This is a genomic window from Aquisphaera insulae (assembly GCF_011064615.1).
Lineage (GTDB): Bacteria > Planctomycetota > Planctomycetia > Isosphaerales > Isosphaeraceae > Aquisphaera > Aquisphaera insulae.
Genome location: NZ_JAALJH010000019.1, coordinates 1 through 115343 on the forward strand (window position 1 = coordinate 1; position 115343 = coordinate 115343).

Below are 115343 nucleotides of genomic sequence, written 5' to 3' on the forward strand. Positions count from 1 at the left end.
GAAGAACTGACTACCACGGATAAGGCAGGTACCACGGATAAATGACAAGAACCCGATCAAGGATCAAGACAGGAACGAAAATCAGACAGTGCAGTAAACAAGTCAAAAAAAGACTTCATGACTTGTTCATTGGCAGCACTCTGACAAGTCTTCATCAATCTTCTGAATTTCATCCGTGCCATCCGTGTCATCCGCGGTAGTAATCTCCCCGTCTTTATATCTGTTTTCTGTGATCCGTGTCCTCCGTGGTCACGGCAGCCGGATCATGCTGTTGCGGAAGAAGCCCGCCGAGTCGGGGTTGCCGGGGTCCTGGCGGAAGGTCTCGCCGTCGATCAGGAACTTGTATTCGTGGTCGCCGGGGCCGAGCACGACGGTGGTCGTGTAGTCCCCGCGCGGGTCAGGGCCGGTCATGGCGAGGGGATGCTCCTTCCAGTCGGTGAACGTGCCGACGAGGGCGACCGATCGCGGCGATCCTTCGGGGCGGTGGCGGAATGTCACCTCGTACCGCCCGTCCCCCAGCCGCTTCGAGGTCGGGGCACCCAGGGACAGGTCCTGGTCGGCGAGGACGAAGTTGAGGTAACCGACGTGCATCTCGTCGCGGGTCTGCTCGCCGAAGGAGACCGCGCGTCTCGGGTCGGGGTTGTTCGGGTTGTCGGCCGAGTTGTCGAAGTGGGCCTCGGTGCGGAGGATCGTCCCTTCGGGCATGGGAATCGGTTGCTCGAACGTGTAGAGGTTCTGCCAGTCGAATTCGTAGCGCGGGACGTCGAGGAGGACCTCGCGGCGACCGTCCGGGAATTCGGCGACGAACCGCATGGACCGGCCCCTCAGGTGCATGTGAGGCAGGAGCGAGAGGAGCAAGGAGGGTTGCGAGAAGCGGAATTCAGCCCGGGAAACGTAGTCTTGCGCCCCCGGCGGGATCTGAAGTCTCAGGTCCAGGGCCATCCCCGACATCAGCTCCTTGCGGACCGTCGACGGATCAGCGAAGACGAGGCCGATCCGGCTGCGATCCACCTGCGTCTTCCCCCGCGGGGTGTAGTGGAGCTGGAAGACGATCTTGGAGCCGGCCGGGATCCGCTTGGCGACGCCGTCACTCAGGATGCGGGGCGGCATCCCCGGGGCATAGGCGGCCAGGAAATCCCCGCCGGCCTCGTCGATCTTGTCGACGCCGGGAGGGAGGACGAAGACGACGACATGGTGGACGACCGCCGTGTTTCCGGGCCGGACCTGCGACGCCCGAATCCAGACGTCATGATCGAGCTTCGGGTGGATCTCGACGAGCTCATAGGGCATCGAGCCCTCCGCCGGGATCGTGACCTCCCGGGACATTTCCAGCACCAGGTCGGGGCGCGGGATCTGCCAGCCTTCCACGAACCTGGGCGGCGGCGGCAGGTCGGCCGGGTTACCCTCGGGCGAGCCGGCGGCGACCCAGTCGCGGATCGCCTTCTTCTCGTCGGCCGAGAGCCGGGCATCGTTGGCGAACTTGCCGTGGTCGGGCGAGGCGTGCCACGGCGGCATCCGCCCCTCGTCGACGACCTCGGCGATCATGCTCGACCAGCCGGCCGCGTGGCGATAGTCGGTCAGCGAAAAGGGTGCGATCTCCCCCGCGCGGTGGCAGGCGACGCAATGCGCCTGAAGGATCCGCGCGACCTGCCTGGAATAGGTCACGGGAGCTTCGCCGGTCGACCTCGCGAGCCGGCCGATCTTGCAGCCGGGCGACTCCGTCCTCGAGACCGCGACCGGCCGACCGGCGAGCACCGCGTCGAGGGCATCGGTCAGGTCGCGCCGGGTCGGCGCGGGCCGATGGACCCCGATCGCATACTGGTCGTCGATCCGGCCCCGATAGACGACGGCCCGAGACCGATCCAGGACGAAGACTTCGGGCGTCCGCTCCGCCCCAAGCCGATCGGCCACCACGTTGCCGACGTCCTTCAGGACGGGGAACGGCAGGCCGTGCTTCTCCGCGAATCGGCCGATGGCCACGGGGCCGTCCTGCGAGTTGGGATCGATCCCGAAGAAGCCGACCCCACGCGCGTCATACTCCTGCGCGATCGCGGCCAGCCGCGGTGCGTATAGCTCGGCCAGGGGGCACTCCGTTCCCAGGAAGGCCAGCACGACGATCTTTCGATCGCGGGCATCGTCGAGGACATGCCAGGCCCCGCGGTGGTCCTGGAGACGGAAGTCCACCGCCGGCCCGGCCGACTCGAGAAGTCCGGCCACGGATAGGAGCGGAAGGAGGATGGCGAATTGCAATGCGGAGCCCTCACCGTGCGAGCCACAGATCAATCGAGAGAGAGATTTGTAGCACAAATGTCAGAGAGATTCCACGGAGGAAGACTGAAGAGGAATTTAGCCACCGATGGACACTGATGAACACGGATGGGAAGGGAAGGCGGGAAAGGAAAAGAGAGCGAGGGAACGGGTTGAGGGAAGGGACGTTGCGAGGGGCGCCCGTTGCGGCGAGGGGGCGCATCGTCGACGATGAACGACGATATGGGTTCCTCAATGAGGAGACGAGTCATGGGTCGGACGCAGAGAGTGCTTGTTTGGGCACTGGCGATGTTCGGGACGGCCGCCGCGACCATGGCGGCGGACGGGCCGAGGTATGAGGCGAGGTGGGAGTCGCTCGACAAGCGACCCACGCCGCAGTGGTTCCTCGACGCCAAGTTCGGGATTTTCATCCACTGGGGCGTCTATTCCGTCCCGTCCTGGGGCGCGCCGAAGACGTACTCGGAGTGGTACTGGAACAACATGGCCGACAAGAAGCCCGGCAACGTCTGGTGGGAGTTCCACAAGAAGAACTTCGGGGAGTCGTTCGAGTACAAGGACTTCGCGCCCCGGTTCAAGGCCGAGCTCTACAACCCGGACCAGTGGGCGGACATCCTGTACCGGTCGGGCGCGAAGTACGTCGTGCCGACTTCCAAGCATCACGACGGCTACGCCGTCTGGCCGAGCGCGGAGGCGAGCAAGGCATGGGGACGGCCCTGGAACAGCGTCGAGGTCGGCCCGCATCGCGACCTGCTGGGCGAGCTGGTGGAGGCCGTCCGCAAGAAGGAGGGGATGCGGATCGGCTTCTACTTCTCGCTCTACGAGTGGTTCAATCCGCTCTGGCTGAGCGACCGCAGGCGATACGCCGTCGAGCACATGCATCCCCAGTTCAAGGACGTGGTCAGCCGCTACAGGCCGTCGATCATCTTCTCGGACGGCGAGTGGGAAATGCCGAGCTCCGACTGGAAGAGCGAGGAGCTGCTCGCCTGGCTCTTCAACGATTCGCCCTGCAAGGACGAGGTCGTCGTCAATGACCGCTGGGGCAAGGAGACGCGGCACCACCACGGCAGCTACTACACCACGGAGTATGGCGCGGGGATGGCGGACGACGCCCATGCCTGGGAAGAGAACCGGGGGATGGGCTATTCCTACGGCTTCAACCGGGCGGAGAACATCGACGACTACCAGACCCCGCGCGAGCTCGTCCTGATGCTCTGCGACCTGGTCAGCCGCGGCGGCAACCTGCTGCTGGACATCGGCCCAACCAGCGACGGCCGGATCCCGGTCGTCATGCAGGATCGCCTGATCGAGATGGGCAAGTGGCTGAAGGTCAACGGCGAGGCGATCTACGGGACCCGATTTGCCGGCCGGCCCTGCCAGTGGACCGAGGGCGAGCGGCCGAAACAGGGATACAAGGAATACCAGCAGGAGTACAACCTGATGGCCCAGGTGGGCCAGAAGCCGAGGAACGGCAAGGCGGTGAAGCAGGTCTTCTTCACGAAGAAGCCGGATGCCCTCTATGCCATCACCGCCGGCTGGCCGGGGAGCCGCCTGGTGCTTCGAGACGTCAAGCTCGCACCCGGAGGCCGCATCAGCCTGCTGGGCGTCCCCGGAGACCTGAAATACGAGGTCAAGGGCCGGGACGTGGCGATCGAGGTCCCCAGCCTCGACGGCGATGCGCTCCCGTGTCAGCATGCCTATACGTTCAAGATCACGGGGGGGACGCTGCCGCCGGAGTGAGCCGGCTCAACCGGGGCCCGAGCCCCGTTCGAGCTGTCCCGCCCAGCGTCCCAGCTCCGCCGCATCCTCGGCCTGGCCCCGCTTCGTGAGCGCCTCCATCAGTCCGTCGATCGCCTCGTAGAAGGGGCGATTGGCGGCCCGGTCGCGGGGTATCCGCCCCCGGAACGTCGGCGGCAGGCTCTTCTTCACGAGGTCCACGGCGTAGCCGAAGTGGCCGCGAGCCAGGTCGGCGTCCGCGAACGCCTCGAGTGCGATCCGGCCGAGCGCGACGTGAACCCAGAGGTTGTCGTGGCAGGCCTGGAGGGCGTAGCGGAGTGCATCCCTCGCCTCGTCGGGATCGCCGGCGCGCCAGAGCTCGAGGCCCTCGGCATAGTCGAGCTCCGCCTCCTCCACGCACTTGGGATGGATGAGTTCGAAGGAATCGCGGCCGCCGGCCGGCCTCAGCCCGATCGGCCCGATCCGGGCCTGTCTCGGCTTCGATGATCCCGGGCGATCTCGCGGCGGCCGCTGGTCCGGCCTTCGTCGAGGTTCCGGTCCCTGTCGTCCGTTTCCGTTCGTCTCTGACATGGCGTCGGCTCGAGGGGTCGTGGGAGCGAGGCCCCGCGCGTCGCCGGCGACGATTTCGGGCCTGGCTGCAACCGGGCTGGATCAACCGAGGCTAACGGCAACGCGATCGCGACGCAACGCGCCTCCTTCACGCATGCATCAGGTAAATTCTCGGGACGGAGAATTTCGGTTCCCTCCCGAGGGCGGCTCGCTATGCTGTGCACAAATCCCCTCTCTCCCCAGGAGTGCACGTCATGTTGCCGCGACAGGTTCGAGGGATGTCCTTCGCATTGTTGCCCATCGTGATCGCCGGGAGCTCGCTCGGATTCTACGGGCGAGAGCTTCGGCTTCGCTTCCTGGGGACCTACGAGGAACGGGCTGTCGCCGAGATCCTCGCACAGAACGGTAGCTACCGGGTCGACGAGTCCAGGCCCAACCGACCGGTCGTGAAGGTCGACCTGTCCTTCACGGAAGTCGACCGCTCCGGACTCGCACTCGTGAACCACCTGGGGCAGGTCCGCTCGCTGAATCTCCTGAATACGGAGCTGAGCGACGCGGATGTGGCCTGCCTGAGGGGCCTGAAGGAGCTCCGCTCGCTCAACCTGATGGCGACGCATGTCCGCGGCAACTGCCTGGGCCAGCTCGCGAGCCTGACCCATCTCCAGACCTTGAACTTGCAGGGGACGGAGGTCCACGACAGCGGCCTCGCCGGGCTGGCCAACTTCTCGGACCTGAGGATCCTCAACCTGAATTACACGGGGATCACGGACCAGGCACTCGAGGCGCTGGAGGCCCGCTCGGACACGGCAGGCGCCGGCGGGGCCGGCGAGCTGCGATCCGTCAGCCTGGAAGGGACCTCGATCCACGGTCAGGGATTGGCAAACCTGAAGGGGCACCCTCACCTGAGGGGGCTCTTCCTCGGCGGCAGCCTGATCGATGACGAGGGCCTCTCGGGCCTTGAGCCGCTGTCGAGCGTCCACATCCTGGACATGCACAACACGGCGATCAGCGACGCGGCGCTCCTCCACCTGCGGGGCCTGAAGGAGCTGCAGTCGCTGAACATCTCCTCCACGGCCATCCGCGGGGCCGGCCTGACGGCCCTGGAGAAACTCCCGGCCCTCCAGAGGCTCAACCTACGCTCCTGCAAGATCGAGCAAGGGAGCCTGCTCCCCCTGAGCCGACTACCGGACCTGAAGTCGGTGAACCTCAACCAGTGCTCGCTCACCGACTCCTCGATGAAGGACGTGGCCGCGATAAAGGGCCTGAATCACCTGAGCCTCGAGAGCAATTCGCTCACCGATGCCGGGCTGGACCAGTTGAGGGGACTGCCGCAGCTCAAGGTGATCTGGCTGGGCCGGAACCGATTCTCCAAGGAGGCCGTCGAACGCCTCCTGCGGTCGACGCCCGGCCTGGTGATCGGCCACTGAGCTCCGTCCCCGCGCCGGACGTCCTCTCGCCCTCGCTCCGGCTCCGCACCCGCCGCGGCGTCAGTGCTTTCGGATCCCCACGTCGTCCACCCAGACTCGGCCGCCGTGGGCCGCGATCTCGAGGTCGATCGCCGCGGCTTCCGCGTCACTCCAGGTTATGGTCTTGCTGATGCGTGTCCACTCCCGGGATCTGGATTCTCCGATCGGGCAATAACGCCCGAGCCACTGATTGGCGGGCCCGAACAGGGCACAATTCACCACGGCCTTTGCGCCCGGTTCCGCCCGGACCCAGGCCCAGATCTCCACCGTCTCGCCGGGCTTCACGGCGATCAGGTCCAGGTCCTTGATGCCCTGATCGCCGGGCCTGATGAGGGCGCTGCGGCGGCCGGAGCGGAAGACAGCCTCGTCCCGCTGCGCCTCGCCTCCGGAGAAATCGACCCACCCCCACTTGCGTTCGAAGCCCGGGTTGAAGAGGCGATTCCCGCCCTGGGCGACGACGTCGGATTCGGTGAAGATCGGCAGGTCGTCGTAGGTCGGCACGGTACGGGCCATCGCCTGTGGGGTGAAGTCGGCGTGATGGGGGTTCTCGGGGCAAAAAGCGTCGCGGAGGGCATCCAGGTATCCGAAGCCGTAGCGGTCGGTCGGCTCGAGGTAGGACCCTTCGCCGAACTCGTTCCAGCATTCGGCGATCACGGCGTTGAGCCGCGGGTGGACGTACTTCTTCGAGGCCTCGCACATCACGCGGAACTTCTCCGGTCGCGAGTTCGTCCGCACCATGGCACGGTCGCCGTACCAGGGCGTGGAGTCCCAGCCCGGGGAGACCGGGACGATGTAGGGGAGACTGGCCTTCTCGGTGGCCTGCTTCCACATCGTCTCGTAGCCGGTGACCATCGTGTCGTAGGGAGCCTGGAGCTGGCCTTTGGGGACATTCACGTCCGCGTAATTGTATCCGGACACGGCGCCGAAGCCCGCCTGCGCGAGCGTCACCTGGTCGTGGATCGCCAGGGCGATGGGGAGGATCTCCACGCCGGCCTCGGCGCTCATCTTCTTCCAGATCGCCGCCGTCCCGTCGACTCCGAATCGCTTGGTCAGTCGCCAGGGCTGGGAGACGAAGACCGCGGCCTTGCCCTCGAACGTCAGGTAGTTGGGCTGGCGCAGGTAGCGGTCGCGGAGCGTCCGGGCCAGGAGGAGCATCTGGGCCTCGGTGTAGTCGGGATCGCCCGATTCCTCGTTGCACCAGAAGATGGCGAACTTCATCAGCTCGCGATACCGTGCCCGCAGAAACCCAAGCTCCAGGGCGTTGTTGTGCTCGTGGACGTGACCGGTGCGGTAGTCGTAATACCAGTCGAACGCGAAGAAGCGGATGCCATGCTCGACCGCCCACTTGATATGCCAGTCGGAGACCACCGGCTCGCCGTCGCGATAGTAGCCGAGCAGCGGGTGAGGGAAGCCCGCCCGCGCCATCGGCACCCAGCGCGCGGCGTTGAAGTGGCCGGGGAAGTAATAGCTCCCCACCAGGACCGGTCCGCTCACGGGCCTGGGCTCGGGGACGGGATAAGCCGTCTGGGCCAGGACCGATGAACCGCTCGCCAGGAGGATGAATGACAAGATGAGAATTCGTGGCATGGAATCGACCCTGGTCCCGCATCAGTCCCCCCAGCCCGACCCTCCCGGCCCCTTCCCGCCTCACGGCACATTCGCACCGTCGCCGCTCACCGCGTCGGCCGATGCGCCCGGCCCGATTGAGGCCGGCAGGCTCGGCAGGCCCAGGTCATTCCCCTTCAGGACGACTCGCCTGGTCCCCGCTCCCTCCACGCGGACGAACGGCCCGGCCGGACCGGGGGCGGTCACGCGGCAGCCGGTGAGGAACGCCCCGCGCGTCTCCTGGAGGCGGATCAGCGATTCGGCCCTGGGATTCCCGTCGAGCTGGAGCCCGCGGAGGACGACGTCGCTGGCGTCGTCGCAGGTGACCGCCGGGCGCAGGTCTTCATGCTCGACGTGGAACCGGACGTCGTCCAGCGTGATCCCGTCGGCGTGATGGACGTAGAGACCATGGGCCGGCAGCACGCCGAAGATGAACATCTCCGGATAGTCCTGGTCCAGGTCCGGCACCGACCGGCGGGCGGCCTCCGCCGCGGTCCCGCCGCCGGCGAAGGTGATGTCCAGGTTGCTGAACCGGATGTCTCGCGGGCGGGTCCGGGTCGTCCCCGTGATCGAGATGCACGACTTCGTGGCGTCGGCCGGGACCGTGGCCCGGATGCCGCTGAAGAGGATGTTCCGCAGCGACCCCTTCGGCCAGTTGCCGTCGTCGAAGACCGCCCAGACGTTCCCGACTCCGAGCTTCCAGCCGGCCAGCCGGATCGAGATCGGGCCGGAGACGTTGTCCATCACCAGGTTCGAGAAGACGCAATCGCGGATCGCCGCGCCGAGCGATTCCTGGAGCTTCACGCCGTTCAGGGGCGTGTCCCGGATCACGCAGTTCGATACGGTCACGCGCTCGATGTCCTCCACCGCGTCCGGCCCCAGCCGGATCGCCGCGCATCGTGAGCTGAGGATGCAATTCGTGACCACGATGTCGCGACACGGCTGCCCCCGCTCGATGGCCTTGAGCGCGATCGAGTCGTCGGCGGACCGGATGTTGCAGTTCGACACGAAGACGTCCTGGCACCCGTCGATGTCGATGCCATCGGTGTTGGGGTTGGTCGTGCTGTCGATCCGGACGCCCTCGATCCGAACCTGCCGGCAATGGATGGGGTGGATCCCGAAGGCGCGCGACTCCCGGACGAGGAACCCTTCCAGCCGGACGTCGCGGCAATCGCGGAGGCGGATCAGCACGGGTCGCGGATCCGAGTCCTTGCCGGTCCAGGTCTTGCCGTGGCCGTCGATCGTCCCCGAGCCCGTGATGGCCACGTGCTCGCAGCCCTCGGCGAAGATCAGCGAGGGGGCCAGGATCCTGTAAGGCTCCTTCGGGTCGACGTGATACCGGGCCAGGTCCGCGATCCCGAGGAGCGTCGCCGTCGATTCGAGGTGCAGCTCCACGTGGCTGCGGAGGATCAGGCTGCCGCTCAGGAACTTCCCCCGATCGAGGACGACCACGCCACCCCCCTGCTCCACGCCACGATCGATCGCGCGCTGGATCGCCGCCGTGTCGTCCGTCGTGCCGTCCCCCTTGGCCCCGAAGGCCCGGACGTCCAGGCGAGCGGTGCGACCGTTCGTCGTCTCCTTCGGGGCCTCCGACGCGGCCGGCTTCGGCGGGATGAGGGCATCGCGGATCGGCGCGATCCAGCGGTTCCCGGGGATGTCGTAAAGGACGAAATCGCCATCGAACTGCCAGTAGGCCCAGCTCCAACCGCGGGCCTCCGCCTCGCGGGCGACGAAGTTCGTCCAGCAGGCTCGCGAGGGCATCTCCGCCCGATCATAGGCGCCGAACTCCCCGAGGTAGAGCGGCCGGTTCTCCTTCGCGGACCACGCCCTGGCCGCGTCGAAGTCGCGGCGGATCGCGGCCTGCTGGTCCGGCGTCGCGGTCCACGAGACGCCCGTCTTTCCCTTCAGGTTCGCCCAGGGCGCCCCCTGGTGGGTGAATTCGAACGGGCTGTAGTAGTGGAACGTGACGATCAGGTCCCGATCCTCCGAGGGCAGGCTGAGCTGGTGAAGGTATCCGGGCGCATTCCAGTGCACGGGCCCGACGATTACGGTGCGATGCGGATTGGTCCGTCGGATGACGCCCAGCGCCTCGCGCAGATACTCGTTCCAGAGCTCGGCCGTGAGCTTGCCGTTGGGCTCGTTGAGGATCTCGAAGACCACGTCCGCGGGCCGGTCCTTGCAATGTTCCGAGACGAGAGTCCAGAACGAGACAAAGGAGGCCTTGAGCGCCGCGGGGTCCTTGGCCATCGCCTGGAATTCGTGGAAATCGAGGACCACCATCAGGTGGTTCGCGAGCGCCCCATCGATGGCCCAGTCCAGCGTCCGCAGCCATTTCTCGTCGAGCTTCCCGTCCTTGAATCCCCGGTCCCGGAACGGATGGAGATTGATCCGGACGTGCTGGAAGCCGGCGTCGTGCAGCTTCCGGAAGTGGTCCGCCGTGAATCGGGCCTTGGCGGCGTCGTGCCAGATCGGATCGTAGCCGATCACGTTCACGCCTCGCCCCAGGCGCGTGTTCTGCGCGGACGCATCGGGCCAGGCCGAGCCGGCCTGTGCACGACCTTCGCCGGCACCGAGATCCGCCATGATGATTGTGGCGAGGAGCGCCGTCAGTCCACGGACGAGCGCTCGCGAATTCCATCGAGATCCTGGCATGTCATTGACCCCGGGAGGGACTGGGCGGCGACGCGCGGGAGATCGCGGCAGGAGGGACCGCCTCGTCCGTCATTTCACGGCAGCCGCGGGGTGAAATCAAGGGGAGCGCGGGGGAGTCGTGCCCTCGCTGCCACCATGCGTCTGGCATACGATAGAAGCCCGTGAACGGATCCTGTCGACAGCGAAGCGAAGACCAAAGCGGCCATCCTCGGCCGGGTCATCGTCGACGAACCCCAGGCGAACCATTCAAGGCAGTAGCGTCCCGGCCAGTCGCTCGGAAAAGTCTCCCGAAAACTTGAGTTTTCGCCTCAGGAAACGGCTCTCGCCGCGTCTAAGGAGTTGGGTGTGGTTTCGTCATGATTCGGGCCATGGTGAGGAGGACGGAAGATGACCGGTCGGCCTGGCTTGGGGCGGAGTGGATTGGGGTGTCTCGCCTTGCTCGTCATCCTGGCATGGGCTCCTTCGGCCCTGGCGCAGGGGTTCATCGTGGACCGGCGGCCGACGATCCCGATCGCCAGGTCGTTCGAGATCCGCGAGGTCCTCATTGATGCACGCGTGAAGGACCAGGTGGCGGAGGTCCAGGTCTCGCAGACCTTCCACAATCCCGGGTCGGTCCAGATCGAGTCGGAGTTCCTCTTCCCCCTACCGGAGGAAGGGGCGGTGCAGAACTTCGTCCTGCTGGTGGACGGCAAGGAGTTGCCCGGCCGGCTGATGAACAAGGATGAGGCCCGGAGGATCTACGAGGAAATCGTCCGGACCAAGCGCGACCCGGCGTTACTGGAATACATGGGCCGCGGCCTCTATCGCACGAGCGTCTTCCCGATCCCGCCGGGGGCCGACCGCAAGGTCACGATGCGGTACACCCAGCTCTGCAAGCGGGACCGGGATCTCGTCGAGTTCTCGTATCCGCTCAGCACCCAGAAGTTCACGACCACGCCGATCCAGCGGCTGGGGATCCAGATCTCCTTGACGAGCAAGGGGGCCATCAAGTCGATCTATTCGCCGAGCGATGACGCCCGGATCGATCGCTCGGGTGACCACGAGGCGCGGGTCAGCCTCGAGCGTCGGGACATCATCCCCTCGGCCGACTTCCGGCTGGTCTACTCGCTCGCGGAGGGGGCGGTCGGCGCCTCGGTGCTGAGCTACCGGCCGAGCTCGGGCGAGGACGGCTACTTCCTCTTGCTGGCCAGCCCGGAGGTCCGGGCGGCGGAGAGCCGGCCGCTGCCGAAGACGGCGATCTTCGTGCTCGATCGCAGCGGCTCGATGGCGGGAAGGAAGATCGAGCAGGCGCGGAAGGCGCTCCGGTCGGTCCTGAACAATCTCCGCGAGGATGATCTCTTCAACATCGTCGTCTACGACGACCGCGTGGAGAGCTTCCGGCCGGAGCTCGAGCGGTTCACGTCCAGGACCCGGGAAGAGGCCGAGCGATACGTGGACAACATCCGGGAAGGGGGCTCGACCAACATCGACTCCGCGCTCAAGGCCGCGCTCGGCATGATCCGCGACGATTCCCGGCCGAGCTACGTCCTCTTCCTCACGGACGGGCTGCCGACCACGGGCGAGACCCAGGAGCTGAAGATCGCCGAGAATTGCCGCCAGGCCAACGCCCGCCGGGCCAAGATCTTCTGCTTCGGCGTCGGCTACGACGTCAACGCCCGGCTCCTCGATCGCCTGAGCGGGAGCAACAGCGGCACCAGCGAGTACGTGAAGCCCGACGAGGACATCGAGGCCCATGTCGGCCGTTTCTACGCCAAGCTGACGAGCCCCGTGCTGACGGACACCCGGATCGAGCTCGCGGGGACGGACGTCAATCGGACCTATCCCCGGGACATCCCCGACCTCTTCGACGGCGGCCAGATCGTCTGGGTGGGCCGGTATCGGCAGTCCGGCCCCACCACGGTCAAGATCAGCGGCAAGGTCGGGGGCGACCGGCGCTCGTTCGAATCCTCCGCGGAGCTGGCGGACAGCGGCCGGGGGAGCGGCCACGACTTCGTGGAGCGGATCTGGGCGATGCGCCGGGTCGGCTACCTCATCGACCAGATCGACCTGTCGGGCCAGAATCGCGAGCTCATCGACGAGCTGGTCGCGCTGAGCACGAAGTACGGGATCATGACGCCTTACACGTCGTTCCTCGCCGACGAGCGAGTGCCGCTCACGGCCTCGGTCCAGAATTTCGAGCGAGCCAGGGACTCGTTCCGGGCCCTTGATTCGGTCTCCGGCAGCTCCGGCGTCGCGCAGCGCGGGTTGAAGCAGGAGTACATGAAGGCCGATCGCGGCCAGGTCCAGGAGCAGGTGGCGACGCGGTTCGGGAACGGGGAGGGGCTGGGCAGAAGCATGGGCATGGGGGGCTACGGCGGCGCCCCGGCGGCGAGTGCGCCCCACTCGGGGATGATGAGCATGGGCGGCGGAGGGCGGTTGAGCGGGCCCGCCATGGTGTCGGCGATGGGCCGTCGCGAAGGGCGGATGGCCGAGGCGGGAAACCAGCCGACGACGCGCGACGGACAGACCGTTCGCCAGGTCGGCGCCAAGACGTTCTACTTCAAGGAGAATCGCTGGATCGACTCGACTGTGAAGCCCGACGACGACGCCAAGGCCCGGCGGGTCCGCCAGTTCAGCGACGAGTTCTTCACCCTGGCACGCTCTCAGAAGCCGGAGTTCAACCAGTATCTGACCTTCCGCGAGCCCGTCACGGTGAGCCTGGATGGGACGGTCTACCGGATCGATCCGGAGGACGGTCGGCCCTGAATCGCGGGCCTGCCGCGGGCCATGGCGATCGCCCCTCTACCCGCCCCTGCCCCGCCGCCGGCTTGGCATGACCCACAAGTGCGAGAAGCCCGAGGCCAAGCAAGGGTGCATGTTGAGCGAGGCGGCCCCTCTGGTCCCCTCCCACATGTGTGGGGGAGGGGACCGGAATGGCTCGCCCTGCTCGACGTGCGACCTCGCTCGACTTCCACTTGTGGGTAAAGCAGAGCGCCGCCGGGGAGGGGACGGGAGGGCTCGCCTCGCACAATGATTTGCTCGCATGTCGAATTCAGGCATTTCAACGGAGGCTCATTTCCGGAGGGTGTGCACCGAGACCAGCTCCGGGCGGATGACCTTGTCGCCCGCCTGGAAGCCGGGGCGATGGCGGACCGCGATGGTGCGGTTCAGCTCCGGTTGCTCGGTCGGGATGGCGGACAGCGCCCGCTGGCGGCGCGGGTCGAATTCCTCGGCCTCGTTGTGGAAGGGCTCGACCCCCTGCCGGTAGAGGATGTCCTCGATGGCGGTCCGGATGGACTCGAAGGCCCCGCGGATCGACGCGCCGCGGGCCTCGTCGTCCGCGGGCTGGGCGTCGGCCATCTTGCCGATGTCGTCGTGGAGCTGGATCAGGTCGATGAAGATGGGGCGCTGGACCTTCAGGAGGAGGTCCTGCTTGTATTCCTGGAGCTCGGCATGCAGCCGGTCGACGACGCGCTCTCGGGACGTTTCGGCCCGGACCTCGCGATCGAGGAAGGCCTGGAGCGTTGAGAACCGCTCCTCGATCTGGTTGCCGAGCTGACTGATCGCCGCGGCGACGCGGGCCGAGGCGTCGACCGCGGGGGGATCCGGCTTCTTGCGGAGCGATTCCGGGATCGCCACCCTGGCGGTCTCTTCCTCTTCCTCCTCCTCGTCCAGCGGCACGGGGACGTCGCTCAGTCGCGGGCTCTCCGGGTCGGCGTCGCCGGTCGCGGCCCTGTACGCGGGCCACTCCCCCGTATCATCGGGTTCGGCTCGCTCGAGGGAGGCGTCTTCATCCCCGGTCCCGTGGTCTTCCGGTCGATCGTTCTCGGGCATCGTCTCCGCTCCTGCCACATTCCGAGGGCCGATTCTCGGCGTCGCCGCCGTTCCGGGCCGCGGTGACGGCGTGCTTGTGCGGTGCCACCGCGAGGTTACACTGACGGGACGCACAACGTGATGCGAGACGTCAACGACGATCACCCCGCCCCCCGCCCTCGGCGGCGGGGCACACAGGAGTCCTCATCGATGCGCGGCAGCCTGCTCTCCATCTCGCTCTTCCTGACGATCCCGGTGGCGGCACTCGCCCTGGATAAGGGGGATCCCCAGCCGCCGAGCACGCTGGGTGCCAAGCCACCGGCCGGCGCCGTCGTGCTGCTGGGGCATGAAGGGGCCGGGGCCTGGATCGGCTCGGACGGCAAGGGGCCGGTGAACTGGCATCTCGCCGATGGGATTCTCACCGTCGGCCACGGCGATATCAAGACCGAGAAGACCTTCGGTGACTTCGAGCTCCATCTGGAATTCAACGTCCCCTACATGCCGAACGCACGCGGACAGGCCCGTGGCAACAGCGGCGTCTACCTCGCCGGCAATCACGAGCTCCAGGTCCTGGACTCCTACGGCCTGCCCACCGAGAGCCACGAGTGCGGCGCGATCTACTCGCAGGTCGCCCCGTGCGTGAACGCCTGCAAGCCCCCGCTCCAGTGGCAGACCTACGACGTCACGTTCCACAAGGCCAGGGTCGAGGAAGGGAAGGTCGTGAAGAAGGCCCGCGTGACGGTGCTCCAGAACGGGGTGAAGATCATCGACGACGCCGAAATCGTCCCGACCCCCGGCGGGCTCGGGAACGCCGAGGGGACCGACGGCCCGCTGCTGCTGCAGGACCACGGCAACAAGGTCCAGTATCGCAACATCTGGATCAAGCCGCTGGGCTGAGCCCGGCCGTTCGCCGGCACTCCGGGTCCGCTCGGATCGCGGAGGCCGGCAGGGCCGGCTGCCCAACGATGGCGTCGGTCAGGCGCCGGCCGCCGCCCGAAGCGCGGCCAGGGCGGGCTCGTAGTCGGGCTCCTGGGCGATCTCGGGGACGATCTCCGCGTAGGTGATCTTGTTGGAGGGGTCCACGACGAAGACGGCGCGGGCGAGGAGCGGGATCGGCAACCCCTCGATGAGCACCCCGTAATGCTCCCCGAAGCTGTGATTGCGGACGTCGGAGAGGTTGGAGAGGTTCTCGATCTTCGCGTCGGTGCAGAAGCGAGCCTGGGCGAAGGGGAGGTCCAGGCTCACCGTGTAGGCGGCGACCTTCCCGGCCAGGGCCGTGAGCTCCTCCGCGAACCGCTTCGTCTGCTTGTTGCAGACCGGCGTGTCGAGCGAGGGGACGACGTTGAAGAGTCGGGCCTTGCCCGCGGTGTCCGCGAGCTTCACGATCGCCAGGCCGGCTCCCACGCACTCGAAGTCCGGGGCCGCGTCGCCGGGCCTGAGCTTCGGGCCGGCCAGCTCGATCGGCGATCCCTTGAAGGTCACTTCCCCCTTGCGCGTCTCTGCCATGGCATTCGTTCCTGAGTGGAGGGTCGGTCGCGGACCGGCCCGTGCCGGCCGGTCGGTGAGCCGTCCAGGGTAGCCTCGCCGTTGGGGCAGACGCAAGCGGATCAAATCCCCTAGAATGGGCGACGTCTCCCCTGGACCGTCATGCCACCAGGGCCGCCCGGTTCTCGAGCTCGCGACTTCAGGTCTCCATGGAATCCATCAGGCAACCGGACTCGTTCGACGTGGTCGTGGTGGGTGCGGGCCACGCCGGGCTGGAGGCCGCGCTCGCCGCCGCCAGGGCGGGCTCGCGGACGGCGCTCCTGACGATGAACTGCGATACCGTCGGGCAGATGAGCTGCAATCCCGCGATCGGCGGGGTGGCGAAGGGCCAGATCGTCCGCGAGATCGACGCCCTGGGCGGGGCGATGGGACGGCTCGCGGACGCGTCGGCGATCCAGTTCCGGCTCCTCAACCGGGGCAAGGGGCCGGCGATGCACAGCCCTCGCGCCCAGTGCGACAAGAAGACCTATCAACGTCTGGCCAAGCTGACGGCCGAGCGCCAGCCTGGGCTGTCGCTCCGCCAGGAGATGATCGAGGCCCTGGAAGTCGATCAGGCCCGCGGACGGGTGATCGGGGTCCGCTGTCGGGGGGACGTCGTCTACCGCGCCCGATCGGTCGTTTTGACGACGGGGACGTTCCTCCAGGCCCTGATGCACACGGGAGAGGTCAAGACCCCCGGAGGACGGGGCGGCGATTCGTCGGCCAACGGCCTGTCGCGGAGCCTGGCCGAGCTTGGCTTCACGCTCCGGAGATTCAAGACCGGGACCCCGCCGAGGCTGAACGGGAGGACGATCGACTTCTCCCGCCTGGAACCGCAGCCGGGCGATGCCGAGCCGGTCCCCTTCTCGTTCCTGACGCGCGGGCTCGCCGGTGATCAGCTCGACTGCCACATCACCTTCACGAACCAGGCGGTCCACGACCTGATCCGTCGCAACCTCCATCGCGCTCCCATGTACTCGGGCCAGATCGCCTCCACGGGCCCGCGTTATTGCCCGTCCATCGAGGACAAGGTCGTCCGCTTCGCCGATCGCGAGAGCCATCAAATCTTCCTGGAGCCCGAGGGCCGGGACACGCTCGAGTACTACTGCAACGGCATCTCCACGAGCCTCCCTCGCGACGTCCAGGACGAGGTCATCGGCCGGATCCCGGGCCTGGAGCACGCCGAGATCATGCGCTACGGCTACGCCGTGGAATACGACTACGCGCCGCCGGATCAGCTCACCCCGAGCCTCGAGACGAAGGCGATCCACGGGCTCTTCCTGGCCGGCCAGATCAACGGCACGACCGGCTATGAGGAAGCCGCCGCGCAGGGGCTGATGGCGGGACTCAACGCCTCTCGGTCCGCGCACGGCGAGCCACCCGTCCTGATCGACCGGTCGCAGGCTTACCTCGGCGTCCTCATCGATGACCTGGTGACGCGAGGAGTCGACGAACCTTATCGGATGTTCACCAGCCGCGCCGAGTATCGACTCCTGCTCCGCCACGACAACGCGGATCTCCGACTCACCGAGATCGGTCGCCGGGCGGGTCTGGTCGACGAGGAGCGCTGGTCCGCCTTCGAGTCGCGCCGCGACGCCATCGGACGACTCCGCGACCGCCTGGGGACGACTCGCCGGGGGGGGACTAGCCTCTACCAGGTCTTCCGCCGCCCGGAGTCCACCTGGGATGACCTCTGCGATCTCGACGGCTCGCTCCGGGACGAGGAGCCGGCCGGGGACGTGATCGCCCAGGTGGCAATCGAGGCGAAATACGAGGGCTACGTCGGCCGGCAGATGCACCAGATCGAGCGGTTCCGTCGGCTCGAGGGAAAGCCCATCCCCGCAGACCTCGACTACGCGTCGATCCCTCAGCTCCGCGCCGAGGCCCGAGAGAAGCTCGACCGAGTCCGGCCCCGCTCCCTCGGCCAGGCCGGCCGAATCAGCGGGCTCAGCCCGTCCGACCTCGCCACGCTCCTGATCCACCTCAAGCGTCGCGACCCGAGCATCTCCGCGTGAATTAGGACTGCGCGAATGACACTTCGACACTCCGCGTCCACCCGGAACGCCAATTCCCCCTGGCCCTCGGACCTTGCCGGAACCGGCATCTCGCACGGTGCGGCGGCCTCTCGCTGCCGATCTTGACATCGCCATGACATACCCTCTGTCCTGTCAGGCAAGCCGCACTTCTCCAGAATGCGAGGTCCTTTTCGTTCGCCTTGGACTTTTTTCTCTATGTTCTCAGGCTTCCGCTCTGTTAGAACAGCCCAGCGTCAAGGAGCGGCGGCCTGACAAGCTATGCAGCCTGGGAGGTCGTCAGCGAGTTGAGCCATCTGGATTGACAATTCCAGACCGACTCTTACAATTGGGCGAATTGGCAATCTCGGCAATATCGACAGTCTTCGCAAGATCTGTCGATTGAGTGGGATTGGGGGCCACGCGGCTCCGACTATGACGAGTATGTCGTCGCCGAGATCTGTAACAACGGATTGTTGCATGGACGCAGATTGGGACCTGGACGTGCTGAGCTTGCCGGCGTCGCCGAGACTGTGAGAGCACCGCCCCGGTCTTGATCGACCAAATCGGGAATGAAACGACCATGAAGACGGTTTACACGACCGGTGAAGCCGCGAAGATCTGCAAAGTCAGCCAGCAAACCATCATCCGTTGTTTCGACTCGGGCCAGCTCAAGGGCTTTCGGGTCCCCGGCTCGAGGTTCCGACGGATCCCCCGGGAGTCCCTCTACCGATTCATGAGGGAGAACAACATCCCGACCGACGCCCTCGAGAGCGGGCGGCGGCGGATCCTCATCGTGGACGACGACCAAGCCGTGGTGGACCTGATCTCCGAAGTCCTTTCGAGCGACGATCGGTTCGAATACAAGGTCGTGAACAACGGCTTTGGCGCGGGGATGCTGGCGAAGGAGTACCATCCCGAGCTCATCATCCTGGACGTGATGCTCCCTGACATCAACGGCCAGGCCGTCTGCGAGCTGATCCGAAGCGACCCCACCATGGCCGACATCAAGATCATCTGCATCTCGGGCATGGTCGAGGAGGACAAGATCGAGGATCTCCTCAAGTCCGGGGCGAATGACTTCTTGCACAAACCCCTCGATATTGATGAACTCGTCCGCAGGATCTGCCGACTTTTGGACATGGAGACGAGCGCCATCGCCTGACCGGGGTTCGGGCCGAGTCCGACAGGTCGAGGATGCCGTTGGCGAGTGGGTCGGGGAAGGAGCCCTAAGACCGTGCGGGGCCAATCGGGGCGAAAATCTGCGACCCAAGATCTGCGCCTGCGCGTTGAGGCCCTGGAGCATCTGCCCATCCGCGCCGTGACCGCGCGGCAAGTGCTCGCGTCTGCCGAGGGGGACGACTCGCCCTCGTCGGCGGCCGGCTCGTTGAAGCCGGGGAGGAGACCTGAAGACCTGGATCCGGGCTGGATTCTCGGTCGGATGCTGACGGCGGATGCCGATCCGCTCCAACTGGTGGCCGATCGGCCCTGGTGGCCCGCCGCCGACGCGGCCGCATCGCGAGCGGAGTCCTTCCAGTTGATCTGGCGGCACACCGTCGCCGTCGGCCTGGCGGCGAGGACGATCGCCAGGGATCGAGGCGAGTCCGATCCGGACGGTTATCAGCGGCTCGGCATGCTGCATGGACTCGGCCTCTGGGCCGTGGCCGCGGCGGATCCGGACTGGCTGGTGCGCTGGCTGGGAGAGCCCGACCTCCAGGCCCGGCTTCGGCTCGAGCGTGCCCACCTGGGGACCGACCTCCCCGACCTGGGCCGGCGCCTCGCCGAACGCTGGGGATGCGAGCCCGCGGTCGTGGACGCGGCATGGCTCCACGGGCCCTCCAGCGAGCCCATCAAGGGGGCGGCCGTGGACCCGGCCCGCAATGCGATCATTCGCGAGGCCTACCGCTGGGCGGAAACCACCCCATGGTCGCTCTCCTCGGCCGCCCATCGCGAGGCCATGCCGCAGGAGCCCCACCTCCGGATCCTCGTCGCCGAGGTCCAGTCGCGGTGCGGCACCCTGTTCGCCGCCGCGGACGCGACCGCCCATGAAGAGGCGCTCAGCCGACGGCATGCGCAGATGTCCCTCCGGCTCCGGGCCGCGGAGGACCAGTGCGCCAGCCAGGGCAGGTTGCTCCAAGCCATCTCCGCCTCGGGCCCGACGGAAACCCCCGAGAGCTGGGCTGCGCGGGCCGGGATGGTCTGGTGCTCGGAGCCCGAGGTGACCGCCGCTCGGGTGGCCTGGACGCCTTCGGCGCCGGGCGCATCGACGGGTCCCGTGCCGCAACGGAATGGGGCCCTGGACCGGCCCGCGTGCCCTCCCTCGCGGAGCGGGCGCCCCGCCGCGACCATCCTGCTTCGGGGCGGTTCTCCAGCATCGGCGGAGGTCCAGCTCTGGTGCGATCCCCATGCGGATGGGTTGCGAGCCCGCCTGGAGCAGAACGAGCTGGCCTCGGCCTGGGCGAGCTGGGCATCGTTCGTGGCCGCCCGGTCGGACCTGGAGGCGCGGCTGCAAGCGGTGGTGGCGAGCTCGCGGGATCACGTTTCCGCCGAGTCCCAGCGGCTGACGGCCGCCAAGCTCGACGCCCTGGCGGAGTTCGCCGCGGGGGCGGGCCATGAGCTGAACAACCCGCTCGCCGTCATCGTCGGCCGGGCCCAGTTGCTCCTCGGTCGTTCGACGGACCCGGAGCTGAGGCGCTCCCTCGGGATCATCCTCAACCAGGCCCAGAGGACGCACCGTATCCTCCGCGACCTGATGTTCGTCGCCCGTCCCCAGCCTCCGCGGCTCCGAGCCGTCCGACCATCCGAAGTGCTCCGGACGAGCGTGGCCTGGGCGCGCGAGTCGTGCAGCACGCAGGACATCGCCCTGACCGCGGACATCGAGGGGGCCGACGCGCCCGCCTGGGCCGACCCGGACGTCCTGGGGCAGCTCGCGGATACGCTCCTGCGCAATGCCATTCAGGCGACGGCGGCGGGGGGAGAGATCAACCTTCAGGCTCGCGTGCGGGACGGGGAGCTCAGGCTCTCGGTCGCCGATTCGGGCCGAGGCCTGAGCACCCAGGACGCGTCCCACATCCTCGACCCGTTCTATTGCGGGCGACAGGCAGGCCGGGGCCTCGGCCTGGGGCTCAGCCGGGCGGCTCGAGTCCTGGAACTCGCCGGCGGTGCCCTGACCTGGTCGTCGATGCCCGGCCAGGGAACCACCTTCTTCGCCCTGCTCCCGCTCGGCGAGGTCCCGGACGAAATCTCGGACCGCGTGCGATCGGACCGGGTGGCCTGAAACTCGCCAGGATTGCCGTGAAATCAGGCACTCTGGGCGTGAGCAACCATGCCGTCGGCGAGGACATGGCAGTCGGGACAGAGGAACGTCACGTTGAGAGGCTCCCCGTAATCCCAGTGATGGCGCTGGAGCCGGCCATGTCGTCTGCACCAGGAACAGCAGCGCGGGCGGGTGATCAGGCCGAGCGTCTCTCCCAGCGCGGCCGCATATCGGGCCGACCTCGTCCGGATCCGCCTCGGACGGAGGCTATCCAGGCAGATATCGACATGTCGGGAGAGGCGGACGAACAAGGCGCGATGACGATCCCGCTTCCGCTTCTTCATGGTGGTTCGCAACCCTGTGAAAGGAGCCCAGGAGCAAGGACGAACGCAAGACGGTCAAGCCGCGGTGCTCGCCTTCTGGTGGTCCTCCTAGGCGAGTCGCTGCACGCCCGTCACGAACCTGCGGATATGATGAGCAAAACCTGTACCGGCGACAATATGTCGACGTCCTGAAGAGATCGTCGATGTCCGGCTGTGCCGATCGTGCGGATCGTGCCGCGATCTGGTGGACACCGGGACGAGCAGGCGGGTTCGTGGACGGGCGGGCCCCGCCAGGTCGGCCGCCCGCCTCGGAGACGTGGGCAGGGCGACCTGGGGGTTCGAGTCCGGGTCCGGGTCCGGATCCGGATCCGGATCCGGATCGGGCAGGGTCAGGACGTGACGCGATCGGGGTCAGTCCCGGAAAGTCGGGATCACCACCCGCTCCCCCCCCTTCATCGCCGACTCGTGGGCACAGAGCCCAACCATGGTCCAGTTGGCGGATGTCTCGGCGTCGGGGAGCGCGGGGCGCTCCCCGGCGACGGCGCTGAGGAAGGCGTGGACGAGGTGCGGGTGAGAGCCGCCGTGGCCACCGCCCTGGAGGAACGAGAGGTGATCGGCGTCCTGGATCGCCGCCGGCTGGGTGAAGCGGCGGATGCCCTCGGGGAGGAGGCTCGCGTAGTCGGGCACCTTCACACGCTTTGGGATCTCGGGCTCGGAGAGGGGGTGCTCCGCGGTGCTCTTGGTGTGGATCACCGGGTCCTCGCCCTCGACCTGCTGCCATTCGAACGAGCGCGCGCTGCCGGTCGCGTCGAAGCTCTCGCGGTACTGGCGAGCGGTGTCGAAGAGGCTGCGGGTCACCTCGGCCACGACGTCGCTATCCTGGATCGTGAAGGTCGCGGTCTCGATGGCGAACGGGCTGCCGTAGCGGTCGATGAGTTCCTCGCGAATCCGGCCGGAGCCGTGGCAGACCACGCTCCGGGCGTGCTTGCCCAGGAGCGCCAGGCAGGGGCTGACGCAGTGGGTGGCGTACCACATCGGGGGCAGGCCCGGCCAGTAGTCGGGCCAGCCGTCCATGTCCTGCTGGTGGCTGCCGCGGAGGAACTGGAGCCGGCCGAGCTCCCCCCTGTCGTAGAGGTCCTTCACGAAGAGATATTCGCGGCTGTAGACGACGGTCTCCATCATCATGTAGACCTTGCCGCTGGACCTCTGGGCTTCGACGATCCTGCGGCACTCGTCGACGGAGGTCCCCATCGGCACCGTGCAGGCGACGTGCTTGCCGGCCTCCAGGGCCTCGATGGACATCCAGGCGTGATCCGGGATCGGCGAGTTGATGTGGACCGCGTCGATCTCCGGATCCTTGAGCAGCTCGCGGAAATCGGCGTACCGCCGCTTGATGCCGTAGCGGTCGCCGCACTCGTCCAGGCCCTTCGCGTCGCGGCGGCAGATCGCGGCCAGCTCGGCGCCCGGATAGTTCTGGTAGATCGGGATGAACTCCGCGCCGAAGCCCAGTCCGATGATCGCCACGCGCGTCGGCTTCAGGGTCGCCATGATCGGGGTCTTCCTCGGGGGTGAGGGCCGTCAAGGGGATCGAGGAGGGTTGAAGCGGCACGACGCTTCCGGGGGCTCGCCCCTTGCGAAGACCCGTGCAGGATAGTAGGACCGAATGTCCGAGGCAAGCACCCCGAAAGGACATGCAGATGGCGATTCCTTCCGAGAGCGGACCGGTCCGCGTGGCATTCATCGGCGTCGGTGCCGTGACCGCCTATCACCACCTCCCCGGCCTGAGGCTGGACCCACGGGCCCGGCTGGCGGCGATCTGCGACGCCGATCCCGCGCTCCTGGAGCGGCGACGCGTGGAGTGGGACGTCCCGCTGGCCTCGACCGATCCGGGGGAGATCTGCGCGTCGCCCGAGGTGGATGCGGTGGTGATCGCCACCCCCAACGACACCCACCGCCCGATCGCCCTGGCGGCGGCCCGCGCCGGCAAGCACATCATGGCGGAGAAGCCGCTGGGCCTGAACGCCGGCGAAGTCCGGGAGATGTATGAGGCCGCGCGAGACCATCATGTCGTGCACATGACCGCGTTCACCTATCGCTTCGCCCCGTCGATGCGATACCTCCGGCACCTCCTCCGCGCGGGCGCGATCGGCGAGCCCAGGCACTTCCGCTCCCAGCGGTTCCTGGACCTGCCGGAGACGAGCTGGGGATGGCGGCAGTACAAGGCCCGGGCCGGCGCGGGGGATCTCTTCGACATGACGATCCACCGCATCGATTTCGCGATCGACCTCCTGGGGCCGATTGCGCGGGTCTGCGGCGCCGTGGCCCGGTTCGCCCCGCGCAATCTCACCGCCGACGGCAGGCCGTGCCCGCCGTCGGACGTGGACGACTGGTCGAGCCTGATCGGCGAGTTCGAGTCGGGCGCCACCGGCGTCTGGGAGGGGACGACGCTGGCGAAGGGCTACCACCGCGACGGCTTCGGCCACGAGTGGGCGGAGATCAACGGCTCGGAGGGCTCGGCCGTCTACCGGCTCCACGAGCCGAACACGATCCTCCTGGGCAAGACCGGGCAGGACCTGGCCCCGGTGCCGGTCCCGGCGGAGTTCCTGAAGCCCGCGGACAGCCCGAGAGACCCCTCCCAGGGTGCCCCCGCGACGGTCTTCCGCTACGACCTGATCTGGGAGTTCATCTCGGCGATCGCCGGCCGCCGCGCGGCCGTGCCGAGCTTCCTGGACGGCCTCAACGCCCAGCTCGTGGCCGACGCCGTCCTCCGGTCGCATGCGGAACGGAAATGGGTCGACACGCCGCTCGCCGACGCCTGAGCCGGCGGGTACTGCTCGCGCTCAGGCCGACGTTTCGGGCCGATACGGGCGAAGCACCACGGGCTCCCTCCGCACCGGTCCCGGCAGATGATGCCGGGGCATGGCGGGATGGAACGCCCCGGAAGACTCGACCCGGACCGGGATCGCGTCCGCCTGGGCCATCTGGCTGGCACGGATCAGCAAGGACAGATTGATGGCGGCAACGATCGGCGGGGCGACGAAGAGCCAGACCCGGGCGACGCTCAGGTGCAGCGGCAGGTCGAGCCCGAGGTTCAAGCCGGCCATCAGGAAGAGACCTTCCAGCACCAGCCCGGCCATCAGGCCGGCCGCGACCAGGACGAACGACCGCCGGTCCCTGGCGAGGACCGGGAACGGCACGATGACGGACGACCAGAGGGCGGCGATGCCAGCCAGCGCCGGAATCCCAAGGGACAGATTGCTCATGGCACCCTCCAGGCTCCAGCTCTCGGCGAAGATGCAGAGGCTGGAAAACGTGAGGCTCAGCGCGTGGAGGCCCGGGAAGATCGTGACCGGATAGATCAAGAACGCCGCGAGGCAGCGCCAGGCCGCGACGACGTCATTCTTCACGTCCCGATCCATGCCGGCCTCTCTCGGTTTGAACGCGGCGCACGACGGGACGCGAGGGTCCTCATGGATTCCTTCTATCGGGCCACGGTCGGCCGGTCTGAAGTCCGATTCGATTCGGACCATCCCCGCGGCTCGGGTCGTGACGCCTGGGCACCCCCCTCGGGCCTGCCGGGAGAAGGCTTTCCGGGATCCGCCCGACCGGGAAGCGGCGTGACCCACCAGTCGAGGAGGCTCGGCCCAAACGGCAAGATCCCCACCCCGGGGACTCCCAGGGCCTCGGCCGTGTGTTGCCGCGATTCGAGGGTGCGCGCGGCCTCGAAGAAGCGCGCCTGCTTCAGCTCGCGCTCGGATCCGTCGAACCGGGCCGAGGCCAGGTGCATGTAGTACGTCCCCGTGCGGGCACAGACCGTGGCCCAGAGCGTCACGTCCACGCCCAGCCGATCCGCCCATCCCTTCATGTCGATCGCGGCCGGGCCGTCGCGAGTCGCGTCGGGTTTCAGGCCGAGGGCACCACGCGATGCGAGCGCGTCGAAGATGGCCCCGGCCAGGGCGAGCTGGGTCCGAAGGGCGTAATGATGGGCGTCGTGGAAGAGCGTGTCGTCGAGGATGCCATGGGCCGAGAGCGGGCGCAGGCTCTCCGGGCCGTCGATGAGCACCAGGCCGCGACGTGCCGCGAGCTCTCGATAGATGTCCGCCAGCTCGCTCTGACAGCGCACAGGGAACCCGTCCAGGTCGCGGGCCCGGACGTAATGCTGGCGCGCCTCCGCGAAATCACCGGCCCGCTCGAGCAGCCGGGCGAGTCGGAAGTGGGCTTCGGCGAACGCCGGGGCGGAGTCGAGCAGCGCCCGATAGGCCGCCGTCGCGTCCGTCGGATGGTACGTCTCCAAAGCTCTTGCATCCAGCAGATTTCGGGTGAGACGCTCGCGGTCCACCGGGGCCACGTCTCCCGGCAACACGCTCCGATTGGGCTCGAAGCCGGACTCATTGGCGGGGGGGATCATCAGGATCGGCAGGGCGCCGATGCGTTCGCAGTACGCGACGAGGCTCTCGAGCCGGCGCCGGAAATCCTCGACGATCTCCTGATGCTCCGACGGCGTGAACATGGGCGGGTCGATCGGCTGATGGCGGTTGACGAGCGGCGGCGGACCTCCGACGCGATGGCGACGGACGGTCTCGTAGACCCGCAGGCAGAGCGGCGAATGGAGGCTGGCGCGATAGAGCCATTTCAGGGCTCCGCCGGCGGGGGCCTCCGCGAATCCGGCGTCGCGGGAGGTCGCGAAGCGGGAGAGATACTCATTGTGGCCACAAGCGATCAGGATCGCGTCCGGCCGCCTCGTCAGCGTGACGAGGCCCTTGTGCATATCCTCGAGGTTCGCCCCCAGCTTCGCGCGCATGTCCAGGTCCACCCGGGTCCCGGGGAGGGCGTCCTCGATCTTCCGGGCCAGGACCTTGCCGATCGACACCTTGGGATCGTACGGATAGCCGAGTGCCGTCGATCCGCCGATGACCACCAGGGATAGCTCGCCAGGGGACGCGGAGGCGGCGAACTCCGTCGGGAGCCGGGGCATCCGATGTTCCCAGGCGGCCCATGCCGCCGCCGCGAGCTCGCAGGCCCCGAGCGCCGCCAGCCCCGACGCCGAGGCCAGGGCAAGGCGTGCCGCCCTGGGGCTCGTTCGCTGCCGGCGACGGCGATAGAGGACGCGCCAGGACGCGCCAACCAGGACGGTCGGCAGCACGACGATGGCGCCGAAGTAGCCGACCAGCACGGCTCGCAGGATGAACTCCGTGATCCACCGGGCCTGGTCCCTGGGGACCAGCGGCAGCCATGCGTCCAGCGCGATCCCGGCCGCGCAAACGCCCAGGATGCAGGCCGCCAGGGCACCTCCCTTGGCGACGGTCTTCCAGCGGACGTGAGACGCTCCCGGCGATCGCATCGATCGGATTACCTCGCAGTTCAAGGGCTCGCGGATCAGATCGGCACCAGGAGAGTCCCCGCGAGTCGATCCTGGATGCTCCGGCCGGGGAAGATCAGCGCCAGGGCGGCATATCCGAGCAGGACGACGACCGCGGCGATCCAGAGTGCCAGGGCGGCCCCGACCGCGGCCGGGGCGGCGTCCTGCACGTAGCAGCTCGCCGCCAGCAGGGTCGAGGGAGGGGCCCAGATCAGGAACGATCGCCAGGCGGTTGCCCGCCGGCCGGCCGGCCGGCCGTCATTCCGGACGAGGCAAAGCCCCGCAAGCGCCGCGCTCAGGCCGCCGGGGTTCGCCACCGACCAGAGGGTCCAGAAGCAGGGCACCAGGAACACGATCGCGGCGTTGCCGGGGAAGAGGCCCGGGCCGAGCAGGCCGCTCGAAACCAGGAGCATGATCGCCAGACCCGGGGACAGGAAGAAACCCTGGATCGCCAGATGCAAACCCCGCCGGGCCGGTCGCACCTCGGTCGGCCTGGTCGTCGCCGCCTCGAGCTCGGTGCGGACGGCCTTCAGGGACGCGAACGGCGCGCGCGATCCGGTGAGGCGATCGAGGAGGATCCGCGCCCGTTCCGGCACCGCCGCCCGGATTCGGAACCCCCCGGGCGCGGGCGTCGAGCCGCTCGTCGTGCTCCGCCGCGCGAAGCCGATGCGCCCGCTCGCCGAGCCGCTCGGGGAGTGCAGGAAGCGTGGCAGGCCCCTGGGCCGGACCCCTTCGAGCGCCACCCGGGCCACCTCCCCAAGGAAGGCCATCGCCCGCTGCTCCTCCCCGCCGGCCTCGGGCGTGGGCGCAGGATCGTCGAGGATCTCCGCGAGCTGGACGCCGCCATCGGGGCCGATCCAGACCTGACGGGGTGAGAGCCGCCTCGGCAAGGAGCCCTCGTCGCAGCCGACCTGGAGCTCCTCGGACAGTTCCAGCAGGATCGGTAGGACGTCGCGCCAGGGCAGGCCCTCGCCGCTGACCATGTCCTCCAGGGGCGTGCCGGACGGCGCCGTGAACGCGTCCCAGCGCCCGGACGCATCCTCGCCGCCGCCGATCCAGCGGAGCCGGCCGCGACGATTCAGCGCCCTCCGCGCGGCCGAGACCGCGGGGCCGCCCGGCTCGCGAACGACGATCCAGACGTCACGCCCGAGGCTCGCGTCGTGACCCACGAGGATCTTGTGACTGCCTTCCGCCTCGATGACCTGCCGGATCGCGTAGGGGCCGATCGACCGGGTCGAGGCCCCCGCGGACGCCGCGCCGGCCGACACCCCGGAGGCCGCCAGCGACTGGAATCGCCGCGTGGGCCGGGGGCGGACCTGCCGTACGCCGCCGACGACCCGCGTCCCGCTCAGCCACTCATGCGGGCCCCGGAGGCCCGAGCCCTGCCGCATGGTCGAGACCAGCGCCAGGAGTCCCGCCGCCCGGATCACGACGTTGGACGCGAAATACTCGAGGACCATCCGCGGCCCCTGCGGGTGCGACGTGAGCTCCGCGAAGAGGTCGGACGGGAGCTCCGTCAGGCCGTAGAAGATCGATGTCCGGACGAGCCCCCGCAAGAACCCCGGCGGTCCGCCCCGATCCATGCGGCTGACCCTCAGGTCGAAGGTCCACTTGCCCAGCGAGGCGCCCCAGTATCCCTCCACGAGGGAATAGTACAGGAACCAGAGGATCCGCTCCGCCCAGCCGAAGTATCTCCCTTGCTGACGGTAGACCTGGTCCGCCTGCAGATACTGCAAGTCGTGATAGAGCAAGAGCACGCCGAAGAGCGCCAGGCTCACCAGATACCAGAGGCCAAGGTCCACGGCGTAGGCGCCGACCCGCCGGCCGAGGCGCGCGATCGAGAGCCGCTCGGGGACGAACGGGAGCAGCGCCTCGTGCAGCTCCTGGAGGTTCCGCCATCTCCGTGCCGGGTCGCGCTCGAGCCCGCGATGGATCACGGTCTCGAGGGCCCGGGGTAGTTCCGGCCGCAGGCCTCGGAGCGCCGGGGCGGGTTCCGAGACGATCCGCGCCAGGGCCTCCGCGGCATCGTTGGCGCGCACCGGCGGACGACCGCTCAGGAGATAGTAGATCGTCGCGGCCACCGAATAGACGTCGGTCCGCTCGTCCACCTCGTCCCGCTTGATCTGCTCCGGGGACGCGTAGAGCGGCGTCCCGATGAACGTGCCGCTCCGGGTCAGGCCGGCCTCGGATTCCAGCGACTTGGAGAGGCCGAAGTCGCCGATCTTCACGCGGCCCCCGTCGTCCAGGAAACAGTTCGCCGGCTTGACGTCGCGATGGATCAGCCCGCGCTTGTGGAATTCCCGAAGGCCCTCGATCACGTCCAGGATCTTGAGGATTGCCGCCGAGCTCCCGAGCGGGCCGTCCCGCTCCACGAGCGTCTGGAGGGTCGTCCCCGACATCAGCTCCATGACGATGTACGGACGCCCCTCGAACTCATCCACCGCGCGAACGAACACGCATCGCGGATGCGTCACCGCGCTCGCCAGCCGCCCCTCCTGCCGGAATCGATTGACCGCTTCCGAGTGGTCCGGATAGTCCCCTCCGATCAGCTTGATCGCGACTCGCTGGGATTGGGCCTCATCCTCGGCCTCGAAGACCGTCCCCATGCCGCCGGAGCCGAGCTTCCGGATCAGCCGATACCCCGCGATCCGCTCCGGGAACGATTCCGAGGCCGCGTCGACCCCCGACGGCGAACCTTCCAGGACGACCGTCTCCCCCACGAACCGGGCCGATTGCACCCGCGTGCTGTCCGGATCGGTCTCTTGCTCGGCCGATGGGCGTGCCGCCGGCGGTACGGGCGACACGGCCTGTGCGGCCCGCACCGGATCCGCGATCTCGACGGACTCGGCCGGCAGAGGGACGCCGCAATAGGCGCAAAACGAGGGCCGATCGCCCGTGTAGGCGAGAACCTTGCCGCATCTTGGGCATTCGATCTGCATCGGCGTGCGTCCCGAGAGGAATGCGTCCCGCGAGGTCCTCCGTTCTCGCATGATCCATGGTCGCGGGCTTCTGCATTACCGTCAAGCGAAGGGCGTGACATCGAACCCGAACCGTCCGCTCTCTTCTTGCATGGAAGGTCCTTGTACGGCAATTGACCTTCGATTAATGTTCTTCTTATCAGCAGCCCGATCGAAATTCGGTCGGCCATCACGTGAAGACCGTTCCCGTCCCCCGCGGATTCATCCGCCCGATTCCGGTGCAGACATGCGATCCTCGACGTCAGGAACCATGGCCCCGGTGAGGCTCTGGGCGATCTTATCGCTCCCGGTGCTTTGCTGTGCCCTGGCTCCCGCGGCGCGGGCCGGATGTTCGGCACATTACCTCAACGTGCGGATGCTGGCCACCGCCGAGACCGGCAACCTCGATCGGCTCGTCCGGGGCAGCCTGGAACTCCCTCGAGAGGCCGGGCGGGCTCCCGCAAGGCCCGCGCCCTGCTCGGGTGCGCTCTGCTCGGGAAGACCGGCCGTTCCCCCTGCCACGGCAACGCCCGTCGTGAGCTCGGTCGAATTCGAGTGGGCCCTTTGCCTTCGCCCTCCGTTCGTCGCCGATCCGGGCTCCTTCGCCCGATCAATCGAGGCCCCTCCCGGCACGCCGCTCCACCACCCTCCGACCGTCTTCCACCCACCTCGCATCCCCTGCCCTCGCCAGGCGTACTGACTGCGCACTCAGGGAATCCGACCTCCTGACGTCTCCCGGCCCCTGTCGGCCCGGCCTCGTCGATGGCGTGCGATTCCCTGATGTTCGCCCGGCGCCGCCCGCGTGACGGGCGACGCTCCCCGCGTTCGCCGTCCGGCAACTCCTCGGCGCCTCGATCCGCATGGCGACGGCCGAGAGCCCTCGGATCGTAAGGTACGACGAGGCCACCTGGATCCGGCCGCACGATCAAGGCCTATTGCTGTCACGTCGCGACCCTGGCCGGGCGGGCGATTGCTCCCGATGAAGTCGGCCGAGAATGCACCGATAGCGGCACCGGACGGGCGACGGCCTCGGGCCCGCCTCGTCGTGCGAGAGTGGAGGATCAGAAATGGATCGAAGTCTCGGGTGGATCCGCCATCGAGCCACGTTCCTCGCGGCCGCGGCCATCGTCGTGAGCCTCTACTTCATGACCCGCGAGCGGGCCCTGTCCCGGGTCGAGTCGGATCGGGTCGCGACCACCTTCCGATTCAGTCGGACGCCGCTGCCGGAGGTGCCCGACCACCCGCCCTACAAATTTGTCCGCAAGGTCCATCCGAGCGTGAAGCACATCCGGGCCTACGTCTCCACCCTCGGGGCGAGCGTCTCGATGGGCGACGTGGATGGCGACGGCTTGCAGAACGACGTCGTCTGGGCCGATCCGCGAACCGACCTGATCCAGTGCGGCCCCGTCCCCGGGACGGGCTCTCGGTTCGAGACCTTCGCCTTCGATCCCGGCCCGTCGTTTCCCGGCTGGAATCCCTCGACGATGTGCCCACAGAGTTCCCTGATCGCCGACCTGAACGAGGACGGCCTCATGGACGTGGTCGTGGTGTACTGGGGCCGGAGCCCGATCGTCTACCTGCGCAAGGCTCCCGCCGATTCCAAGACCCCGCCCGCCGCCGCCGAGTTCGAGGCACGGGAGCTGCTCGAGGGGGGGGATCGCTGGTACTCCTCGACGATCGTCGCCTCCGACCTGGACGGCGATGGGCATCTCGACCTGATCCTCGGCAACTACCTCCCCGACGGCTCGCGGATGATCGATGAGAACGCCGAGGGATCCGAGACGCTCCACGACTCCCTGGCGAGGTCCGGCAACGGCGGCGGCCTGCGGTTCTTCCGATTCGCCGGGGCGACCTCCGGCCCCCACCCGACGGTCCGGTTCGAGCTCCAGGGGGGCGTGATCGCCGACGAGCTGACCCACGGCTGGAGCTATGCCATCGGGCCGGTCGACCTCGACGGCGACCTCCTGCCGGAGCTCTACGTCGCCAACGATTTCGGCCCCGACCGACTGCTCCACAACCGTTCGACGCCCGGGCACTTCCAGCTCGTCGCGCTGAACGGCGAGCGGACGATGGGGACGCCGGCCTCGTGCGTGATCAACCACGACTCGTTCAAGGGCATGGGGACGGACATCGGCGACATCAACGGCGACGGCCTCTTCGACATCTACGTCAGCAACCTCACCTCTCCCTGGGCGCTCACCGAGAGCCACTTCCTCTGGCTGAACACCGGCCACCCGGAGCGGATGAAGGACGGGATCGCCCCGTTCCGGCAGGCCAGCGAGGAGCTCGGGCTGTCGCGGAGCGGCTGGTCCTGGGACTGCCGGCTGGTCGACCTGAACAACGACGGCGTCCTCGAGGCGCTCCAGGCGAACGGCTTCATCAAGGGCAAGACCAACAAGTGGCCCGAGCTCCAGAGCCTGGGGACCAGCAACAACCAGTTGCTCCACAACCCGAAGTTCTGGCCGAGCCTCCAGCCCGGCGACGACGTCAGCGGCAAGGACACCTTCGCCTTCTTCGTCAAGGGCCGGGACGGCCGCTATTACGACGTGGCCCCGAAGCTGACCCTGCAAGACGGCCGGTCGATGTCCGAGGCGATGGTGACGCGGGGGATCTCCGTGGCGGACGTGGACGCCGACGGACGGCTCGATTTCGCCCTCGCCAACCAGTGGCAACCCTCCTACTTCTACCACAACGAGTCCCCAGATCCGGGGACCTTCCTGGGCCTGCACCTCCTGCTCCCCCTGGAGAAGGGGACGCCGACGCTCGTGACGCCGGGGATCGGACACCCCGCCGCCGAGATCCAGGGCCGTCCGGCCATCGGCGCCATGGTGACCGTGACGCTGCCCGACGGCCGCCGTCGAATCGCCCAGGTGGACGGCGGGACGGGATACGCCGGCAAGCGTGCCCCCGACGTCCACCTGGGCCTCGGCTCGGCCGACGAGGCCGCGGTCGAGATCCGCTGGCGCGACCCCGACGGCAATCCCCGTGCGGAGAGCTTCCAACTCAAGGCGGGCTGGCACACCATCCGATTCGGCTGGCCGAAGGATGATCAGAAGAGGGAGATCTGATGGCGGATACGACCGAGACGAACACGACGCTCAGGTTCTACCCCGGAGGCAGCGCGATCCGGCGCTACTTCGCGCTCTGGTATTTCACCATCCTCCTCGTGTCCTGGAACATCCTCGGCCACAGGTTCCTGGGATTCGAACAGTCCGATCTCCAGCCGATCGTCGGCGTCTCGACGGCCATCGCCCTCCAGTTCCTGCTGGAGTGGATCGATGCCCGGGCGAAAGGGCGGAAGACCCGGTACTCGGGATCATGGGCGAATTTCATCAACTTCCTGCCGCCCGCCATCATCCCGGGCCTGGCCGTCGCCATGCTCCTCTTCCCCAACGAGCGGCTGATCCCGATCATGTTCGCCTCGGGACTCTCGATCTGTTCCAAGCTCCTCTTCCGCGCCCCGGTGGGGGACGGCAAGACCCAGCACATCTTCAACCCGTCCAACATCGGGATCGTCGCGACCTTGCTCCTGTTCCCGTCGATCGGGGTCGCCCCCCCCTACCACTTCACCGAGAACCTGACCGGGATGTGGCACTGGGCGCTGCCGGGCTTCGTGCTGGCGACGGGCCTGATCGTCCACGGGTTCTTCACCGGCCGATTGGTCCTGGTCGTCTCCTGGCTGCTCGCCTTCATCATCCAGGGACAGTTGCGGGCCTGGTACTTCGGGAGCTCCTGGATCGTCCCCCTGACCCCCATGACCAGCGCGGCGTTCATGGTCTTCACCCTCTACATGATCCCCGACCCGGCCACGACGCCGGTCCAGCCGTGGCGACAGGCCTTCTTCGGCCTCGCCATCGCGGCGGTCTACGGCACGCTCCTGGTCAATCACGTGGTCTACGGGCTGTTCATTGCCCTGGCGATCGTCTGTGGCCTCCGGGGCGCGGGCCTCTATGCCTGGGCCGCCTGGGAGTCGATTCGTCGCGATCAGAAAGAGACCGCCGTGCTGCCGCCCGAGATGGCCGGCGTGGCGAAAGGGATATCAACGGGCTGACGCTCTCCTGCGATGTCCGATGTCCGAGTGAACCTCTCCACCCCATCCGAAACGCGAAGGTCAACCGAAGATGCGCACCACGATCAGGAGCGCGATGGTCCACGCGACCAGGCAGTTCGCCAGCCGTTACGTCTGGACCCATCCCAACATCGCCCAGACGTTTCGATGCCGGCCGACGTATCACGCCTCGTTCAAGAGGGCCTGGCTGTCCCTGATGTGGGGCGGCGAGGCCCAGAGGCGGCGACTGCGAGAGGCCGTCGCCGTGGCGATCTCCTCCGCGAACCGATGCTTCTACTGAACGTCGGAGCATCTGCTCTTCCTGCAGGCTGCAGGATCCGACTTCGGGAGTGCCCACGACCTGGTTGATGCGATCTCGGAGGCTATCCGGGCCCCGCACGACGAACGCGTAGACGGAGAGATCCACCTCTTCAGGCCCCAGCCGACGACGAATCCCGGCCTCCTTGGCCGGCCTCCGGTCCTGCATCCGGAGCGGATCGCGGTGCGCGTCGAGCGTGCCGGCTGCTCGGGCCGCGACGGATTGCTGGTCGCGCTCGCGGCCCACGCGACCATCGCCTCGCCGCTGGATCAGCTCGACGTCGACTGGATCGCCTCCGCGGCGGCCCGGATCGGGGACGGGGACCTGCTGCGAGAGACGGCCGGGGTGGTGTTCACGTTCAACACCGTCAACCGCATCGCCGATGCGCGTCGTGTGCAGCTCGAATATCGCTTCCTCCGCGAGCTGAAGCCGATCAAGGGGTGGCTCGAGCGTCGGCTCGCCTCGCTGACCAGCCTCGCCTACGACCTGTCCTACCAGCATCAGCCCCGGCGCTCCTCCGCGGAGATGCTGGACCGGCTGGGCGGGCTCTTCGGCCGGCTGGGCGCACCGGTCATGCCGGACCTCTTCCCCTGGTTGAGCGGATCCCCGGCCGTCCTCGAGGGGATCCTCGAGATGATCGAGGTCAACTTCACGAGCGCGGGGGTCCGCCTCGACCTCCTCAAGGAAGCCCTGGGCATCGCCGTCGGGAGCCGCGGGATGGCCGGATCGGGCCTGCGGACGATGGTCGATCAATGGCTGTCGCGGGCCTCCCTGCCCGACTCGACCACGCTCGGCACGCTGGCTTCCCTCCCCGGCCCTCCCTCGGGCACCGACCTCGTGACCGCCTGCCGCCGCTATGCCTGGCGCGTCGCCAACGCGGCCTACACCATCACGGATGAGCAGATCCACCACCTGTCCGCCCTCGGCCTCTCCGACGCCGAACTCTTCGACCTCACGCTCGCCACCTCCGTCTTCACCGCCCTCGCCATCGTCGAACCGATCGGCGCCGCCGTCGCGACCATCCCGAGCACCGCGGCCTAGCGCGGATCATGAATGGGCCGCAGGCCATCAATGCAGGCTCATCCGGCGGAAGCGAAAGCTGGCTTCAGGACGAGGCCAAATCCGGCTCTCCCCCTTACCAAGGGGGAGTTGGAGGGGGTGAACGGTCCGAGCCATGGCGATCGAATTCCCCCCCCTGAATCCCCCCTTGGTGAGCTCTGCGTTACCCACAAGTCAGTGAAAGCCGACCGAGGCCGAGCGAGGTCGCACGTCGGGCATGGGCGAGCCGTTCCGGTCCCCTCCCCCCTGTGTGGGGGAGGGTTAGGGAGAGGGGGCTACCACACCGGCCAACCGGCCCGGCGTCGATGCCGAGCGGCCTCCATCGAAGCGGCCCGTCTTTCATCCTCGGCCTGCCCGTTCCCCCTCTCCCTGACCCTCCCCCACCAGGGGGGAGGGGATCGGAATGGACCGCCTCACTTATCAAAAACGGGCCATTGCTCTATATCTCAGTGCCCTAGAGAATATCGAGACTCCTTCAGTCTTCCGATCGAAGGAATGGATGACCGATGCCACGATCGGCGCGAGCCTCGGCCGGGGGAGATGGCGACCACGTGATCCACCGCGGCGATGCGCGCTCCGAGGTCTTCCACAAGCCGGCGGACTACCTGGCGTTCCTGACGATCGCGGCCGCGGCCGTGATCCGCCTGCCGATGAGGGTGCTGGCGTATGGCCTGCTGCCGAATCACGTCCATCTGGTCCTCTGGCCGTGCGAGGACGGGGACCTCAGCCGCTTGATGCACGGGCTGATGACCTCGCACGTCCGGCGCCACCTGCGCCACGATCACCGCAGCGGCCACGTCTGGCAGGGGCGGTTTGAAGCCTTCCCCATCCAGGAGGACGAGCATCTGCTCCGCGTGATCCGCCACGTCGGTCGAGGGCAACGCCCTGCGGGCCAACCTCGTCGACCGGGCCGAGGCCTGGCCCTGGTCGGTCGAGCCTCCGCCCCCTCGCCGATGGCCCGCCCCTGGAGCCCGGCCCGGTCCCCAGGCGTGCCGGCTGGCTCGAATTCGTCAACACGCCGATGACCGGTGCCGAGCTCGCCACGATCCGCCTCTCCCTCAAGCGCGACCGCCCCTACGGCGCCGACGCCTGGACCCGCGACACCGCCCGGCTCCTCGGCCTCGAATACAGCCTCCGCGATCGCGGCAGGCCCCGGAAGACGGCCGAAGGCGGAGAGGACGGAGGAGGTGCAATGACCCAACCTTCATAGGTTGCGGCAAAATACTGGAATGTCCCATTATCGTCCAATGGAATGTCCCATTATCGTCCAAAAATACTGAAATGTCCCATTATCGCCCCCCCCCCATTATCTTCCTCCTGGAATGTCCCATTATCGGCCTCTTTATCGGCCCACCATCGAGTCGGTGGCCTCCACGGTTGACCGACTCCGTCTGGCCTCGATGAAGACCTGAGTTAGCCCTGCCTGATCAGCCGATGGCCTTTCAGTGCGAAACCCTTCTCTTCTAGCCGTCGCGTCCACCCGTCCCGCGTTCCGATCGAGTTGGTCTCTTCCAGCAGCCCATGTCTCTCCTCCTGCTGGGTCAGCCGCTCGAACTTCGCGTGGAGAGGATGTTCCGCGTGCAGGAAGGCCTCCTTGCGGTGGAGCACGGGCGGGTTGCCGCCCCGGCCGAATGCCTGAGACTCCAACTGCCGGGTACGCATGCAGAGCTTCACCGAGCGGACCAGCGCGGGATGCGGGTCCGTGTCGAAATCGGGGTAGGACAGGTAGGAGATTCTCCCCGAGAAGCGGTGGAGCTTGATGATGTTGGCGTCCTCGATCTCCCCGAGATAGGCGCGGGCGCACCCCTCGTAAACCCGGAGGATCGGTTCCAAGTAATTGAGCGCGCTGCGGTGTACGTAGAGCGAGTCGGGCAGCAGCTTCCCGATCGCTGACCGCTTGCAGGCAGCGTCCACGAGTTCGGCGTTCCCCGCCCCGAAGAGCAGCTCATCCGCCTGTTCGCAGGCCCGCGAATAGCCGCCGAAAAACGCCTTGATGTCGCGCTGGAGCGAGCGGGGCAGCAGGATGAGGGGCGGCCGCTTGCGGAATCGTGCCAAGGCCAGGTAGACCAGCATATCCTCAGCCCGGCGCTTGGCGATCTGCTCCCAGGCGCTATCGCCGGTGATCCGCTTGACTACGGCGAATGCCCTCTTGAGCGACCCGAATCGGTCGATGATCGCCGGGGCTTCAGTGAACTCGTCGGCCTCAGGCAGGCGGCCGAAGGTGGCCACCACCCCCATCAGCGCGTCGAGCAGCTCTCTGTTCTCCTGCGATTGATCCTCGGCGGGCCGTCTCCTCGGCACTATCTCCCGGCGCCGAAAGCGGTTAGCGAGGAATTGCTGACGGCGAGCTTCGTCCTTAAAGAGGTAAAAGACGCCGACTGCGGCCGGGATCGCCTCGGCCTCCAGCTTATCCTCTAGGTAGGCCTTCAGATCCCCTTGCTCATAGAATTTCTGGAAAGTCCCGCGGCCCGTGAGGACGCCGTCCCCGAACTCGACCGGGTTCTTACCCCGTCCATTCACAAGGACTTGCGCCGAGACTACGAGAGCCTGACGGCATAACTCCCAAGCTTGGAGGAGCGTGGCGTTGCGTTCCTCCGGATCCTCGACGACGTTGATCACGTAGCCGAGGTTGACGATGTCCGCCGCATTCCTCTCGCCGTCGGGCTTGTAGACCGGGTCCCATCCTGAAGCCGTAAAGCCATCGACGGCAAGAAGTTCGAGGTCTTCGCCGCGGCCGCAGCCGTAATCGAAGAAGGTGATGGACTGGTCGAGCAGCCCGTCGCGCAGGGCACATTTGACCGGGCGGGAAAAGTCGCCCCGTATTATCGCGGTCTTGTGCCTGGGAATGGCCGACCCGTCCATCGGACCTCCGTCGGGGTTTCAACACGAAAAATCGGCACAAAGGTCACTGCCAAGTTGAAGATACGGCAAAATCGTTCCAGCTGCAAAACCTCGGTGGCCGACCTAAGGGTGAATCAGCCGGTATGCCTTTCAACTCAACCGGTTATGGTGTACAATTGTCGCAAGTTCCGAAGAGCACTTAGGAGCGCCGTCATTCCATGAGCGAGCTGACCGCCTACACCTTCTCCGGGCATGAGACGTTCCCCTTCCGCTATCCGTGGCTGAAGAAGGGGTACGACGCGGTCCGGGAGAACGACGCGGTCTTCGGTCGCGACGATGCGATCGCCACGTTGGGCGTGGGCAAGAACATGGTGCGGTCGATCCGGCACTGGTGTCTTGCGTCCGGGCTGCTGGAAGAAGATCGGGCGACCGGCGAGGGTCGAGGCATCGCACTTAGGCCATCTAAGCTGGGCGATTGGCTGCTTAGCGACGAGACCGGACGAGACCCCTACCAGGAAGACCCCGCGACCCTCTGGCTTCTCCATTGGCAGATTGCTTCAAACCGGCGCAGGGCCACGACCTGGTATTGGACGTTCAGCTACTTCAACTCCCCCGAGTTCACAATTGACCATTTGGCGGGGGCGGTTCACAAATGGACACAGACCCTGCCCGGCAAAGAGGTGGCGTTCAGCTCGGTCAGGCGAGACGTCGAGGTGTTTGTGCACACCTATGTCCCCACGCGCGCTGCCCGCGGGGTCATGGTCGAGGATTCGATCGGCTGCCCGCTCGTGGAACTCGGCCTGCTTGAGGCAAGCTCCGACGCTAAGACCTTCGGCTTCCGGCGGGGCTCGCAAGACGACCTTCCCGATGGAATTCTCATCTATGCAACTCTTCTTTATTGGAACAGCCTCGAAGGCGCGCCTGCCTCGCTTTCCGTTTCGGACCTCGCCCGCCGGCCCGGATCACCTGGGCGGCTCTTCAAGATCGACGAGTCGTCGCTGATCAGCAGGTACGAACAAGCAGAATCGCTCACCAATGGATATCTGACGTACAACGAAACCGCGGGCTTGAAGCAACTTTTCCGCGATACCAAGCGTTTGAAGCTAAGCCCGTTGGACTTCCTCGAACAGGCCTATCCGGCGCAGGCTTCGGTGGGAAGGACCGCCAAATGAAGGACGGCACCCCACTGCATCAACTCGTGACGGTCAGCGCCCGTTTCTCGCGCTCGATCTCCCTCGTCCGGGACTTCGAAGGCCCTGACGCGCTGGACGGGTACATTCTCACCCCGATTGGCCGCGACGTCCTCGGAAGGCTTCAATCGGCCCTGAGCGGCGAATCGGCGTCTCGAGCGTGGTCTCTCACCGGCTCCTATGGCTCCGGGAAGTCAGCATTCGCCCTCTTGGCGGCCCAGCTACTTGCCGGAGAGTCGAGGACCCTTGAGCGGGCTAGGGCCTACCTCAAGAGACACGACGAGAAACTCTGGGCAGGGCTCTTCGATCGCGGGGCGCCGCTTGGAGGGGGGACCAGGCGCCTATTCCCGATCCTCGCGACCGGAAGTCGGCAGCCGCTCGATAAGGCTATCGCCAGCGCCTTGGTCCGGGTCTTGCGCTCCATCGCCGCCAATAAGGGCGGTAAGAAGCCACACCTGATCGGAAAGCTAGAGCATATTGCAAACTCGAGCGAGCCGACCGGAGAGTCGATCGCAACCCTGTTCGATGAAGCGAACGAGTATGTAGGACGGTCCGACGAGAACGTATCCGGCGTTCTCCTGATCATCGACGAGCTCGGCAAATTTCTCGAATACGGCTCCAGCCACCCCGACCGAGGGGATGTCTTCGCGCTTCAAGAGATCGCGGAAGCGGCTTCACGGTCGAAGCGGCCCTTCCTGATGCTGACCATCCTGCACCAAGCCCTCGATCGTTATGCCGATCACATGTCCCCGAGCCGGCGATCCGAGTGGGCGAAGGTCCAAGGCCGGTTCGAAGATGTCCCGTTTGAAGAGCGGACTGAGCAGCTTGTTCGGCTCATCTCCCACGCCATCCGCATCGACGGGCCCGACGCCGAAACTAAACCTTTGAAGCGGGAAGCCAAGAGCCTCGCGTCCCAGGTCGCGGCTATGGACGTACGCCTCGGGCCGCTCGGCAAGAAAGAGCTGGTGGCCTGCCTCGCCGATTGTTTCCCGCTCCACCCGTTGACCGCTCTCACAGTCGGCCCGTTATTCCGCCAACTCGCCCAGAACGAGCGATCGCTCTTTGCCTTCCTCGTTTCCTCCGACCCGCATGGCTTCAGAGATTTCCTGCGACTGAGCTTCGGCGACTCGAAGCGGCCGCCGACGTACCGACTTGATTCGCTCTACGACTACGTCATCTCCACGCTCGGCCCGACGCTCTACGTCCATCATCGCGGAAAGGCATGGGCGGAGGTATATTCGGCACTCGACCGACTCAAGGATGCCTCGGAGCTGGAGATAAAAGTCGCCAAGGTCATCGGGTTGCTGCAGGCCATCGGCCCGATGAGCCCGGTCCCCGTCACGCGTGACATCCTCCAACTGGCGTTGCACGGCGCCGGAACGGAGAAAGAGATCGATTCGGCGTTGGAGAGCTTGCAAGGCAAGTCTATCGCCATCTTTCGAAGGCACCTCGGCGGCTATTCCCTGTGGGAAGGCTCCGACATCGACATCGACGACCGGTTGAGCGAAGCGCGGCGTAGAGTCGAGCGCGACCGTCCCATGGCCGCATTCCTTATGCAGACCGTTCCGCCGCAGCCGATGATCGCTCGGCGCCATTATTTCCAGAAGGGCACCCTCAGGTACTTCGAGGTCATCTACGCCGACAACGGGACCCTGCGTGATGAATTGACCCGGGATCTCGGCCAGGCGGATGGGCGGATCGTTTTCTGCCTGCCGCTCAATGCCGAGGAGCGGAAGGCGATGCGATCGCTTCTGAAGTCGTCCCCGAACTTCGCCCCGCCATCCGTCATCGCGGCGTTGCCCGGCGATATGCTCGACCTGAGCGAATTCTGCTATGACCTGGTCTGCCACCGGTGGGTGCTCGAGTACACCCCCGAGTTGGAGACCGACCGTACGGCGAGCAAGGAGCTGCACAGCCGGCTTACCCACGTCGAACAGCGGCTACGCAAGCATATGGAGTGGGTCTTCACGCCCCTGGCCAGCAGGGAAGAGTCCTGCGAGTGGTTCGTAAAGGGCAAGGCAGAGGCGGTTTCGACCCTCCGGGACGTCAACAACCTGCTTTCCCGCGTTTGCGACGACGTCTACCCTCGCACACCGACCTGGCGAAACGAGCTGATCAATCGTCGGCTTCTTTCTTCTGCTGCGGCCGCCGCCCGTCGGGCCCTCATCGAAGCGATGATCCTAAACCCCACGGTCGAGGGCTTGGGGTTCAGTGGGGTGCCGCCCGAGCGGTGCATGTACGAAACCCTGCTCCACCAGAGCCACATCCATCGCAAACACGGCGATGCGTGGGGTTTCTACCCTCCGGATAAGTCTTCCGATCCAGCCGTCAGGGACTTGTGGGCCGCCATCGAGGTTTTCCTCACGGAGACCGAGTCGACGATGCTCCCGATCGGGCAGCTGTTCGATATCATGCGGCAGCCGCCCTTCGGCCTGAAGGACGGGGTGCTTCCCGTCATCCTCGCCGCCGTCCTGCTCCACTACGATACCGAGGTTGCCCTCTACGAGAGCGGCAGCTTAGTTCCTCGCCTCGATTCCACGATTTTCGAGAGGATGTTCCGCTCGCCGGAACCCTTCGCGGTCCAGCGATTCAAGATCGTCGGGCCTCGCTTTGACGTCTTCCTGAAATACGCGGACCTTCTGAGCCGGACTTCCGCGCTCTCGGAAGCTAAGGCCCCGAATCTCCTCTCGCTGGTCAAGCCGTTGACGCGCCTCGTCAGGGATTTGCCCGACTATGTGCGCAGGACGAAGCAGCTTTCCGGTGTCGCCCAGGAAGTGCTCAGGGTGATCCGCGAGGCACGCCAGCCGGACCAACTCCTCTTCATCGATATCCCGACTGCCTGCGGCTTCCAGCCGTTCGGGGTGGATGCGAAGCCTTCGAACGAGCAGATCGCCAAGTTCTTCGAGGTCCTGCGCGCGGCGCTGGCTGAATTGCAGCGTGCCTACCCCGTGTTGCTAAACGAGATCCAGCGCCTGATCATGGAGGCGTTCCAGAAGCGGGGGACCATCGGCGAGGCACGGCAGGAGCTGGAGCATGACGCGAAGCTGATCACGCACCTCGCCGTGGACGCCAAGCTGAAGTCGTTCCTGTTCCAGACCTATGATCTCGATTCGGACGACAAGACCTGGCTGGAATCCGTAGCCACTCTCCTCGCGGGACGACCGCCGACCGCATGGGACGACCAAGACCGGACGCGATTCGAGGTCCAGTTAACCGCCACAACTCGCGCGTTTAGCAACTTCCGCGTCCTCGGGTTCGAGATGAAGAGCAATGGCGTCTCACTGCTCAACGGCGACCCCGAGATGCTCCGCGTGTGCGTGACGCTCCCGAAAGAGGGCGAATTCCAGAGAGTGGTCCACGTTCCCGACGAGCTCCGGTCCAAGGCCAAGCACGTCCACGCAGAGTTCCGTCGGGTGCTGGAATCCGAGCACCTGCTCGACAACCGCGAAGCCAGCGTGGCGATGCTGGCCCAGCTCATCCAGCAACTCTTGTCAGAGGAGAAGAAGCCGAACGGGAAGAACCGGTAAGCAAGTCCTAAGCAATTGCTGGGCTAGCGCGATCCTATCGTAGGAACACACGTCGATGAAAGTGGAGAACGGGATCTGGACCGTGCAGGACTTCCTTGACCGCAAGGGCGAGATCAATCCGAAACCGCAGTACCAGCGTGGGGAGGTTTGGAAGCTGCCTGAAAAGCAGCTGCTAATCGACTCGATCTTGAACGGCTTTGACATCCCCAAAATCTACCTGAACAAGATCTCTTCGAGTCTTCAGTATGAGTACGATGTTGCGGATGGGCAGCAACGGCTGATCGCAATCTGGAATTTCTGCGAGAACGAATACCAATTAGGCGTCAATTCGCGCCTTGGCCCTAGCAGATCTGGCCATGCCTTCAAAGATCTCAAGAAAGCTGATCGAGACAAAATTCTCGCGTTCAAACTCGTGACTGCCGTGGTGACGGGTGCGACGAGCGATGAAATCCGAGAACTATTCTCTAGGCTTCAGAAGGGACAGCGGCTTACTCCGGCTGAATTCCGCAACAGCATGCCTAGCGTTCTAGGCGATATAATTCGCGCAATGGCGGCAACGCAACCATTCTTCCAGAGGGGGGACTTCGATCCCTCCCGTTATAAAACGGACGACCTCATTGCGCACCTATTCGCACTCGAGCTATACGACGCGAAGCGGGACTTGAAGGCCCCTACGCTCGAGCTGATGTATCGCGAGCACGCCGCAGGCGCTCCACAGGAGGTCCTGCAAAAGGTCAACCAGATCCTGGCTTTCATGGACCAAATGCAAGACGCCAGGCCAGGATGCATCAACACAAAATGGGGGCTAGTAGACCTCTACTGGCTCATGTCAAAGCATCTAGAACACCTCCCGCAGCCGGTCGATCTCGCCGACCGTTATCTGGCTTTTGAACAGCTTCGGAAGCGATATAACGCAGATCCATCCCCCCTCATCGAAGGGGAAAGCGACAAAGAACGCAGATCTATCTATGACTACATTATTGCATTCAAGACTTCCGGAGGTATTCCCAGCAACATTACCACACGACATCGCGTTTTCAGCGATCGCTTTGTGACAAAGACCAAACGGAAGTAGGATGAACTCGAGGACCCGATTCGAGAGGCGGAGACGTCCTGATGCCCTTACTCGACGCCATTCCAGAAGAGCTGATCGCCGCCTTCAACGATGGCAGGGGAGCGCTTTTCGCTGGGGCAGGCCTTTCCATCGCCTCGGGCTTCCCGAACTGGCCTGGTCTACTCCTCCACCTCATCGAAAGAGGGACGAAAAACAACTATTTCCCGAAGAAAAAGGCTACCGAGCTCAAGAAACTCGTCAACAAAGACAAGCGCCTCTTGATGGTAGCCCAAGAGATTTCAGACCTATACGGCGACGCCGCATTCAGGGATGAGATTGCCAAACTATTCGAAGACGACACAAAGTCGCCCAACAGCATCCACCTCGAGTTGCCGCTACTGCCACTCTGTCTCATTGTCACTACAAATTATGACAACTTGCTCGAACGAGCATACGCGACGGTCCATCCTGGGAAAATTCCCTCTTCGTACACGCACGAAGATGCTCCCGACTTTGCAGATGCGCTATGGAGGGGGAAGTTCTTCATCCTGAAAGCTCATGGAGACTCGAAGCGCAAGAGCCGAATGATCATCACGGAACGCGATTACCGAAACATCATCCACTCTTCGAGGGGCTATCGCTCAGTGCTGTCTGCAATTTTCACAACAAAAACCGTCCTATTCCTCGGTGTCTCGCTCTCCGACCCCGAGATCCAACTGCTGCTTGGCTACCTTCATGATGCGTTCCACGGCAGCGGCCAATATCACTATGCGTTGGTGTCTAAGGAGGAGTTTTCGGATACGGATGCAAACCGATGGCGGAATGATTTCAAGGTACGCTGTATCAGGTACTCGCCAACAGCGGGCCACCCCGAAGTGCTGGAGTTCGTGAAGCAGCTCCCACATCCGAAACCATGACCGCCGTCGCGGCCTACACCGGGAACGCCCCAGGAGCTCCGCCACATGTCAAAAGTTCGCCACATCCTGTCTCTCTCCGGCGGTAAGGACAGCACCGCCCTAGCCATCTACATGCGCGATAAGGTCCCGGACATGGAGTACGTCTTCTGTGACACGGACAAGGAGCTGCCCGAGACGTATGAATATCTGACGAAGTTGGAATACTTCCTGGGCAAGAGGATCACCCGGCTCACCGACGGCGGCGGCTTCGATCACTGGCTGAAGGTCTACGGGGGATACCTCCCGTCTTCGCGTATGCGGTGGTGCACCCGCATGCTGAAGATCAAGCCTTTCGAAAAGTATGTCGGTGACGACAACGTGATGATGTATGTTGGCATTCGCGCAGACGAGGACCGAAGTGCCTACGTCTCCTCCAAGCCCAACATCACGCCGGTCCTGCCCTTCAAGGACGACGGGATCGACATGGAAGGCGTGCGCCGGATCCTCGACGAGAGCGGCGTAGGCCTGCCCTCCTACTACGAGTGGCGGACCAGGTCCGGGTGTTACTTCTGCTTCTTTCAGCGGAAGGCCGAGTGGGTCGGGCTGCTCGAAAAACACCCGGACCTCTACGAGGCGGCCAAGGAATACGAGAAGTTCGATTCTGTGACCGGGGACCGCTACACCTGGACACAGAAGGAATCCCTTGAGGAACTTGCCAGCCCCGAGCGCGTCGCCGAAATTAAGGAGAAGCACAAGAAGGCGTTAGAGACGAAGCAGCAGCGGCGGGCAAACCTCCCACTCCTTGAGGTGCTGAACGAGGTTCTCGAAGACGAGAACGACGACGAGCCCTGCCACTTCTGCCACGTTTGAGCGAGTAGCAGCCGTCCCCGGCGAGTACCAGGCCCGACACCTGTCGCGTATCCTGGAACTCGGCATTTTTAAATGCGAAGGACTCACGCCCACGGTCGTACGGGAGTCGGGCGCATTCAGGCTTCTAACCTTCTCAGCGAGACGCAACATGGCCAGCCTCCTCGAGATTTCCAAGTCCTTCGAAACGCGAAGCGAGACGATCTCGGATTTCTTCGAGCAGGCGGGCCTAGCCTACTACATCCCGCTTTATCAGCGCGAATACAGCTGGGATGCCGTGAACGTCAATCAGCTCATGGAGGACATCTGCCGGGGCGTCACTAACCTCATCGACGACCCTGGGACGATCCACTTCATGGGGGCCGTGATCCTCCTGCGGGAGAACGACGTCGCGAGGAACATCCAGCCTCAGGACCACAGGGCACTTCCCGTCGCCATCGACAACGTCATCGACGGCCAGCAACGGATAACGACCTTGGCGCTACTCGCCTGCGTCCTGTATCAGAGGATTTACGAGCTCGTCCGCAAGCTGCCCAAGGACGAGGTCTACGACGGCCTCCGCGAAGAGGCCAAGATAAGGACCTCGCTCCTTCTGAACATGTTCTCCGAGGACCTGAAGCGGGGATATCCGTCGCGGAAGCCCATCGTCATCCGGGGGTCCGTAGACGGATGGGCGCTCAGCGATCCGACCGACGCGAGCTACAAGTCGGACTTCTCCAAGTACATTGCGAAGGTGATTCGCGCAATTTCGGAAGCCGAGAAATCCGGGGGGGTAGCCTCCTTCCCGGCCCGGCCCAAGAGCAGCCTGGTCGGCAGCAATCTCAGGCTCATGTTGCAATGGCTGAAGCGGGTGGAGGACTCACACGAGGAGGACGGGAATGAAGACGACGAAGAGTTCTTCCCGACCGCCTGGTCTATCCTCGAAAAGATCGAGCAGCGGCACGTGTGGAGCTACGATCGCCCGGAGCTGAAGTCGATCGTCACCAATCGAAGCGACCCCTTGACCAAGCACGAGAAAATCGTTTGCTCGCTCGTTCAATTGTTCTCCTTCTGCCATTTCCTTTTCCGTTGCTGCTGCCTGACGCTCATCAAGCCCGTGAGGGAGACCTGGGCATTCGACATGTTCCAGTCCCTCAACGCGACCGGGACGCCACTCACGGCCGTCGAGACCTTCAAGCCCCTCGTCGTCAACAAGTTCGGCGGAACCTTCAAGGGCTCCGCGGCGGAGGGCAACCTGCAGCGCGTCGACAAACTCCTCGACGCATTCAAGTCGGCTGTGCAAAAGGGGAAGCTGACGAACGAGGTGCTCACGACCTTCGCGCTCGCCTACGACGGGTCTAAGCTGGGGAAGCAGTTCAGCGTCCAGCGAGCCAAACTCATCCAGTGGTTCAACGCCTGCGAGACCCAGGAAGCGAGAGACGAGTTCCTGCGGATCTTCGGCGACCTGGCCGACTACTGGCTGCGGATCGTCCAGTTCGACCGCAGCAAGCCCCAGCCGCTCAACGAGCTGACCGACAGCACCGAGGCGCCCCTTGCCACGCTCTGCTGCCTCTACCTTCAGGACGCCGGCCACCGGATGGCGAACACCATCTTGAGCCGGTTCTATTCGCCCGTCTTGCGCGAGGAAGAGGGGGCGGTGGACGACTTCGTCGCCGCCTCCGAGGCGGTCGCGGCCTTCTTCACGCTCTGGCGATCGTCCCACTCCAACCGAGGCCTGGATGACGTCTATCGCGTGCTCATGAGGGGAGCAGCGACCGAGCCGGCCTTCAGCTGGAAGTCGGACGTGAGACCGACCGTCGGCTCACTCAAGTCCTTCTTTCGCGCGAAGCTTGCGGAGAAGGGCATCGCCGCGAAGGCCGACTGGATGCCTCGCGCCCAGGAGTATTGCAGCTACGACCACGCGACCTCTGTCTGCAAGTTCATGCTGCTGATATGCGCCCACGACACGATGGCCGATCCCGCCGAACCGGGCCTGATGAAGGCCGCGAAGGCGGGCACTTCGCCGAACTACCTGAGGCCGGAGAGCTGGGTGTCGCTCGACTTCAACAGCATCGAGCATGTCGCCCCTCGGAGCCAATCCGGAACGGCCTGGGACGCGGCGTTCTACGAGCTCGACCGGGTCCATCGCATCGGCAACCTCAGCCTCCTGCCGACCGAGATCAACTGCTCGGCGAGCAACCGCGGCTGGGCCGAGAAGCTGATCTACTATAAGCACCTCGCGGAACCCGACCTGGACGCCACGAAAGAACTATCCCAGGAGGCGGAGTCCCTTGGGATCGCCCTCTCCGACAGCACTATCACCATGCTCAGGGAAGCCACTCACAAGCACCACATCGTCCCCCTGGTCAACATTCCGACCACCGGGGTCTGGGATTGGGCCTTCGTCGAGCGGCGCACCGAACGGATCTGCAGCCTCACCTGGGACCGATTGTGGCCGTGGCTGGCTTGACGCTGAGGGACTTGGCGGACATCGGGGACAGACTTGCGCGTTGGCAAAGTCTTGCCTATCATTCCGATGGGAGAACGTCGCAAACCATCTCTTGTCGTCTATGTACGTCGCGGCGATCAATCGGAACTGAAACGATGGGTCCAGATACCACCCGGCGCTATTACGAAGGCTCGTCAGACGCCTACTTCTTGCAGACTTGCGAGCGGGATTTATCGTCCTATTGGGCGATGTTCGAGGCCCATCTCAAGCCGGGATCAGCCATCATCGACCTAGGTTGTGGTTCCGGCCGCGATCTGAAACGCTTCGCCAAGGGCGGACACCGGCCGGTCGGGATTGACTATTCGTTGCCCCTCCTCGGATTGGCGGCTCGATTCTCCGGACAGGCGACCGTGCTAGGGAACATTCGGCTCGTCCCGTTCAGGGCGGAAGCTTTCGACGCTGCCTGGGCGATGGCGTCTCTCTTGCACCTTCCGCGTAGTGCCATCGGCCGAGCACTTCGGCAAATCGCGGCCTGCCTGAAACCTGGGGCTCCACTGTTCGCGGGGCTCAAACTAGGTATTGGGGAGGAAACGGATTCGCTCGGAAGGTTCACCACGTTCTATGCGGCCGATGAATGGAGCGACATCCTGGCTGAATCCAATTTCTCCGTTTATGATCTACAAATAGATATAGAGCGGCGCCGTCTGGCTGACGGCGGCTTTCAGGAAATCCCATGGATCGCTAGCCTGGCGATCGTCAGGTCGGGGTCGATGAGGCGTTCGCATCTACCCGCGTGAGGGAAGCAATCTCGCACTGAATCTGCCCTACTTTCGCTGTGATCTTCGGGTCGAGTTCGCGCGGGTAGACGTGTTCTTGGTACTTCTCGGGTTCCCCCTTAAGCAGGCCTTTGTGTGCAAGCCTGAGAATCCTATAGTGCGTTGTCGCCTTGCCGAGTAGCGGTTGGATGTCCTCATCGACGAGGCCCGAGGATTTGAGAATTAAGTTCTCTGTCTCCTCGCCAATCTTGATGATTTCGTCGAGCAGGACCTTGTCGTTGCCTTCGAACTGAACCCCCGACAGCAACGCCGTAAGTGTGCGGAAACTCGCAGGATCCCGCTGGCGAGAACGGAACACATTGTACAACAGATTGCTAGTGTTCCGGAGCTGAACGAGCGGGCCGTAGAATGTGTCTAGCTTCGTCTGCAGCGCCTTCGCCCTTTCGTTTCTCACGTTCTGGCGAAGCTGAGTGAGCGTCATCGATCGACTGATGCTTACGGCACGGTTGGACATGAAGAGAGCCGCCAACGCCGCGAGAGCGCTCAAGAGGCTCGCAACATCCTTGGTTGTCCACGCGGATGAGTCGTCGGTCTTCTTCGCCAGTCTGTCGATCGTCTCCTGGAGCCGGTCGAGCCTGGTCTGCATTGCCTGAGTCGGATCTGCCCCCGGGGCGGCAGGCGAGCCTGTCGGTTGAGGAGTGACGGCTTGTGGTTTCGCGTCTCCATCCTTCGACGTCGGTCGCACAACCGGCTCGGAGGGAGCGACCACGGCGGGCTTGACGGGGGCGGCAGCATCCTGAGCCCAAATTCGCGAACCCCCGAAAAACGCCAGGAACCAGATGGCGCAAACCAATGAGCAACAAGGCCCTACGTTAGAGTTCCGCATAGTTGGCAGTCCAAAGAGAAGTACGCAGGCGGAACCAGACCCCGAAAGCCGGCCCATGGAGTGACGAATCTAACCGCCCCTATCGAGGTAATCAATCCGCGGAATTTCTAGCTAGGAAGTCGCTTGCGCTTCGAGACCTCGACTCCTTTGCTGCTCGAATACCCGCAATCAGCAATCAGCAGCAATCAGTGGCCAGCAATCAGTGGCCACGCACCCAAGATATGGAGCAATCAGTGGCCACGCAATCAGTGGCCACGCACCCAAGATAGGAAAGCTGGAGAGGTGGGAGGAAATGCCGGCCTTGAAGAGTGCGGGCCTCGCGGTCTGAACGCGGCTCGATCCCGCCCGAGACCACCGGGGGCCCGACGGCTCGGCGGTGTTCGTCTGCTCGGACACGTCGGACGGTCGCGTTGAGCGTCTCCATCTCGACCGGAGCGGCATCCGCGTCCCCCAGTCCTTGACCGAGCTGCCGCCGCGCGAGCTGCTCGAGAAGACCCTCCACGAGTCCGTCCGCCGGGCTCGCGAACGGCTGTCGATCGAAGGCCGGCAGACTCCGGCCGATGATCCGCGGGACCGCCCCACGCCGGCGCGGTCGACGAGGAAGCCGCCGAAGAGGCGGCGGCCATGACCCCCGGCGCCTTCCACCTCGGGATCGTCGACGCTCCGATCTTAAGACGGAGCCGAGGGCACCGCCCGACTTGCCGCCCTCGAACTCGATTTTCCGGATTCGTGAAACTGGCCGGCGTCTTTTCGGGATTGTATTGAGTAGACGTTGCGCGGCGCCGCGAGCGACTGCGCGCGCGCTCCGTGTTTCGATCGATCGACCCCAGGGCATGACATCCCGACGCGGAGGCTTCCGACGATGACGACTGAAGCCCAGATTGAGGGGAACGGGCGAGACGGACGACCGGGGACCCAACCACCGACGAGGTGGGGACGCACCGGGGACGTCCTCGACGCCGAGGCCGCGCACGCGGAACGGCGTCGGGAGATCGCGGCGATGAAGCGGGAGCTGAGGGCGATCCTCGAGGAGCTCTGCCGGCTTCGGGCCGAGGCCGAGGACGGGCGAGGCCGGGACGCGACCCGGGACGGACGCGGAGAGACGATTGCGACGACTCTGGAAACGCCAGAAATGCGCCATCAAAGCCAATCAAAAAAACGCATCGAAGTCCATGATCATTCAGGACTTACGGTCGACGTGCCGGGGACCACAACGCGACGAACAAAGCCAATTCGCCTCGGGTGGCTGGGCGGCGGCGAAGCGACCCCGCGGCCCGGGGGCCTTCGCCGCGGGCAGGCCATGGCAGGGCGAAGGCGCTGGCGGAGGGTCGCTTCGCTCCATGGCAGCCACCCGGAAGGGGGGCTGGCCCTCGCCCGCCTCGGGTGGGCGCCGGGATGTCGGAACGAGGCTCGTCGACCCGGAACGATGCCATCAAGGCGGCATCGTCGCACGATGATGAGAATTCGGCTCCCGAGGATTGACAGTCGGCATGACCACGCAAGCATGGGTGGCCACGATCGTCAGATCGTGGATTGGACGGGCGAAGCCTCAAGCCTCGCACGTCAGTGCGATCCACGGGGCAGGCTGTCGCTCGCTCGAAGGCGGTCCGGCTTACGCCGGAAGCTGGAGGGCTGCGCCCCGTCCGAACCACCCGCTCACGCGGATGGTCACCCGTCCGAAAAGCTCGCGCAGGACTGTCAATCCGTGGCTTTCGCATTCGGGATGGTGCCATCAAAGCCAATCGAGAAAATCGCATCAAAAGCCATTTTCAGAAAGGACTTGCGATCGACGCGCCGGGGACCACGTCGCGACGAACGAAGCCAATTCGCGGCGGCGGGGGGAGGGCGAGACGGAGGGTCGGGGGGGATGGCCGTTCGGCCGGCCATCGGTGGGCGTCGAGGTCTCGTCTTGTCGGGAGATATTCGTTGGCCTAAACTCGGGCATTCGGCTCCAGATCGCCAGCAGGAGGGCCGGGCCGATCGAGGCGGGACCAACGATGGTATTCCAGTTTGCCGTGCTCGGAAGCGGGTCGAGGGGCAACTCGTCGCTGATCGCCGAGGCGGGCGGTCAGGGGCTGCTCATCGATGCCGGGCTCGGGCCGAGGACGATGGATCAGCGGCTCAGGAGCATCGGCGGCGACCTGGCGCGGGTTGCCGCCGTCCTGCTCAGCCACACCCACGGCGATCACGTCGAATCCGGCATGCTCCAGGCGATGCTCCGGCGGGGGATCGCGCTCTACTGCCACGAGGGGCACCGGGACGAGCTCGAGCACGACCAGGGATTCCAGGACATGGATCGCCAGGGGCTGGTCCGGCATTACGACGAGGGCCCGTTCCTGGCCCCGGGCGGGTTCCGGATCGAGCCGATCCCGCTCCGGCATGGCGGCCCGACGTACGGGTTCCGGATCGAGTCCGTCCCGCGGCGGCGGGCCCGGGCCGTCAGCCTGGGTTACGTCACCGACACGGGCTGCTGGTCCGAGGCGATGGCCGACGCCCTGGCGGACGTCGACGTGCTGGGCGTGGAGTTCAATCACGACGTCGCGATGCAGAGGATGTCCGGGCGCTCCGCCGCCCTGATCGCCCGGAACCTCGGCGACCACGGGCACCTTTCCAACCGCCAGGGGGCGGAGCTGGTCCGCGCGGTGCTCCACCGGTCGTCGCGCGATCGGGTCCGGCACCTCGTCCTGCTGCACCTCAGCCAGCAGTGCAACCGGCCGGAGCTCGCCATCCACGAGGCCCGCGAGGCGGTCGAGGAGACGGGCCGGCGGATCCTGATCCACGCCGCACGGCAGTCCCCGGCCCACCCGAACCTGATCCTCGACACCGCACGCAAGCCACCGTCGTCCGCGCCGGCCCCCCGGCGCCCCGGCCGCTCCCGGACCGCCGCGGCCGCGGCCGCGACCGTGGCGATGCTCCCCGGCCTCTTCCAGGACAACGCCTGAACGACCCACCTGCCTGGACTCGACCATCGTGGCCTACTATTTCGCCAGCGACATCCACCTGCGACCCGATCACCCGGACCGCGCGGGGCGGTTCGCCTCATGGTTGCGGTCCCTCGATCGCAACGACGTGCTCTGGATCGTCGGCGACCTCTGCGACTTCTGGATGAGCACGCGCTATGCCGAGAGCGAGATCGTCCGCGACGAGGGGTTCGTCGCCCTCGCCGACTTCCGAGCCCGGGGCGGGTCGCTCTTCATCATGCCCGGCAATCACGACCTCTGGATGGGGCCGTTCTACGAGTCCACCCTGGGCGCCACGATGGTCGCCGAGCCGCACGAGATGACGATCCATGGACACCGCATCCACATGGTCCACGGCCACCTCCTGGGTGCCCGCAAGAAGTGGAAGGCCCTCATGGAGACCCGCCAGTTCTTCCGGGCCTTCGGCAAGGTCCCCGGCCCCCTGGCCGGCCTCCTGGACCGCGTCCTCGATCGAAAGAACCGGAACGACCTCCTGAAGGATGAGGGCCGGCATCTCGCCGTCTTTCGGCGATACGCGGACGCCCAGCGGGACAGGGCGGACCTCGTGATCCTGGGGCATGTCCACCGGGCGGTGGATGATTCCGACGGCGTCCCCCGGATGGTGATCCTGGGCGGCTGGCAGCGCAGGTCGAGCTATCTCCGGATCGATGCCGAGGGCGCGACCTTCCACGTCCTGCCGCCCGTCGCGGAGCCCGTGGGCGTCGGCCCGCCGGCCTGAATTCGACGCCGGCCGCGAGCTCACCGAAGCCGGGCCCGGGCCCGCGCCTCCTCGTCCTGCTGCCGCCAGTAGCGCCTGACTCGCTCCGCCAGCTCCTTGCCGACGAAGTCCTTCTCCATGGCGATCGTCCGACGGAATTCCTCCCGTTCCTCCTCCGCGAGGGGCCGCGACTCCGCCGCCAGCGCGAGCGCTCGCAGCCGATCGACGGCCGCCGGATCCGGCCCGAGGCGGAAGACCGGTTCAAAAATGTTCAGGACGTGGGCCGTGATCATCCCCAGGCAGCGGTCGTATTCCGCGCGTTCCGCGTCGCCCAGGGGCCGTTTCGATGCGGCCAGCGCCAGGGCAAGCCCCCGCCGGAAGGGCGGACGGCCCCCGCCGCTTTCGAGGATGCCTCCGGCCGTTTCGAAGGCCCGGACGGCATTCTTCCGACCGCCGACGTCCTCCCCGAGCAGGGCCACGACGCCGAGCGTCATGTTCGTCTCCTCGAAGGCCCGCCGCAGCAGGTCCTCGCGGACATCTCCGTGGGACGAGCCCCGGCGATGCTCGTCGGCCCACTGCGCCAGCCCGCTCGCCACGATCAGGGCCATGGCAACCTGCCCCACGAGCCAGGCGATCGGCCGGCCGTAGAGCCGCAGGAGCCCGCGATGCATCAGGCCGATCGAGACGCCCGCGAGGAGCCCGCCGAGGTGGCCGAGGTTGTCGATGTATCGCGAGAAGGCCACGCCGAGCAGGCCCGTCATCACGACGGCCTTGGCCATCTGCCAGCCGAGGTCGCTCCCCATCGAGGTCCTGGATCTCCAGCCGACCGTGGCGCAGAGGCCGATCAGCGCCATGATGACGACCGAGCCCCCGCCCGACTGGTTGAGCGGATTGCTCCCCGCCCAGGCCCTCGCGAGCATGGCCAGGGCATTCCCCGCGGCGCCGGCGACGAGGTAGATGGCCGCGAAGAGCGAGGAGCCGTACCACGACTCCACCAGCGAGCCCAGGAGGTAGAAGGCGAAGAGGTTCACCCCCAGGTGGAGGACGCTGAAATGGACGAAGTTGCAGGTCACGAGGCGCCAGACCTGCCCCTGACGGAGCGCGGCGAGGGAGAGGTCCCCGAAGCGTTGACCGGTGCCGATCCCCCGGATGAGCAGCCCCCACCAGTCCTGGGTCGGATTCTCCCGGTGCGAGAGGATCGCCATCGCCGCGAAGACCAGGAGCCAGGCCAGCGAGAAGGCCGCCGTGGCGGGGAACTGACGGATTTCTCGCAGGAGGGTGCGGAAGGGCATTGAGGCTCTCTGTGGCTATCGCGAGTCGTCGCGGCGGAGACCCGGCCGGTCGCCGCTGACCGCGAGATCGGGCTCGCACTTCCGGAATCAGGATAACAACGTGCGGAGCGTATCGAGCCGCCCCTTCCAGTCGGAGTCATCGAGCACGGGCATCACCCCGGAGGTCTCGATCGGGTCCGGCAGCGACACCCAGGACTTGCAGCCGAGCTGCTCCGGCGTCGGGATCAGGGTGGTCGCCGTCGGGCGTCGGTAGACTCGAACCACCAGCACCCAGAGGCCTGGCTGACGATAATGGTAACGCTTGAGAATCGTCTCCTCGGTCCAGACGTGATGCGGCATGAGCGTGGCCAGCCTCTCCAGGTCGGTCACGCGGGCCACCAGCTCGACGTGGGCGAGTCCCGTGATCGGGACCGGATCCTCCGGGCGGGGGACGGGCCCGGCCCGCCGCGTCCCCCAGGACTCGCTGAGCCCCTGCTCGGCCTGGTGGACGTGGGTGGGGTAGAGCCAGAAGTCCGGATGTTCCGGCCGGAAGACGCCCCCATCCTCCTCGATCCCGCCCTTTCGGACCAGGAGAGACTGCCTGCCCTCGAGCAGGGCCCGGCAGACGCCGTCCCACTCCTTGAAGGCGATCCCGCACGCGGACGGGAGCTCGTTCATGAATCCCACTCCCCTCGGGGCAGGCGGACCATCAGGTCGTTGACGGCGATGCGCGGGTCTTTCCCCTCGAAGAGGACGCGATGAAGCTCGGCCGTGATGGGCATCTCGACGCCGATCTTGCGGGCGAGCGCGTGGACGCTACGCGTCGTGGGCACGCCCTCGGCGACGTCGACCATCCCGGCCAGGATCTGCTCGAGGGACTCGCCCCGCCCGATCCGCTCGCCGACCGACCGATTCCGGCCGAACGGGCTGTAGCAGGTCGTCACCACGTCGCCGAAGCCGGCCAGCCCGTGGAACGTGGCGGCGAGGCCCCCGAGCGCGACGCCCAGGCGTCCGACCTCCACCAGCCCCCGGGTGATCATGGCCGCCTTGGCGTTGTCGCCGAATCCGAGCCCGTCGCAGACACCCGCCGCGATCCCGAGGATGTTCTTGAGGGCCCCCGCGAGCTCCACGCCGACGGCGTCGGGATTGGTGTAGACCCGGAATGCCTCGTGGCTGAGCGACTCCTGGACCAGCCGGTTGAGCTCGGGCGAGCGCCCGGCCACGACCACGGAGGCGGGCAGGCCGCGAGCGATCTCCTCGGCGTGGCTCGGGCCGCTGAGGACGGCCACCGGGCGCGGGCCGGCCGTCTCGAGGATGATCTCCGAGGGTCGGTCGAAGGTGCCGTTCTCGATCCCCTTCACGACGCTCAGGAAGGGGACGTTGCGATCCAGATGCCCGGAGGCCAGCTCCATGACCCCCCGCAGGTACGCGGTCGGCACCGCCGCGACGACGAGGTCCGCCCCGGCGAGGACCTCGGCGAGGCTCGACCGGATCTGGATCTCCGGCGGGATGGGGATCCCGGGCAGGTGGCGGCCGTTGACGCGATCCCGCGACATCGCCGACGCATGCTCGGCCGATCTCGACCAGAGGACGACTTCCGGTACGGCCGCGCGGAAGAGGAGCGCCAGCGCCGTCCCCATTCCGCCCGCACCCAGGATCACCACGCGTTTCATGATGGAGGCATCACCGTTTCATTCGGGTCGGAGACGGCGAGTCTCGTCACCGGCGAAAGTCATAGTATAAGGGCCGCGATGCCTCCGTGACAGGCGCACGGAGTCGGCGACCCCGCCCGCGGATCGAGCCTCGGTTGGCGAGGCATCCTTTAACCGTCCTGACCGGGCACGTTCCGGAGCCGGATTTCAATTCCGGGGTGGGCGGCGGCATACGCCTTGATCGTCCCGGACAGGAGGTACAGAATCGTGGACTCGCCGGCGGCGATGGTGAGCCTGCCCGTTTCCAGCCCGTGGCGACTGGCGTCAAAGGTCGCCGGCGGCGCGTCGATGGACTCGACCAGGGGCCGAGCCAGGCGGTCGAGATCCTGGCCCTCCGCCGTGAGCGGGATCCTGGGCCCTCGGCGCTGGAAGGGCCTGGCCTGGAATTCGACCTCCCGCGACGGGATCTGGAGGGAGAGGGAGGGTTGGCACAGGCCGGTTCGTTCGGACGCCAGGGAGATGCTCCCGGTGATGATCCGAGCTTCTTCATGCCGAGCGCATCTGGCCCGAGGCCCCGGGCATGGACGCGACGAGCACTGGACGACCCGATGATACGGACTACCACCATTGATTCAATAATCTTTATGGAATGGATCGGACTGTTGCGACTTACCGGACGTTCCTAGACTGACCTCAAGCCCACCATCCTGAAGCGGAGGGCACGACGATGCCTGCATCCGAGACCGAATCGCCGGCCGTCGCCGGCGTGGAGATCCGCGGCCCCATTCGGCCCGGCTACGAGCAGATCCTGACCCCGGAGGCCCTGACGCTGGTCGCCTCGCTCCACCGCGAGTTCGAGGGCCGGCGTCGCGAGCTCCTGGCGCGACGAGTCGACGTGCAGGCACGACTCGACGGGGGCTGGAACCCCGACTTCCTCGAGGAGACCCGGGCGATCCGCGAGGCCGACTGGAAGGTGGCGCCGATCCCCTCCGACCTGCTCGATCGCCGCGTCGAGATCACCGGCCCGGTCGATCGCAAGATGGTGATCAACGCCCTCAACTCGGGTGCGCGCGTCTTCATGGCGGACTTCGAGGACGCCCATTCGCCGACCTGGGAAGGGACCATCGAGGGCCAGGTCAACGTCAGGGACGCCAACCGCGGCGACATCGCGTATGAAAGCCCCGAGGGGAAGAAATATCGGCTGAACCCGAAGCCGGCCACGCTCATGATCCGCCCCCGGGGCTGGCATCTCGACGAGGCCCACGTCCTGGTGGACGGCCGGCCGGTCTCCGGCTCGATCTTCGACTTCACGCTCTACCTGATCCACAACGCCGCGACCCTCAAGGCGAAGGGGAGCGGGCCTTACTACTACCTGCCCAAGCTCGAGAGCCACCTCGAGGCCCGGCTCTGGAACGACGTCTTCACGCGGGCGGAGGAGGCGCTCGGCCTGCCCGTGGGGACCGCCCGGGCCACGGTCCTGATCGAGACGATCCTGGCGGCGTTCGAGATGGACGAGATCCTCTACGAGCTCCGCGACCACATCGTCGGCCTGAATTGCGGCCGGTGGGACTACATCTTCAGCTTCATCAAGAAGTTCCGCGAGCGGCCCGAGTTCGTGCTGCCGGACCGCGCCCTGGTCACCATGACGACCCACTTCCTCCGGTCATATTCCCAACTGACGATCCGGACGTGCCATCGCCGCGGGGCCTTTGCCATGGGCGGGATGGCCGCCCAGATCCCCATCAAGAACGACCCCGAGGCCAACGAGAAGGCCCTCCAGAGGGTCCGCGAGGACAAGCTCCGAGAGGCCACCGACGGCCACGATGGGACCTGGGTCGCCCACCCCGGCCTGGTGCCGATCGCGCTGGAAGTCTTCGACGCGCGGATGCCCGGGCCCAATCAGCTCGACCGGCTCCGCGAGGACGTGAACGTCGCGGCGGCCGACCTCCTGGCCGTCCCCGCCGGGCCCATCACCGAGGCCGGCCTCCGCATCAACATCAACGTCGGCCTTCGCTACCTGGAGAGCTGGCTGCGCGGCAGCGGCTGCGTCCCCATCTTCAACCTGATGGAGGACGCCGCCACCTGCGAGATCTCCCGCACCCAGATCTGGCAGTGGATCCGGCACCCCGCGGGGAAGCTCGACGACGGCCGCAAGATCACCGTCGAGCTGTTCCGACAGCTCATGGACGAGGAGCTCGGCAAGATCCGCGCGGACATCGGGCCGGAGGCCTACGACTCGGGCAAGTTCCCGATCGCGCGCCAGATCTTCGACGAGGTCACGACGAGCCCCGCGCTCGTCGAGTTCCTGACCCTGCCCGCGTACAAGTACCTGGATTGACGCCCCGTCCGGAAGTGCTCGCCGCGGAACCCCATCGTCGGCCGTCCGCCCAGCTCGTGACGAGCGACGCGGCCCCGCGCGACCAGCCGTTCCTCACTGGCTCCGCGGAGGAGGAGCGGCTCGACGTCGTCAGGTCGCATTGACGCCGGTTGATGCGAGATCCGGACCGCCATAGGCCCGGTCCAGGAGATCGACGGTATGGATGACCCGCACGCGGCTGCCTCGCTCCCTCGCCATCCGGGCGATCTGGAGCAGGCAGCCGATGTTGCCGGCCGCCACGGCATCCGCGCCCGTCGATTCGATCCGATCCATCTTCCTCAGGCCGAGCCGGGCCGACATCTCGGGCTGCGTCAGGTTGTACGTCCCGGCCGCGCCGCAGCAGAGCTCGCTCTCGTCCAGGGGGACGAGCTCCAGGCCCGGGATCGACTCGAGCAGCCGCCGGGGCTGGGAACGGACGTGCTGGGCATGGCACAGGTGGCACGCGTCGTGATAGGCGACCTTCATCGGGACGGGGTGAGTCGGGGTCGCCGCGCCCAGGCCAACCAGGAACTCCGAGACGTCGGCCACCTTCCCCGCGAAGACCGTCGCGCGCTCCCTGTCGGCGGGCGGCAGCACGCGCGGGTATTCCTTCATGAACGCCCCGCAGCCGGCGGCGTTGACCACGATGGCGTCGAGGTCGCCGGACCGGAAGGCATCGATGTTCTCCCGGGCGAGGCCGAGCGCCGGCCCCTCCGCGCCGGAATGATAGTGCATCGCCCCGCAACAGACCTGCCCCCTCGGGACGATGACCTCGCAGCCGTTCCGCCGGAGGACCCGGGCCGTGGCCCGATTCGTCTCCGGCTGGAGCGCGTCGGCGACGCAGCCGGTGAAGAGCGCCACGCGAGCCCGCCTCGGGCCGATCGGCGGCAGGACCTCCGGCAGCCTCGAACCGGGCCGCGAAAGCCGGGGGAGCATGGCGACCATCGATCGCATCGTCCGCGGCAGCATCCTCGTCGCCCCGGTTCGTTCCGCCAGGGCGATCAGGCCGAGCTTCTGGGAGATCCACGCCGGCAAGAGTGCGGCCCGAACTCGGCCCGAATACGGGAACAGGTGATGCAGCACGAGTCGTTCCAGCAGGCTCCGGCGCGAGCCACCGGCAGCCGACTGGTTCATGGCGATCTGGAACGGCTCGATCAGGGAGCCGTAGTGCACCCCCGAGGGACAGGCCGATTCGCAGGCCCGGCAGTCGAGGCAGAGGTCGAGGTGCCGGCGGACGGCCGCGCCCATCGCCAGGCGGCCGTCGGTCACGGCGCGCATCAGGTAGATCCGCCCCCGCGGGCTATCGTTCTCGTTCGAGGTTTCCAGGTACGTCGGGCAGCTCGCCGTGCACAGGCCGCAGTGGACGCATTCCTGGAAGTTGCGGTAGTCGATCCGCCGCGACAGCCAGTCGAGGTCGATGCCCGCAGACGCCACGTTGTCCTCGGTCGCGACGGTCATATGCCACCCACGAAACGGCCGGGGTTGAGGGCCCCGTGAGGATCGAGTGCCCGCTTGATCTTCGCCGCCAGCGACCAGTCGGGACGCGGATCGCCCCAGACGTTGAGCCTCGGCTTCCAGTCGGTCGGACAGCGCGGGACGGTCAGGGTCCCGCCGTGCGCGGAAACGGTTGCGCGGAAGCGTCGGACCTGGTCCGCCACCGCCTCGAGGCCAGGATCGTCCCGGGAGTGGAGCCGGACTACGCCGTCGCCCGCATGGCACTGGAACGTCCAGCGATTGCCGTCGACCTGATCGAGGAAGCTCGCGACCAGCGACGGCCGGATCGCGGCGAGGAGCGAGACCGGGCCCGGGCCGCGCACCTGGAATTCCCCGAGGGCCGACCAGAGCCCCTCGACCCGCTCATCCTCGACGACGACGATCTCGGTCGGCCTCAGCTCATCGCGGAGCCGCCCGATCTGCCAGCGGACGGAGACCTCACTCCCCTCGAGGCCGATCGCAAGGGTGCGACGGCCGGCGGGCAGCCCCGCCGGGCCTCCCACGACCTCCGCGGCCCGGGGATCGAGCACGTCGATCGCCACCGGCCTCGCGTCGGACGTGTTCAACCACGCCAGCACGGACTCGAGATCGTGGTCGGCATCCAGGATCGTCCAGGCCACGACGGACGCCTCGGGCTTCGGGCGCACCTTGAGTGTCATGCTGGTGAGGATGCCGAGCGTCCCGAGCGAGCCCGTCATCAGCTTGGGGAAGTCGTAGCCGGCGACGTTCTTGACGACCCGACCTCCCCCCTTCACCGCGACTCCCTCCGAGGTCACGAACTGGACGCCGATGATCTGGTCGCGGGGCCTCCCCCAGGCATATCGGCGCGGGCCGCACGCGCCGGTCGCGAAGACGCCCCCCAGGGTGGCACGCTCGGGCTGGGCGGCCTCGACGAGCAGCCGCTGTCCCTGCGATGCCAGGACCCGTGCCAACGCCTCCGCGGTGATGCCCGCCTCCACCGTGATCGTCATGTCGGCGTGCGGATAGTCGATCACGCGATCCATGGCACGCATGTCGAGGATCACGCCCGGCCGCGATGGGGGCTCGCCCAGCTCGATGGCCGTGCCGCCCCCCTGGGGGTACAGGGCCTGTCCGGCGCGGACGGTGTCGCGGACGGCCTCGCCGAGCTGATCCAGGGATTCGGGGCGGATCCGGGCGGTCGCGTGACGACCGTCGCCCAGCGGCCCGCCGCCGGGAGGTTCGGGCCAGCCATCGGTCCATGGGCCGCTCATGTCCCCCCCTCGGCGCCGGGGCCATCGTCGGGTGCATAGGAAATCTCCAGCCCCGAGAGGATCCTTTCGACTCGTTCCTGCACCGCGCGGATGAGCTCGATGGTCGAATCGTCGAAGACGCCCGGCCAGAGCTCCGTGAGCAGGACCTGCGACTCCAGGGCCAGCCGATGGAGGGAGTATGAGAGGCGTCTCTCGAGGAGGTTCACCCCGCGAAGCTCCGCCTCGACCTGATCGAGCGCCCGCAACAGCTCCTCGCCCTTCTCGGGCCGAACCTGCCGGCCGGCGCGAAGCGCGGGCAAGAAATCCTCGGACGACGGTTCGTCGGTCCCGAGGCCGCGGATCACGACGTCCCTGGCCGATTCGCTGAGCACGTCGGGCCTGATCCTTTCGGAAATGCGCGGTTCTCCCTGCGGCCGAGAGCGCTCGATGCGGACCACGGGCGGAGCGTCGGGGCTTCCCTGGCCGTCCGCCTCCCCGTCGATCGCGTCGTCGGGGTCGAGAAAGCGGACGTCGTGGATGGGGACGGTCAGGGCGGCCCCGGAGTCGAGGCTGTCGTCATCGGTCGGATGAGTCGCCGGCGAGAACTCCGCGGATTCGGACTTCTCCCGCCATTCCGCCAGATAGTCCGGGTCGTCGGCGATGGCGTTCAGGCCCTCGAGCTTTCCCCGGCGGGCCTCGGACTCGGCGACCTGGCTCCGGTAGCTCTCGTCGTCGATGGCTCGAGAGAGGAGGCCGGCGCAGTAGTCCGAAAGCGAGGCTGCGCCGGCCTTCTCGGCCAGGATCTGCGCCCGGTCGAGCGTCGCGGTCTTGACGTGGAGGATGATCCGCTGGGGCTCCTCCCCGGCGGCGGGGATCCGGTACTCGCCCGATCGGAAGACGGGAGGGAGCCGGCTCCATCGCGAGTAGGGGTCGCGCCGGGTGGCACGCCGCTGGTTCCTGTCGCCCTGGTTGGGGTCGTTCTGCATGATCTTGCCCGTTCGATATTCAGGCCGGGGACCGCCGGCCCGGCGCGGCCCGCTCGATGCAATGCCCCCCGGTCGGGAGCAACTTCGACGGGCTGCATCGGCCGTCCGGGTTGAGGCTATCGCGGATCGCCACCATCGCCGCCAGGTCCTCGGGGGAGAAGAGCCGGGGCATCAGGGCCATCTTCTCGACCCCGATGCCGTGCTCGCCCGTGACCGACCCGCCGAGCCGGATGCACTCCTCGAGGATCTCGTGGCTGGCGAGGAGGACCCGGCCGACCTGCCCCGGGTCGGTCTCGTCGAAGAGGAGGATCGGATGGATGTTCCCGTCGCCGGCGTGGAACACGTTCGCGATCCGGATATCGTGCCGCCGCGAAACGTCCTGGATGAACCGGAGGATATCCGGCAGCCGGGTCCTGGGCACGACGCCGTCCTGGGTGCAGAAGGTGGGGCTGAGCCGGCCGATCGCCCCGAATGCGGACTTGCGGCTCTTCCAGATCGCGACGTACTCCGGCTCCTTGCGGGTCCGCCACGCGAGGGAACGCTCGACGCGGCCCCCGCGCCCCTCGACGATCGCCGCGATGGCCCGGGCCTCGGCATCCAGGCCCGCATCGATGCCATCCACCTCGATGATCAGGACCGCGCCGGCTTCCGTGGGGAAGCCGAAGCCGAAGGCCTGTTCGACCGCCTGGATCATCAGGTTGTCCAGCATCTCGAGCGCCGCGGGGACGATGCCGGCCGCGATGATGCCGCTGACCGCCTCGGTCGCGGCCTCCACCGTGTCGAAGACGCCCAGCAAGGTGCGGCCCGCCTCCGGGTCGCGGGTCAGGCCGACCGTCACCTGGGTGACGACGCCGAACGTCCCCTCGCTGCCGACCACGAGCCCGGCGAGATCGTAGCCGGGCGGATCCGGCGTGATTCCCCCCACGTCGACGACCGATCCATCGGGGAGGACCAGCCGGACGCCGCGGACGTGATTCACCGTGACCCCGTACTTCAGGGTATGCGGCCCCCCCGAGTTCGTCGCGACGTTGCCGCCGATCGTGCAGGCCGTCTGACTCGATGGGTCGGGGGCGTAGTGGAAGCCTCGCCCCGCGAGCGCACGCGTGAGCCAGACGTTCACCACGCCGGGCTCGACGATCGCGTACCGATCGCGGACGTTGATCTCGAGGATCTGCTTCATCCGGGTCAGGCAGATCATCACCCCGCCGCCGACGGCCAGGGTCCCCCCCGCCAGGCTCGTCCCCGCTCCCCTCGGCACGAACGGCACATCCAGGCGGTTGCAGAGCTTCACGATCTCGACCACGTGGTCCGTGCCGGTGGGAAAGACGACGGCGTCGGGAATGTTCCGGTTGATCGTGAACCCGTCGCATTCGTAGACGAGCCGCTCCTGTCGGTCGTGCAGGACGTTCTCCGCGCCGACGATCGCCGTCAAGTCGGCGATCAGGCGCCCCGACTGCACGGATGTGGACGAGGTCACGGCGTGCGGGGCCATGGAACGGGCCTCCGGGGCTCGGTCTGGGGAGTCCTGACGTCAATCGTAACCGCCCGTCGGGGCCTTGTCAGGAAGGTACGGCGAGGAGTCGCGGAGAAGGCCGGTCCGGGTCGCCGGCCCGTTGGAAGCGTGTGAACGCCCTGGACCACGCAACCACCTTGTCGATTGTCCGGGATTCGAGTAGCCTCCCCGCGGAAATCGGGAACGACGGGAGAGTGCGGCAAGTGCCGACCGGAATGGTCGGAATCGAGGAGGCCGGCATGGATGCCAGCGTCCGGGAAGCGGATACGGCGAAGCGAGATCGGGCCGGGATGCTGGTGGCGCCCGAGCGCGGGGCGATGGCGGCTCAGCCGGCGGAGGGCCCGATCGCCGGGCTTCGGGTGGCACTCGTGCACGACTGGCTGACCGGCATGCGGGGCGGCGAGAAGTGCCTGGAGGTCCTCTGCCGCGCCTTCCCGGACGCGACGCTCTACACGCTCCTTCACCGGAAGGGCTCGACCAGCTCCGTGATCGAACGCATGGCGATCCGGACCTCCGGGCTCCAGTCGATCCCCGGCGTCTTCCGCCACTACCGCCACCTGCTCCCCGTGATGCCGATGGCGTCGCGGGCCTGGAAGCCTCGCGACGTGGACGTGGTGATCAGCCTCAGCCACTGCGTCGCCAAGGCGGTTCGGGTGCCGGCCGGCGTCCCGCACATCTGCTACTGCTTCACCCCCATGCGGTACGCCTGGGATGGCCGCGAGGCCTACCTCGAAAGCTGGCGTCGGCGACCCGTCCGGCTCGCGGCGGCGCGGTTCTTCCTGGAGCGGCTTCGCCGGTGGGACGAACGGACGTCGAGGCGGGTCACTCATTTCGTGGCGATCTCCGAGACGATTCGGGACCGAATCGCGGCCTGCTACCGGCGAGATAGCCGGGTGATCCCTCCTCCCGTCGACACCGATTTCTACACGCCCGCGGGACCCCAGGAATCCTCCAGCCGGGAGGACTTCTACCTGGTCGTCTCCGCACTCGTCCCTTACAAGCGCGTCGACCAGGCCGTCGCCGCCTGCAGTCGCCTGGACAGGCCGCTCGTCGTGATCGGCGCGGGGCCGGAACGGCCCAGGCTGGAGGCGATGGCGGGACCGACGGTGCGGTTCCTGGGGTGGCAGTCCGACGAGGCCATCCGCGACCATTACCGGCGTTGCCGCGCCCTCCTCTTCCCGGGCGAGGAGGACTTCGGGATCGTGCCCGTCGAGGCCCTTGCCTGCGGCACGCCCGTCATCGCCCTGGGCCGCGGAGGGGCCGCGGAGACGGTCGACAACTCGGTGGGCCGGCTCTACGGCGAGCCCACGATCGAATGCTTGATGGCGAGCCTCCAATCGTGGGAAATGGCGGGATGTCCCCACGATCCCCGGCACGCTCGGGGTCGCGCCGAGGAGTTCGCCCTGGGGGTCTTCACGCGCCGAATCCTCGGGCTCATCGGCGAGGTCGCCGGCCCGTCGAAACCCGGCGTCCCGCCGCGGCCCCACCTCGCGCTGGATCGCCCGTGAGAGGCCATCCCGGGCCGCCTCCTCCCGGGCCTCCGCGAGGGAACGTGACGGGTCCGGCACAATTCTGACGGCCGTGATCAATCTCTTGCCCCTACCCGGTCGGTTTGTCGCTAGAATCCATAGATGCTGCCCTGGGGAGTTAGCATCCGGTTCGGGCGGCCACACGCCTGGGAGGTCCAAGATGTCGCCTCTTCGTGCCTTGATCCTAGCCGCGGCGACCGCCCTGGTCGCGGGCTCGACCGTTGTTTATGCCCAGGATTCGCCCGATCCGCCCGCCCGGGGCCAGCGGGGTGGTCGGGGGCCGGGCGGTCCCGGAGGACCCGGCGGATTCGGCGGCCCCGGCGGCTTCGGCATGGGTGGCTTCGGCATGGGCGGCTTCGGCATGGGCGGCCCCGGCGGGGGGGGCGGCGGCGGGGAGACGATGCTCCTTAGCTACACCAGCGTCCAGAAGGATCTGAAGCTGACGGAGAAGCAGAAGACCAAGGTGCAGAGCCTTCAGACCGCGTGGCAGACCAAGATGCGGCAGGCGTTCAGCAGGAACCGACCCGGCGGCGGGAACCGGAATCAGAATCGCGAGCAGGCCCGCGAGGCCATGGAGAAGCAGCGCGAGGCGTTCGCGAAGCAGGCCAAGGAGCATGAGGCGGAGGTCCTCAAGGTCCTCGACAAGACCCAGCAATCGCGACTCTCTCAAATCAACCTTCAGAACCAGGGCGTCTTCGCGGTGGCGAACCCGACCACGGCCAAGGCCCTGAAGTTGACCGAGGAACAGAATGCCAAGGTCAAGGAAGCCCTGGACGAGATGCGGACCGCCACGCGAGAGGCGTTCCCGGGCCGCGGCGGGCGCGGCCGGGGCGGGCCCGGCGGCGAGGGGGGCGGTCAAGGCGGCGGCCCTCCGGGTGACGAGGGAGGCCCTCCGGGCGGCGGTGGCTTCGGCGGCGGCCCTCCGGGCGAAGGTGATGGCCCCGGCGGCGACGGCGCGGGTCCCGGTGGCGGTGCGAATCGGCCCAACTTCGACCCGGAGGAGATGCGAGCCCGATTCGAGAAGGTTCGCGAGATCATGACCAAGGCCCGCGAGACGGCCGAGGAGAAGATCGGCGCCGTCCTGACCAGCGAGCAGAAGGACGAGTTCGCGAAGATGAAGGGGAAGGCGTTCGACACGGCGACCCTGCGGATGCCACCGGGTGGACCCGGCGGACGCGGTGACAACGCCAACGGCAACAACCGCGGGAACGCCCGGAACCGGAACACGCGCAACAATCGCACGCGCGGCAATGCGAATGCTCAGGGCGACCAGGAAGGTGGTGGCGGCGGCGGCGACCCGACCGCTCAGCCGGAGTGATCCTGTCGGCTTCGGCCTTCGGTGAATGAGAAGGGCGAGATGATTTCCGTCATCTCGCCCTTCGTCTTATTCGAGCCATCCCGGTCCGTCGGAGGGCTTCAATTTCATCCGGCGGGCTTGCGATTGCGGTAGAGCGAGGGGTCCACGGCCTCCGCCATGGCGGCCACGTCGAGGGCCCCGCCGAGGAACTCGTTGATCCGACTCGCCTGGGCTTCCGGATCCTTCACCAGGTCCGAGTATCGGATGTAAAGGACCTGCATGTTCGGCTGCTGGGCGAGCCAGGCCCGGAGCCGGGACAGGTGCTTCACGAACGCCGCCTTGATGTCGTCGCGAGGGCCCGCCTCGCGGTTCAGGCGATCCAGCATCTTCTCCTGCGAGGCGAGCATCTCGTCGAGGTCGCGCTCCATGAAGACGATGCGGTACTCCTCCCCGGCCGGCAGGTCGAAGAGGAGCTGAGAGACCATCTTCACGGACTTGCCTCGGACCTCGGGGATCCACGAGGCGTCCTGCTTGATCTTCTTGACCTGCTCGAATTCGTAATAGCCGCGCGGGTTGTCGGTGTCCGGCGTGCGGATGTTGTCCGTGACGGCCCGCACGCCGCCACGGTCGAGCATCTGCATCATCAGCGAGGTGCCGGACCGTGGCAGGCCGGAAACGATGACGATCTCCGTGTCCATGACGCGCGTGCCTCCGTTCGGTGAGGAGAGCGATCGATCGGGATCCGATCACTTCGCCTTGGCGGCGGACGCCTCGGCCTTGGCCTTCCTGGTGGCGGCCTTCGCGGCCTTCCGCTCGGCCTTGGCCGCGGCCTTCGCCTCGGTCTCGGCGGCGGTGGTCACCGCGAACCGCTCCTTGAGCCGGACGGCCTTGCCCGACCGCTCGCGGAGGTAGTAGAGCTTGGCCCGGCGGACCTTGCCCGACCGCTTCACCACGATGTCCGCGATCCGCGGCGAATGGACCGGGAACTTCCGCTCCACGCCCTCGCCCTGGACGATCCGGCGGACGACGAACATCTCGCGCGTGCCGCTGCCGGAGCGGGCGATCACCACGCCGTTGTAGACCTGGATGCGCTCCTTGTCGCCTTCCAGGATCCGGACGTGGACGTCCACGGTGTCGCCGATCTCGAACTTGGGCACGGTCGGCTTCAGGGAGGTCTCTTCGACCAGGGTCATCAGGCGGTTCTGCATCGCACTTTCCTTTCCCGGCACCGTCGGCGGTTCTCGACGCTCGCGGACGGGGGCTCGATTCCGAGGATCATTCAAGGCGTAGGATTCGGGGGCGGTGAGGGCCGGCGGTGCTCCCGTCGCCAGCGGGCAATGGCGGCGTGGTCGCCGCCGAGCAGGACGTCGGGCACGGCCCTTCCCCGGAACTCCCGGGGCCGCGTGTACTGGGGATACTCGAGGCCCCCGTCGGGGCCGAAAGACTCATCCACGGCACTCTGGTCGTCGCCGAGCACCCCGGGGACCAGTCGGACGACGGCGTCGATGACGACCATGGCCGCGACCTCTCCTCCGGATAGCACGTAGTCGCCGACCGAGAGCAGGCGCGGCGAGAGGGTCTCCAGGATCCGCTCGTCGAAGCCCTCGTACCGGCCGCAGAGGAGGATGAGCCGGCGCCGGGTGGCGAGTTCCGCCACGGCGTCCTGGGTCAACCTGGGCCCCTGCGGAGAGAGGGCGATCAGCTCTCCGTCCGGCTCCGCGACGGCCCGCACGGCCTCCGCGGCGGCGACGACCGGGGGGGCCATCAGGACCATCCCCGGCCCCCCCCCGAACGGCCGGTCGTCCACCTGCTTGTGCTTGCCCTCCGCCCAGTCGCGGAGGTCCCAGCGCTCGATCGCGACGAGCCCCTTGTCGATCGCCCGGCGCACGATCGTCTGACCGAGGAATCCGTCCAGGATGGCCGGGAACAGGGTCAGGACATCGATGCGGAGCGTGGGCGAGGCCATGGCGGTCGCGAGCTCCCGCCTCAGTTCGCCTCGGTGGCGGCCGGGGCCGGGGTAGCCGGCTTGGGCAGCGCCCACGGCTCGCCCGGGGCCGGCTTCTTCACGCCGTGCTTGCGGAGCAACGCCGAGACCTTCTCCGACGGCTGCGCGCCCACGCCCAGCCAGTAGCGAAGGCGATCGACGTTCAGGACCGTCTGGGTCTCTGCATTGCTGCTCATGGGGTCATAGTGCCCCAGCTCCTCGATCGAGCGTCCATCCCGCGGGGTGCGGGAATCCATCGCGCAGATCCGGAAGAAAGGGCGATGCCGCCGCCCCATCGACTTCATTCGAATACGAACCACTCGCGTTCTCCTCTCGCTCGCTGACGTTGATGCCTACCGTTCGTGTCCTGGGAATCGAATTCAATCGCTATGGGCCGCCTGGTGGCGGGGGCCTCGATCCGCCCTCTCCGGGTCTTGACGGCCATGTCCGCGAGCCCGGCCCTTGCCGCGAGGGCTCGCGCCGCGGGGCCGTCCGGTCCGTTCGCCGGCAGGGGATCGGCGGCCCGTCGGTCGATCAGGTGGGGCGGTCTCTCTCCTCGCGGCGACGCTTCCGCTCCTCTTTCTCGCGTTGCTTGCGCAGCTTCTCTCGCTCCTTGGGGGAGAGCCGCTTGCCCGTGCCGACCTTGGGGGCGAAGATCCGGGCCGCGGGGTTGTTGGCGGCGGCCCGCCCCAGGCCGGTCAGGGCCTTGAACTTGTCGAACATGCTCATCTGGGACATCGACCGGACGATCGCCGCCATGCTGTCGAACTGCTTGACCAGCCCGGAGACGTCCGCCGGATCCACGCCCGCGCCGGCGGCGATCCGCCTCCGCCGCGCCATGTCGATGAGATCGGGCCGGGTCCGCTCCGTCGGCGTCATGCTGTCGATGATGCCCTGGATCCGCTTGATCTCCCCCTCGGCATCGAGATTCCCCATCTCGCCGGAGAGCTGATTGAGGCCGGGGATCATGCTCATGAGCTCCTTCACGGAGCCCATCTTCTTCATCTGGACGATCTGCTGGCGGAAGTCGTTGAGGTCGAACTTCCCCTTCGCGAGCCGCTCCTGCTGGCGACGGGCCTCCTCGACGTCCACGGCCTGCTGGGCCCGCTCGACGACCGAGACGATGTCCCCCATCCCCAGGATCTGGCCGGCCAGCCGCTCCGGGGCGAACGGGTCGAGCTGGTCGAGCTTCTCGCCCTTGCCGACGAACTTGATCGGGACGCCGGTCACCTTGCGGACCGAGAGTGCCGCGCCGCCGCGGGCGTCGCCGTCCAGCTTGGTCAGGATCACGCCGTCCAGCTCGAGGGCCTTGTTGAAGGCCTCCGCCGAGGCGACGGCATCCTGGCCGGTCATCGCGTCGCAGACGAAGAAGACCTGGTGCGGCTTCACCTTCTTCTCGATCTGCACCAGCTCCGCCATCAGGTCGTCGTCGACGTGGAGACGGCCCGCCGTGTCCAGGATGATCGTGTCGCAGCCCTGGCGATTCGCCTCGACCAGCGCGTCCTGGCAGACCTTCACGGGGTTCGAGCCGGTCTCGCTGAACACCGGGACGTTGAGCTGGCCACCGATCACCTTGAGCTGCTCGACGGCCGCCGGGCGCTGGAGGTCGGCCGCCACGAGCATGGGCCGACGCCCCTGCCCCGCGAGCATCCGCGCCAGCTTCCCGCAGGTCGTCGTCTTGCCGGAGCCTTGCAGCCCGCAGAGCATCAGCACCGTCGCGCCGGCCTTCTCGAACCGGACGGTCGGGTCCGCCGCTCCCATCAGCTCGATGAGCTCGTCGTGGACGATCTTGACGATCTGCTGCTCCGGCCGGACGGCCTTGATCAGCTCCGTCCCCACGGCCTTGGCCGTGACCCGGTCCATGAACTCCTGGACGACCTTGAAGTTGACGTCGGCCTCGAGCAGCGCGGTGCGGACCTCGCGCAGCCCCTCCTTCATGTTCGCCTCGGTCAGCAGGCCGCTGACCCGAAAGCGACGGAAGGCCGTCCCAAGCCGTTTCTGGAGGTCGTCAAACATGAAGGATCACACCAGGCGTTCAGCGATCGCGAAGGAAAAAAGTATACCGACAGTTCATCCCAACGGCAACGCCTCGTACAGGCTGCGCCGCGAGAACGACGCCCCGCCGGGGTCCGAGCCACGACTTCCACGCCGCCCCGCCGCGGTCCCTCGACCCCATGACGGCTCGGACTTGCATCCTTCGGCGACGATTATAACAGGAAGTCCGGCCGGAATCACCGGTGACGCGGCCGATCGGGGACGCATCCGAATTCTGAACAGAAGTATCGATGAGCGCAATGGCCGTGCTCTGCTACCATGCGATCTTCCCACAGCCCCGCAGGAAGCGACGCCGCCGGGCGGACGAGATCCGTCCGAGATCAGGAGAAGCACGGATGAATCCAGGCGACCTTGATTTCTTCTCGACCCGCGACCTGATCGACGAGTTGCTCCGGCGCACCACCTTCCAGGGCGTGATCATCCACGCCAAGCAGGAAGTCCGCACCCCTTCCTGGCAGGGTGAACGCGTCTTCTCCGTCCGCCACAGCGCCAATCTCGACGCCGGAGAGGCCGGCCGCCTGATGGACGTGGTCCGCCCCCATCTGCCGACCTTGCCCTGACCACGCAAGAACGCGGGCGCGCGCGCGTGCCCGCGTTCTCAGATCGATGAGTTTGCTGGTTGTTCTTGCTTGCGGGCCCGATCAGGACGACCTGCTCGTCCGGGCCGGATTCCGCTCGACGACCACATCATCCCCTTCAACGGGAACGTCGATCGGCCCGGTCGTGCGGGCGGTGGTGGTTGTCTCGCGACCCTCGGCATAGGTGGATGCAGGCCTAGATGCCCCGGCTGGCCCGGCGGACGAGGAGGACGCGGCCGAGCCGCGGGTGCTCATGTCGTAGGCGCCATACTGGCGGAGGATGGAGGACGCCTCGGCGGCCCTTCCGTCCGCGGAGACGGTGACGATGGTCCGGCCGGCCTGGAACTCCTCGTCGTAATACCTGGCCTCGTGCTCCGGGATCCCCGCCCCGATCAGCGTGCCGATGAGGCCGGCGATCCCCGCGCCCGCCGCGGCGTTCGTGAGGATGACGCCGAGCGTCCCGGCCGTGATTGCCGGCCCGACCACGGGGATGACTCCCGCGAGGACGCCCAGCCCGGCGAGGGCGCCCAGGCCAAGCCCGGTGACCGCGCCCGCCAGCGCACCGGTCGTCGCCTGCGACTCCTCGCCCGGGGAGCCGGTCGAGGCGATTTCCCGCTCGTCGGACCGCATCGCCACGCCGATCTGGTCCTGTCGAAAGCCCGCCTTGATCAGGGCGTCGAGGGCCTTGTCGGCCTGGACTCTATCGTCGAAAACGCCCACGATCGTCGCCTGCTGCTTCGCGGCAGCCATGCTCATTCTCCTGGTTGGATCGTCATGGGGGGACATCCAACCTCTCGGGGAGGCGGGACGTCCCGGACACAGAAGTCGACGATCAATAACGCAAAGCGAATGCCGCGAGTGGCGTCGAGGCCGACGGATTGGATTAATTCGGATCAACACTCAGGGCGTGTTTGATCCCTCGCTACTGGCCGGGGGGCGATCCGCCAGACCTCAGGCGATCACGTCCTTGCGCAGGGATTGCAACCAGGCGAAGAGCGGCCTGGGCGTGCCGTCGCTGCGGAAGATGCCGGAGTGCGGATAGACGTGCGGTTGCGCGTCGGACGCGCTCATCCAGGTCACGGATCGGACGAAGGGCTTGGCCAGCCCGAGCGCCAGCCAGCGGGCCCCCCAGTTGGACTGGAGGGCCTCATCGGGGGCCGACGGCCACTGGGGGACATCAACGGCGATCGACGGGTCGGCCTGCGGGTCCGGCCCCACACCGGCCGGCACGGCCATCATCAGGTGCAGGGGCACATTCAGGAGGGAGTACAGGTCAAGGAGCCTGGAGAGGTCGAAGAGATCGCGGAGGTGGCTCCCGGGCGTCGTGTAGCCCGGCGCGATCTCGAGGGCGATGCTCGAGATCCCCAGGTCGGAGCGGAGCAGGTAGTCGCAGAGGTGGAGCGGGCCGAGCTGGAAGTGGCTCTGGCTCATCCATTCCGCCCAGGGCCGGTCGATGCCGATGCTGAACTGGGCCGAGGGATCGGCCTGGCGGGCCGTCTGGATGGCCCGGGCGGTGATCCGGATCTGCTCCTCCTCGGACAGGCCGAGGATCTCCTGCGAGGCGGGCCGATGGACGACATGCCAGTGCGGCACCTTCCCCCGGTAGCGGAGGACCGCCTGGCGCACGAACTCGATGACGAATCCGCCGATCGCCTCGTGATCCCCTTCCCAGAGCCAGATCCAGTCCGGCAGGGCCGCGGCGCGGAACTCGATCAGGGGGCCGCCCTCGACTTCGAGACGGTTCTTGCGGCACCAGGCGAGCCGGGCATCGAGCTGGTCCCAGCGGTATTTCCCCTCCGAGGGCGCGAGCTGCCTCCAGGAGACGCCGAGCTGGCAGGCGTTGAATGCCGACGGCCACTGGGCGGTCCCCGCCGTCTTGTCGGGATCGCTGGAGAGCACGCAGCCGAGGTGCGTGGACAGCTTCCCCGTCGCCGACAGGCGGTTCTGGAGGATCTGCGAGAGATACGCCTCCGTCAGCAGCTCACCGGCGCGACTCGAGGCTTCCAGGCTCGCCTGCGAGGCCGTGAGGCAAGCCTCGGCGTCGTCGCTGGAGAGCGCGGCGGCCACGAAGCCCTTGTGGGCGCTGGAGATGGCCGCGGAAAGCTCCGGGGCGATCCGGAGGCCGAGCTGCACCCAGTCGGCCATCTGATTGCGGACGTCGTTGAGCTTCCCGCGGGCGAGCTCCAGGGCCAGGACATAGGGGGACTGCCGCTCGGCGAGGGTGGCCGTGCCGACGATGGGCATGCCATACCCGGCTATCGGCCAGGGGACGAAGAGGCGTCCGCTCTCGGTCGTCTCCCGGAAGCAGGACATCAGTCCGTTGCGAAATTCGACGCTCAACCGGGCGGGGGTCCGGTCCAGGCCCGTGACGTAGGCCTTGCGGAAACCCGGAAGCCGGCGTGCCACGTCATTCGCCGGGAGATTAAACTTGAGGACCCCCATGCCGCCCTTTATCCAACCAAGGACCCTCGGTCCGCCACGTGCGCCCGACGAAGCCGGGCGGCCGGCTCGCCGCGACCGTTCCTAGAATATACTGCTTATCGACCGCTGACCAGACTCCCGGACGGCCATAACGCCCCTCGAGACGGTTCCTCCACCTCACCGGCCGAATAATCCTCCATCGGCGCGGGGCGGGTGGCCAATTCCCTCGGGCCCGCGGCGTGGTTAACCTGTTGCGAGCAAGGAACGACCCCCACTCCCGCCCGCTCGAGTCCTCCGCCATGCCCAAGGTGCTCATCGGCCCTCACCTGATCCGCCATCAGCCCGGCCCCTTCCGCGACGTGCTGAACCAGGCCGGCTTCACGGTCGTCGATCCCGAGGCCGGCTTCGTCATGACCGACGAGGATTACCGGGCCCACCTCCCCGACGTCGATGCCGTGATCGCCGGCGGCGAACCGCTCCGCGGCGAGGTCATCGACCTGGCGCCGCGGCTCCGCGTCATCGCCCGGACGGGAGTGGGCTACGAGAGCGTGGACCTGGCGGCGTCCAATCGCCGGAAGATCGCGGTCGTCATCACCCCGGGCACCAACCAGGACAGCGTCGCCGAGCAGGCCTTCGCCCTCCTCCTCGCCCTCACGCGCAACGTCGCCCACAGCACCGAGGCCATCCGGACCGGCGGCTGGGATCGACGGCTCGTGACGCCGATCCGCGGCAAGACCCTCGGCCTCGTCGGCCTCGGCCGGATCGGCCAGTCGGTCTGCTCGCGGGCCCGCGCCTTCGGCATGGACCTGGTCGCCTGCGACCCGGTGGCCGGCGACTCGATCTTCGAGCAATCCGGGGCCCGCCGCGTGGACCTGCCGGAACTCCTGGCGGTCTCCGATGTCGTCAGCCTCCACGCCCCTCTAAACGACCAGACGAAGGGCCTGGTCGATCGCGAGTTCCTGGCGGCGATGAAGCCCGGATCCTATCTCATCAACACGGCGAGAGGCGGCCTGGTCGTCGATGAGGACCTGCGCGACAGCCTGACCTCCGGCCATCTGGCCGGCGCGGGGCTCGACGTCTTCAGCGTGGAGCCGCCGGGCCCGGAGAACGTCCTGATCAAGCTGCCGAACGTCGTCCTGAGCCCTCACGTGGGGGGCACCGACAGCAAATCGATGAGCGATATGGCGGAACTCGCCGCCCGGGCCATCGTCGAGCTTTTCCGGGGCGGCTGGCCCGAGGGATGCGTGGTCAACGAGGAGATCCGCCCGGGCTGGCGATGGTGATGATGATGGACCGAAGGACAGGGAGGAATGCCTGTCCCCCGAGTTCCCATCGCGCGATTCAGGGGCACGCGGACGAAGGGCAGACCCTTCGGTCTGCCCTTCAACTCGCTCTTCCGGATCAGACCTGGAACGAGGAGCCGCAGCCGCAGCTCTTGACCACGTTCGGGTTATTGAACACGAACCCGCGCTTCTCCAGCCCGTCGTAGAAATCCACGACCGTGCCGTCGAGGTAGGGATCGAACTTCTTCTCGACCGCGAGCTTGACGCCGTGTGCCTCGATCACGCGATCACCATCGCTGGTGCCGGTGTCGAAGTTCAGGCTGTAGGCGAACCCGCTGCAGCCGCCCCCCTGAACGCCGACGCGGAGGACCGTCCCCTCGGGGAGGTTCTGCTCGGTGATGATCTTCTTGACCTCGCCAGCGGCCTTCTCAGTCAGGGTCACACCCATCGAATCGGCTCCTTTTCTGCTCGTCGTAGAATCCAGGGACTGCGTCCGGTGAGCGTTCGGTCGCGATACCTTATCATATCGCGGGGTCAAACCTCACCGTCGGTTTTTGAAAACGTCCACGCGGCGCTCAGCCTCCTCAGCCGGCCGACGGCCGCCGCGACCGACTCGACGGCGAACTCGATCTCCTCCGCCGTCGTGAATCGACCCAGGCCGAACCGCAGGCTGGCCCGGGCCATGTCCTCGTCCAGTCCCATCGCCAAAAGGACGTGGCTCGGCTCGGGATCGACCGACGTGCAGGCGGCGCCCGAGCTCACGGCCACGTCCCGCATCGCCATCATCAGCGCCTCGCCGTCCACGTAGGCGAAGCTCAGGTTCAGGTTCCCGGGAAGCCGCTCGGTCGGATGGCCATTGAGCTGAATCTCCTCGACCCGCTCGGCGATGCCCCGATGCAGCCGGTCCCTCAGGTCGCGGAGCCGCGTCGATTCCTCCGCACGTTCCTGGCCCGCAAGCTCGAGGGCCTTCCCCAGCCCGACCACCAGGGGCACGGGGACGGTCCCGCTCCGCATCCCCCTCTCGTGCCCGCCGCCGTGCATCTGGGGGGCGAGCCGCACCGCCGGGTCCCGCCGGCGGACGTACAGGGCACCGACCCCCTTGGGGCCGTAGACCTTGTGTCCCGAGAGGCTCAGCAGATCCACGTTGTCCTCGTTCACGTCCAGCGGGACCTTCCCCACGGCCTGCGTGGCATCCGTGTGGAACGGGACCCCGCGCTCGCGACAGAGCCGGCCGATCTCCCGGATCGGGTTGATCGTCCCGACCTCATTGTTGGCCGCGATGACCGAGACGATGGCCGTATCGGCCCGGATCGCGGCGGCAACCCGCCCCGCCTCGACCCGGCCGGCCTGGTCGCATGGGACGACCGTCACCTCCCAGCCCTCACGGCCGAGATACCGCATGGTGTCGAGGACCGCCTTGTGCTCGACCGCGGTCGTGACCAGGTGCCGACGCTTGGTCCGGGACGACTCGGCCACCCCCTTGATCGCCAGGTTGTTCGCCTCGGTCGCCCCGGACGTGAAGACGATCTCCTTCGGATCCGCACCCAGGGAGTTCGCGACAGCCTGGCGGGCCCCGTCCACGGCCTCCGCCGCCTCCCAGCCGAAACGGTGCGAGATGCTCGCCGCGTTGCCGTAAACCGCGTCGAAGTACGGAAGCATGGCTTCAACCACGCGAGGGTCCGTCCTGGTCGTCGCGTGATTGTCGAGATAGATCGGTAGCTTCAGCACGTCCCGCCTCGAGGCCATCGATCCGGCCCTGGGATTTCCCCATCATATTCGTCGCCATTTATTTTATGGCGCGGGCGCGCGGTATTCAATTCGTCCGCCCGGAATCCGGGTTGTTGAAATCTGGTCCCCGGGTTAAAAAGTCGGCATCCGGAAGCACTCTCCCACCGATTCGAAGCGGCATCAGGCATGGAGGCCACGATGACCTACGACCGAGATCAGGCGGCGGAGGAATTCGCTCGCTGGAGCGAGAGCTATGACCGCTGCGTCCTCCAGTGGCTCCTCTTCGGGCCCTCGCATCGGGCGCTCATCCGCCGGATTCGCTCCGTGGCGGGCGATCGGCCGTTCCGGGTCCTGGACGTCGGCTGCGGGACCGGGCTATTCGCCTCGAGGATCCGTACCGCCCTCCCCGCCGCCGAGGTGGTCGGCATCGACCTGGTGCCGGAGATGCTGGCCCGGGGTCGCCGCCGCTGGGATTACCTGGCCGACAACGTGATCCCGGTCCGGGGCGACTCGGAGCGGCTTCCATTCGCCGCCGGCACGTTCGACTTCGTCACCTGTGCCAACAGCTTCCACCACTATCCCAACCAGGGGCGGGCCGTCCAGGAGATGCAGCGAGTCCTGCGTCCCGGCGGGCGACTGCTGATCATCGACGGCTATCGCGACGCCCCCTGGGGATGGTTCATCTACGATGTCTGCGTCACCTACCGCGAGGGGAACGTCCACCACGCCTCCTCTCAGCGCTTCCGCGACCTGATGGGAGCGGCGGGATTCCAGGCCGTGGCCCAGAAGGTGCACCGCGGCCTCGCCCCCTTCCTGCTCAGCGAGGGCGTGGTTCCGGAATCCATCCCGAGCATCCCCGCCCCCCACTTCCGCGTCCGGCAGACCGTGGACGCCTAAGCCGACGACGTTCCGAACCCCCGCGGTCCATGACGTCAGCTTGCGGGCGGCACCATGATCGTCCCCTTGAGCTGGGCGGAAACCGTCGAGCTGGTGCTGAGCGCGTTGAAGGTTCCCTGAATTGTGTACGTCCCCGAGGCGCCGGCCAGCAGGCCCGTGCCGTTGGAGATCTGCACCTTCACCGTGAAGGGAACCTTGGCCAGATTCTTGGACTTGCCCAGGGTCAGTGTCCCCGCGGAGGTGTCCGTCCCCGAGGCGCTCGTGAGCGTGACGGTCAGCCCGGACAGAACAAGCTTCGAGCGTCCCACCGTCTGCAAGAGCGAGAGCGGCGCCGTGCCGGTCGCGGAGATCGTCACGTTCCCGAGCTTCTTGTTGCCCGACTTCCCCTGGAGGCTCGCTGCCAGGTTCACCGTGTCGGCATCGATCTGCTGGGCCAAAGTCCCCTTCACGTTCCCGGCCAGGACAAGCTTCTGGGCCTTCGGAGCCTTCGCGAAGTGGGCGGCCTGTTCACGGAGGGGATTCGCGATCCCCGTCGACAGCAAGACCCTCTCCTCCACGCCCTCAACGGCAAGGCTGACCTTCTGGACTTTTCGGCGAGCTCTCTGTGAACCAGGCCACATCGTCATTCTCCTTGGTGCAGATCCAGTCGTCCCGGGCAGAAACGTCCTGCAAGTCTGGGAGACCAGAATTGCGGGTTAGGGAGATTGTATCAGCCGGACAAGCCCAGTGTCGATAAAATGGGCAAAATGAGGCATCCGAGAGTCCGCGAATCCCAACGACGAACGACGAACTTGATACATCCGTGCACACCAGGCGGCGTGAACGTCTGGTATCCAGCGACCCGTCCGGTGGGCAATGCGGGAGCCCGCCAGGCTTCATGTCGAAGCGGCGGTGCCGGGCAGGGTCACCACCGGGGGTCTTCATCGTTCGGGACCAGGAACGTCCGCTGACTCGGGACACCATCGACGGTCGCCCCGGCATGGCTGTACGACGGCGAGTGCGTGAGGAACTCGGCGGGAAAGTTGAGGATCGGCTTCGACACGTCGTTGAGCGAGACCATCTGGTCGCGCGTGAGCGTCAGGTCGAACGCCCTGAGATTGGCCTCCAGTTGCTGTAGCGTTCGGGCGCCAATGATGACGGAGCTCACCCCCGGCTGGTCCTTCAGCCACGCGAGTGCCACGGCCGAGGGATCGGCGTCGCATTCGGCGGCGATGCGGCCGACCACATCGATGATGTCGTATTGCGTCTCGGTGAGGTTTCCGAGCCGCTGCCCTCGCAGCCCCTCCATCTTCTTCCCGTTGGCTCGCGTGTACTTCCCCGCCAGGGCGCCGCTCTTGAGCGGCGACCAGGGGAGGACGCCGAGGCCGAGCTCGGAAGCCATGGGTGTTAGCTCGCCTTCGACCGTCCGTTCCATCAGCGAATACTCGATCTGGAGCGCGATCAGGGGAGCCCAGCCGCGGAAATGAGCCATCACCTGCGCCTGGGCGACCTTCCACGCCGGGGCGTCGGAGATGCCGATGTAACGCACCTTGCCGGACCTGACCAGGTCGTCCAGCGCGCTCATCGTCTCCTCGATGGGCGTGAAGCGGTCCCAGTTGTGAAGGTAGTACAGGTCGATGTAGTCCGTCTGCAGGCGTCGCAGCGATTCCTCGCACTGCGCCACGATGGCCTTCCTCCCCGCCCCGCCCCCGTTGGGATCGTTGGCGAAGAGATTCATGAAGAACTTGGTCGCGATCACCGCGCGATCGCGCCGGCCCTTGCCCTGCCGGAAGAAGTCCCCGATGATCGTCTCGGAGTGTCCGCGGGTGTATCCGTTCGCCGTGTCGATGAAGTTTCCGCCCCGATCGAGGTAGTGTGCGAGTATCGCTTGGGAGTCCTCCACGCTCGCGCCGACGGGGCCGAGGTCCTCGCCGAAGGTCATGGCCCCGAGGCAGACTGGACTGACGCGAAGCCCGGAACGGCCGAGCGTGATATATGAGTTCAGCGACATTGGCTGGCTCCATTCCTGTTTCGAGCTTGAGGGCCCGGTTCGGTCGTTTGAAGGTTCATCACCAGGGGAGCGGTCCGGCTGAATTCGAGAACGTGCCCGTCGGGCCGTCCGCCCCCAACAGCGCCAGCCGCACGGGCTCGCGGGCGCCTTCCTCGAGGGTCTGAGTGCCCGAGTAGTTGTTGAGGTTCGTCCTGGTGTAGCCCGGGCAGGCGGCGTTGACCTTGATTCCGGTCGATTCGAGCTCGATGGCCATGGCGACCGTCATCGCGTTGAGGGCCGTCTTGGAGGCCGCGTAGCCGGGGCCGAAGATCGCGCGATACGGGTAGTCCGGTTCCGAGGTCCTTGTGAGAGAGCCGACGCCGCTCGAGACGTTGACGATACGGGCCGCCGGCGCCTCGCGAAGGAGCGGGAGCATCGCCTGAAAGACGGCCAGCGGGCCGAACACGTTGGTCTCCCAGATCGCGCGAACCTCGTCGAGGGACACCTTGCTTGCTGTGCTCGTCCTGGCGTACTCCTCGACGGTCATCCCGGCCGCCCTGCCCGTATTCGAGATGGCCGCGTTGTTGACCAGCACGTCGAGGCGGCCGAATTCCCTCCGGATGGATTCCGCCGCCGCCGCGATCGAGTCCCGATCTGTCACGTCGAGCTGGAGCGCGCGGGCATCCGCCCCGATTTCCCTGGTCGCCTCCTCCCCGCGTTTGTGGTCGCGTGAACCGACGAGCACGATCAAACCGTGCGCCACGAGATCCTTCGCGATCTGGAAGCCGATCCCCTGGTTGGCCCCCGTGACCAGGGCGACGCGTTTGTCCGACATGCTGGAGCTCTCCCCATGCGAATTGTGGTCAACCCCGCCGGGCTCTGATACAACTGGACCCAGGCGGAACTGCGCTCCGTTAATATTCGGAACAACGTTCCGCTTGTCAAGGGGGCGATCGTGAGCGGGAAGGCCGAAGGTCCGGAGTCGACCGGCCGGTCGGAACGGCGGCTGCGAGCCGACGCCCGGCGCAACATCGACGCGTTGCTCGAGGCGGCCAAGGCCGTGTTCCTGACCTCGGGCGTGGACGCCCCGGTGCGCGAGATCGCCGAGAAGGCTGGTGTTGGCATCGGCACGATCTATCGGCATTTCCCGCATCGATCGGACCTGGTCGTGGGGGTCTTCCAACGTGAGGTCGACGCCTGCGTGGACGCGGCCTCGGCCCTGGCCGCCGAACACGAACCCGACGAGGCGCTGGCCCGATGGATCCGGCGGTTCGTCGAGTTCATCTCGGCGAAACGCGGACTCGCGGCGGCCCTCCACTCGGGAGACCCGGCTTATTGCGCCTTGCCCGCCTACTTCCAGGAGCGGCTGCTGCCCGCATTCCGGGGGTTGATGGAGGCGGCGGTCGCGGCGGGCCAGATTCGAAGCGGCGTCGAGCCTTACGGTTATCTGCTGGCGGTCGCCAGCCTATGCACGCCGAGCCATGACCTGGGGCCCGACCACGCCCGGCGGATGGTCGATTTGCTCATCGACGGGCTGCGTTACAGGGCATCGGAGGCGTAGCCGGGATCGCGGCCCGACGAGTCCCGAACAACGACGTGATCACACGTGTGAGCGATTGATCCGGACGGGCGAGGCCTCCCGCTTCCGTCGGAATCCGGAGCGGCTTCGTGAGCGCCGGCCTCCCCCGCGGATCGCACTGGCGTACAACGTTGGGGACTGCGTCCGTCAATTGTGGCCCAGAGCTTGGGAGCCTGCTCGGAGGCGTCCAGCAAGCCGCGGATCACGGCGACGACGCCGGCAACGGCCTGGCCGTAAAGGTCCAGCCGCGAACCGGCGTCGTGGAAGCCCCGCGAGTCCCGGCTCAGGAAACACACGCGGGCGTTCGCGGTGATCAGCCGGAACGCCCGCTCGTGGGAGTCGAGGGCTTCGATGATCGCCCCGGCATCGCGACGAGCCGGGCGATTGGGCTCGGCCGGAATCCCCATGGCTGCCCGCTCCCGCACGCAAGGAGCCGGCGAGTCGCGGCCCCCCGGGCCGGCACGCGTGGCGCCGGCCGGGGCGGGATCTGGCTCACATCGACTTGATCACGGCGTCGCCGAACTCGCTGCACTTCACCTGCGTGGCGCCGTCCATGAGGCGGGCAAAATCGTAGGTGACGGTCTTGGCGCCGATGGCGCCGTCCATGCCCTTGATGACGAGGTCGGCGGCCTCGGTCCAGCCCATGTACCGGAGCATCATCTCGCCGGAGAGGATCACCGAGCCGGGGTTGACCTGGTCGAGGTCGGCATACTTGGGGGCCGTGCCGTGGGTCGCCTCGAAGACGGCGTGGCCGGTGACGTAGTTGATGTTGCCGCCGGGGGCGATCCCGATGCCGCCGACCTGGGCGGCCAGGGCGTCCGACAGATAATCGCCGTTGAGGTTCATCGTGGCGATCACGTCGAACTCCGCGGGCCGGGTCAACACCTGCTGGAGCGTGATGTCGGCGATCGCGTCCTTGACGAGGATCTTGCCGGCGGCCAGGGCGGCCTTCTGCTCGGCATTGGCGGCCTCCTCGCCCTGGGCGGCCTTGGTCTTCTCCCACTGCGACCAGGTGTAGGTCGCGTCCGGGAACTCCCTCTCGGCGAGGGCATATCCGTAATTCCGGAAGGCGCCCTCGGTGAACTTCATGATGTTCCCCTTGTGGACGATCGTCAGGCTCTTCCGGTTACTGGCGATCGCGTACTCGATCGCGGCCCGGATCAGCCGGTCGCTCCCCTCGCGGGAGATCGGCTTGATGCCGATCGCCGAATCGTCCGGGAAGCGGATCTTGTCGTACAACTTGGGGAAGTTGTCCTTGAGGAAGGCGATCACCTTCTTGACGTCGGCGGACCCTTCCTCGAATTCGATCCCGGAGTACACGTCCTCGGTGTTCTCGCGGAAGATGACCATGTCCACGGCCTCGGGCCGCTTCACGGGCGAGGGAACTCCCTGGAACCATCGGACCGGGCGCAGGCAGACGTAGAGGTCGAGCAACTGTCGGAGCGCGACGTTGAGCGACCGGATCCCGCCGCCGACGGGGGTCGTCAGCGGGCCCTTGATGCCGACGAGGTACTCGCGGAAGGCCGCGACGGTCTCATCCGGGAGCCACGTCGAGAAGAGCTTGTGGGACTTCTCGCCCGCGTAGACCTCCATCCAGCGGATCGCCTTCTTGCCGCCGTAAGCCTTCTGGACGGCCGCATCCAGGACGCGGACGGAGGCCCGCCAGATGTCCGGCCCGGTGCCGTCCCCCTCGATGAAGGGGATGATCGGCTGGTCCGGGACGCTCAGCTTGCCGCTCTCGATCGTGATCCGCTGGCCCCCGGCGGGGACCTCCGGCTTCGGGCTCGCCATCAATCTCGCTCCTGGAAGGACGTCACGCCTATCTCGCTGTCGATGCTCATCTTGGAGCAGTCACCGGCCATCTTCCAGACCGGCGGCGAGGGTGTCAACGATCGCTTCCGCGACCGGCCTCGGCGGAGAGCCAGATGTCCCGGGTCGCGTCGTGGTGCGCGTGCCCCCACTCCGTCGCGCGATCGAGGATCCCGAGGCGAGCCGCCCGGTCGGCCCGGACCGCCTCCAGGAAGATCGCGGCGAGCCCCCGTTCGGGGAGCTCGGAGGCCGCGACGCGCTCGAGCTCGACGACGGTCTGGGGATCGGGGCGGGGCTGAACGGCCAACGTGTAGAGCGCCCAGAGCCGGACGACCGGATCCTCGCCGCGGCAAAGCTCTCCCAGCCGTTCGCGCGAGAGCGTGTGCCCCCCGGTCGAGGCCAGGGCCAGGGGCCGCAGGAGCGCCAGGCGGAGCCAGTCGGGCCAGTCCGGGCTCCTCGCCACGGCGGTGGCGAATCCCCGAGGGTCGGTGGCGACGAGCTCGCCGCCGATGCCCTCGGCGAGCATGCAGCGGGCCCGGGCGGGGAGCCGGCGGTTCAGCGCCAGGTCCCAGAGCTGCCGAGGCTCCACCCGAGGATCCCCGGCCAGCCGGGCCGCCGCCTCGACCCGCCGGGCGTCCGGTTCTCGAGGATCGTTGAGGACATAAACGTCCTTCCAGACGTCGCGGAGCGTCCAGGCTCGGTAGCCGAACCACCCGAGCAATCCGGCCAGGATAAGCAGCCCGCCCGCTCCAAGGTAGAAGAGCCCCCCATATCGCTCGGCCTGGCTCCGACGAGGCGTCTCCGTCGGGGGACCGCCTTGAAGAATAGGAAGACTGGGAAAACGAGGCGAGCCCGGATCGGTCGGAGTCATGGTCGGTTCATCCCCATTCCGGGTCGGCCGCGCGAGGAGGAATGATCCGAGGCGGCCGGTCATCGAGTCCTGTCGATTCCCGCGGCCGATCTTTGACCGGCCGCGGGAAGCAATCTATGGTTATCTTAGCAAAGCCCCATCAGACGCGAGGTCCCGGACCGAAACCCGTTCTCAACCTCAATCGAGGCCCCGCCATGCGAAGGCTGCTCTCGAGACTCCGCCGGGATGATGAGGCGGCCACCGCTGTGGAATATGCCATAATGCTGGCCCTCATCCTGATTGCGGTCATGACCGCAATCAACGCCATCGGCTCGACGTCTTCCGGCATCTGGGCCACGGATACCAGCAACATCACCTCGGCCATCGGCGGCTCCTAGTCGGAAGCCCTTGACTGGACCGGCCTTCCTCACCCGGACTCGCCCCTCTAGAATGGGTGCGAGGACGGGCGAGACGTATGAAGCTCAAGCGCAAGCCGGAAGATTTCGTGGTCGAGGAGCGGATCGCTGTGCGGCCGGCGGAACGGGGTCGTTTCGCCCTCTACCGGCTCCGCAAGCGGGGGATCGGGACGATCGAGGCGGTGGAGTTGATCTGCCGCCGCTGGAACCTCGCCGGCCGGCGCGTCAGCTACGGCGGCCTGAAGGATCGACATGCGGTGACCGTCCAGTATCTCACGATCCTGGAAGGCCCCGACCGTGCCATTCGGGATGCGTCCTTCGATCTCGAGCCGATGGGACGCCTGGAATTTCCCTACGGCCCCCAGCACTTCGACGGGAACCGGTTCGGGCTGGTCCTCCGCGACATGGCGCCCGCCGAGGCCGCGAGGGCACTGGAGACGCTCGAACGACTTCCGACGGACGGCCTGCCGAACTACTTCGACGACCAGCGGTTCGGGTCGGTGGGCTTCTCCGGCGAGTTCATCGGCCACGCCTGGCTGCGCGGGGATCACGAGCGAGCCCTCCGGCTGGCGCTGGCCGAGCCCACTCCCTTCGACCGCTCAGGCGTCAAGGCCCAGAAGGCGATCCTCCGCGACCACTGGGGTGACTGGGCCGCGGCCAAGGGGCGGCTCGATCGATCGTCGACGCGGAGCATCGTGACCTACCTGGTCGACCACCCCCAGGACTTCCGCGGGGCCTTCGCCCGGCTCAAGCGCGAGCTCAGGACCCTCTATTTCTCGGCCTTCCAGAGCCACCTGTGGAACCTCCTTCTCTCGGCCTGGATCACGGCGATGACGGCGCCGGGGCGGCGCGTGACGCTCGATTTGAAGGTCGCCGAGCTGGCCTTTCCGCGGGACCTTGACGGCGACCAGCAGCAGATCTTCCGGGCCGCGTCCATCGTCCTGCCCTCGGCCCGATCGCCGGAGCCCGCCGATCGCTTGGGGGAGCTCGTCCGCCAGGTCCTGCTTCCTTTCGGAGTCGAGTGGAGGGACCTGAGGGTCCGCCACCTCAAGGACGTCTTCCTCTCCAAGGGCTCACGAGCCGCGATGAGCTACCCGGCGGACCTCGAGGCCGCGATCGAGGACGACGACCTGCATCCCGGGCGCAAGGCGCTCCGCACCGGCTTCTCGCTGGGCAAGGGCTCCTATGCGACGATCCTGGTGAAGCGGATCACGGATGCCGCCGGGCCTTCGATCGGGCCGGGGGGGACGTCATGAAAGTCAACGCGAGCGTGAACGTCCTTTACGAGGACAATCACTGCCTGGTCGTCGACAAGCCGGCGGGGTTGCTCTCCCAGGGGGACGCGACGGGTGATCCCAGCCTGGTGACGTGGGCCACCGGTTACCTGAAGGCTCGTTACAAGAAGCCTGGGAACGTCTACGTCGGCCTGGTCCATCGCCTGGACCGTCCGACGTCGGGAGTGGTCCTGGTGGCCAGGACGAGCAAGGCGGCGGGACGGCTCTCGGAGCAGTTCCGGGTCGGGCAGGTGGAGAAGGTCTACCTGGCGGTCGTGGAAGGTTCGCCGATTCCGCCGGAAGGGGTCTGGCTGGACGTGCTCGAGAAGGACGCGGAGCAGAACCGGGTGCACGTCGTCGGACGCCCGGGGGGAAGCCGCCGGGAGCGGACTGCGGAGGTCGCCTACCGGGTGATCGAGCGATCCGGCGACCGGTCCACGATCGAATTGAGGCCCGCGACCGGGCGCAGCCATCAGTTGAGGGTCCAGCTTGCGGGGCGAGGGCTGCCGATCTTCGGGGACCGCAAGTATGGGGCGTCCGGGGTGCTCACGGCCTCGGACGGGGGCCGTCGGATCGCGCTCCACGCCAGGGAGTTGACCTTCAACCACCCGACGCGCGGCGTCGCGATGACGATCCGTGCACCGCTGCCGGCGGACTGGCCCGCGCTGGCCGTTCGTTGATCCCGGTGATGCGTCAGGAGGCCGGGGAAGGCTTCGGCGATCCGGCCGAGGGGGCCGTGCCGGCGGCCGGGGGAGTTGCGAGACCATCCACGTAATTGGTGGCGGCGAGCCAGCCCTCCGCGCCCTTCAGGCCGATGTCCTCCGCCTCGCGGCGGGCAACCTCGCGATCGAGCCGATCGAGCGTGATCCGCCGGACGTACCAGAGCGCGCCGGCGCGGCTGCCGTCGGAGTCGAAGAAGTAGAGGGGCCGAGCGTCGCCGTCGGCGATCTCGAAGTTGAACCGGGAGACCTGGTCGCGATCGATCGCGCGGGTGCCGCTGGGCAGGGCGATGTAGCGGAGGCCGCGACGGGCGGCCTGGGTGATCAGCACGGCATTCGCGTCGGACGGCTCGCGGAGGTCGACGAGGGTCCGATACCCGCGATCGGCCAGCCAGTCGAGGCCGGCCTGGGTCGGGACGCTGCCGCCGGCGAGGCGGCCGTCGACGACGGCGAAATGGGCGATGCCCGGCGCCGCGCCCGGGCCGGGTGCCGCGTCGGGGGCCTCGCGAAGATTGACGGCCGCGGCCGGAGCCGCGGCGGGATTGACGGTGGACGCGGGGGCCGGTGCCTGGGCCTTCTTCTCGCGGACGGCGGCGGGGGCCACCGGCGGAGTCGCGCCGCGCTCCGTGACCTCGCTGGGGAGATCGAGGGGCGGCATGTGATCCAGGACGCTGTCGCCGTCCGCACTGTCCTGGCCGCGGTTCGCGGTCTGGGTCACCTCCTGTGCCGGCCGCGAAGCCGGCACAGGCGTGGAGAGCAGCGTATGGGCGAGGTTCTCGCCCCGACCCCGCCCCGACGACTCGGGGCGGAGCGTTTCATACGTGGAACTCGTCTTGCCGCCGTTCGGGGGCGGGATGCGACCGGAGGCGCGACTCTGGGGAGCATTCCCCGGGGTGGCCGAAGGGAGCGCCTCGAGCTGCGAGTCCGGCGACATGACGTTGGACGGCGTGGAGGCCGGCGGGACGACGACGGACGGCGTGACCACCGCCCCGGGCGTGACGACGGTCTCGGTGGGGACCGCGCTGGGGAAGCAGCCGCCGTCGGAGACGACTTCCGTCCCGCAGGGAGCCGCCCCGCAGGGGCTTGAGCCGCGGTGGAAGACCTTGCTGGTCGTCCGGCCGACGAAGCCGCAGGGGCTGAACGGCCCGGACTTGCAGCCGGACTGGATCAGGCAGGCGGCCGCCACGAACCCCAGTACAACGAGGCGACGGCCCTGCCCGCCGGGCAGGCCGGGCCTCCCGCGGCCATGCCCGCGAGGACCGAACCATTGCAAGCAGAACATCGAAGAAGTCTCCCGTTCTCCGGCATCCCCGGGCGATCCATGAAGCGCCTCGCGACCTCGATCGGGAACGAACGCGAGCTGCGGTCCCGCCGCGATCGCGTCGCGACGGCGACCGTCACTCGCCGGACGGCCGGCGTGCCGGCGCGTCGCGCGGAGGGGGACTCGTCGCCGTGATTCGGAGGGGAAGGTGCGCATCGGGATGCTCGGGGTGCCTACTCGACGGATCGTTGAAGTTTCCCGGACGCGGCGACGGGTTGCGGACGAGGCAGAGGGTGCAACCCTGGCCGACACCCCGGATCGCTCCGGGCTGTCGCTGAAACTTAGCCGACGTTCGCGGGGTTGCCAAAGATTCGTGAGCCCTTCTAAGATGAGGCCGCAAGCGTACATCGTGCAGCCGTCAAAGTTTCCCCGGCTTCAACCCGAATCGCAGCCCTCGATGTCGGAATCCCCCCCTCCGAGCCCCGCAGGACCGACAACACCCGCAAGGTTCACGTCACGCATCGCCGCCGTCGTGACGGCCGTCGCCGCGATCGTCTTCGCCGCGGAATTGAACGACAAGCCCTTCGTCGACGAGTACGCCTACATCACCCAGTCGTACCAGCCCGACCTGCTGCTGGACGGTAAGCGCGACGACCCGCACTGGCTCGAGTTCCTCTCCTTCGATCTCGTGCCCGTCCCCAAGTACATGATCAACGCCGCCTTCCGCGCGACCGGCACCCCCCGCCCGACCGCCCGCGACGCGTTGGGCTGGTATCAGAACACCGAGTCGCGGTGGAAGTCACGCCGCGAACTGATCATCGCGAGGTTGCCGTTCGTCTGCTCGGCCGCCGCGGGTTGCGCGGCGATGTACCTGCTCGCCAGCCTGGCGATCGACCCGACGATCGCGCTCCTGGCGGCGGGGATGCTGGCGATCAACCCCCTCTACCGCCTTCACGCCCACCGGGCCATGTCGGAATCGCCGTGCGAGACATTCCTGATGCTGGCCCTCCTGATCGGGCTGACGGCATGGACGCGCTGGTGGTCCGCGCGAGGCCGGGCGACGACGGCCTGGATCCTCTGGATCCTCACCGGGGTTGCCGCCGGACTCTCCGTGCTCGCCAAGTTCAACGGCCTGCTCGCGCTGTTCACGCTGGCCTCGTGGGGCGGCCTCGGCCTCCTGGCCCCGCATGGCGCATCGCCCGTGCGAAGGGCCGGCCTGATCGCCGGGATCGGCCTGGCGGTGGCCGTGGCCGCGGCGACGTTCCTCGCGTTGAACCCGTTCATGACGGCGAGGCCCGGCGGCCCCCTGCCCCCGGCCATTCGGTCGCTTGCCGAGCAAGGTCCGTGGTCGCGGTTCCGGTTCCTCATCGATCAGCGAAGGTCGTCGTCGAGCTCGCAGCAGACGATGTTCCCGCACAACGCGCTCGTCGACCCGATCGAGCGTGTGAAGGTCGTCGTCGTGCAGGGATTCGGCCGGTTCGGCCTCTTCGGGGCGCCGAAATCCGACTCGACGATCCGGTATGACGTGCAGGACCTGGGGGCGCTGCTCTGGCTGCCCTTGGTCCTCGCGGGCGTGATCCGGGCCATCCGCCTCGGCATGGCCCAGCTCGCCGCCAACGAGCCCCCCACGGCCCTGGCGCTGGTCCTCTGGGCCGCGGTCACCCTCGCCGTCGTGACGGTGTATATCCCCATGGCCTGGGATCGATACCTGCTGCCCATCCAGGCGCCGCTCACGCTCCTGGCCGCAATCCCCGTCCGCGAGGCACTCGCCCGCGTCAAACCATGATCGGCGACATCAAGATGCAGCGGCGCTGGAACCGCGTCCGGATCTCGGCCTTCCTGATCCTCCTGGGCAGCTTCGCGTTCTTCCTGCATGCCCGCGACTGGAACACGGCCAGCCGGCTTGTCCTCACCTACGCGATCGTGGACCACGGGACGGTCTGCCTGGACGGCTACGAGCGGCAGACCGGCGATATCGCGCGGTTCCAGGGCCATTACTACGGCGACAAGCTCCCCGGCTTCTCCCTGGCGGCCACGATCCCTTACGGTGTCGGCAAGGCCGCCGCGGGCTTCGAACCGCACCCTCGGGGAGTGGAAGGGCTCAAATTCTGGCCGGCCGACGCGTGGATCACGCTGGCCACCTCGGGCGTGGCGACCGCCGCGACGGCGATCCTCCTGATGGGACTCGCACGGGACCTGGGATGCCCGCCGGGCCGCGCCTCGCTGATCGGCCTGGTGTACGGGCTGGCGACGCCGGCGTACGTCTATGCCACGCTTGCCTACGGGCATCAACTCTCCGCCCTCTGCCTCCTGGCGTCCTTCTACCTGCTCCACCGGCCGCCGGTCGCCCGGCGATCCGACGGCTGGCGGATGGCCGCGGCCGGATTCCTGGCCGCCTACGCGGCGGTCGTGGAGCTTCAGGTCGGCCCGGTCTCGGCGATCCTGGGACTTGACCTCCTGGCCCAGTGCCTGGGCCGTCGCCGCCCCGGGATGGACCTCGCGTCGTTCGCGGTCGGAGCCGCGATTCCGACCCTGATCCTGCTCGGGTACAACCTGCTGGCGTTCGGCTCCCCCTGGGAGATGGGGTACTTCCACCACGCGACCGAGGAATTCGCCCGCGTCCATAGCCGGGAAAATCCCCTGGGCCTGCGGCCGCCTGACCTTCGCCTGATCCTCCCGCTCCTCTGGGGCGAACATCGCGGGCTGCTCTTCTACGCGCCGATCCTGGCCCTCGCGCCGATCGGCTGGATCGCCCTGATCGCCCGAGGCCGGATCTCCATGGGGCTTGTCTCGTTCGCCGCCTCCGCGGCCATCTTCGTCGTCAACCTCAGCTACCCCGAATGGACCGGAGGATGGTCGACAGGGCCGAGGCTCCTGACCCCCCTGCTCCCGTTCGCGATGATCCCCGTCGCCGGTCTCCTGGGCGCCACGTCGGCCGGTCGAATGGGGCGAGGGGTATTCCTCATCGCCGGGGTGCTGGCGGTGTGGGGAGCCGCGGTGATCCTCCTCTGCCAGGGCGTCGGGGCGCGGATCCCGCAGGACATCGCCCGGCCGATCCGGGATTTCGTCTGGCCGATCTGGACCGGGCGGAACACGGCGCCCGGCTGGTGGTCGAGCGAGCCCTTCGCGAGGAATCTCGTCTCGGCGCGGTTCCCTCGCTGGGTTGCCTCGTTGCCGGCCGACCTGAAGGGAATCCAGTTCCTCCCCCTGGTCCTGGCGCAGGGGGTGGCCATCGGCGTGCTGTCGCTGCTGATGGGACGATCCGAGCCCGAAGGCGGAAGCCGTCCAGGCACGTCCTCAGACCTGGGTATTGATCAGGAGCAGGAGCGCCGTCGAGCCGATCAGGATGCCGAGGATCCAGAGGCAGAGTCGGAGCGAGCTGATCCAGATCCGGGGCCATGACTCGTAGCGTGAGGCTTCGTACACGAGGCTGATGGCCACGACCAGCGGCAGGACGAGCCAGTAGACGTTTGCCGGAGAGATGCTCATGCCGGACCTCCCGCCTTGACGCCCTCGCGGCCGGCGGCGATCGCCTCGACGGCGGCGGCCGGCTGCTCCGCCTCGGGCTGCTCCGCCTCGAGATAGGCGGGGCCCTCGAAGGCGTCATAGATCGCCAGGATGTTCAGGAGCCCGGCCACCGTGGTGTAAATCGTGCCGATCTCCACGAGCTTGCTCAGCCGCGGATGCATCCCGTTGAGGACGTTCTGGGGCGGCTCCGCCATGAAGCCCCAGAAAGGCGCGTCCATGTTCGGGGCAAGATAGTGGAGCGTCCCCTGAATCAGCGCCGGGAGTGCGGGGAGGCCGACGAAGAACTGGCCCGGATAGTAGATGCAGAACTTCTCCGGATTGCTCAGCGGGCTGACCCACCGCCAGTAGACGACCTTCCCCTCGCCCAGGAAGAAGCCGACGAAGTAGAGGCCCAGGATGCAGAGGGCGTATAGCAGCGCCTTGCCGGTCCGCCCCTGGTAATAATGCCCCAGGCCGGGGACCAGCCAGGCGAGGAACGCCGCCTTGTAGGGATCGCGTAAGTCAATGCTGGGTTGAGACATGAGCGGGATTTTCGAAACGGACTCGCGGTGCTCGCCATGGGCCGACGCCCGATGCTAGCACGAATCCGCGTCCGGAATCCAGAGCCGCGGATGCGTCGGGCGAGTCACCGGCCGGTCGCAGTTCAGGACGGCAGGGCGAACGCCAGGGGCAGCCGGCATTCCCGCGAGACGTCGTCGATCAGCTCCGAGGGTACGGCCTCGAGTCGCCTGGCGGCCGCCGCGATCAGTCCGAGCGAGCCCAGCCGATTCAGCCCGCGCGGGGTCCCGCCGGAGAGGAGATGCAACCTGGACAGGGCCCGCGGCGTGAAGACCGAGTCCCGGCAGCCGGCCGCGGCCAGCCGCTGCTCGAGGTATCGCGCGGCCTCCGAGGCGGTCAGGCGCGGCAGGTTGATCGTCAGGGACCACGCTCGCCGATCGCCGAGATCTTCCCCGGCCTCGCACTCCTCGTCGCCGACGGCCACGACGGTCACCTGGCCAAGATCCGCCGCCAGATTCGCGAGCCTCTGCCAGAGAGCGCCCTGTGATCCTTCGGGCAGGTCGCAACCCTCGACGATCAGGATCACCGCCGCCCCCTGGATCCGGCAGACCCGGATTGCCTGCCGAAGTGTCTGCCAGGCATGGCCTTCTGACAGGTCATCGGTGGGACGCCCCCCCAGCTTCCTCGCCAGGCCGAGGACGGCCGACTGCTCCGACATGAATCCGGCCGCCCAGGCGAACCGTCGCGAGGGCCGCCGCGCCTCCTCGAGGGCCTGGAGGATGACTCGGGTCTTGCCGGCCCCGGCCGCCCCGGTGAGGAACGCGAGCGGCTCGGACGCATCGATCACGTGGACGAGCCGGGCCACCGCCTCCTCGTGGCCGGGAAGCGGAACGTAAGGCGCGGCGAGGTCCTGAAAAGGGTCCCGTTCCATTCCCCAGTGGCGATACCACATGCACAGTCATCCTCGCGCCTTCGATCGGCGCCGGGCCGCCCCGGCAGATCGCGTCCATCCCTTACAATCGGATAGAATGGCACCCGACCTTGTGACGCAATCGCGGAGCTCACGTTGTCCGAACGATTCCACGCCCCCGATCCTCCCGACGGCGACCGCTACGTCTTGCGGGCCGAGGAGGCCCGGCATCTCGCCCGGGTCTGTCGATACGGCGTCGGGGATCGCGTCGAGATCTTCGACGGTCGGGGCTTCGCGAGCCTCGCCACGGTGGTCGAGATCACGAAGGACCGCGTCGAGCTGGTGCCGGTCGGGTCCCCCCTGCTCGAGGAATCCGCCCCCTGCCCGATCACGCTGGCCACGGCCTTCCCCAAGGGGGAGCGGCTGGACTGGCTCGTCGAGAAGGCGACCGAGCTGGGCGTCACCCGGATGGTCCCGCTGATCACCGAGCGCTCGGTCGTGGATCCCCGGGCCTCCAAGCTGGAGCGGCTCCGGCGGACCATCATCGAGGCGTCGAAGCAATCGAGGCGAAGCCGGCTCATGGGCCTGGAAGAACCGACGCGCTGGGGAGACTTCGCGATCACCGCGCCGGATGGTGTCCGCCTGATTGCGGATCCCACCGGCCTCCCGCCGGATCGATGGCCCGAGTTCCGCCATGCGGCCGAGGTATCCGTGGCGATCGGCCCGGAAGGGGGCTTCACCCCCGCGGAGATGGAGATCGCCCGCGACTCCGGCTGGCAGCCGATCCGCCTGGGACCTTGTATCTTGCGAATCGAGACCGCGGCGCTGGCTGTCGCGGCGATCGTGCTCGCTCACCACGGCCGGGAGTCCTGATCGGATGAACGCGATCGAGTTCGCGATGATGCTCGTCCTCGGAGGAGTTGCCGGGATTTGCAGCGGGATGTTCGGCATCGGCGGGGGGCTGGTCATCGTGCCGCTGCTGATCCTGATCTTCGGATTCGAGCCGAAGACGGCCATCGGCACGTCGCTCTTCGCGATGCTCCTTCCCACGGGCTTGCTCGGCGTCCTCGAGTACTACCGCCGCGGGGAATTGAAACCGATCGCATCCATCACCATCGCATGCGGCCTCTTCCTCGGCGCCTACGTCGGCTCGCGAATCACCGGGGCGATCTCCGCCAGCACCATGAAGCGGGTGTATGGCGCCTTCCTCATGCTCGTGGCCGTCTACTTCTTCTGGACGAGCTCGCCGGGACGCAGTCCCGCGACTCCGACACCGTCGGAGCCGCCCGGGGACGCGGCGGTCGGCCTCGGCGGCCCTCGTCCAGGCTAGCCCCCATCCCGCCGGCCTCGTTCCCTCATCCCGTCCACTGACCGCCGGACTTGTCCTGATAGACCGACCAGACGAAGCCGTCCGGGTCGCGGAGGGCGAACTCCCGCCAGCCCCAGGGCTGGTCGGTCGGCTCGCCGGAGAGGGCGAGATAGGCCCCCTCGTCGATGCAGTGCTGGTAGAAGCCGTCCACGTCGTCCACCTGGATTTGCAGGTGGATCCCCACGCCCAGGCGCGTGTCGGTGAACTCGTCGGCGTGCGGCTCCTGGGGATGGATCATCAAGGTGAAATAGCCCAGGCGGAGGATCGCCAGCGAGTAGGGCGCACCCTCTTGCTCCGCATGCACCTGGAGCACCTCCGCGCCCACGACCTCGTTGTAGAACTCGAGCGACCGGCGAACGTCCTTGACGTAAAGAAAGACGCTCGTGACTCTGGCCGCCATGATCTCCCCCTCTCAACCAGTGGCCCGGAAACTCATCCCTGAGTGTCCCGGAGAATACTCGTAAGACTCGATGATGACAACGTTAACCGCGACGGAGCCCATGCCCGATCATGGCGGCCCCGGTGCGGCCAGGAAATCCACGGCCTTGCGGATTCCCGGCAGGAGATAGCCGACGGCCGAGTAGTGGCCGCAATCATACCAGATGATCGGAGGCCGCCCGGCCGCGACCCAGAGCGCCTCGGCCGAGGCCGGGGGGACAACTTCGTCGATGTTCCCGGCGATCATCAGGACTTGCTTCCCTTTCAGCCGGGATGCGTAGGTCAGCGGATCATAGGGATCGGTCAGGGCCTTCAGGTCCAGGATCGACTTCCCCGCCGCTTCCCAGGACTGCCGGAACCTCGCGGTCTCCGGCATGTCCCAGAGGATCTTCGAGAGATCCCCGCCGGCCAGGAGGAAGGCACCCCGGCTCGCCGAGGGATCGACGGCCACGACCACCGAGCCGACGATCCCCCCCAGGCTGATCCCGACCACGCCCAGCCGCGAAGGGTCGTTCCCGGGCCGCGAGGCCAGCCAGCGGAGGCCCCGCCGGACGTCGCAGATCCCCTGCCGCATCGAGGTCATCGTCCGCTCCAGGTCCGCCGACAGGAACTTCGTCGGCACCGGCCCCGGCCCGGCGCGAGGCCGCCTCTCGCCGTAGTACGGCAGCTTGAGGAAGAGAGCCGAGATCCCTCGATCCGCGAGCCGGGCCGCCAGATAGCGCGAGAGCGGGAAATCGGACCCGAGGATGTGGAGAACGACCACCGCCGGCCGGCCTTTCGCCCCATCTCGCGGCTCGAAATACTCCGCGTGCACGGTGTCGTTGTCCGCATTGCCCGTGTTGATGGGCGACGGGAATCTCAGCCGCGACACCGTATAGCGGCCCGTGGAGAAGACCGGCTCGAGCTCGTAGCGAAACGCCTCGGGCTTGAGCCGGAAGAGCTCCGGAACCGATGATTCCTGCGGCGAAGGCCGGAAGGCGACCTCGCCATCGGACCAGGCCCCGCCCAGGAGGAGCGCCACGCCGAGGATCGTGCCCTGTACGGTCATCGGACAACCAGTGCCTCCGCGATTACGTTCCACGCCCCGCGCGCCATTGCCCGGCCGGGGGATCGCCGCTAGATTACGCCGACATTCGAACGAAGGGAAAGGGAGTTCCCCGCCGTGATCGAGAACCTCGCGGACCGACTCCGGCAGCATCCGCCCCGCAGAATTTGCGTCATCAAGCCAAGTTCCCTCGGCGATGTCGTCCACGCCCTGCCCATCCTTCCTTCCTTGCGCAAGCTGTTCCCAGGAAGTCACCTCGCGTGGGTGGTGAATCAGGGATTTCGGAGCTTGCTGGACGGTCATCCGGACCTGGATGAGGTCATCGCCTACGACCGCGGCGGCTCCGGTGTCTCGCGCCGGAGCATCGCGGCAACCGCGCGGCTTTGCGGCAGGCTCCGGGACGGCCGGTTCGACCTGGCGATCGATCTCCAGGGCCTCCTGCGCTCGGGACTGATGACCGCGGCGACCCGGGCGGGGATTCGCGTCGGCCTGGCGGATGGCCGCGAGGGATCGACGTGGTTCGACACCGATCTCGTCACGTCTCCCCGGGCCGAGACCCACGCCGTGGACCGGGTGCTCCGGGTCGCGACCGCGCTCGGGGATGCGGATCCGCGTCCTGATTTCTTCGTCCCGATCCGAGAGGACGAACGACGATGGGCTCGCGAGGTGCTGGCCCGTGTCGAGCGGCCACGGCTGGCACTCAACCTCGGCGCCCGCTGGCTGACCAAGCGGTGGCCGCCGGCGCACTTCGCCGAGATCGGCCGCCGGGCGGCGCGGGAGCTCGGCGCCGGGCTCATCGCGGTGGGCTCTCCCGAGGACCGAGACCTCGCTCGGTCGCTCCGCGAGGGCCTGGGGAACGTCCCCCTCCTCGACCTGACCGGACGGACCACGCTCCGGCAGCTCGCGGCCGTCGCCCAGGAGAGTGATCTCTTCCTGTCGAACGACACCGGGCCGCTCCATCTCGCTTCCGCGGCCGGTGCAAACGTCGTCGGGATCTATACCTGCACCGACCCGCGCCGGACCGGCCCCTACGGTCCCAATGCCTCGGTCGTGAGATCCTGCGTCTGGTGCGCGCCGAGCTTCCGGAAGTCGTGCGATCGACTCGAGTGCTTCCAGGAGCTCGGCCCCGGGCGCGTCTGGCCGACGGTCCTCGAGCGGCTCGAACGGGCCGCGGGGTCCCCTCGGCGATCCCACGCCGGCGATGCCTCGGCCGGCCCTCATTTCTCGCCACGCCCCGCTCGCGCGGCGGCCGATCCGCCGGGTCGCCTCTGAGATCTCGGGAGCTTCCTCCGGGGATCGCCACGCCTTGCACCATGATGACGAGGCCCCCGGCGGGTCGGTCGCCCGGACGGCGATCGCAGCCGGCCCGCGCCGTCACGTTCCGTTCTTGAAATTCCGCCGGCGTGGGTGGAAATCGGCGTGGTTTCGGAACAAAGACATAGGCAAGGCGGCTGAGACCGCAGCGAGAGTCAAGGGCGGGAGACCACGCCTGGTGGCCCGCGGCCAGGTTCCAGGGACCCCGCTGGGGCGAGGGACCGCTGCGCACCGGGATGACGAGAGGCACACCCATCGAGTCGAAAGGTGAATGCATCATGACATACCGAACCGTCAGGAACATGGTCGTCGTCGGCGTCGCGGCGCTGGCCATCGGCGGCACTCCCGGACGAGCCGACATCGTCGTCGACCTCAACATCGGCGGGAATTACACCGGCCAGGGCGATCTGAACTACAACTACAATTCACAGGGATATCTCGGGGGAGGGGGAAGCCTCGACACGTCCTACCTCAACAGCGCAAAGTTGCCCTACCTGTATTGCATCGACATCCCCGACCACGTCAATGTCCCGGCCGAGTATGCCAAGACGCTCGCCACCGACACCGGCCAGGTCTGGCTCGGCTCGAACACGAGCTCCATCAGCACCGTCAACAATGCCGGGGCCGTCGCCTACCTGATCGATAAGTACGCCGCCGGCGCGACCACGCGGGCCGAGATGGGCGGCCTCCAGGGTGCGATCTGGAAGGTCATCTACGGCGGCCTGTTCGTGATGAACAGCGGGAGCAACGGATACTCGGACTACCTGACGTACTACAACGACGTCTCCAATAACGGCGTGGGCCCGTTGAAGACGGCGAGCGTGAGCAGCCTCCTCTGGTTCAGCCCGAGCAAGGACTCGAGCATCAGCGCCTCGCACGCTCCCGGCACGATCTACCAGGCCCTGGTGACGCTGAATCCGAGCTATCACTCCGGCGCGGTCCCCGAGCCGGCCACCATCGTGACCTCTTCGATGGGGATCGTCGTCCTCGCCGGCCTGCGGATGTGGCGGCGGCGCAGGCCCGCCGCGGCCTGATCTCGATCCCGCACCAGACTCTCCTCATCGAGCCCGCGATCCACACCGGCGGCCGGCCGCGATCCACCTCGCGGCGGGCCGCCTCCTGTGTTTGCCACTCCCGAGGGAGAGGTCCGGGATCGCGGTCGCGGGGCGGACCTTGCCGCGCGATCCGACCGCCGAACGGCGTTCTCGGCGATAGGATCGCGGCTCGGAGGGTGCTACACTTGGGGGGCGGTCTTCCCGAGTGTCGAGGCCCTGCGGCGAGTGGGATCGATCATGGAATCTTATGATCTGGTGGTGATCGGTGGCGGCCCCGCGGGTATCCAGGGCGCGGCGACGGCGCGGGTCCTGGGCAGGACCGTCGCCCTGGTCGATCGGCATCATGAGCTCGGCGGCGCGGGGGCCAACACGGGGACCGTCCCCAGCAAGACCCTGAGAGAGACCGCCGTGGTGCTGGCCGGACTCCGCTCCCGGGATCTCTACGGCGTCGACCTCTCGGTCCGCCGCAAGATCACGGTCGCCGACTTCTTGCGGCACGAGCGCAAGGTGAAGGAGGGGCTCAACGCGCGGTTCAACCAGCAGCTCGATGCCTGCGACACCCGCGTCATCTTCGGCGACGCCACCTTCGTGGACGCGAATACGATCCTCATCCACGGGCGTTCCAGCGACGAGGCCTGCGACCCCCACAAGGAACGGGCCGCCCTCGACGAGGATGTGATGATCCGCGGCGACAAGATCCTGATCGCCACCGGATCCTCGCCGAGCCGTCCGGGCATCTTCCCCTTCGGGCCGGGCGTCTTCGATTCGGACACCCTGCTGAATCTCGGCAACCTGCCGAATACGATGGCGGTCCTGGGGGCCGGCACGATCGGCTGCGAGTACGCCTGCACCTTCGCGGCGCTCGGCTCGAAGGTCCACCTCATCGATGGTCGCGATTGCCTCCTCCCGTTCCTGGACCGGAGCATCGCCGAGGCCCTGACGGTCGAGATGGAACGGGCCGGGATCGTCTTCCGCTGGAAGGAGCGAGCCACGTCCTGCGTCGTCGAGGACGTCCCCACTCCGGGGCATCTCGGGAGGGTCCGCCTGGGCTTCGACTCGGGCGAATCGCTGGTCGTCGAGGAGGTCCTCGTCGCGGCGGGCCGGGTCAGCAACACCGGCTCCCTCAACCTGGAGGCGGCCGGGGTCAAGCTCGGCGAACGCGGCCTGATCCCGGTCGACCGGTCGTTTCGCACCAACGTCCCGCACATCTACGCCGCGGGCGACGTGATCGGCTTCCCGGCACTCGCCTCGACGAGCATCGAGCAGGCCCAGCGCGCCGTTCAACACGCCTTCGGGCGCAATCCCGCCCCCGGGACGCCGGACCTCCTGCCGCACGGGCTCTGGACCATACCGGAGATCGGCTTCGTCGGGTCGACCGAGGAGGAACTCCGCAAGCAGGGTATCCCGTACGTCGCCGGGCTCGCCTCGTATGCGGACAACCCGCGGGGCCGAATCCTCGGGGACGCGGCGGGCTTCCTGAAGCTCCTCTTCCGACTGCCGGACCTGGAGCTGGTGGGCGCCCACATGATCGGCGAGCAGGCGACCGACGTCATCCACATCGGGATGATCGCCATGCACGCCCATCTCCGGGCCGATCAGTTCGACGACATGTGCTTCAACCTGCCCACCCTCGGAGAGCTCTACAAGTACGCCGCCTTCGAGGCGATCCTCGAGGCCGAGCGCCAGGGCGTCGATCGCCCGCTTCCGAAGGCCGCCCCCGGGAGTTTGTGACCGGAGAAATCGACCGCATCGGCGTCGTTGACGGAACGAAGCGCCATCCGCATCGCCCCGGGTGCTCCCGGCACCACCGTGTGCATATCAACTCGTAGGATGATGTAGCGACGAATCGTCGCGTCGGATTGCGGAACTGATCGTCACAGCCCCGAGCTCACCTCGTCAGGTCAGAGTCCGATCTCGCCGCCGACGGACCGAGTCTCCGACGGCAACGATCCCCGCTCCTCGCCGCCGGCCGCAAAGCCGGGGCGGATCGCGACGCGCCGGGTCCCGGGCGCGACGGCCCGGTCGTGCGCCTCGGACGCTGAGTTCGGAGCCACCCGATGCGGTCGGGTGGACATGGGCAGGAAATCGGCGATGCGGCCGGCCGCATCGCCAAGCGCGTTTGGTAGGGACGCCGCCGGCCTCGCAAGATCGCGGCCGGACCGCCCCTCAGGCCGGCTCGTCGAGCGCCGCGAACGGATCGTCGTTCAGGTCGCAGGGGAGTGGTCCGGGCCCCAGCTCGGTCGTGCTGATCTGCTGACTGGAGATGTCCGGGTGATCGGCGCGGGCCGAATGGCTCGGCAGCTCGGGGAGCCGCATGGTGCTGATGGACGAGGTGCCGGAGCCCCCGGGGTCGTGGTAGCCCGAATCGCGCTCCAGCGCGTTGGGCCGACGCCGGTCGAGCAGGTGGCCGACGTCGAACCGCTCGCCGATGTAGTGCTTGCGGACCTCTGCATTATTGAGAATATCTTCACGGTTCCCGTAGGCGAAGACCCGGCCCTCGCGGATCAGGTAGCAGCGGTCGGTGACCTCGAGCGTCTCGCGGAACTGGTGGTCGGTCAGCAGGATGCCGATGTTGTAGGTCTCCACGAGCGAGCGGATCTGATCCTGGATCTCGGCGACGGTCTTGGGGTCGATGCCCGCGAACGGCTCGTCGAGCATGATCAACTTCGGCTCGGTGATCAGCGAGCGGGCGATCTCGAGGCGGCGCCGTTCGCCGCCCGAGACGCGATTCGCCATGGTCTTGCGGATCTTGGCGAGGCCGAACTGATCGAGCAGCTCCTCCTGGCGCGCCTTCCTCTGCTTCCGGCTCATGCCGGGGCGGGTCTGGAGGATGGCCATCAGGTTATCCTCGACGGAGAGCTGCCTGAAGACGCTGGAGTCCTGGGCGAGGTAGCCCATCCCCGCGCGGGCGCGGAGGTACATCGGCAGCTTCGTCACGTTGCGGCCGGCGAACCGGACGCTCCCCCCGTCGCTGTCGATCAGGCCGATGGTCATCCGGAAGCTCGTGGTCTTGCCCGCGCCGTTGGGGCCGAGCAGGCCGACGACCTCTCCCTGGCCCACCTCGAAGTCCACCCCGTTGACGACCTGGCGGCGGCCGTACCACTTCTCCAGGCCCCGGACTTCCAGCAAGGGCGCGGACCGCCCCTCCGCCTGGATCGCGACGGGTTCTCCGGCACTCGGACTCTGGCGGACTTCCGGCAGCGGCATGACTCGATCCTCCTTGATCGCGGCGAAGGCCGGCGGCACGTCACGAGCCTTGTCCGGCCTTCAGCGGATCCACCTCATCCGCTCGAAATACGGCCGGAAGGGCAGCCTCAGGTCGCCTCCCAGCACGCTTACCGTCGGGCCGAACGGGACGCCGTGGGGCCAGTAGACGGAGAACGCCTTCCCCGTCAGCAGGCTGCGGGGCACCTCCCAGGACTGTCGGTGGGAGGTGTCCCACGTGTCGCTCGAATCCCAGCCCCGGCTGTCCTTGCTGCGCGGGCTGTTGTCGCCGAGCATCATGTAGCGATCGCCGCCGAGTGGATAGTCGCGCGAGCCCCCCTTCCCGAAGCTCGGGAATCGCGCGGGGTCGGCCAGCAGATCGATCAGCTCGGCGCCGTTGCGCGGCGTATGATCCTCGAAGACGGTGGATCCGTAATCGACGCGTCCGGGGTACTGTGTATAGTAGATATCCCGCTTAAGGACAAGGTTGCTCACGCGGAAAGTCCCCTCGCGGACGGCGACCGCGGCGGGCGAGAGATCCAGCGCCGTGGGGACGGGGTTGGCCTCACCCCGTTCGTACTCGGCGCCCTGCTCCCCGTCGGCCGGCCGGCCATCGATGAGCAGCGTCAGCCGGTCGTCGACGTTGGCGAGCTCCAGGTGGCAGGACCCGGTCCTCTTCTTGAGGACCGTGACGAACTCCTTGAGGACCTCCTCGCCCCGGAAGAGTCGTGCCATCCCCGTGCCGACGTCGATGGTCGCGCGATAGGGTGTCCCGCCCTTGACCAGCTCGAGGCGGACCTGACCGGACGGGGCCTCGATCTCCAAGTCGGCCTGCAACGTAAGGTCGCCGACCCAGTGCGGCTGGAGCCACGCGGTCTCGGCCTCGCCGTGCGGATCCACCAGGTCGGAGCCGTCGGACGACAGGTTCGTGTTGTAGGAGTAGAAGTCCGTGATCAGGCTGCTGCGGGGGGCTCGTCGCGGGATCCGGCCGTCGGCGAGGGCCTCCCACTGCTCGGGATCCGGCACGAGGTGGCGGTAGCGGAGCTCGGCCCAGTCGGAGGTCGCCGTTGCCGAGCGGAAGCTCGACGCGGCCGACGAGTCGGCCTGCCACGCCCCGGCCGCGGCGGGCTGCCAGCGTCGCCAGTCCTCGAGGCCATCCAGCGCCCTGGGCCGGTGGCGGTCGTCGTACACGTTGACCTGCATGGCCGACTGGTGCCTCAGCGGCTTCCTCTGGAGGCGGAAGTCCGCCTCGCCCGCCCCGCGGGCATAGATGTCGCCGTGGCGGATCCGGATCGTCTCGCCGGGGAGCCCGATCAGCCGCTTGATGTAGCTGACCTCCGGCTCCTCGGGGTAGCGGAAGACGACCACGTCCCAGCGCTGCGGAGGCGAGGAACCGGGCAGGAACGGCAGGTCGTAGGGGAACATGGAGACGAGGATCCGGTCCCCCTTGAAGCTCGGCTCCAGGTTCAGGTTGCGGGCCTGGAAGCGGCAGTTGACGCAGATGCCGGAGTGGACGCGGCGGGGATAGGGATAGCCCCGCGCCTCGGTCTCCTCGGAGGCGTTCACCGAGTAGACGAAGCCGCACTCGGGGCAGGCCAGCTCCTTGTGCCGGCCCATGAGGGTCGGGGCCATGGAGCCGGTCGGGATCACGAAGGGTTGGACCTGGAAACCGCGAGCCAGGAGCGCGGCGACGAACGCGATCACGATCGCCTCCGCGATATCGCGGAAGCTGTCCTTCGGCTTCTCGTCCTCCGGCTGCCCCTTGACCCTGGCGGCAGTCCCCGGCTTCAAGGAGGCGGCGGTCCGGCCCATCGTCGACATCCTCTTCCCTTCCGCGCCGCCGTCCGGGACGGTCCACACGCGCTCAACAGGTGTCGGGGCCGCCACGAGACGGGCGCCCTGGCCTCGCCGCGTCCGCCCGAGGCATGTCAGTGAATGTACCGGATTCGCCGCGGATCGGGAACCCAGTATACCGACCGTCCGAAGACCTCGAGGGCCACGACCTGGCCCGGCAGATGGACCAGGAACGGCTTCCCCAGGAACATCGACCGCGGCACCACCGGGCTCCCGCCCCAGAACCGGGAGTCGCTCGAGACCGGGCTGTTGTCCCCGAGGACGAAGTAGTCATCCGGCCCCAGCGTCCAAGGCTCGGTCACCCCGTGGGGATGGCGAGGTATCCCCCCCAGCGTGCTCGTGTAGTAGACATCTCGATAGAGCTTCAGGTCGCGGACGGCCACCCTGCCCCCTCGGACACCGATCGCCACCGGCGATTCGTCCGGGGGGGGGCCGGATGTCGGATCGTCGTAGTCGATGGGCTCGAAGAGGGGCTGGCCGTCGATCGCCACGCGCAGCCTGTGGTCCACAACCGACGCCTCCAGCCGGACCGTCCGCGGCCAGGGAGCGGGGCCCGCGCCCTGGAAGGGATCGACGACGGACCGGATTGTCACTCGCCGCCCGTTCCTCGCGACCTGGACCGGGGTACGGCTCTCGCCGGCCTCGTTCACGGGGAGGCGGACGACGAACCGATCGCCGCCCGACCGGAGGCGGACGGAGAGCGAATCGACGTCGGCGCCGAGTTCCAGCGAGGCATCGAGCGCCAGGTCGGGGATGGTATTGTCCGCCCCGAGATCCCCGCCGTTGTAGGCGTAATGATCTCGGACCGGACCGTACCGGCCCAGGACGGGATCCCAGTGGTGATACTGGAGCCAGTCCTCGGGCTCGTAGACTCCCGGGATCCGCGAGACCGGCTCATGAACGAAGGCCGTGCCCTCGCGCCTCCAGCCCGTGGGCAGGGGCCGGCGCGGCCAGCCCCGCAGGTAGTCCCAACGGGGGAATCGGTCCGAGTCGTCCGGGACGAACCGGCCGTCGTGGACCAGGATCTGCATCGCCTGCAGCTCGGCGGGCGTCTTGCGGGCGATCCGCCCGTCGATGTAGACGTCGCCGCCGCGGACCTGGACCGACTCCCCGGGCAGGCCGACCACCCGCTTGACATAGGCCTGGGTAGGATCACCCGGGAAATGGAAGACCGCCACCTCCCACCGCCGGGGTGAGCGGAAGTCGAAGAGGAACTTCTGGACGAGCACCCGGTCGCCGTTGCATTCGACGGCGGCCACCCCGTCCAGGCCGTCCTTGCCGCAGTTGGGGCAGACCGCATGCGGCTGGTGCCCCTCCTCGTCCAGGCCGATCACGAAGGTGAAACGGCAGTTGGGACAGGTCAGCTCGCGGTGATGCCCCAGCAAGGTGGGGGCCATCGAGCCCGTCGGGACGACGTAAGCCTCCGCCGAGAAGGTCCGGAAGAGGAGGACCCCCAGGCAGAGCATGACGATCAGGTCCATGGTCTGCCGGACCACGCCGGTGCCAGGGTTCTCCTGCCATCGTTCCCTGCGCGGCGAACCAGGTTGGGGATTCGAGTCGGGGTCCGGTTCCATGCGTGGCGATCAATCCTCCGCGTCGTCGAGCACCGAAAGGAACGCCTCCTGCGAGATTTCGACGTTCCCTACCTGCTTCATACGCTTCTTGCCTTCCTTTTGCTTCTCGAGGAGCTTGCGCTTTCTCGAAATATCTCCCCCGTAGCACTTGGCCGTCACATTCTTGCGGAGGGCCGAGATCGTCTCGCGGGCGATCACCCGGCTGCCGATGGCCGCCTGGATCGCGACCTCGAACTGGTGCCGGTCGATCTCCCCCTTCAGCTTGCGGACGAGCTTGCGGCCGCGGCGATCCGCGTGGGCCCGGTGGACCACGATGGAGAGGGCGTCCACCTTCTGTCCCCCGACCAGGATGTCGAGCCGGCAGAGGTCCCCGGCCCGATATCCCAGGAGCTCATAGTCCATCGTGCCGTAGCCGCGGGTTGCGCTCTTGAGCTTGTCGTAGAGATCGTAAATCATCTCCGCCAGCGGCAGCTCGTAGGTCAGGATCGCGCGGGTCGTCGAGAGGTACTCCGTCTTCACGTAGACCCCCCGCCGGTCCTCGCAGAGCTGCATGATGGATCCGATGCAGTCCGACGGCAGGATGAAGTTCACCTTGGCGATCGGCTCCCGGAACTCCTCGATGTCCCCCGCCTCGGGGATCCGCGTCGGGTTGGAGATGTGGAGCGTCTCGCCCTGCCTGGTGAGGATCTCATAGGTGACGTTCGGCGCGGTCTGAACCAGGGCGAGGTTGCTCTCGCGCTCGAGCCGCTGCTGGACGATCTCCATGTGGAGCATGCCGAGGAAGCCGCAGCGGAAGCCGAAGCCCAGGGCGTCCGAGGTCTCGGGCTCGAAGGAGAAGCTGCAGTCGTTGAGCGCCAGCTTCTGGAGGGCCGTGCGGAGGTCGTCGAACTGGTTGTGCGAGGCCGGGAAGAGCCCGCAGAAGACGACCGGGACCGGCTCCTGGTAGCCCGGCAGGGCCGTGCCGGCGCCGCCGGGGGCCTGGGTGATGGTGTCGCCGATCCGGACGTCGGAGAGCTTCTTGATGTTGGCGACGACGTAGCCGACCTGCCCGACCCCCAGCTCGTCGCAGGGGACCTCGCGGGGCCGGAATCGTCCCAGGGCGGTGACCTCGTGTTCGGTCTCTCCGGCCATCATCCGGATCTTCTGGCCGACCTTGAGCACGCCGTCGACGACCCTGACATACGTGACGACCCCCTGGTAGTCGTCGAACTTGGAATCGAAGATGAGCGCCCGCAGCGGCGCCTTCGGGTCCCCCGCCGGCGGCGGGATGCGATCGATGATCGCGCGGAAGACGTCCGGGACGCCCAGGCCGGTCTTGGCACTCACGGCCAGGATGTCGTCCGGGTCCATCCCCAGCGTGTGCATGATCTCTTCCTTGATCTCCTCCGGGCGCGACGCCTGCATGTCGATCTTGTTGAGGACCGGCACGATCGCCAGGTCGTTGCCGATGGCCAGGTACGCATTGGCCACGGTCTGGGCCTGGACCCCCTGGGTCGCATCCACCAGGAGGATGGCCCCTTCACAGGCGGCGAGGCTCCGCGAGACCTCGTAGTGGAAGTCGACGTGGCCGGGCGTGTCGATCAGGTTCAGCTCGTACGTCTGTCCATCCAGGTTGTAATTGATCGCGACGGCGCGGGCCTTGATCGTGATGCCCCGCTCCCGCTCCAGGTCCATGTCGTCGAGCAGTTGTTCGCGAAACTCGCGCTGGGTGATCGCACCGGACTGGAGGAGAAGCTGGTCCGCCAGCGTGCTCTTGCCGTGGTCGATGTGCGCGACGATCGAGAAATTGCGAATGTACTTCGGGTCAAAGACCATGCGACAATTCCGTGGCCAGAGAGGAGGCGGCGATTTCGGGATGGACGGGCGAGTCGACCGGCCCCCCGCCGGTCGCCTGGCGTGACGGTCGGACTGCTCGAAGGACGGGTCAATCCGGGAGGAATCGGAGCCGTGTGCCTCGGCCCCCGTGGAGCCGGCGGTCTCGAACGATTATATTACGGTTCTCGCATGAGGGAAAGCCGGCTTGCGATGCACACTCGCACGTGCGTATGTCGCCGCTCGCGAGCCCGGCCACTCGCGTCCCCGCTCCGCCGAGCCGCGGGCCGGCCGCCATGGGCGGGTGTCGGCGGGCCGTCGCGGCTCTCCTCATGGGGGAGGATCGGCCGATGAGATGCATCTCCGCACTTTCCACCGCCCGGACGATGAACGCCGCGTTCCACCAGATCCTCGAGAAGTTCGACGAGCAGAGCGGCGAGGAACCGGCCGATCTCTGCCTGATCTTCTCTTCGATGCATCACGTCGACGAGGTGGGGCGGATGGCCTCCCTCCTGATCGAGCAGGGCCGCGCCCTGCACGTCCTGGGGTGCACCGCGGAATCCGTGGCCGGCGAGGCTCGCGAGGTGGAAGGCTCCCCGGCCCTCGCGGTCCTGGCGGTCTTCGCCCCGGGGATGACGATCGAGCCCATCCGCCTGGACGCGCCCGACTCCTCCCCGGCCTCCTTCGCCGCACGGGTCGGCGAGGATCGTTCCGGCCGGGCCCTGATCTTCCTGGCCGACCCGTTCTCATTCCGGACCGATGAGTTCCTCCGGCAGGTCAACGCCGACCTGCGCGGGCTCCGGGTCGTCGGGGGCATGGCCAGCGGGAGCCAGGTCCCGCGCGGGAACCAGTTGATCCTGGACGATCAGGCCTACCTTGACGGAGCGGTGGCGATGCTCCTGGGGGGTCCTGTCGGTGTGCGGATGCTCGTCAGCCAGGGCTGCCGTCCGGTCGGCCACACCATGATCGTGACGAGCGCAGAGAACAACGTGATTCGCGAACTGGGCCGCCGCCCCGCCCTGGAGGTCCTGCGGACCGTCTTCCAGGACCTGTCCCAGGAGGACCGGCGGCGGATCCAGGACGGCCTGCACATCGGCCGCGTGATCAATGAATATCAGGGCGAGTTCGGCCGGGGCGATTTCCTGGTCCGGAACGTCATGGGGGCCGACACCACCGGCGCGATCCAGATCAACGACATCGTCCGGGTGGGGCAGACCGTGCAGTTCCACGTCCGCGACGCGGACACCGCCGACGACGACCTCCGATTGGGACTGCTCAAGGTCCGGGACGATCCGGCCCGGACCTCGAAACCGGCGGGGGCCCTGCTCTTCTCGTGCAACGGCCGGGGGACGCGCCTCTTCAAGGCCCCTGATCACGACATACGGACGATCCGCGACGTCTTCCCCGACCTCCCGGTCGCGGGCTTCTTCGCCATGGGTGAGGTCGGCCCCATCGGCGGCCAGAACTTCGTCCACGGCTACGCCGCGAGCATCCTCCTGCTCGAGGATCGGGCCTGAGCGGTCGCCCAGGCCCCCCCTCGCTCGATCACGCCCCGGGCCCCTCGGGGAGCTCGATCTCCAGATGGAGGGCCGCCCCGGGTGCGATCTCGACGCCGATTTCCGACGTCTTGTCGTCGTAGAACCGGGTGGGAATCCGGCGGCGGAATTGAGTCGGAGCGTCCTCACGGTCGGAGGGCGTGCTCGTCTCCGGCAGGAGCCGCACCGTGTAGGCGCCGGCTTTCAGGCCCGATTCGCTGCCTCCCATGGAGACCTCGAAATTCCCGTCGGCATCGGTCATGCCCGCGCCCCAGTATTCGGCGGACTGCGTTCCCTTGGGGGTGAACACGATCGTCGCCTGTTGCACCGGACGGCCGCTGAACGTGAGCTTGCCGGTGACCTGGGTCGTCGTCCCCGACGGCATGATCACGCCCGTGGCCGTCAATGCACACAGGGAGGAGAAGCCGACGGCGAGTACAGCGAAGGTCCGGGTGACGAATAGGAGCGAACTCATCTCTTTTCCTCGAACCTGATTTGAGGTAGCGAGGCCACCATGGCGACGCTCACCGGTTCTGTCCCATACCTCGGCCCTGGGGAGGGATGGTTCGGCCGATGTATCTGGTTCGTTGGACTTCCCAAAAAACCTGCCGATCACCGACCCCAGTGGAGGGTTGGGGTGGATCTCGGCCCGGAAAGTTCGTCCGTGGATCCCTTGCGGGTGGACGGCTTTCTCAACAATAGTTCGCCGGTTGGTGTGACCGAGCGAAGGAGAGAGACATTTCGGAGGGGAAGCTGCATGCTCCCTTGCCCTCGTTTAATGTCTACTCATGTTATAGGGCTTTCGGTGAACGGGGTCAACCCTTCCCGACGACGGATCGCCTCGGCCGGTTGATCCGGGGCAACATCCCGCGAGGCGGATCCGGTCGGTGAATCGAGGGCTCGCGACCCTTCCGGGCCGCCCGGAGGATCAGGCCGGGAACTTCTTGAGGTAGGCGACGCTCCGCTGCGTGAGCGCCCAGGTCTGCTCGACGTAGTAGCTGCGGACGCCAGCCTTCTTGGCCGCGTCGAAGGTCGTCGACCAATCGATGCTCCCCTCGCCGAGGGCCACCTGCGGGCGGCGGCCGGGCCGGCCCTTCTTCGAGGCCGGAGGGGCCGACTTCATGTCGATGTCCTGGAGGTGCATCGAGTGGAACCGGCCCGGATACCGGAGGAAGTAATCCGCCGCGACCAGGCCGTTCTCGATCGTCGACATCTGGAACTGGAAGGTCACGAGCTTCGGGTCGAGGAGCTTCAGGAGCAGGTCGTAGGTCCGCTGGCCGTCGACCATCGAAACCTCGAACCCCTCATTGTGGAGACCCTGCTGCACGCCGGCGGCGGCGGCGGCCTCGGCGATCCGGTTGTACTCCTCGGCCGCCCGCTTCACCTGGTCCAGCGTCGGCGAATCGCCGCCGTTGCCGTCGCCCAGGGTGGCGGTCAGCATCTGGTTGATGCCGACCTCCTTCGCCCAGTCGATGCTCCTCGCCTGGCTCCGGCGGAGCTCCGCCATGCTGAAATGCGAGCTGACGGACTCGATCCCGTGATCCCCGAGGATCTTCCGGACCTCCTTCCCGTCCTTCAAGGAGGCGAATTCGCCGCCGTAGCCGATCGGGGAGCAAAGCTCCAGCCGGGTCACGCCGATCCCGGCCATCATCCGCACATAGGCCGGCAGGTCGCCGAGCATCGATCGCGTCGGCCAGACCTGACAGCCGATCGGCAGGCCGAGGGGGCTGGCGGTGGCCGCCGACCGCCCCAGTGCCAAAACGCCCGCGGCCCCCGCCGAGGCACGGAGGAATTGCCTTCTGGTCGCTTCGGTATCCATGGTCGTGCTCAGATCTCCCAGCCGGGTCGATAGTCACGCGAGAGGAATCGGTTCGCATCCGCGATGTTCGTGATCCGTGCGGCCCGGGCGTCCCACCGGAGCCTGCGGCCCTCGAGCCGGAGCGAGATCGCCGCCAGGTTCATCGCGTCGGTGATCGGGCCGGCCAGGGTGAAGTCCCCGTAGCTGGCCGGCCCTCCCTTGAAGGCGGCGATCCAGGCCGCGTTGCGGGACCTGGACTGGCTCGCACGATTGCGGCCCCGCGCCGGCTCATCGGGCCGGCCCTTCTCGTTGAGATACGCCTTCATCCGCGACTCCGGGATCAACCGGGGATTCTCGGCCCGGAAGCCCCCCAGGATCTTCCCCCGATCGCCCACGAAGAGCATGCCCTCCTCCGCGAGCTCCTGGTCCTCCGCCATCAGCTCCTCCGGCACCGGCGGCTTGATCCCACCGTCGTACCAGAACAGGTCGAGGGCCCCGCGATCCGCCTTCGGGGCGAAGCGCATCCGGACCGTGCAGGCGGCCGGGAACGAATAGTCGTTCTTGATCCGGCGACAGATGCCATCCGAGGCCGTGCAGACGTGGCTTGGCGTCGACTCGACGGAGACCGGCGCATCGAGCTGAAGGGCCTGGAAGATCGGCCAGAGGCTGTAATGCCCCATGTCGGCGATCGACCCGGCGCCGAACTCGTACCAGCCGCGGAAGTTCGTATGCGTGTAGGCCGGGTGGTAGGGACGGTCCCGCGACGGTCCCAGCCAGAGCGTCCAGTCGAAGCCCTCCGGCACCGGAGGCCGATCGCCCGGAATGGCGTCGAACTGGGGCCACATCGGCCGCATCGACCAGTTGTGAATCTCCCGGAGCGTCCCGATCGCCCCTTCCTTCACCATGTCGAGCGCCCGCTTCTGGTCGGCCCCCTCGCTCGCCGGCAGGAAGTGGGTGGCGATCTTCCTCTCCCGCGCGGCGTCGATCACCGCGCGAGCCTCGACGATCCGGTTCGCCAGCGGCTTGTGGACGATCACGTTCAGCCCCTTCCTAAGGGCCGCCAGCGAGATCGCCGCGTGGGTGTGGTCGGGCGTCATCACCTTGACCGCCGTGACGTCCTTCTCCTTGTCCAGCAGCTCCCGGAAGTCCGCGTAGGTCGAACAACCCTTGAACCCATCCTTCCCCCGCTGCTTCGCGTAGTAGCCCTCGACGACCTCCCTGCCCACGTCCCGGCCGCCGGGGACGCGGTCGTCCCCCTCTCGCCAGTTCGGCTTGCCGATCAGCTCGCGGATCTCGGAGCGGAGCTGCCCCTTGCCCCATTCCAGGTAATGCGCCCCGTCCTTCTCCACGTCGCAGACCGAGACGACCTGGACGTCCGGGCTGGCGAGGATCCCCCCGATCTCGCGGATCGCCTGCGACCCGAAGCCGATGCACGCCAGCGTGATCTTCTCGCTGGGCGCCACGTACCCCGACCCGCCCAGCACGTGCCGCGGCACGATGGCGAACGAGGCCGCCGCCCCGGCCCGGATCACCCCGCGCCTCGTCATGCCGCCCGGTTCGCCGCCCGTCGATCCCGCATCGCTTGATCTCATGGAGAAAACTCCAAGCGTGGATTTGAACGCTTGCACCCACACGGCCGGCCGGCCGGCCTCATTCTCGGCCATCTCGACGGTCTCCGCAAGCGCGTCGCCGCGGCACGATGGCGGACGGGGGGGATCGCGGACGCTCAGGCGATGCCGGCTCGCCCCCGCTTGAGCGTCTCCAGGAACCGCCCCATCAGCCGCGACTGGTATCGGTCCGGGTTCCAGCAGGCCGTGATCGTCCGCGACGGGCGATCGCCGTCGAGCGGACGGAACTGGAGCCGCGAGCCGGCTTCGCGGGGCAGGGCCATGGCGGGTATCAGCGAGATGCCGAATCCCTGGGCCACCAGCTCCATCACCGTCGCGAGCTGGCTGACGCGGCCCGTGCTCACCGGCTGGAACTGGCGGCGCCGGCAGAAGCTGCGGATGTCGTCGGAGAGGCAGTGTGCCTCGTCCAGCAGGACGAACGGCTGCTCGCGGAGGTCGTCCAGCTCCACCCAGTCCCGAGCGGCCAGGGGATGGTCCGACGGCATCGCCAGCAGGAGCTCCTCCTCGAACAGCGTTTCGACGCGGAGATACCCGCCGGAGGCCGGCATCGCCAGCACGCCGACATCGATCTCTCCCTGCGCACAGCGGCGGAGGATGACCTCGGTCACCTCCTCGTTGACCTCCACCCGCGCCTTGGGATGCTCCCCGTGGAACGCCTCGAGCAGGCCCGGCATGAGGTAAGGCGCGATCGTCGGGATCGCCGACACCACGACCCGTCCCGTTTCACCATCGTCGCGGAGCAGCCGCGCCGTGTCCTCCACCAGCGAGACGATCTGCAAGGCCCGACGCCGCAACAGCTCGCCCGCCTCCGTGAGCGCGACCTGCTTCCCCTGCCGCTCGAAGAGGGGCCGCCCCAGGGCCGACTCCAGCTTCCCCACCTGCTGGCTGATCGCCGGCTGGCTCACCCCGCAGTCCCTGGCGGCCTTCGTGAAGCTCCCCTGCTCCGCGACCTTCAGGAACATCCGGAGCTGCTGAATCTCCATAAGCCTTCCTTATGGCAACCATTGTCGAATCGCTTATTGAATTATACTCCGAAGTCCTTAAGATGACCAGGACGAGCGGGCCGGCCGGCGCAGGCCGCACGGCCGAGGACGACCTCGGACTGCTGGAACGGCCTCAATCCGGTTGGACTGCTCGAAACCTCTCTTGGCAGGCCTTCCGCCAGGGTTCGCTTGCGCTGGCGGCAGGTTGGTTGCGGGTGACGATCTGGAGATCGATCGAGATGTTGAGCGTCGGCGAGAAGTTCCCTGAGTTCACGGCGAAGGCGAGCCTCGGGATCGGTCCGGAGGCCCTGCTCACGATCAGCGGCGATCAGTTCGAGGGCAAGTGGACGGTCTTCTTCTTCTATCCCAAGGACTTCACGTTCGTCTGCCCGACGGAGCTGGTGGCGTTCAACGACCGGCTCGAGGACTTCAAGGATCGCGACTGCGAGGTCATCGGCGGCAGCACGGACAACGAGTTCTCGCACCTGGCCTGGTGCAGGAGCCACGACGACCTGAAGAAGCTGAAGTATCCGCTCCTGGCCGCCCAGAAGCTCGCCCCCGCGCTCGGGATCTGCGACCCGGTCGAGGGTTACGCCAATCGTGCGACCTTCCTGGTGGACCCCAACGGCGTGATCCAGTGGGCGGCGGTCTACAACGGCAACGTCGGCCGGAGCGTCGACGAGGTGCTCCGCGTCCTGGACGCCGTCCAGTCCGATGAGCTCTGCCCTTGCAACTGGAAGAAGGGCGAGGCGACGATCCAGGTCTGAACCCTCGGCGCGCGGCCGTCGCCCCGCCGGCGGCCGCGCGGCTCCCTCCACACGCCCTCACATCCTCCGGGGAACGGAACGGACCGAACCGATGAGATCACTCGACGAGCTGAAGTCGGCCCTGACCGACGACACCAAGGACCTGCGGCTGAACCTGGGCAACGTCCTGGACAACGGCGACCTGAAGCCGGAGGAGCGGTGGGCCGTCGCGCTCGCCTCCGCGTACTTCCTCCGCGCCGGCGAGCTCGCCGAGGCCCTGGCCGCCGCCGGCTCCGGGCACCTGTCGACCGCCGCGATCGCCGACGCGAAGGCCGCCGCCGCGATCATGGGGATGAACACGGTCTATTACCGATTCCGCCACATGATCGGCAAGGAGAGCTACTCCCAGAAGCCGGCCGGCCTGCGGATGGCCCGGATGGCCCGCCCGGCGACCACCAAGGCCCTGTTCGAGCTGGCCTCGATGGGCTGCGCCGCGCTCGCCGGCTGCGAGATGTGCCTCAAGGCCCACGAGCAGAGCCTCCTGGCCGAGGGCTACAACGAGGATCGCGTCCACCAGGCCGTTCGCATCGCCGCCGTCGTCCAGGGCTTCGCGATCGCCGTCGACGCGGAGGCCGCCCCGGCCGCGGTCTGATCGCCGCGCCTCGATCGATTTCCTCCCGACTCGGCGAGCCCGAGTCGCATTCCAGGGACTAGGCGCGAACCCCAAGGTAATTGTTTACCTCGCCCATTTTTCTTGACTCACCCGATCCGTTGCGGCATACTCCACGGGCGAGACATAACGAACTGGCCTGGTAATCGCTTGCCCTGGCCCGGATTCGGGCGCGGGCGGAGGCATCGCTTCCGTCCGGAGGTGTGTGCCGTGCGCCGTCCGACTCTCTCCAGCGTGGCCGATCTCTGCGGGGTGACCCCCGCGACGGTGAGCCGCGTCCTGAACAAGAACAAGGCGTTCTCGGTCAGCCCGGAGGTCCGTCGGAAGATCGAGGACGCGGCGGAGCGCCTCGGCTATGTCCCCGACCTGGCCGCGCGGAACCTGAACCGGGGGACGACGCGGATCATCGGGCTCTTCGCCTCACCGGCGACGCAGATCGCGGAGGGGATCTATGAGCCGCTCATCGAGGGGATCCTGGAGGTCCTCCACGCCAGCGACTACGACGTGTTCTTCGACCTGAGCTCCAGCCGGAAGCGGACCGTGCCCTTCTGGAGATTCGACGGGGCCGTGCTCCTCCAGTGCCCTCGCCCGGAAGTGGCCGAGGAGCTCGGCCGTCGCCGCGTCCCCTACGTCTGCGCCAATGAGAAGCTCGGCTCGCCCGCGGCCCAGGTCCTGGCGGACGACCGCATGGGGACCCGCCGGGCCGTCGAGCACCTGGCCCAGCTCGGACATCTGCGCCTCGCCTACGCCAACGCGAGGGCGACGCACCTGGCCCATTATTCGATCCGCGAGCGTCACGAGACCCTGATCGAGGTCGCGCAGGATCGCGGGATCGATCTCGTCGCCGATCACGATGTCCCCTTCGCCGACGGCACGGACTTCCTCCGCCGGGCCGTGAACGAGGCGAAGGCAACCGCGGTCATCGCGTACGACCATCAGATCGCGGTGACGCTCGTCGGCGCCGCCGCGGCGCTCGGCCTGCGGATCCCGGAGGACTTCAGCCTCGTCTGCTTCAACGACATCTTCCCCGTCTCCCTCTTGCCCACGCCCCTGACCGCGGTCAGCGTCCCGGCCCGGGAGATCGGCCGGATCACCGCCGCGCAGCTCCTCAACGGCCTGTCGTCGCCCGCCACGCGCCAGGCCGCCCGCGAGATCCGGGTGCCGGAGGAGCTGGTCACGCGCCAGTCCACGGCGCCACCTCCGCCGGCCCCGGGGCCTTCCGGCAGGAGGCCACCCCGCCCCGGCCCTCGAGACACCGGCAGCCCCCGCGGCTGACCCGTCCTCCTCCGTCCGATCGTGCGACCGACTTCTTCACCCTTCCGATTGCGAGGCTCTCCCATGGCCCAGGCATTCCCCGACATCAAGAAGATCACCTACGGCGGCCCGAAGTCGAAGAACCCGCTCGAGTTCAAGTGGTACGACGCCGACGAGGAAGTCGGCGGCAAGACGATGCGGGACCACCTGCGATTCTCGGTCGTCTACTGGCACACGTTCCGCGGCACCGGATCCGACCCCTTCGGCGTCGGCACCATGCTCCGCCCCTGGGACGACGGCTCCGACTCGGTGACGAATGCCCAGAATCGGGCCCGCGTCGCGTTCGAGTTCTTCGAGAAGCTCGGCGCCCCGTACTATGCCTTCCACGACCGCGACGTCGCCCCGGAAGGGGCCTCGCTGGCCGAGTCCAACAAGAACCTCGACGCCGTGGTGAAGGTCCTGGGCGAGGAGCAGAAGCGGACCGGCATCAAGCTCCTCTGGGGCACGGCCAACCTCTTCAGCAATCGCCGCTACATGCACGGAGCCGCCACCAGCCCCAACCTCGACTCGTTCACCTACGCCGCCGCGCAGGTGAAGAAGGCACTCGAGGTGACGCACGAGCTCGGCGGCGAAGGCTACACCTTCTGGGGCGGCCGCGAGGGCTATCAGACCCTCTGGAACACCGACATGAAGCGGGAGCTCGACCACCTGGGCCGGTTCCTCCACATGGCCGTCGACCACAAGAAGAAGATCGGCTTCAAGGGCCCCTTCTACATCGAGCCCAAGCCCAAGGAGCCGACCAAGCACCAGTACGATTCCGACGCGGCGGCCTGCCTGAATTTCCTCCGCACCTACGACCTGATGGAGCACTTCAAGCTCAACCTCGAGACGAACCACGCGACGCTCGCCGGCCACGAGATGATGCACGAG

General features: G+C 67.3%; 97 protein-coding genes (1 of these 97 running past the window's edge). 48 read left to right on the plus strand and 49 right to left on the minus strand.

From position 1 onward, the window contains the following. Positions 1–249 precede the first annotated feature (249 nt). On the minus strand, positions 250–2250 hold the full coding sequence (locus G6O54_RS12775; RefSeq protein WP_165225725.1) for a redoxin domain-containing protein: 2001 nt from the start codon (positions 2248–2250) through the stop codon (positions 250–252). A 267-nt stretch (positions 2251–2517) separates the two neighbouring features. Between G6O54_RS12775 and G6O54_RS12780 the strand changes: the two genes are divergently transcribed. Next, positions 2518–4005 carry an alpha-L-fucosidase gene (locus G6O54_RS12780; protein WP_205678756.1) on the plus strand — a complete coding sequence of 496 codons (1488 nt, stop codon included), beginning with the start codon at positions 2518–2520 and terminating at the stop codon, positions 4003–4005. 6 nt (positions 4006–4011) lie between these two features. On the opposite strand, the gene G6O54_RS12785 is transcribed toward G6O54_RS12780, so the two are convergent. After that, positions 4012–4572 (minus strand): tetratricopeptide repeat protein, encoded by a 561-nt coding sequence (locus G6O54_RS12785; protein ID WP_165225726.1) that lies wholly within the window; start codon positions 4570–4572, stop codon positions 4012–4014. 233 nt (positions 4573–4805) lie between these two features. On the opposite strand from G6O54_RS12785, the gene G6O54_RS12790 reads away from it, so the two are divergent. Beyond that, positions 4806–5978, plus strand: a complete 1173-nt coding sequence (locus tag G6O54_RS12790; protein ID WP_165225727.1) for a leucine-rich repeat domain-containing protein — start codon at positions 4806–4808, stop codon at positions 5976–5978. Positions 5979–6038: 60 nt separating this feature from the next. Here the strand turns inward: G6O54_RS12790 and G6O54_RS12795 are convergent, their stop codons facing one another. Both G6O54_RS12795 and G6O54_RS12800 read right to left on the minus strand, forming a co-directional pair. Then, the gene (locus G6O54_RS12795) at positions 6039–7586 is read right to left on the minus strand and encodes a glycoside hydrolase family 99-like domain-containing protein (protein ID WP_165225728.1); all 1548 of its coding nucleotides are present in this window, start codon (positions 7584–7586) and stop codon (positions 6039–6041) included. A gap of 78 nt (positions 7587–7664) precedes the next feature. Further along, entirely contained in the window at positions 7665–10274 is a 2610-nt protein-coding gene (locus G6O54_RS12800; RefSeq protein WP_165225729.1) for a cellulase family glycosylhydrolase, read from the minus strand. Positions 10275–10661: 387 nt separating this feature from the next. Between G6O54_RS12800 and G6O54_RS12805 the strand changes: the two genes are divergently transcribed. After that, positions 10662–13019, plus strand: coding sequence for a VIT domain-containing protein (locus G6O54_RS12805; protein WP_165225730.1), 2358 nt, complete (start codon positions 10662–10664; stop codon positions 13017–13019). A 306-nt stretch (positions 13020–13325) separates the two neighbouring features. Here the strand turns inward: G6O54_RS12805 and G6O54_RS12810 are convergent, their stop codons facing one another. Then, positions 13326–14087 carry a nucleotide exchange factor GrpE gene (locus G6O54_RS12810; RefSeq protein WP_165225731.1) on the minus strand — a complete coding sequence of 254 codons (762 nt, stop codon included), beginning with the start codon at positions 14085–14087 and terminating at the stop codon, positions 13326–13328. A gap of 189 nt (positions 14088–14276) precedes the next feature. On the opposite strand from G6O54_RS12810, the gene G6O54_RS12815 reads away from it, so the two are divergent. Next, positions 14277–14963, plus strand: a complete 687-nt coding sequence (locus tag G6O54_RS12815) for a 3-keto-disaccharide hydrolase (RefSeq protein WP_165225732.1) — start codon at positions 14277–14279, stop codon at positions 14961–14963. A gap of 78 nt (positions 14964–15041) precedes the next feature. Here G6O54_RS12815 and tpx read toward each other — a convergent pair whose 3' ends face one another. After that, entirely contained in the window at positions 15042–15572 is a 531-nt protein-coding gene (gene tpx / locus G6O54_RS12820) for a thiol peroxidase (RefSeq protein WP_165225733.1), read from the minus strand. Between the two features lie 188 nt (positions 15573–15760). Between tpx and mnmG the strand changes: the two genes are divergently transcribed. From mnmG to G6O54_RS12835, 3 genes are all read left to right on the plus strand, one after another. Continuing rightward, positions 15761–17605 (plus strand): tRNA uridine-5-carboxymethylaminomethyl(34) synthesis enzyme MnmG, encoded by a 1845-nt coding sequence (gene mnmG, locus G6O54_RS12825; RefSeq protein WP_165225735.1) that lies wholly within the window; start codon positions 15761–15763, stop codon positions 17603–17605. A gap of 580 nt (positions 17606–18185) precedes the next feature. Next, positions 18186–18767 (plus strand): response regulator, encoded by a 582-nt coding sequence (locus G6O54_RS12830; protein WP_165225737.1) that lies wholly within the window; start codon positions 18186–18188, stop codon positions 18765–18767. Between the two features lie 276 nt (positions 18768–19043). Next, entirely contained in the window at positions 19044–20879 is a 1836-nt protein-coding gene (locus G6O54_RS12835) for an ATP-binding protein (protein WP_165225739.1), read from the plus strand. A 23-nt stretch (positions 20880–20902) separates the two neighbouring features. Here G6O54_RS12835 and G6O54_RS12840 read toward each other — a convergent pair whose 3' ends face one another. Then, a complete protein-coding gene (locus G6O54_RS12840) occupies positions 20903–21202 on the minus strand; it encodes a hypothetical protein (protein ID WP_165225741.1) in 300 nt (99 codons plus the stop codon). A gap of 390 nt (positions 21203–21592) precedes the next feature. Continuing rightward, on the minus strand, positions 21593–22729 hold the full coding sequence (locus G6O54_RS12845) for a Gfo/Idh/MocA family protein (RefSeq protein WP_165225743.1): 1137 nt from the start codon (positions 22727–22729) through the stop codon (positions 21593–21595). A 149-nt stretch (positions 22730–22878) separates the two neighbouring features. Between G6O54_RS12845 and G6O54_RS12850 the strand changes: the two genes are divergently transcribed. Further along, positions 22879–24000, plus strand: coding sequence for a Gfo/Idh/MocA family protein (locus tag G6O54_RS12850; protein WP_165225746.1), 1122 nt, complete (start codon positions 22879–22881; stop codon positions 23998–24000). 21 nt (positions 24001–24021) lie between these two features. Here the strand turns inward: G6O54_RS12850 and G6O54_RS12855 are convergent, their stop codons facing one another. From G6O54_RS12855 to G6O54_RS12865, 3 genes are all read right to left on the minus strand, one after another. Then, the gene (locus G6O54_RS12855) at positions 24022–24600 is read right to left on the minus strand and encodes a hypothetical protein (protein WP_165225749.1); all 579 of its coding nucleotides are present in this window, start codon (positions 24598–24600) and stop codon (positions 24022–24024) included. A 62-nt stretch (positions 24601–24662) separates the two neighbouring features. Then, a complete protein-coding gene (locus G6O54_RS12860; RefSeq protein ID WP_165225751.1) occupies positions 24663–26522 on the minus strand; it encodes an SGNH/GDSL hydrolase family protein in 1860 nt (619 codons plus the stop codon). A 35-nt stretch (positions 26523–26557) separates the two neighbouring features. Further along, the gene (locus G6O54_RS12865) at positions 26558–29479 is read right to left on the minus strand and encodes a protein kinase domain-containing protein (RefSeq protein ID WP_165225753.1); all 2922 of its coding nucleotides are present in this window, start codon (positions 29477–29479) and stop codon (positions 26558–26560) included. A 1085-nt stretch (positions 29480–30564) separates the two neighbouring features. On the opposite strand from G6O54_RS12865, the gene G6O54_RS12870 reads away from it, so the two are divergent. The 6 genes from G6O54_RS12870 to G6O54_RS12895 all read left to right on the plus strand — a co-directional run bounded on the left by G6O54_RS12870 (position 30565) and on the right by G6O54_RS12895 (position 36133). Then, entirely contained in the window at positions 30565–32565 is a 2001-nt protein-coding gene (locus G6O54_RS12870; protein ID WP_165225756.1) for a CRTAC1 family protein, read from the plus strand. Further along, positions 32565–33548 carry a hypothetical protein gene (locus tag G6O54_RS12875; RefSeq protein WP_205678757.1) on the plus strand — a complete coding sequence of 328 codons (984 nt, stop codon included), beginning with the start codon at positions 32565–32567 and terminating at the stop codon, positions 33546–33548. Before G6O54_RS12870 ends, G6O54_RS12875 begins: the two co-directional genes overlap by 1 nt. A 70-nt stretch (positions 33549–33618) precedes the next feature. Continuing rightward, complete coding sequence (locus tag G6O54_RS12880) at positions 33619–33846, plus strand: hypothetical protein (RefSeq protein ID WP_165225759.1); 228 nt, start codon at positions 33619–33621, stop codon at positions 33844–33846. Positions 33847–34047: 201 nt separating this feature from the next. Then, positions 34048–34905 (plus strand): hypothetical protein, encoded by an 858-nt coding sequence (locus tag G6O54_RS12885; RefSeq protein WP_165225762.1) that lies wholly within the window; start codon positions 34048–34050, stop codon positions 34903–34905. 524 nt (positions 34906–35429) lie between these two features. Beyond that, complete coding sequence (locus G6O54_RS12890) at positions 35430–35948, plus strand: transposase (protein WP_165225765.1); 519 nt, start codon at positions 35430–35432, stop codon at positions 35946–35948. Beyond that, positions 35945–36133: a hypothetical protein gene (locus G6O54_RS12895; RefSeq protein ID WP_165225768.1), complete on the plus strand. Its 189-nt coding sequence runs from the start codon at positions 35945–35947 to the stop codon at positions 36131–36133. The genes G6O54_RS12890 and G6O54_RS12895 overlap by 4 nt, the downstream gene beginning before the upstream one ends. A gap of 203 nt (positions 36134–36336) precedes the next feature. On the opposite strand, the gene G6O54_RS12900 is transcribed toward G6O54_RS12895, so the two are convergent. Next, on the minus strand, positions 36337–37785 hold the full coding sequence (locus G6O54_RS12900; protein ID WP_165225771.1) for a DNA phosphorothioation-associated putative methyltransferase: 1449 nt from the start codon (positions 37783–37785) through the stop codon (positions 36337–36339). Positions 37786–37982: 197 nt separating this feature from the next. Between G6O54_RS12900 and G6O54_RS12905 the strand changes: the two genes are divergently transcribed. The 7 genes from G6O54_RS12905 (at position 37983) to G6O54_RS12935 (ending at position 48523) form a co-directional block, all read left to right on the plus strand. After that, positions 37983–38936, plus strand: coding sequence for a DUF4007 family protein (locus G6O54_RS12905; protein ID WP_165225774.1), 954 nt, complete (start codon positions 37983–37985; stop codon positions 38934–38936). Beyond that, positions 38933–42481: a hypothetical protein gene (locus G6O54_RS12910; RefSeq protein WP_165225777.1), complete on the plus strand. Its 3549-nt coding sequence runs from the start codon at positions 38933–38935 to the stop codon at positions 42479–42481. Before G6O54_RS12905 ends, G6O54_RS12910 begins: the two co-directional genes overlap by 4 nt. Positions 42482–42536: 55 nt before the next feature. Next, a complete protein-coding gene (locus tag G6O54_RS12915) occupies positions 42537–43556 on the plus strand; it encodes a DUF262 domain-containing protein (protein ID WP_165225780.1) in 1020 nt (339 codons plus the stop codon). A 41-nt stretch (positions 43557–43597) separates the two neighbouring features. Then, complete coding sequence (locus tag G6O54_RS12920) at positions 43598–44452, plus strand: SIR2 family protein (protein WP_165225783.1); 855 nt, start codon at positions 43598–43600, stop codon at positions 44450–44452. Between the two features lie 45 nt (positions 44453–44497). Next, positions 44498–45301: a phosphoadenosine phosphosulfate reductase domain-containing protein gene (locus G6O54_RS12925; protein WP_165225786.1), complete on the plus strand. Its 804-nt coding sequence runs from the start codon at positions 44498–44500 to the stop codon at positions 45299–45301. Positions 45302–45449: 148 nt separating this feature from the next. Continuing rightward, the gene (locus tag G6O54_RS12930; RefSeq protein WP_165225789.1) at positions 45450–47747 is read left to right on the plus strand and encodes a DUF262 domain-containing protein; all 2298 of its coding nucleotides are present in this window, start codon (positions 45450–45452) and stop codon (positions 47745–47747) included. A 134-nt stretch (positions 47748–47881) separates the two neighbouring features. Beyond that, the gene (locus tag G6O54_RS12935) at positions 47882–48523 is read left to right on the plus strand and encodes a class I SAM-dependent methyltransferase (RefSeq protein WP_165225792.1); all 642 of its coding nucleotides are present in this window, start codon (positions 47882–47884) and stop codon (positions 48521–48523) included. Here the strand turns inward: G6O54_RS12935 and G6O54_RS12940 are convergent. Then, positions 48483–49148: a hypothetical protein gene (locus tag G6O54_RS12940; protein ID WP_165225795.1), complete on the minus strand. Its 666-nt coding sequence runs from the start codon at positions 49146–49148 to the stop codon at positions 48483–48485. The genes G6O54_RS12935 and G6O54_RS12940 overlap by 41 nt on opposite strands. A 616-nt stretch (positions 49149–49764) precedes the next feature. Between G6O54_RS12940 and G6O54_RS12945 the strand changes: the two genes are divergently transcribed. The 3 genes from G6O54_RS12945 to G6O54_RS12955 all read left to right on the plus strand — a co-directional run bounded on the left by G6O54_RS12945 (position 49765) and on the right by G6O54_RS12955 (position 53087). Beyond that, complete coding sequence (locus tag G6O54_RS12945) at positions 49765–50016, plus strand: hypothetical protein (protein ID WP_165225798.1); 252 nt, start codon at positions 49765–49767, stop codon at positions 50014–50016. 1369 nt (positions 50017–51385) lie between these two features. Continuing rightward, positions 51386–52330 (plus strand): MBL fold metallo-hydrolase, encoded by a 945-nt coding sequence (locus tag G6O54_RS12950; protein ID WP_165225801.1) that lies wholly within the window; start codon positions 51386–51388, stop codon positions 52328–52330. 28 nt (positions 52331–52358) lie between these two features. Further along, positions 52359–53087: a UDP-2,3-diacylglucosamine diphosphatase gene (locus G6O54_RS12955; protein ID WP_165225804.1), complete on the plus strand. Its 729-nt coding sequence runs from the start codon at positions 52359–52361 to the stop codon at positions 53085–53087. Between the two features lie 20 nt (positions 53088–53107). Here the strand turns inward: G6O54_RS12955 and G6O54_RS12960 are convergent, their stop codons facing one another. The 4 genes from G6O54_RS12960 to G6O54_RS38810 all read right to left on the minus strand — a co-directional run bounded on the left by G6O54_RS12960 (position 53108) and on the right by G6O54_RS38810 (position 56621). Continuing rightward, positions 53108–54358, minus strand: coding sequence for a rhomboid family intramembrane serine protease (locus G6O54_RS12960; RefSeq protein WP_165225807.1), 1251 nt, complete (start codon positions 54356–54358; stop codon positions 53108–53110). Between the two features lie 87 nt (positions 54359–54445). Next, positions 54446–55015, minus strand: coding sequence for a DUF1802 family protein (locus G6O54_RS12965; protein WP_250846865.1), 570 nt, complete (start codon positions 55013–55015; stop codon positions 54446–54448). Beyond that, on the minus strand, positions 55012–56010 hold the full coding sequence (locus G6O54_RS12970; RefSeq protein ID WP_165225813.1) for an NAD(P)H-dependent glycerol-3-phosphate dehydrogenase: 999 nt from the start codon (positions 56008–56010) through the stop codon (positions 55012–55014). Before G6O54_RS12970 ends, G6O54_RS12965 begins: the two co-directional genes overlap by 4 nt. 149 nt (positions 56011–56159) lie before the next feature. Beyond that, complete coding sequence (locus G6O54_RS38810) at positions 56160–56621, minus strand: LysR family transcriptional regulator (RefSeq protein WP_369432140.1); 462 nt, start codon at positions 56619–56621, stop codon at positions 56160–56162. Positions 56622–56716: 95 nt separating this feature from the next. On the opposite strand from G6O54_RS38810, the gene aceB reads away from it, so the two are divergent. Both aceB and G6O54_RS12980 read left to right on the plus strand, forming a co-directional pair. Further along, complete coding sequence (gene aceB / locus G6O54_RS12975; RefSeq protein WP_165225816.1) at positions 56717–58327, plus strand: malate synthase A; 1611 nt, start codon at positions 56717–56719, stop codon at positions 58325–58327. Further along, positions 58324–58470, plus strand: coding sequence for a hypothetical protein (locus G6O54_RS12980; protein ID WP_165225819.1), 147 nt, complete (start codon positions 58324–58326; stop codon positions 58468–58470). Before aceB ends, G6O54_RS12980 begins: the two co-directional genes overlap by 4 nt. Here G6O54_RS12980 and G6O54_RS12985 read toward each other — a convergent pair. Genes G6O54_RS12985 through G6O54_RS13000 form a run of 4 tightly spaced genes read right to left on the minus strand, consistent with a single transcriptional unit; the run spans position 58457 to position 63528 of the window. Beyond that, entirely contained in the window at positions 58457–59803 is a 1347-nt protein-coding gene (locus tag G6O54_RS12985; RefSeq protein WP_165225822.1) for a (Fe-S)-binding protein, read from the minus strand. The genes G6O54_RS12980 and G6O54_RS12985 overlap by 14 nt on opposite strands. After that, complete coding sequence (locus G6O54_RS12990; protein WP_165225825.1) at positions 59800–61071, minus strand: FAD-binding oxidoreductase; 1272 nt, start codon at positions 61069–61071, stop codon at positions 59800–59802. The genes G6O54_RS12985 and G6O54_RS12990 overlap by 4 nt, the downstream gene beginning before the upstream one ends. Then, positions 61068–62036 (minus strand): hypothetical protein, encoded by a 969-nt coding sequence (locus G6O54_RS12995; protein ID WP_165225828.1) that lies wholly within the window; start codon positions 62034–62036, stop codon positions 61068–61070. The genes G6O54_RS12990 and G6O54_RS12995 overlap by 4 nt, the downstream gene beginning before the upstream one ends. A 19-nt stretch (positions 62037–62055) precedes the next feature. Further along, on the minus strand, positions 62056–63528 hold the full coding sequence (locus G6O54_RS13000) for an FAD-binding oxidoreductase (RefSeq protein WP_165225831.1): 1473 nt from the start codon (positions 63526–63528) through the stop codon (positions 62056–62058). 260 nt (positions 63529–63788) lie between these two features. Between G6O54_RS13000 and G6O54_RS13005 the strand changes: the two genes are divergently transcribed. Both G6O54_RS13005 and G6O54_RS37340 read left to right on the plus strand, forming a co-directional pair. Next, a complete protein-coding gene (locus tag G6O54_RS13005) occupies positions 63789–65057 on the plus strand; it encodes a glycosyltransferase (RefSeq protein ID WP_250846866.1) in 1269 nt (422 codons plus the stop codon). A 181-nt stretch (positions 65058–65238) separates the two neighbouring features. Continuing rightward, positions 65239–66396: a DUF4890 domain-containing protein gene (locus G6O54_RS37340; protein ID WP_205678758.1), complete on the plus strand. Its 1158-nt coding sequence runs from the start codon at positions 65239–65241 to the stop codon at positions 66394–66396. A gap of 104 nt (positions 66397–66500) precedes the next feature. Here the strand turns inward: G6O54_RS37340 and G6O54_RS13015 are convergent, their stop codons facing one another. The 5 genes from G6O54_RS13015 to ffh form a co-directional block, all read right to left on the minus strand. Beyond that, a complete protein-coding gene (locus G6O54_RS13015) occupies positions 66501–67073 on the minus strand; it encodes a sulfotransferase family protein (protein WP_165225836.1) in 573 nt (190 codons plus the stop codon). 48 nt (positions 67074–67121) lie between these two features. Further along, positions 67122–67583, minus strand: coding sequence for a 50S ribosomal protein L19 (rplS, locus tag G6O54_RS13020; RefSeq protein WP_165225839.1), 462 nt, complete (start codon positions 67581–67583; stop codon positions 67122–67124). A gap of 71 nt (positions 67584–67654) precedes the next feature. After that, positions 67655–68341 carry a tRNA (guanosine(37)-N1)-methyltransferase TrmD gene (gene trmD, locus G6O54_RS13025; protein ID WP_165225842.1) on the minus strand — a complete coding sequence of 229 codons (687 nt, stop codon included), beginning with the start codon at positions 68339–68341 and terminating at the stop codon, positions 67655–67657. Between the two features lie 20 nt (positions 68342–68361). Next, positions 68362–68679 carry a 30S ribosomal protein S16 gene (gene rpsP, locus G6O54_RS13030; RefSeq protein ID WP_250846867.1) on the minus strand — a complete coding sequence of 106 codons (318 nt, stop codon included), beginning with the start codon at positions 68677–68679 and terminating at the stop codon, positions 68362–68364. A gap of 214 nt (positions 68680–68893) precedes the next feature. Further along, complete coding sequence (gene ffh / locus G6O54_RS13035) at positions 68894–70375, minus strand: signal recognition particle protein (protein WP_165225845.1); 1482 nt, start codon at positions 70373–70375, stop codon at positions 68894–68896. Positions 70376–70749: 374 nt separating this feature from the next. Here ffh and G6O54_RS13040 point away from each other — a divergent pair, with 374 nt between their 5' ends. Then, positions 70750–70974: a hypothetical protein gene (locus G6O54_RS13040; protein WP_165225848.1), complete on the plus strand. Its 225-nt coding sequence runs from the start codon at positions 70750–70752 to the stop codon at positions 70972–70974. Positions 70975–71055: 81 nt separating this feature from the next. Here G6O54_RS13040 and G6O54_RS13045 read toward each other — a convergent pair whose 3' ends face one another. After that, positions 71056–71742 carry a general stress protein gene (locus tag G6O54_RS13045; protein WP_205678759.1) on the minus strand — a complete coding sequence of 229 codons (687 nt, stop codon included), beginning with the start codon at positions 71740–71742 and terminating at the stop codon, positions 71056–71058. Between the two features lie 201 nt (positions 71743–71943). Then, positions 71944–73434 carry an endo-1,4-beta-xylanase gene (locus G6O54_RS13050; protein WP_165225851.1) on the minus strand — a complete coding sequence of 497 codons (1491 nt, stop codon included), beginning with the start codon at positions 73432–73434 and terminating at the stop codon, positions 71944–71946. Positions 73435–73712: 278 nt separating this feature from the next. On the opposite strand from G6O54_RS13050, the gene G6O54_RS13055 reads away from it, so the two are divergent. Next, positions 73713–74696 carry a phosphoglycerate dehydrogenase gene (locus G6O54_RS13055; RefSeq protein ID WP_165225855.1) on the plus strand — a complete coding sequence of 328 codons (984 nt, stop codon included), beginning with the start codon at positions 73713–73715 and terminating at the stop codon, positions 74694–74696. 118 nt (positions 74697–74814) lie between these two features. Here the strand turns inward: G6O54_RS13055 and G6O54_RS13060 are convergent, their stop codons facing one another. Next, positions 74815–75144, minus strand: a complete 330-nt coding sequence (locus tag G6O54_RS13060) for a HesB/IscA family protein (protein WP_165225868.1) — start codon at positions 75142–75144, stop codon at positions 74815–74817. An 86-nt stretch (positions 75145–75230) separates the two neighbouring features. Continuing rightward, complete coding sequence (locus tag G6O54_RS13065) at positions 75231–76424, minus strand: IscS subfamily cysteine desulfurase (protein WP_165225871.1); 1194 nt, start codon at positions 76422–76424, stop codon at positions 75231–75233. A 198-nt stretch (positions 76425–76622) separates the two neighbouring features. Between G6O54_RS13065 and G6O54_RS13070 the strand changes: the two genes are divergently transcribed. Beyond that, positions 76623–77321, plus strand: a complete 699-nt coding sequence (locus G6O54_RS13070) for a class I SAM-dependent methyltransferase (RefSeq protein ID WP_165225874.1) — start codon at positions 76623–76625, stop codon at positions 77319–77321. Between the two features lie 35 nt (positions 77322–77356). On the opposite strand, the gene G6O54_RS13075 is transcribed toward G6O54_RS13070, so the two are convergent. The 3 genes from G6O54_RS13075 to G6O54_RS13085 all read right to left on the minus strand — a co-directional run bounded on the left by G6O54_RS13075 (position 77357) and on the right by G6O54_RS13085 (position 80125). Next, positions 77357–77941 carry a hypothetical protein gene (locus G6O54_RS13075; RefSeq protein ID WP_165225877.1) on the minus strand — a complete coding sequence of 195 codons (585 nt, stop codon included), beginning with the start codon at positions 77939–77941 and terminating at the stop codon, positions 77357–77359. A gap of 284 nt (positions 77942–78225) precedes the next feature. Next, positions 78226–79311 (minus strand): aldo/keto reductase, encoded by a 1086-nt coding sequence (locus G6O54_RS13080; protein ID WP_165225880.1) that lies wholly within the window; start codon positions 79309–79311, stop codon positions 78226–78228. 58 nt (positions 79312–79369) lie between these two features. Then, complete coding sequence (locus G6O54_RS13085) at positions 79370–80125, minus strand: SDR family oxidoreductase (protein ID WP_165225883.1); 756 nt, start codon at positions 80123–80125, stop codon at positions 79370–79372. Positions 80126–80245: 120 nt separating this feature from the next. Between G6O54_RS13085 and G6O54_RS13090 the strand changes: the two genes are divergently transcribed. Continuing rightward, on the plus strand, positions 80246–80851 hold the full coding sequence (locus G6O54_RS13090; RefSeq protein WP_205678761.1) for a TetR/AcrR family transcriptional regulator: 606 nt from the start codon (positions 80246–80248) through the stop codon (positions 80849–80851). On the opposite strand, the gene G6O54_RS38815 is transcribed toward G6O54_RS13090, so the two are convergent. From G6O54_RS38815 to G6O54_RS13105, 3 genes are all read right to left on the minus strand, one after another. After that, positions 80830–81276, minus strand: a complete 447-nt coding sequence (locus tag G6O54_RS38815) for an isocitrate dehydrogenase kinase/phosphatase AceK regulatory subunit (RefSeq protein ID WP_165225886.1) — start codon at positions 81274–81276, stop codon at positions 80830–80832. The two genes, G6O54_RS13090 and G6O54_RS38815, sit on opposite strands and share 22 nt — an antisense overlap. 85 nt (positions 81277–81361) lie before the next feature. Next, positions 81362–82660, minus strand: a complete 1299-nt coding sequence (gene icd / locus G6O54_RS13100) for an NADP-dependent isocitrate dehydrogenase (protein WP_165225889.1) — start codon at positions 82658–82660, stop codon at positions 81362–81364. A gap of 94 nt (positions 82661–82754) precedes the next feature. Continuing rightward, positions 82755–83549 (minus strand): hypothetical protein, encoded by a 795-nt coding sequence (locus G6O54_RS13105; protein ID WP_165225892.1) that lies wholly within the window; start codon positions 83547–83549, stop codon positions 82755–82757. A 194-nt stretch (positions 83550–83743) separates the two neighbouring features. Here G6O54_RS13105 and G6O54_RS13110 point away from each other — a divergent pair, with 194 nt between their 5' ends. From G6O54_RS13110 to G6O54_RS13120, 3 genes are all read left to right on the plus strand, one after another. Next, entirely contained in the window at positions 83744–83926 is a 183-nt protein-coding gene (locus G6O54_RS13110; protein ID WP_205678762.1) for a Flp family type IVb pilin, read from the plus strand. Between the two features lie 77 nt (positions 83927–84003). Further along, positions 84004–85200 (plus strand): tRNA pseudouridine(13) synthase TruD, encoded by a 1197-nt coding sequence (truD, locus tag G6O54_RS13115; RefSeq protein WP_165225895.1) that lies wholly within the window; start codon positions 84004–84006, stop codon positions 85198–85200. Next, positions 85197–85898 (plus strand): RluA family pseudouridine synthase, encoded by a 702-nt coding sequence (locus tag G6O54_RS13120; RefSeq protein WP_165225898.1) that lies wholly within the window; start codon positions 85197–85199, stop codon positions 85896–85898. Before truD ends, G6O54_RS13120 begins: the two co-directional genes overlap by 4 nt. Positions 85899–85911: 13 nt before the next feature. On the opposite strand, the gene G6O54_RS13125 is transcribed toward G6O54_RS13120, so the two are convergent. Continuing rightward, positions 85912–87219: a fused DSP-PTPase phosphatase/NAD kinase-like protein gene (locus tag G6O54_RS13125; protein ID WP_165225901.1), complete on the minus strand. Its 1308-nt coding sequence runs from the start codon at positions 87217–87219 to the stop codon at positions 85912–85914. A gap of 39 nt (positions 87220–87258) precedes the next feature. On the opposite strand from G6O54_RS13125, the gene G6O54_RS38350 reads away from it, so the two are divergent. The 3 genes from G6O54_RS38350 (at position 87259) to G6O54_RS13135 (ending at position 90600) form a co-directional block, all read left to right on the plus strand. Next, entirely contained in the window at positions 87259–87393 is a 135-nt protein-coding gene (locus G6O54_RS38350; RefSeq protein ID WP_256368980.1) for a hypothetical protein, read from the plus strand. 262 nt (positions 87394–87655) lie between these two features. Continuing rightward, positions 87656–88984: an ArnT family glycosyltransferase gene (locus G6O54_RS13130; protein WP_165225917.1), complete on the plus strand. Its 1329-nt coding sequence runs from the start codon at positions 87656–87658 to the stop codon at positions 88982–88984. Then, positions 88981–90600 carry a glycosyltransferase family protein gene (locus tag G6O54_RS13135; RefSeq protein WP_205678763.1) on the plus strand — a complete coding sequence of 540 codons (1620 nt, stop codon included), beginning with the start codon at positions 88981–88983 and terminating at the stop codon, positions 90598–90600. Before G6O54_RS13130 ends, G6O54_RS13135 begins: the two co-directional genes overlap by 4 nt. Positions 90601–90683: 83 nt before the next feature. Here the strand turns inward: G6O54_RS13135 and G6O54_RS13145 are convergent, their stop codons facing one another. Both G6O54_RS13145 and G6O54_RS13150 read right to left on the minus strand, forming a co-directional pair. Further along, positions 90684–91247 (minus strand): DUF6677 family protein, encoded by a 564-nt coding sequence (locus G6O54_RS13145; RefSeq protein ID WP_165225923.1) that lies wholly within the window; start codon positions 91245–91247, stop codon positions 90684–90686. A 122-nt stretch (positions 91248–91369) separates the two neighbouring features. Next, positions 91370–92176, minus strand: coding sequence for an AAA family ATPase (locus tag G6O54_RS13150; RefSeq protein WP_165225926.1), 807 nt, complete (start codon positions 92174–92176; stop codon positions 91370–91372). Positions 92177–92290: 114 nt separating this feature from the next. Here G6O54_RS13150 and G6O54_RS13155 point away from each other — a divergent pair, with 114 nt between their 5' ends. Together G6O54_RS13155 and G6O54_RS13160 are read left to right on the plus strand one after the other, a co-directional pair. Beyond that, positions 92291–93007: an RsmE family RNA methyltransferase gene (locus G6O54_RS13155; protein WP_165225928.1), complete on the plus strand. Its 717-nt coding sequence runs from the start codon at positions 92291–92293 to the stop codon at positions 93005–93007. Between the two features lie 4 nt (positions 93008–93011). Further along, positions 93012–93464 (plus strand): sulfite exporter TauE/SafE family protein, encoded by a 453-nt coding sequence (locus G6O54_RS13160; RefSeq protein WP_165225930.1) that lies wholly within the window; start codon positions 93012–93014, stop codon positions 93462–93464. Positions 93465–93489: 25 nt separating this feature from the next. On the opposite strand, the gene G6O54_RS13165 is transcribed toward G6O54_RS13160, so the two are convergent. Further along, positions 93490–93903, minus strand: a complete 414-nt coding sequence (locus G6O54_RS13165; protein ID WP_165225950.1) for a VOC family protein — start codon at positions 93901–93903, stop codon at positions 93490–93492. A gap of 108 nt (positions 93904–94011) precedes the next feature. Next, complete coding sequence (locus G6O54_RS13170) at positions 94012–94989, minus strand: alpha/beta hydrolase (protein ID WP_165225953.1); 978 nt, start codon at positions 94987–94989, stop codon at positions 94012–94014. Between the two features lie 285 nt (positions 94990–95274). Between G6O54_RS13170 and G6O54_RS13175 the strand changes: the two genes are divergently transcribed. The 3 genes from G6O54_RS13175 to G6O54_RS13185 all read left to right on the plus strand — a co-directional run bounded on the left by G6O54_RS13175 (position 95275) and on the right by G6O54_RS13185 (position 99086). Then, on the plus strand, positions 95275–96258 hold the full coding sequence (locus G6O54_RS13175) for a glycosyltransferase family 9 protein (RefSeq protein ID WP_250846868.1): 984 nt from the start codon (positions 95275–95277) through the stop codon (positions 96256–96258). A 320-nt stretch (positions 96259–96578) separates the two neighbouring features. Beyond that, positions 96579–97334, plus strand: a complete 756-nt coding sequence (locus G6O54_RS13180; RefSeq protein WP_165225956.1) for a hypothetical protein — start codon at positions 96579–96581, stop codon at positions 97332–97334. A 258-nt stretch (positions 97335–97592) separates the two neighbouring features. Next, positions 97593–99086, plus strand: coding sequence for an FAD-dependent oxidoreductase (locus tag G6O54_RS13185; RefSeq protein ID WP_165225959.1), 1494 nt, complete (start codon positions 97593–97595; stop codon positions 99084–99086). Between the two features lie 435 nt (positions 99087–99521). Here G6O54_RS13185 and lptB read toward each other — a convergent pair whose 3' ends face one another. The 4 genes from lptB to lepA form a co-directional block, all read right to left on the minus strand. Then, positions 99522–100562, minus strand: a complete 1041-nt coding sequence (lptB, locus tag G6O54_RS13190; protein ID WP_165225962.1) for an LPS export ABC transporter ATP-binding protein — start codon at positions 100560–100562, stop codon at positions 99522–99524. 60 nt (positions 100563–100622) lie between these two features. After that, entirely contained in the window at positions 100623–102380 is a 1758-nt protein-coding gene (lepB, locus tag G6O54_RS13195) for a signal peptidase I (protein WP_250846869.1), read from the minus strand. A gap of 107 nt (positions 102381–102487) precedes the next feature. Beyond that, complete coding sequence (lepB, locus tag G6O54_RS13200) at positions 102488–103987, minus strand: signal peptidase I (RefSeq protein ID WP_205678764.1); 1500 nt, start codon at positions 103985–103987, stop codon at positions 102488–102490. Between the two features lie 9 nt (positions 103988–103996). Beyond that, positions 103997–105802: a translation elongation factor 4 gene (gene lepA / locus G6O54_RS13205; protein WP_165225965.1), complete on the minus strand. Its 1806-nt coding sequence runs from the start codon at positions 105800–105802 to the stop codon at positions 103997–103999. A 347-nt stretch (positions 105803–106149) separates the two neighbouring features. Here lepA and G6O54_RS13210 point away from each other — a divergent pair, with 347 nt between their 5' ends. Next, on the plus strand, positions 106150–107316 hold the full coding sequence (locus G6O54_RS13210) for an FIST signal transduction protein (RefSeq protein WP_165225968.1): 1167 nt from the start codon (positions 106150–106152) through the stop codon (positions 107314–107316). Positions 107317–107344: 28 nt separating this feature from the next. Here G6O54_RS13210 and G6O54_RS13215 read toward each other — a convergent pair whose 3' ends face one another. From G6O54_RS13215 to G6O54_RS13230, 4 genes are all read right to left on the minus strand, one after another. Beyond that, the gene (locus G6O54_RS13215; RefSeq protein ID WP_165225971.1) at positions 107345–107809 is read right to left on the minus strand and encodes a hypothetical protein; all 465 of its coding nucleotides are present in this window, start codon (positions 107807–107809) and stop codon (positions 107345–107347) included. A gap of 453 nt (positions 107810–108262) precedes the next feature. Next, complete coding sequence (locus tag G6O54_RS13220) at positions 108263–109153, minus strand: sugar phosphate isomerase/epimerase family protein (RefSeq protein ID WP_205678765.1); 891 nt, start codon at positions 109151–109153, stop codon at positions 108263–108265. Between the two features lie 8 nt (positions 109154–109161). Continuing rightward, on the minus strand, positions 109162–110724 hold the full coding sequence (locus G6O54_RS13225) for a Gfo/Idh/MocA family protein (protein ID WP_205678766.1): 1563 nt from the start codon (positions 110722–110724) through the stop codon (positions 109162–109164). 134 nt (positions 110725–110858) lie between these two features. Continuing rightward, positions 110859–111743, minus strand: coding sequence for a LysR family transcriptional regulator (locus G6O54_RS13230; RefSeq protein ID WP_165225974.1), 885 nt, complete (start codon positions 111741–111743; stop codon positions 110859–110861). 239 nt (positions 111744–111982) lie between these two features. On the opposite strand from G6O54_RS13230, the gene G6O54_RS13235 reads away from it, so the two are divergent. From G6O54_RS13235 to xylA, 4 genes are all read left to right on the plus strand, one after another. After that, complete coding sequence (locus G6O54_RS13235) at positions 111983–112510, plus strand: peroxiredoxin (RefSeq protein WP_165225977.1); 528 nt, start codon at positions 111983–111985, stop codon at positions 112508–112510. Between the two features lie 91 nt (positions 112511–112601). Next, positions 112602–113141, plus strand: coding sequence for a carboxymuconolactone decarboxylase family protein (locus G6O54_RS13240; RefSeq protein WP_165225980.1), 540 nt, complete (start codon positions 112602–112604; stop codon positions 113139–113141). A 228-nt stretch (positions 113142–113369) separates the two neighbouring features. After that, positions 113370–114434, plus strand: a complete 1065-nt coding sequence (locus G6O54_RS13245) for a LacI family DNA-binding transcriptional regulator (RefSeq protein ID WP_165225983.1) — start codon at positions 113370–113372, stop codon at positions 114432–114434. Between the two features lie 63 nt (positions 114435–114497). Beyond that, positions 114498–115343, plus strand: partial view of a xylose isomerase gene (gene xylA, locus G6O54_RS13250; protein ID WP_165225987.1) — the 5' portion only. It continues 468 nt past the right edge of the window; the window shows 846 of its 1314 coding nt (coding positions 1–846); it begins with the start codon at positions 114498–114500; its stop codon lies off the right edge, out of view.

Bases quoted from the DNA above. Each gene is read 5' to 3' on its own strand.
- G6O54_RS13000 (WP_165225831.1), bottom strand. From the start codon at position 63,528: ATGGCCCCGCACGCCGTGACCTCGTCCACATCCGTGCAGTCGGGGCGC.
- G6O54_RS13165 (WP_165225950.1), bottom strand. From the start codon at position 93,903: ATGGCGGCCAGAGTCACGAGCGTCTTTCTTTACGTCAAGGACGTTCGC.
- G6O54_RS12860 (WP_165225751.1), bottom strand. From the start codon at position 26,522: ATGCGATCGCCGGGAGCGTCTCACGTCCGCTGGAAGACCGTCGCCAAG.
- G6O54_RS12850 (WP_165225746.1), top strand. From the start codon at position 22,879: ATGGCGATTCCTTCCGAGAGCGGACCGGTCCGCGTGGCATTCATCGGC.
- G6O54_RS13240 (WP_165225980.1), top strand. From the start codon at position 112,602: ATGAGATCACTCGACGAGCTGAAGTCGGCCCTGACCGACGACACCAAG.
- G6O54_RS13180 (WP_165225956.1), top strand. From the start codon at position 96,579: ATGACATACCGAACCGTCAGGAACATGGTCGTCGTCGGCGTCGCGGCG.
- G6O54_RS13105 (WP_165225892.1), bottom strand. From the start codon at position 83,549: ATGACTCCGACCGATCCGGGCTCGCCTCGTTTTCCCAGTCTTCCTATT.
- lepB (WP_250846869.1), bottom strand. From the start codon at position 102,380: ATGTCGACGATGGGCCGGACCGCCGCCTCCTTGAAGCCGGGGACTGCC.
- G6O54_RS13015 (WP_165225836.1), bottom strand. From the start codon at position 67,073: ATGGACACGGAGATCGTCATCGTTTCCGGCCTGCCACGGTCCGGCACC.
- G6O54_RS13235 (WP_165225977.1), top strand. From the start codon at position 111,983: ATGTTGAGCGTCGGCGAGAAGTTCCCTGAGTTCACGGCGAAGGCGAGC.
- G6O54_RS12805 (WP_165225730.1), top strand. From the start codon at position 10,662: ATGACCGGTCGGCCTGGCTTGGGGCGGAGTGGATTGGGGTGTCTCGCC.
- lepB (WP_205678764.1), bottom strand. From the start codon at position 103,987: ATGGAACCGGACCCCGACTCGAATCCCCAACCTGGTTCGCCGCGCAGG.
- truD (WP_165225895.1), top strand. From the start codon at position 84,004: ATGAAGCTCAAGCGCAAGCCGGAAGATTTCGTGGTCGAGGAGCGGATC.
- G6O54_RS12900 (WP_165225771.1), bottom strand. From the start codon at position 37,785: ATGGACGGGTCGGCCATTCCCAGGCACAAGACCGCGATAATACGGGGC.
- G6O54_RS12915 (WP_165225780.1), top strand. From the start codon at position 42,537: ATGAAAGTGGAGAACGGGATCTGGACCGTGCAGGACTTCCTTGACCGC.
- G6O54_RS12910 (WP_165225777.1), top strand. From the start codon at position 38,933: ATGAAGGACGGCACCCCACTGCATCAACTCGTGACGGTCAGCGCCCGT.
- G6O54_RS12780 (WP_205678756.1), top strand. From the start codon at position 2,518: ATGGGTCGGACGCAGAGAGTGCTTGTTTGGGCACTGGCGATGTTCGGG.
- G6O54_RS12925 (WP_165225786.1), top strand. From the start codon at position 44,498: ATGTCAAAAGTTCGCCACATCCTGTCTCTCTCCGGCGGTAAGGACAGC.
- G6O54_RS13045 (WP_205678759.1), bottom strand. From the start codon at position 71,742: ATGGCTGCCGCGAAGCAGCAGGCGACGATCGTGGGCGTTTTCGACGAT.
- icd (WP_165225889.1), bottom strand. From the start codon at position 82,660: ATGGCGAGCCCGAAGCCGGAGGTCCCCGCCGGGGGCCAGCGGATCACG.
- tpx (WP_165225733.1), bottom strand. From the start codon at position 15,572: ATGGCAGAGACGCGCAAGGGGGAAGTGACCTTCAAGGGATCGCCGATC.
- G6O54_RS38815 (WP_165225886.1), bottom strand. From the start codon at position 81,276: ATGGGGATTCCGGCCGAGCCCAATCGCCCGGCTCGTCGCGATGCCGGG.
- G6O54_RS12870 (WP_165225756.1), top strand. From the start codon at position 30,565: ATGGATCGAAGTCTCGGGTGGATCCGCCATCGAGCCACGTTCCTCGCG.
- G6O54_RS12800 (WP_165225729.1), bottom strand. From the start codon at position 10,274: ATGCCAGGATCTCGATGGAATTCGCGAGCGCTCGTCCGTGGACTGACG.
- G6O54_RS13050 (WP_165225851.1), bottom strand. From the start codon at position 73,434: ATGGGGGTCCTCAAGTTTAATCTCCCGGCGAATGACGTGGCACGCCGG.
- G6O54_RS13120 (WP_165225898.1), top strand. From the start codon at position 85,197: ATGAAAGTCAACGCGAGCGTGAACGTCCTTTACGAGGACAATCACTGC.
- G6O54_RS13145 (WP_165225923.1), bottom strand. From the start codon at position 91,247: ATGTCTCAACCCAGCATTGACTTACGCGATCCCTACAAGGCGGCGTTC.
- G6O54_RS12950 (WP_165225801.1), top strand. From the start codon at position 51,386: ATGGTATTCCAGTTTGCCGTGCTCGGAAGCGGGTCGAGGGGCAACTCG.
- G6O54_RS13075 (WP_165225877.1), bottom strand. From the start codon at position 77,941: ATGTGGCCTGGTTCACAGAGAGCTCGCCGAAAAGTCCAGAAGGTCAGC.
- G6O54_RS13005 (WP_250846866.1), top strand. From the start codon at position 63,789: ATGGATGCCAGCGTCCGGGAAGCGGATACGGCGAAGCGAGATCGGGCC.
- G6O54_RS12940 (WP_165225795.1), bottom strand. From the start codon at position 49,148: ATGCAGACCAGGCTCGACCGGCTCCAGGAGACGATCGACAGACTGGCG.
- G6O54_RS12785 (WP_165225726.1), bottom strand. From the start codon at position 4,572: ATGTCAGAGACGAACGGAAACGGACGACAGGGACCGGAACCTCGACGA.
- ffh (WP_165225845.1), bottom strand. From the start codon at position 70,375: ATGTTTGACGACCTCCAGAAACGGCTTGGGACGGCCTTCCGTCGCTTT.
- G6O54_RS12845 (WP_165225743.1), bottom strand. From the start codon at position 22,729: ATGGCGACCCTGAAGCCGACGCGCGTGGCGATCATCGGACTGGGCTTC.
- mnmG (WP_165225735.1), top strand. From the start codon at position 15,761: ATGGAATCCATCAGGCAACCGGACTCGTTCGACGTGGTCGTGGTGGGT.
- G6O54_RS13215 (WP_165225971.1), bottom strand. From the start codon at position 107,809: ATGAGTTCGCTCCTATTCGTCACCCGGACCTTCGCTGTACTCGCCGTC.
- G6O54_RS12830 (WP_165225737.1), top strand. From the start codon at position 18,186: ATGAAGACGGTTTACACGACCGGTGAAGCCGCGAAGATCTGCAAAGTC.
- G6O54_RS12865 (WP_165225753.1), bottom strand. From the start codon at position 29,479: ATGCAGATCGAATGCCCAAGATGCGGCAAGGTTCTCGCCTACACGGGC.
- G6O54_RS12815 (WP_165225732.1), top strand. From the start codon at position 14,277: ATGCGCGGCAGCCTGCTCTCCATCTCGCTCTTCCTGACGATCCCGGTG.
- G6O54_RS13060 (WP_165225868.1), bottom strand. From the start codon at position 75,144: ATGGGTGTGACCCTGACTGAGAAGGCCGCTGGCGAGGTCAAGAAGATC.
- G6O54_RS12965 (WP_250846865.1), bottom strand. From the start codon at position 55,015: ATGAACGAGCTCCCGTCCGCGTGCGGGATCGCCTTCAAGGAGTGGGAC.
- G6O54_RS12995 (WP_165225828.1), bottom strand. From the start codon at position 62,036: ATGCAGAACGACCCCAACCAGGGCGACAGGAACCAGCGGCGTGCCACC.
- G6O54_RS38350 (WP_256368980.1), top strand. From the start codon at position 87,259: ATGAAGCGCCTCGCGACCTCGATCGGGAACGAACGCGAGCTGCGGTCC.
- G6O54_RS12890 (WP_165225765.1), top strand. From the start codon at position 35,430: ATGCCACGATCGGCGCGAGCCTCGGCCGGGGGAGATGGCGACCACGTG.
- G6O54_RS13110 (WP_205678762.1), top strand. From the start codon at position 83,744: ATGCGAAGGCTGCTCTCGAGACTCCGCCGGGATGATGAGGCGGCCACC.
- G6O54_RS13160 (WP_165225930.1), top strand. From the start codon at position 93,012: ATGAACGCGATCGAGTTCGCGATGATGCTCGTCCTCGGAGGAGTTGCC.
- G6O54_RS13085 (WP_165225883.1), bottom strand. From the start codon at position 80,125: ATGTCGGACAAACGCGTCGCCCTGGTCACGGGGGCCAACCAGGGGATC.
- G6O54_RS37340 (WP_205678758.1), top strand. From the start codon at position 65,239: ATGTCGCCTCTTCGTGCCTTGATCCTAGCCGCGGCGACCGCCCTGGTC.
- G6O54_RS12810 (WP_165225731.1), bottom strand. From the start codon at position 14,087: ATGCCCGAGAACGATCGACCGGAAGACCACGGGACCGGGGATGAAGAC.
- G6O54_RS12855 (WP_165225749.1), bottom strand. From the start codon at position 24,600: ATGGATCGGGACGTGAAGAATGACGTCGTCGCGGCCTGGCGCTGCCTC.
- G6O54_RS13185 (WP_165225959.1), top strand. From the start codon at position 97,593: ATGGAATCTTATGATCTGGTGGTGATCGGTGGCGGCCCCGCGGGTATC.
- rplS (WP_165225839.1), bottom strand. From the start codon at position 67,583: ATGCAGAACCGCCTGATGACCCTGGTCGAAGAGACCTCCCTGAAGCCG.
- G6O54_RS13130 (WP_165225917.1), top strand. From the start codon at position 87,656: ATGTCGGAATCCCCCCCTCCGAGCCCCGCAGGACCGACAACACCCGCA.
- G6O54_RS13220 (WP_205678765.1), bottom strand. From the start codon at position 109,153: ATGGATACCGAAGCGACCAGAAGGCAATTCCTCCGTGCCTCGGCGGGG.
- lptB (WP_165225962.1), bottom strand. From the start codon at position 100,562: ATGCCGCTGCCGGAAGTCCGCCAGAGTCCGAGTGCCGGAGAACCCGTC.
- G6O54_RS13210 (WP_165225968.1), top strand. From the start codon at position 106,150: ATGAGATGCATCTCCGCACTTTCCACCGCCCGGACGATGAACGCCGCG.
- G6O54_RS13040 (WP_165225848.1), top strand. From the start codon at position 70,750: ATGAATCCAGGCGACCTTGATTTCTTCTCGACCCGCGACCTGATCGAC.
- G6O54_RS12895 (WP_165225768.1), top strand. From the start codon at position 35,945: ATGACCGGTGCCGAGCTCGCCACGATCCGCCTCTCCCTCAAGCGCGAC.
- G6O54_RS12835 (WP_165225739.1), top strand. From the start codon at position 19,044: ATGCTGACGGCGGATGCCGATCCGCTCCAACTGGTGGCCGATCGGCCC.
- G6O54_RS12875 (WP_205678757.1), top strand. From the start codon at position 32,565: ATGGCGGATACGACCGAGACGAACACGACGCTCAGGTTCTACCCCGGA.
- G6O54_RS12920 (WP_165225783.1), top strand. From the start codon at position 43,598: ATGCCCTTACTCGACGCCATTCCAGAAGAGCTGATCGCCGCCTTCAAC.
- G6O54_RS12985 (WP_165225822.1), bottom strand. From the start codon at position 59,803: ATGACCGTCGCGACCGAGGACAACGTGGCGTCTGCGGGCATCGACCTC.
- G6O54_RS12930 (WP_165225789.1), top strand. From the start codon at position 45,450: ATGGCCAGCCTCCTCGAGATTTCCAAGTCCTTCGAAACGCGAAGCGAG.
- trmD (WP_165225842.1), bottom strand. From the start codon at position 68,341: ATGGCCTCGCCCACGCTCCGCATCGATGTCCTGACCCTGTTCCCGGCC.
- G6O54_RS13125 (WP_165225901.1), bottom strand. From the start codon at position 87,219: ATGTTCTGCTTGCAATGGTTCGGTCCTCGCGGGCATGGCCGCGGGAGG.
- G6O54_RS13080 (WP_165225880.1), bottom strand. From the start codon at position 79,311: ATGTCGCTGAACTCATATATCACGCTCGGCCGTTCCGGGCTTCGCGTC.
- G6O54_RS13070 (WP_165225874.1), top strand. From the start codon at position 76,623: ATGACCTACGACCGAGATCAGGCGGCGGAGGAATTCGCTCGCTGGAGC.
- G6O54_RS12905 (WP_165225774.1), top strand. From the start codon at position 37,983: ATGAGCGAGCTGACCGCCTACACCTTCTCCGGGCATGAGACGTTCCCC.
- G6O54_RS12880 (WP_165225759.1), top strand. From the start codon at position 33,619: ATGCGCACCACGATCAGGAGCGCGATGGTCCACGCGACCAGGCAGTTC.
- G6O54_RS13150 (WP_165225926.1), bottom strand. From the start codon at position 92,176: ATGTGGTATCGCCACTGGGGAATGGAACGGGACCCTTTTCAGGACCTC.
- G6O54_RS12935 (WP_165225792.1), top strand. From the start codon at position 47,882: ATGGGTCCAGATACCACCCGGCGCTATTACGAAGGCTCGTCAGACGCC.
- G6O54_RS12970 (WP_165225813.1), bottom strand. From the start codon at position 56,010: ATGAAACGCGTGGTGATCCTGGGTGCGGGCGGAATGGGGACGGCGCTG.
- lepA (WP_165225965.1), bottom strand. From the start codon at position 105,802: ATGGTCTTTGACCCGAAGTACATTCGCAATTTCTCGATCGTCGCGCAC.
- G6O54_RS13135 (WP_205678763.1), top strand. From the start codon at position 88,981: ATGATCGGCGACATCAAGATGCAGCGGCGCTGGAACCGCGTCCGGATC.
- aceB (WP_165225816.1), top strand. From the start codon at position 56,717: ATGCCTGCATCCGAGACCGAATCGCCGGCCGTCGCCGGCGTGGAGATC.
- G6O54_RS13225 (WP_205678766.1), bottom strand. From the start codon at position 110,724: ATGAGATCAAGCGATGCGGGATCGACGGGCGGCGAACCGGGCGGCATG.
- G6O54_RS12840 (WP_165225741.1), bottom strand. From the start codon at position 21,202: ATGAAGAAGCGGAAGCGGGATCGTCATCGCGCCTTGTTCGTCCGCCTC.
- G6O54_RS13170 (WP_165225953.1), bottom strand. From the start codon at position 94,989: ATGACCGTACAGGGCACGATCCTCGGCGTGGCGCTCCTCCTGGGCGGG.
- G6O54_RS13230 (WP_165225974.1), bottom strand. From the start codon at position 111,743: ATGGAGATTCAGCAGCTCCGGATGTTCCTGAAGGTCGCGGAGCAGGGG.
- G6O54_RS13055 (WP_165225855.1), top strand. From the start codon at position 73,713: ATGCCCAAGGTGCTCATCGGCCCTCACCTGATCCGCCATCAGCCCGGC.
- G6O54_RS12960 (WP_165225807.1), bottom strand. From the start codon at position 54,358: ATGCCCTTCCGCACCCTCCTGCGAGAAATCCGTCAGTTCCCCGCCACG.
- G6O54_RS12990 (WP_165225825.1), bottom strand. From the start codon at position 61,071: ATGAGCGGCCCATGGACCGATGGCTGGCCCGAACCTCCCGGCGGCGGG.
- G6O54_RS12790 (WP_165225727.1), top strand. From the start codon at position 4,806: ATGTTGCCGCGACAGGTTCGAGGGATGTCCTTCGCATTGTTGCCCATC.